This window comes from Nocardia sp. FDAARGOS_372 (assembly GCF_002554515.1).
GTDB classification, from domain to species: Bacteria; Actinomycetota; Actinomycetes; order Mycobacteriales; family Mycobacteriaceae; genus Nocardia; species Nocardia farcinica.
In genome coordinates, this window is record NZ_PDDW01000001.1 from 5,038,277 (window position 1) to 5,150,099 (window position 111,823).

Consider the following 111,823-nt stretch of genomic DNA (forward strand, 5'->3'; position numbering starts at 1 on the left):
CTCGGCGGCCCGCAGCGCGATCGCGGCCGCGGTGGTCGTCTTGCCGACGCCGCCGGAGCCACAGCACACCACGACCCGGGCGGTGGGATCGGCGATGATCCCCGAGACATCCAGCGTGTTCATCGCACTCCCTGTGCGCTCAGGTGTTCGGCCAGCTCGTACAGCGCGCCGAGATCGATGCCGTCGGTCAGGGCGGGCAGGTACAGCTGGGACACACCGACCTCGTTCAGTTCCGTCGCGCTGGTGTCCTGCGCCTGCAACCGGGTCGAGTGCTCGACGGCCTCGGTGATCAGCCCCTCGACATCGGCCTCGTCGAGACGAATGCCCGCGCGCTCGAGTCCGGCGCGGATCGCCGCGCGATCGAGGTCACCGGCCGCGGCCCGGTCGCGCACGTCGGCGGGCAGGTAACCCTCGCCCGCGCGGTTGACGATGACGGTGCCGATCCGCAGGTCGTTGGCGGTGAGCTCGGCGACCGCGTCGGCGGTCTCCTGCACCGGCAGCGCCTCCAGCAGCGTGACCAGGTGGATCATCGTCTGGTCGGAGTGCAGCAGCCGCGACACGCCCTCGGCCTGCGAGGCGATGGGCCCGCCCTTGGCGATCTCGGCCATCGCCTTGGTGACGTCGAGGAAGCTGGCGATCCGGCCGGTCGGCGGTGCGTCGACCACGACCTCGTCGTAGACCGGCTTGCCCGCCTGATCGACGCGGACCACGCACTCCTTGATCTTGCCGGTCAGGATCACGTCGCGCAGGCCGGGGGCGATGGTGGTGACGAACTCGATGGCGCCCATCCGCCGCATCGCTCGCCCCGCGAAGCCCAGGTTGTAGAACATGTCGAGGTATTCGAGGAAGGCGTGCTCGATGTCGAGCGCCAGCGCCACCACCTCGCCGCCGCCGTCGGCGGTCGCGATCCTGGTCTCGGTGGGTGGCAGCGGCGGAAGATCGAACAGCTGGGCGATGGACTGCCTGCTCTCCACCTCCACCAGCAGCACCCGCCGCCCGCCCGCGGCCAGGGCCAGCGCCAGCGCGGCGGCCACCGTGGACTTACCGGTGCCGCCCTTGCCGGAGACGTAGTGCAGGCGCGCCTGCTCCGCACGCTTCGGCCACCCCTTGTCCAGCCCCGACTCCGCCGAAACGGGCACTGCAGTTGGTACTCCCACGCTCGCGAGCCTATAACTCGCCGGGAATTCCCGCCGTAACCACAGGTGTGGTGGCGGGAATTGTGCCCGAACGCGATGCCCATACACTCACTCCATGACCACATGGGAATACGCGACCGTGCCGTTGCTCACGCACGCGACCAAGCAGATCCTCGACCAGTGGGGCGCCGACGGCTGGGAATTGGTGACGGTGCTGCCCGGCCCGACCGGCGAGCAGCACGTCGCGTACCTCAAGCGCCCGAAGCAGTAGGCGGCGGCGGTGGAATCGGCGACGCGGTGGCGGGAGAACCTGGACCGGCTCGGCGTGACGCTGCCCGCGGTGGCGGCGCCGGTGGCGGCCTACATCCCGGCCATCAGGACGGGTTCGCTGGTGTACACGTCCGGACAGCTCCCCTTCGTCGACGGTGAGTTGTCCGCGGTCGGCAAGGTCGGCGCCGAGGTGTCGCTCGAGACGGCCAAGGAGGCCGCCCGGCTCTGCGCACTCAACGCCTTGGCCGCCGTGCACGATCTCATCTCGCTCGACGAGGTGACGCGGATCGTCAAGGTGGTCGGATTCGTCGCCTCCGCACCGGGATTCACCGACCAGCCGATCGTGGTGAACGGCGCCTCGGAACTGCTGGGCGAGGTGTTCGGAGAAGCGGGCGTGCACGCGCGCTCGGCGGTGGGGGTGGCCGAACTGCCCAAGAACGCGCCCGTCGAGGTCGAACTCGTCGTCGAGGTGCGCGGCTGAGTTTTCCGTCCGGAGAAACCCGCTGGACGGCAAGGAAACCGAGGTGAGAGCGATGACGCTGACCCATCCCGCATACGGCCGGGTACGTCAGGTGACGCCGACTGCGGCGGTGCTGCTGGCGGACAACCCGGGCCAGATGACGCTGGACGGCACCAACACCTGGCTGTTGCGGGCGCCCGGCGCCACCGAATACGTGGTGGTCGACCCGGGGCCCAAGGACAAGAAGCACACCGAGGCGATTCTCGCCGCGACCGACGGCCGCATCGCGCTCACGCTCATCACCCACCATCACCACGACCACACCGGCGGCATCGACCGGCTGGTGAAGCTCACCGGCGCGCCGGTGACCGCGGCCGACCCCGGCTACCTGCACGGCTGGGACACCCCGCTGGCCGACGACGCCGTGCTGGAGGCGGCCGGTCTGCGCATCCGGACGCTGGCCACGCCCGGCCACACCTCGGACTCGGTGAGTTTCGTGCTCGACGACGCGGTGATCACCGGCGACACGATCCTCGGCAGCGGCACCACCGTGCTGGAATCGCGCAGCGGTGCGCTGGCCGACTACCTCGATTCGCTGGATCGGCTGCTGGCCGAGGGGTCGGGCAAGGCACTGCTGCCCGCGCACGGACCCGACCACGCCGACCTCGCGCCGGTCGCCCAGTACTACGTGAAGCACCGGCACGAACGTCTGGATCAGGTGCGTGCCGCTCTGCGGGAGCTGGGCGCGGACGCGGGTGCGATGGCGGTGGTCCGCAAGGTGTACGCCGATGTGGACAAGCGGCTGTGGCCGGCGGCGCGCAGTTCGGTGCAGGCTCAGCTGGACTATCTGCGCAGCCGGGGCTGACACGCACGACGGCCCGGCGGATCCGAGTGGAGCGCGCGGATCCGCCGGGCCGTACGGTGCTCGATGCTCAGCGAGCGCGGCGGGCGAGCCGCTCGGAGTCCGAGATCAGCACGCTCTTGCCTTCCAGGCGCAGCCAGCCGCGGTGCGCGAAGTCGGCGAGCGCCTTGTTGACGGTCTCGCGGGACGCGCCGACCAGCTGCGCGATCTCCTCCTGGGTCAGGTCGTGGGTGACCCGCAGGGCACCCGCTTCCTGGGTGCCGAAGCGCTGCGCGAGCTGCAGCAGTGCCTTGGCCACGCGGCCGGGCACGTCGGTGAAGATCAGGTCGGCGAGGTTGTTGTTGGTGCGGCGCAGGCGGCGCGCGAGGACCCGCAGCAACTGTTCGGCGATCTCGGGCCGCTGGTCGATCCAGGACTTGAGGGCGTCGCGGTCCATGGTGACGGCGCGGACCTCGGTGACCGTGGTGGCGGTCGAGGTACGCGGCCCGGGGTCGAAGATCGACAGCTCGCCGAACATGTCCGACGGGCCCATGATGGTCAGCAGGTTCTCCCGGCCGTCCGGGGAACGACGGCCGATCTTCACCTTGCCCGAGGTGATGATGTACAGCCGGTCGCCGGGCTCACCCTCGTTGAAGATGACATGGCCGCGTGGGAAGTCCACCGGCTGCAGTTGTTTGGCGAGCGCCGCCACCGCGGTGGGCTCTACGCCTTGGAAGATGCCTGCTCTGGCGAGGGCCTCGTCCACGAATGTGCTCCTTATGGGAAATGGCTCTGTCCTGGACCGAAGCGAATCGGCCAAAAGCGCAGTCTACGCGGCACTGCGCCGGGGTAGTGACAGACACCACGTTACAAGTGGAATCCGTGTCGAGGGGGACGAGGGGCGGGACCGGGCGTGGGCGCGGCCCCGCGGCGGGGTCAGCTGGCGCGGGCGACGTCGAGTTCGCCGCCGCGCGCGCGGCGCTTGCGCATCTTGGCCGCGGCCGCCGGTAGGCCGAGTTCGGTGAGCTCGTTCACCTCGGCGTTGCTGGCCTTGTCGAGGTAGTGCTGAACCTCGGGGTCCGGTTCGAGAAGTTTGCGGAGCCGATTCTCGAGCCGCTCCATACCCAGGGCGAAGATCATCAACACCACTGGGAAGAGCACCACAGCGAGTCCTTGCATATCGAGGAGTAAACACGGTGAAGGTCTCGGATGGAACACGCGGTCCGGCTGGCCGGGCGAGCTGTCACCCCGATTCCGTATGGTGAACGGGTGCGTGTGTCCCCGTCGTCCGCCGTCGAGAGCGGGTCGTCCAGTGCCGGTGCGGGGTCGGCCGCACCGTCGGCCGGCGCTGCCGAATCCGCGGAGCCGAAGCGGAAAACCCGGTCCCGACAAGCGGAAACGAAGCTCGGGCTGGTGCGCAGGGCCCGTCGGATGAATCGCACGCTGGCCCGCGCGTTCCCGGATGCGCACTGTGAGCTGGACTTCACCACGCCGCTCGAATTGGCGGTGGCCACAATCCTTTCCGCGCAATGCACCGACGAGCGCGTGAACATGACCACACCGGCGCTGTTCGCCCGATATCCCGACGCGCGTGCCTACGCCGAGGCGAATCGAACCGAACTCGAGGAATACATCAGGCCGACCGGTTTCTATCGAAACAAGACGAGCTCGCTCATCGGGCTCGGCCAGGCACTGGTGGAGAAGTACGACGGTGAAGTACCTCACACCCTCGAAGAATTGGTGCAATTGCCGGGAATCGGGCGCAAAACCGCCAACGTGATCCTCGGCAATGCCTTCGACGTGCCCGGCATCACCGTCGACACCCATTTCGGCCGCCTGGTGCGCCGCTGGGGTTGGACCACCGAGGAGGACCCGGTCAAGGTCGAGCACGCCGTCGGTGAGCTCATCGAGCGCAAGGACTGGACGATGCTCTCGCACCGGGTGATCTTCCACGGTCGCCGGGTCTGCCACTCCCGCAAACCCGCGTGCGGTGCGTGCGTGCTGGCCAAGGACTGCCCCTCGTTCGGGCTCGGCCCGGTCGAGCCGGAGGCGGCCGCGAAGCTGGTCAAGGGGCCCGAGCGCGAGCACCTGCTGGGGATGGTCGGCCTGTGAGTCGGGTGCCGGTCTGGGTTCGGCTGGCGTTGGCCGGGCTGATCACCGTGGTCGCGCTCGCGGTCGCGCTGTGGCCGCGCGACGCCGGCGAGCCCGCGACGGGCAGCGGCGCACCGACCGGCGGTGCCGTCTCCGCGCAGCTGCGTGCCGATGCCGCGCTCGCGCCGTGTCCCGGCCCCGCGCCGGGCGCGGTGGGTGCGGGGCCGCTGGCGGGGCTGACACCGACCTGCCTGGCCGATGGCGCGCCGGTCGACCTGGCGGCCGCGCTCGCGGGCAAACCCGGCCTGCTCAACCTCTGGGCCTACTGGTGCGGTCCGTGCGCGGAGGAACTGCCGCATCTGCGCGAGTACGCGAGCCGGGTGGGCGACCGGGTCACCGTGCTCACCGTGCACAGCGATCCCGAGGAGGCCAAGGCGTTGTCCCGGCTGACCGGCCTGGACGTGCACCTGCCGGGCGTGCTCGACCCCGACGCCCGCGTCCGCGCCGCGGTCGGTGCGCCCGCGGTGCTGCCGATCTCGGTGCTGGTGCGGCCGGACGGCTCCGTCGCCGAGGTCGTGGTGCGCACGTTCACCGGCGTCGACGACATCGCCGCGACCGTGCAGCGGGCGCTCGGGGTGCCGATGTGAACGCGGCGGAGACCGGTTCGTGAGAAGGTCGAGACGACAAGACATCTCGCAGCGTCTGTTGCGGGCGGACAGAACGGTTGTGGAGGTGATGGTGCGCGCGTTCAGCGGGGCCGACGATCCGGCGGCGAGACGACACCGCGGCGGTGGCGTCGCACCCGTGCGTTTGCGCAGGCCGGGAGCGGTGGCATGACCCTGGAGATCCCGGCCGACACGCCCGCGTGGCTGCGCCGTGCCGTCGAGCCCGGTGCCCTCGACCCCGTCGACTCGCTGTCCAAGGCCCGTGCGGTACGCAGGCTGATGACGCTCACCGCCGAACCGCGCCAGGCCGCCGTGCTCGTGCTGTTCGGCGGCTCACCCGAGCCCGACCCGGGCGCGCCGGGCGGTTTGCCCGCCGACGCCGACGTGCTGCTCACCCAGCGCGCGGCCACCATGCGCCAGCACCGCGGGCAGGTCGCCTTCCCCGGTGGCGCGACCGATCCCGGGGACCGCGATCCCGTCGACACGGCGCTGCGGGAGGCGACCGAGGAAACCGGCCTGCTGCGCGCCGGCGTGCAGCCGGTGGCCACGCTTCCGAAGCTGTTCGTGCCGCCGTCGCGCTTCGACGTCACACCGGTCGTGGCGTACTGGCGCGAGCCCAGCGAGGTGCGGGTGGTCGACCCGGCCGAGACCGAGCGGGTGGTGCGGGTGCCGATGGCCGAGCTGCTCGACCCCGCCAACCGGTTCCTGGTCCGCAGCTCCTTCGGCTACCAGAGCCCGGCCTTCCAGGTCGACGGCATGCTCGTCTGGGGCCTGACCGGCGGCATTCTCGCCGGGCTGATCAGCGGCGCGGGCTGGGAGATCGAGTGGGATCGCACCGACGTGCGTGACCTGGAGGAAGCACTGGCTGCGGTGGGGATGTCGCTATGAGTTCGTCGGTTTGGCTCGACGTCGTCGTGGTGGTGCTGGCGCTGGCCGCCGCCGCCTCCGGCTGGCGGCAGGGTGCGGTCGCCTCGGCGCTGGCCTTCCTCGGCGTGGTGCTCGGCGCCGTCGCGGGCATCCTCATCGCGCCGCACATCCTCGTCCACGTCGACGAGGGACGTACCCGGGTGCTCACCGGGGTGTTGCTGATCGTGGTGCTGGTGATCGTCGGTGAGGTGGCGGGCATGGTGCTGGGGCGCGCGGCCCGCAGCGGCATGCGGCATCCGTTCACCCGCAGCGTCGACAGCATCGTGGGCGCGGCGCTGCAAGCGGTGGCGGTGCTGGTCATCGCCTGGCTGCTGGCGCTGCCGTTGGCCACCTCCTCACAGCCGGCCATCGCCTCGGCGATCAACGGCTCCCGCGTGCTGGCCGACGTCAACGAGGTCGCCCCGAACTGGCTGCGCAAGGTACCCAACGAGTTCTCCCGGCTGCTGAACACCTCCGGGCTGCCGGATGTGATCGGACCGTTCGGCCGGGCGCCGATCGCGGCCGTCGAGCCGCCGGACCCGAGCGTGCTGGCCAGTCCCGTCGCCGCCTCGTTGCAGCAGAGCGTGCTGCGCATCCGCGGTGTGGCGCCCAGCTGCCAGCGCGCGCTGGAGGGCTCCGGCTTCGTCATCGCGCCGGAACGGGTGATGACCAACGCGCACGTGGTGGCGGGCACGACCAGCGTCTCGGTGGACACCGCGCGCGGCCCGCTGGAGGCGAGCGTGGTGCTGTTCGATCCGTCCAAGGACATCGCGGTCCTCGCGGTGCCCGGCCTCACCGCACCGGTGATCCCACAGGCATCCGCGGCGGCGCGTTCGGGCGACAGCGCGATCGTGCTCGGCTACCCCGGCGGCGGCCCGTACACCGCCAGCGCGGCGCGCGTGCGGGAGACGCTGGATCTGACCGGTCCGACGATCTACCGCAACGGCACCGTCGAACGCGAGGTGTACACGGTGCGCGGCCTGGTGCGCGCGGGTAACTCGGGCGGTCCGCTGGTCGACACCCAGGGCCAGGTGCTCGGCGTGGTGTTCGGCGCGGCCGTCACCGACGACGACACCGGCTACGTGCTGACACTGTCGGAGGTGCGCACCGAGCTGGAGGCCGCGCCCGGGGCGACGCTGCCGGTCGACACCGGGGGCTGCGTGCTGAGCTGAGGCTCAGGCCAGGAACTTGGCGAGTTCGGTGGTCACCACGTCCGGGTTCTCCTGGTGGGCGAAATGTCCCGCCTCGGGCACGGTGACCAGCCGCCGGTGTGGCGCCCACCGATGGCCGCGATGGAAGGTGGGCCGCAGCAGGTAGTTGTCGTGTTCGCCGCGCAGCGACAGCACCGGGATGTCGATCGGATCCCGCATCGTCGCCATGAAACGGCGACCGTCGGGCCGCCACTGGCTGCGGAAGGCCCAGCGCTGGTACTCCAGCGCGCAATGTGCCGCGCCGGGGATGCGGATCGCGGTGCGCATGCGGCGGGCGGTGTCGACGAACTCGCTCGTCCCCGCCCACTGCGCGCCGACCCGTCGGCGCAGCATCCGTTCCACCTCGAAGCCGTCGGCGGTGGTGAGCCGGTGCTCGGGTAGCCGCGGCAGCTGGCAGCGCAGGAACGCGGGCAGCCAGGCCCGCCGCTGCCGGGCGTCGGTCAGCACCGCGGCCTTGAGCGCGGCCGGGTGCGGTGAACTCACCAGCGCGATCGCCCGGACCAGCCGGGGATGCAGCACGGCCGTCGCCCAGCACACCAGCCCGCCCTCGGCGTGCCCGACCAGCACCGCCTCGGTGTGGCCGAGCGCCCGGATCAACCCGGCGACGTCCCCGGCCAGCGTCCAGCCGTCGTAGCCGCGTGGCGGCTTGTCGGAATCGCCGTAGCCGCGCAGATCCACCGCGACGGCGCGATAGCCGAGGTCGGCCAGGCCGGTCAACTGGTGCCGCCAGGACCACCAGAAGTCGGCGAACCCGTGCAACAGCACCACCAGCGGCGCGTCCGTGCGCTCCGGCGCCGCTTCGACCACATGGAAGCGGATGCCGTTGGCGTGAACGTCCCGATGCGTCCACGGACCGTCGTAGCGGACGGTGGACGGATCGGGCGGGGTCGGCGACACGCTGCTAGTTCGTGCGCTTTTCCAGCACGAGGTGATCCTCGTGCGCCGCCTGGCCGAAACCGCTCGGCAGCACCGTGCGGGCCTGCTTGAGCGAATCGATGGTCTTCTCCGGGGCGCGCAGCTTCTTCACCCGGCGATAACCGAGGAAGCCGAGCACCGCCGTTGCCGCGATCATGAGCAGGAAGACGATGAGGAAGGCCGCCCAGCGCGCCAGCCACACGTCCAGCAGCTCACCGAGGAAGAAGAAAAAGAAGAACGTGCTGAACAGCAGCACGGTCAGCGCGAGGATGAAGAAGACGCTGCCCTGCAGGCCCTTCTTGATCTCACCGGTGACCTCGGCCTTGGCGAGCTCGACTTCGGCGCGCACCAGGGTCGACATCTGTTCGGCGGCGTCGCGCACCAGCGCGCCGAAGCTGGCGGAGCCGGGCGGATTGGCATCCGTCAACGGAATCGAGCTCACCGTGCTCCCGCTGCGCGCGTCGTTCCCGTTACCGCCCTGGGTGAAACTCACTTGGTCGACCCTTCTCCCTGTCCCGGCACTTTGCTAACGGAGGCTACCGCCTTCCGACGGGTCGCTCGCGTCGCCCTCGTCCGGTTGTAGCTCGAGGGCGTCTTGTCTGGCCTGATGGACACGCCCACGCCGCAACAGTAGCGCCGAACCGGCCAGCGAGGCCGCCAAGGAGGTGATCAGGACTGCGGCCTTGGCCAATTCGACGGTGTCGCCGTCGGGCAAGGCCAGCTCCGCGACGAGCAGGCTGACGGTGAAACCGATGGCGCCGAGCACCGAGAGGGCGAACATGTCACGGTAGCCGAGCCCGGACGGGCGCGTGGCGAGCCCGAATCGGATTGCCACCCAGCTGATCCCGAAGATGCCGATGGTCTTGCCGAGCAGCAGGCCGAGCATCACGGCCAGGGCGAGCCGATCGGTGAACAGTTCCCCGAACACCGTCGCGTTCAGCGGAACACCCGCGGCGAACAGCGCGAACAGCGGCACGCAGATACCTGCCGACACCGGCTGGATCAGGTGCTCGAGTCGGGCCGCGGGCGCCCATTCCTCGTCCGGGTCGGGGCGCACCCGGGTGAGCAGGCCGAGCGCGACACCCGCCAGGGTCGGATGCACGCCCGCCTCGTGCAGCGCGTACCAGGTCACCAGGGCCAGCGGCACGTACACCAGCGGGGTGCGCAGGCGGCGGCGCTGGGCCAGCCACCAGCCGGCCATGCAGGCCGCGGCCGCGAGCAACCACAGCAGCGAGACCCCCACGGTGAACAGCACGGCGATGAGGATGATCGCGAGCAGATCGTCCACCACGGCCAGGCTCAGCAGGAACACCCGGGCGGTGGCGGGGATGCGGGAGCCGGTCAGCGCCAGCACACCGAGCGCGAAGGCGATGTCGGTGGCCACCGGGATCGCCCAGCCCTTGTCCATACCGGGTGCGCCGTGGCCGATCACCGCGGCGATCAGCGCGGGGGTCACGACACCGCCGACGGCGGCGATGATGGGCAACGCGGCACGCTTGGGATCGGCCAGCTCACCGACGACGAGTTCGCGTTTGAGCTCCAGCCCGGCGACGAAGAAGAAGACCGCGAGCAGGCCGTCCTTGGTCCAGTCCGCCAGCGTCAGCTCCAGGTGCAACGGCTCGATCGCCAGCACGGTCTCGGTCATCCGCAGATAGCTGTCGCCCCACGGCGAGTTCACCCACAGCAACGCGATGGCGGCCGCCACCAGGAGGATGGCGCCACCGACGGTCTCGGTGCGCAGGTAGCGGGTGAGTTCGGAGCGAACGCGGGTGATCACGGGTACCTCTCGGCCGGTCGGACAGGAATCCGCGGCCGCCGCCGCACCCCCTGCGGGGACGCAGCCGCCGACCACACGCCGACCAGGCTTCCCGGCACACCGGTAGCAAGTCTAACGAACACGGCCGGCGAACTCGTCGCCGGCCGTGGTTCCCCGAGGGTGCGGTTATGCCTTCTCGGCGCGGATCGCTTCGAAGACGGTGGGGTCGACGAGGGTGCTGGTGTCGCCGAGGGGGCGGCCTTCGGCGATGTCGCGGAGGAGTCGGCGCATGATTTTGCCGCTGCGGGTTTTGGGGAGTTCGGGGACGATGTGGATGTCGCGGGGGCGGGCGATGGGGCTGATTTCTTGGGCGACTTGGGTTTTGAGGTCGGTGATGAGTTGGTCGGGGGTGGTGTGGGGGTTGGTGGTGGTGTTGGTGATGACGAAGGCGACGATGCCTTGGCCGGTGGTGGGGTCGGTGGCGCCGACGACGGCGGCTTCGGCGACGGCGGGGTGGGCGACGAGGGCGGATTCGACTTCGGCGGTGGAGATGCGGTGGCCGGAGACGTTCATGACGTCGTCGACGCGGCCGAGGACCCAGAGGGCGCCGTCGGTGTCGATTTTGGCGCCGTCGCCGGCGAAGTACCAGCCGTGGGTGTGGTAGCGGTTCCAGTAGGTGTCGCGGTAGCGGTCGGGGTCGCCCCAGATGCCGCGGAGCATGGCGGGCCAGGGTTGGTCGAGGACGAGGTAGCCGTTGGCTTCGGTTTCGCCGGGGACCACGGGGTTGGCGTCGTCGTCGACGACTTGGGCGCTGATGCCGGGTAGGGGGGTCATGGCGGCGCCGGGTTTGGTGTGGGTGATGCCGGGGAGGGGGGAGATCATGATGGCGCCGGTTTCGGTTTGCCACCAGGTGTCGACGATGGGGGTGGTGTCGCGGCCGATGACGTGGCGGTACCAGCGCCAGGCTTCGGGGTTGATGGGTTCGCCGACCGAGCCGAGTAGGCGCAGGCTGGTCAGGTTGTGGGCGTCGGGGATGTGGCGGCCCCATTTCATGAAGGTGCGGATGAGGGTGGGGGCGGTGTAGTAGATGGTGACGCCGTATTTTCGATGATGTGGAAGTGGCGGTGTTCGTCGGGGTGTTGGGGGTGCCTTCGTAGAGGATTGGGTGGCGCGGTTGGCCAGGGGCCGTAGACGATGTAGGAGTGGCCGGTGACCCAGCCGATGTCGGCGGTGCACCAGTAGATGTCGTGGCCGGGTTTGTGGTCGAAGACGTAGTGGTGGGTGTAGGCGGCTTGGGTGAGGTAGCCGCCGCTGGTGTGCAGGATGCCTTTGGGTTTTCCGGTGGTGCCGGAGGTGTAGAGGATGAACAGGGGGTGTTCGGCGGGTAGGGGTTGGGCGGTGTGTTGGGTGGGGGCGTGGGCGATGGTGTCGTGCCACCACAGGTCGCGGCCGGGGGTGAGGGGGATGTCGAGGTTGCAGCGGTTGACGATCAGGACGTGTTCGACGGTGTGGCCGGGTTCGGTGAGGGCTTCGTCGACGGCGGTTTTGAGGGGGGTGGGGGTGCCGCGGCGGTATTGGCCGTCGCTGGTGATGATCAGGCGGGCGGCGGCGTCGTCGACGCGTTGGCGCAGGGCGGCGGGGGAGAAGCCGGCGAAGACGACCGAGTGGGGCAGGCCCAGGCGGGCGCAGGCGAGCATGGCGATGATGGCTTCGGGGATCATCGGCAGGTAGATCGCGACGCGGTCGCCGGTGTTCAGGCCCAGTTCGGTGAGGTAGTTGGCGGTTTTGGAGACCTCGGTGAGCAGTTGGGCGTAGGTCAGGGTGCGGGTGTCGCCGGGTTCGCCTTCCCACAGGATGGCCGGTTGGTCGCCGTGGCCGTCGAGGACGTGGCGGTCCAGGCAGTTGTAGGCGACGTTGAGTCGGCCGTCGGCGAACCAGCGCGCCACCGGCGCCTGGGACCAGTCCAGCACCTCGGTGAAGGGGGTGTGCCAGTACAAGCGGCGGGCCTGCTCGGCCCAGAACCCCAACCGATCAGCCTGCGCCCGCTCATACAACGACCCATCAGCATTGGCCCCGGCAACAAACTCCGGCGACGGCGGGTACGACTCTCGATGATCAGCGGTGGTTTCGGTCATCACTACTCTTTCCTCGCGGCAGCACGGGCTCATCCCGAGATTAATCAACTGTGATCCACGCCGCGCCCGTCTCCTCCCACTGATTCGGTCACCTGTCGGCACGTCGGAACGGGCCGCGCCAGTAGCCTCGTACCCCGTGAGCGATCCGTTGCAGCCCCTCGTCGACCTGCCCGGTGTGCGCGACGCCGCCGACCGTGCCCGCGATGCGCTGGCGGCTGTGCACCGGCACCGGGCGAATCTCCGCGGCTGGCCGACGACGGCCGCGGAGGCGGCGGTGCGCGCGGCGCGGTCCTCGGCGGCCATCGAGGGAGGCAGCACCGAGATCCCCGCCGACGGCCGTGTCGCCGACCCGATCCTGGCCGGGTCCCTGCGCGTCGGCCAGGCACTCGACGGCGACGCGCTCCGCAATTTGACCGCCGTGTGGCAGCGCGCGCCGCTGCAGGCGCTGGCCCGGCTGCACCTGCTCGCCGCCGCCGACCTGGTCGAGGACGAGCAGTCGCTGGGCCGCCCGCGCACCGATCCGGGCGTCGCGCAACGCCTCGATCTGCTCGTACAGACCCTGCAGGCCACCCACGCGCCCGCGCCGGTGATCGCCGCCGTGGTGCACGGCGAACTGCTCGCCCTGCGACCGTTCGGCAGCGGTGACGGCATCGTCGCGCGCGCCGCCTCGCGGCTGGCGACGGTGGCCAGCGGCCTGGACCCGCACAGCCTCGGTGTGCCGGAGGTCTTCTGGCTGCGCCGGCGACAGGCCTACCTGGACGCCGCGGCCGCGTTCGCCACGGGGGATCCGAGTGGGGTCGGCGGCTGGGTGATCCTGTGCTGCGGCGCTCTCGAGGACGGCGCGCGGGAGGCCACGTCCATCGCCGACGCCGCGGCGAGCTAGTGGACACATCGAAGCGGGCGGCGCTGCCGTCCTTCGACGACTTCACCGCCCGCTAGCACGGAGTACCCGGTTACCAAGCGTGCTGAGGTGGGTTGTGTTCCATGGCCTCGGCGATCATCCGAACTCCGCCGGTTCATCCCCGCAACCTGTACGAGGCTCTCGCCGTCGGCAGCTCGAACTACGCAGGCCCACAACGCTTCTGCCATCCAAGCGGCGCGCTCCGCGTGGGTACCTGGCCTCCGTGCTGGGAAAGGTGGTCGGGAGACGTGACCTTCTCTTCCGGTTCCGCCTTGGCCTTCCGCCTTTCCGTAGCTACCTTTCTACCACTGTGAGGCAGCTCACTCAAGGGCTTGAAAAGTTCACCGGCGGGGTCTTGTCGCCCCGGCGCGAGCGCGGATTCCGCAGGTCAGAGCCCTGAAACGATCAGCGCCGTTTCCGCAGCAACCGATAGCTGATCGCGCCCGCCAGCACCGCGCTGAGACCGACCGCCGCGGTCGCCGCGACGGTGGTGGAGGAGGGGGACTGGAAGCGCGACCACAGTGAGACCGGGTTGGAGAACGCCAGCACCGGCCAGCCCCGCGCGAGCGCTTCCCGCCGCAGCGCGCGGTCCGGATTGACCGCGGTGGGGTGCCCGACCGCGCCGAGCATCGGCAGGTCGGTGATCGAATCGGAGTAGGCGTAGCACCGCGCGAGGTCGTAACCCTCGCTCGCGGCGAGCTTTTCGATCGCGGTGACCTTGCCCTCGCCGTAGCAGTAGAACTCCACCTCGCCGGTGTACTTGCCGTCCTCGACGACCAGGCGGGTCGCCGCGGTGTGCGCCACACCGAGTGCCGCGGCGATCGGCGCGACGATCTCCTCGCCCGAGGCGGACACGATCACCACGTCGTGGCCGCGGATCTTGTGATCGGCGATCAGATCGGCCGCCTCGGCGTAGATCAGCGGATCGACCAGCTCGTGAAGGGTCTCGGCGACAATCGATTTCACCTGTTCGACGTCCCACCCGGCGACCATCTTGGTCAGGTGTTCCCGCATCCGCTCCATCTGGTCGTGGTCGGCGCCGGAGAGCAGGTACAGGAAGTGCGCGTAGCTGCTTTCCAGGACGGTGCGGCGGTTGAGCAGCCCCTGCGCGTAGAACGGCTTGCTGAACACGTAGGTGCTCGATTTGGCGATCACCGTCTTGTCGAGATCGAAGAACGCGGCGACGCGCGCACCACCGGTCGTGCGATTCGCGGTGTGCGCGCCGGGTGCCCCTCGGCCGCTGTCCGCGGGCTGGTCGTCCTCGGTCGTCACCCGTTCAGGATAGGCACGCCGGGGTCGCGGCGGGCGCGCGGACGGGGGCCGCGCCGTGTTTGCTCGCGAGAAGCCGGAGGGGTCCGGGCGGGGCCGAAGTTCTTCGGCGTCGCACTTGCGTCGGCGGCGGGGAATGGGTGTAGTATTGCTGGCACCTGGACATGTTCCAGGCGTGTTCAGCCCGACCCCCCGGGGCTGAACCCCGACGGCCCCAGCCTCCTCCCCCCCCGGCTGGGGCCGTCCTCTATTTCCGGCCGGTGATATTTCCGGCTCCGCGAGGTTCTCCACAGGCCCTGGGTTATCCACATTCGGCATCTCGGTCCTGTCGGGGTCGCGCCGGTTCCACGACGCTGAGCGGCATGGACATCGACCTCGCCGACCTCCCGCCCGTGCGCCCCGCACTCGCGCTGATCCGTGACGTTCGGCTGCGCGAGGAGGTGCGCCGGGTCGCCGCCGCGGCCGAACGCGAGCTCGTCGAGGCCGAGCCGCCGGTCGGCAGGCACAGCTGGGCCGGTGCGCCCCTGGTGATCCTCGACACAGCCAGTGCGCTGGAGTGCGCGGCGGCCGACCATCAGCGACGGATGGGCGTCGTCCTCGTCACCGAGGGCGAGCCGGGACTGGCCGCGTGGCAGGCCGCCGCGGCGGTCGGCGCCGAGCGGGTCATCGCCCTGCCGGGCGCCGCCGTCGGTCTTATCGAGAAGTTTGCTGAACACGGTGAACCACGCGCGGGCGGCGGTGTCGTCGTCGCGGTGGTCGGTGCGTGCGGTGGCGCGGGTGCGTCGGTGCTGGCCGGCGTCACGGCCTTGCGCGCGGCGGCCGTCGGCTTCCGCCGACACACGCTGCTGGTCGACGGCGCACCCCTCGGCGGTGGTCTGGACCTGCTGCTCGGCCTCGAGTCGGCCCCCGGCCTGCGCTGGTCCGATCTCGTCGTCGAAGACGGCAGGGTCGCCGCGGGCGCGCTGCACGAGGCACTGCCCACCGCGGGTTCGGGGCTGGTGGTGTTGTCCTGCGGGCGCGCAGGTGCCGGTCGATTGCCGGGGCGCATCGGTCCCGCCGCCGCGCACGCGGTCCTCGAAGCAGGCCGTGCCGCAGGCGATCTCGTCATCTGCGACGTCTCCGGTGAGCGCGGTCCCGCGGCCGAGCAGATGCTCGACTCGGCCGATCTGGTGGTGCTCGTCGTCCCGGCGCGACTGCGGGCCGCGGCGGCGGCCGAAGCCGTCAGCGCCTATGTCGGCACCCGTAATCCCAACCAAGGGTTGATCGTTCGCGGACCGGCGCCGGGCGGACTGCACGGGCAGGAGATCGCCGAGATTCTCGATCTACCACTGCTGGCCGCTGTGCGCGCCCAACCCGACCTGCCCGGCCGCCTGGAACGTGGCGGTCTCCGCCTGCCGCGGCGCGGTCCCCTGGTCACGGCCGCCGATGCCGTGCTCGCCGTGCTCGACGCACCGGCGGGGACGGCGCGATGAGTGCGCTGGTCACCGCCGAGCTGCTCGAGCGGGTACGGCAACGGCTCGCCGGACAGTCCGGCGAGCCCGACCCGGCGCAGCTGGCCGCGGCGATCCGGGCCGAGGCGGGCGGCGTCCTCGGCGACACCGACCTGTTGCGGGCGCTGCGGCTGTTGCAGACCGAGCTGACCGGTGCCGGGCTGCTCGAACCGCTGCTGCACGACCCCCGCGTCGCCGACGTGCTGGTCACGGCACCGGATGCGGTGTGGGTCGACCGTGGCCGCGGGCTCGAGAAGACAGCGATCACGTTTCCCGACGAAGCCGCCGTGCGCAGGCTCGCACAGCGGCTGGCGCTCTCGGCGGGCCGGCGGCTCGACGACGCGCAGCCGTGGGTGGACGGCAAGCTCGCCGGTCCCGGGTCGACCCTGGGCGAGTCGTTCGGCGTCCGCCTGCACGCGGTGCTCGCGCCGATCGCGCACGACGGCACCTGCCTGTCGCTGCGGGTACTGCGGCCCGCCACCCAGGGGCTGGACGCGCTGGCCGCCTCCGGCGCCGTTCCGGCATCCGCGAAAGCGCTGCTGGAGAAGATCGTTCGCGCCCGGCTCGCCTTTCTGGTGGTCGGTGGGACCGGGGCGGGCAAGACGACGCTTTAGTTGTGACACACTTAAACGCATGACCACCAAGAAGGACTCCGGCACTCTCCGCATAGCGGTCTACCTGCGGTTTTCGCAGGACCGGACCGGCGAAGGGCTGGGCATGGCGCGGCACGAACCGCGCTGCCGGGAGCTCGCACAGAAGATCGCTGCCCAGAACGGGGCGGCAGCGCAGATCACGGTGTACCGCGACAACGACATCTCGGCCAGCCGGTACAGCCGGAAGAAGCGCAAGGCGTATATCGAGATGTGCGAGCGGATCGAGCGCGGCGACATAGACGTGGTGGTTGCGTATCACCACGACCGGTTGCTCAGGGACAAGGGCCGGGAGATGGAGCCGTTCATCGACCTCATCGAACGGAACGGGGTGGATGTCCAGTTCGTCACGGCGGGGCGGTGGGACCTGTCAACGGCGGCCGGGCGATTCCAGGCCCGGATAGCGGGATCGGTCGCCGCGTATGAGAGCGAACTCAAGTCAGAGAGGATCAAATTGCAGCGCATCCAACAGGCGATGGCGGGCAAGTTCCACGGCGGCATTCGCCCCTACGGGTTCGAGCCCGACGGCGTGACCGTCCGAGCCGATGAGGCGCGCGAGATCGCGCGCATGTACGAACAAGTCGTCGCCGGTGTCACGCTGCGCCAGATCGTGCGCGACCTCAACACGCGGGGTGTGCCGACGGCGACCCAGCGCGGCCCGTGGACCAGCCAGGCGGTGCGCGACATCATCCGGCGGCCCCGCAACGCCGGATGGTCGGTCCACAACGGTGAGGTTGTCGGCAAGGCCGAATGGGCCGCGCTGGTCAGCGAAGACACCTGGCAGGCCGCGGTGGCGGTCGTCTCCGACCCTGCGCGGCGCACCAGCCCCGGCAACACGCCGAAGTGGTTGGGGTCCGGTCTCTACCTGTGCGGGGTGTGCGACCGGCCCGAGCTGCGAGTGTCGGCCGCCAGCAGCAACCGGAACAAGGTCTACCGGTGCCGGTCGCGGGAGCTGACCGGCGTCGCGCACGTCAACAGGGACGCGGCCCGGCTCGACGCGCTGGTCGAAGAGACCATTGTGAGCAGGCTGGAGCAGCCCGATGCGCTCGCGCAGCTCGCCGCGGGGTTCGGGACCACCGGCGTCGATGTCGCGGCGCTGCGGCTGGAGCAGGCCGCGCTACGGCAGCGGCTCGACGCGCTGGCGACGATGTTCGCGGCGGGGGAGATCGACGCCCGCCAGCTCGCGACGGCGAGCACGTCGCTCAAGGCCAAGATCACCGCGATGGACGGCGAGCTGGCGGAGGCCGGTAGGCGCTCGCCCCTGGCCGAGCTGGCGGGGAGCGATATCCGGGCGCGGTGGTTCGGGACGCAGCCCGACCGCAGCGACGGCCTGAGTCTGGGCACGCGCCGCGCGATCGTGGACCTGCTGTTGACGGTGCGGGTGCTGCCCGCGCCGAAGGGGCGGCGGGCCAACGGCGTCTATTTCGATCCGTCGTCCATCGAGATGACGTGGAAGGTGTGACCTGAGAGTTCGCTCCCGCTGGCTACGCTCGACCCCGGCGGCAACTCCGCGGGGTGCTCGGGAGGGCGCGCGCCGCAACGGCCCCCATCGTCTCCGAGCCGAGGACTCGTTCACGGACTCCTTTCGGCACCGCGAGACGGTGGGGGTCGTTGCATGTCCAGGCCGGGTGCGGTGCGCACTCGTAGATTCGGTCTCAGCATCCCGCGCAGCGCTCTAGGAGCCCACCATGACCACACCCGTCAACGTCCTGCCCCCCGTCGAGTTCGAGACGCCCCCGCTCATCGCGGCCGGTTTCGGCCTGCTGACCGTGGCGACGGTCATCGAGCAGTTCGGCCCGGTCCGCGTACTCGGCGGCCTGTCGCTGCGGTCGGTGAACTGCGACGTCGCCGGTGTCGGCCTCTACTCGGCCGAGCTGTGCTCCGAGGACGCGCCGCAGGTCAAGGCCCCCGCCGACCGCCCCGCGCCCACGGTGTTCGATCCGTACGTCCCGTGGGCGGCGGCTGAGTGCCGCCCCGATGAGCCCGAGTCCGACACGCTCGCGCGCGCGATCCGTCACCGCGGGCTGCACGAGCCGTTGCTGATCGAATCGGCGTTCGCGGACCGCCTGCTTGCCGACGCCGGGACGCCGACCGTCGTGCCGGACCTGGTGTCCGCCATCGGAGTGCTCGAAGAGACCCTGGGCGAGTTCGGGTACAACGGCGCGATCCACGCCGCGCGCCGCTGGCTCGCGCCGTTGGTGGCGAGCCACCTGACCACGGCGACCGGCCCGGTGCTGCGCAGCCCGGCAGGCCATCGGATCGCGGTGGGCGGTGGCTACTCCGACCTGGGCAACACCCTGATCGCAACCGGGCCCGTCTTCGTCTGGCGGCACCAGCCGGACTCGACGGTGGTCACCACGGGCAACCACGTCGAGCCCGAGCTGGGCAACACGCGCTACGCCCTGAGCGAGCGCGTCATGCTCGTGGCCTACGAATGCCCGATCGCGGCCGTACAGATCGACGCGACGCCGTAGCCATCGCGGAATCCGTTGTATTCCAGCGGATTCCGTGCATTACCCCGTCACGTGACGGTACGGGCCTACCTGCTGCGACCGTCCCGGACCCTCACGTCCACGTCGATCTCCATGTCCTCGGACAACAGCGTCAACGCCTCGACGCCGAGCTGTTCGGCGAGCCGTTCCACAGCCCGCAGGCTCAGGTTGCGCTGTCCGCGTTCGAGTGAACCCTGGTAGGTCCGGTGGTGGCCCAGGACATCGGCGAACGCCTCTTGGCTGTACCCGCGCGCGATCCGAATCGCGCGCACGTTGCGCCCGAGCGTCCGTTGCAAGTGGCCCTCCATGATGCCGCTCAGGGTGCCCAGACGAGACCGAAAGGTCTACAGCCTCGCCGGTCTCCAGACCGATAAGTAACAGAATCCGTGCAATATCGTGTCCTTGGACGCAGACTGATAGGTGAACAATCCGCAGGTCACCGGCGGATGCGCACCATGAGGGGACGACATGCACGCAATCGCGATCGGATGGATAGACCCGTGTTCGCCGACATCGGAATGGGACACCGCGCAGGTGCGGCGGCTCGCGCGGCGGTTGGGGTACACGCTGCGCTGGGCCGATCCGGGCTCGGTGCTGGGCCTGGCCGAGCAGGTGGAGTCGTCGGGGGTCGACGCGGTGCTGCTGCCGTCGTCGGCCCACGTCGACGCGGTGACCTTGGATCGGCTCATGGCCGTGGCCGACGTCGAGTGCGCCGCGCCGCGCGCGTCGTTCGCGCGCTGGTCACAGCTCGGGGGATTGCACCGGTGAGCGGCGCGCAGCCGGTACGCCACCGCGGTGTCGAACCGGATCAAACGGACGACCCTCAAGTACAGGTCTAGCCGCCGATAACCGACCCTTATCGGCGGTCAGCGCCGGGCAAGTCGGGCGGTCAGAACTCGAACATGTCGGGGTACATCTTCGCGACCCGTTCCGCGTTCTGCGCCGCCCCGTGATCGGCCTGCTCGCGGCCCTCCAGAACAAGGCTCTTGTCGATCATCACACCGAAGACGACAGCCCACCCCTTCGCCTCCGCCGCGTCCGAAGCGGCCTTGACCTTGGACAGCGCTTCCTCGGCGGTCGCCAGTGCTTCGGCGGCCATCTTCGCCCGGCGCAGCCTCGCGCCACCGATGGCCGTTTCGGTCAGCTCCCGCGTGGAGGCGGCATCGAACCGGATGCCGTGCTCTTTGGCGAGCCGCGACAGATCGCCCTTGTCACGCCCGAGCCGCGCAGCGATAGCGGTCAGGCTCAGCCCTTCCTCGGTGCGCAGCCTCCGTACCTGCTCGACCAGCCCGGCATCGGTTTTCGCCGGAACAACGTTGGTCACTTGATCAACTCCTCGACTTCGGGCGGCAGGGCGGGCAATCCCCGGCGTCGGGCGTACTCACGCGCGGCGTCGATATCCAGCCGCAGCGCGTGCCGACGTATCCGCTTCATGAGCGCGATCGCCTTCCGGTCCCCGGACGCGAAGGCGGGGGCGAGCCCCCGCACCATGAGGCCGATGTCCTGTAGTTGGCGAAGGATTACGACCTCGGGTTCGACCGCGATCACACCGCGCGCAGCCTCGTGTTCGACGGATTCCCACACGCTCATGCCGCGCCCCCTTCCGGGGTGCGGACGGTACGCGGGTCGATGCGCTGCCGGTACGCCCATCGCACCGTGCCGATGTCCACGCCGGACCGAACGCCCAGGGCGCGCTCGATGTCGGCGGGCGTCGCCTTGCCGTACTTGTACAACCACGTAGCCAGGCGGCGAATCGCGGGCATGGCGAACCGGACATCGGGCTCGATATGTCGCGGCATGCGCCCGCGCATGAGCGTCCGGTCCTCCGGGGACGCCTCCGCGAACGCCGCCCGAATGGCGTCCTCCGGCGGGCAATCTCCGTGGGTGTGCATCAGCTCGGCGAACGGCCCGGCCCACGCGATATCAGCGTGGTGCTGCCGATCAACGGTGAATTTCACGCGGCCGTCTTCGGCGGTCGCCCAGCACTCCACGATCTTCGCGCCGCGCAGCGCGGCAATGACCGCGTGTCCGGCCTCGTGGACGCACAACTGGAACCGGGCCATCGCGTCGTCGTCGGACGGGCGCGACCGGCGGCCCGTCGCGGGTGTCGTGGTCGTCGTGCTCATCGGGTCACCTCCACGTTCTTGATCTTCCGCGCGGCAGCGAACGCGGCCGCCTCGGCGGCGTGCCGGGCTCGCAGTGCCTTTCGCTCGGCGGCGTGCCGTGCGCGCAGCGCCTCCACGGCGCGCCGCTCGGCGTCCGGGCGCGGCACCGCGTCGGTCACCGCCGCGCGATCCGCCGCCGCGGCGAGCCGACGCACCACGCCGTCCAGCTCGCGCAGCCGGGCGACGAGCCAATCGCTGAGCGGTTGGTCGCCGACGGTGCGGTGAGGCCATGCCAGCTCCGCGGCCAGCGGCGCGTCCAACCGGCGCACGGCCGCTGCAACGGACTCCACCCACGACCGTTGCCGCAGCGCGGCGGCGTCGATCTCCGGCAGCTCGGGGGCGTCCGCGCGCACGACACGCGCAATCGCGGCCAGTACGTCGGTCAAGGCGGTCGGCCGGTCGGCGTACGGGGTCTCGTCGGGCGCACGCCGCAGCGCGTAGCGCAGCCGGGGTGCCCACCGGTCCGGGTCGGCCGCCAGGCGCTCGGCCAGCGGCGCGAGCACGGCGGCGACTTCCGCCGACAACACGAACTCCGGGCCGTACTCGACGGTCAAGTGCGAGCGCCGCCGCGCGCGCTTGGTCTCCTGCGAGTCGGCGGAGTGGTCGCGTACGTGCTGCGCGTACTGGCGCGGGATGCGGTAGCCCTTTTCGCCCGAGATCGGGCGCGGGGGCTCGGCGGTGCGGTTCTCGTTCACCGCCTTGATGTGACGCTCGGGGGTGAGGCCGATGTTGCGGCGGGCTCGGCGAAACATGCTGGTACTCCTCAGATTTGCAAAGTGGTTGTCGGAATGTGATCTATTCGATGGCCTATTCGGTGAGCAGGAACCGCGCGGGCCAGGTGTCGGTCCACCGGTGTCCGCAGTCAGGGCAGGCGTATTCACAGCGCACGGGCTCGGTTCCGCCGGGCCAGCTCAGCGCCTGCTCGCAGACCACCGCCATATGCCGGGGGCGGCCGTCGCGCACGCACCTGCGGCAGTGGGACGGCGCGAACACGATGCCCAGGTCGGCGGTCGGCTCGGTCAGGAGGTGCGGCATGATGGGTCTCCCTATCTCGGTTGGGTTTCCGGCCCCGGACGGGTTGCACGGCCGTCCGGGGCCGTTTCTGTGTGCGGGTAGGGGTCAGGGTCGGTCGTGCGCCATGCGCTCCGCAGCGGCGTGCTGGGCGTGCCGTTCGACCGCGGTGGGGCCGGTCTCAGCCGTCCACCTCCAGGTGGACCAGTAGGAGCCGGCCCCGCGCAGCCGGGCCACAGCCTCCGCGACGTCGGCGTCCTCGGGCACCATCGGAATCCGCACGCGGCGTTGGCCGGGCGGCAGCGGGCGGGCGCTCATCGCGCGCTCACGGATGCGTTCGGGTGCGGTCACTGCGCAGCCTCGTGTCGGGTCGGTTTGATGGGTCTGGTTGAGCGAATCGGGTTCGGGGGGACCGGGGGGACCGGGGGGACCGGGGGGACCGCAATCCCCTGTCGGGGGACCGATTTCCGCCCTATGCACGGAACTCGTGCGAAGTACGAAATTGCCTCTACCAGGAGAGATAGAGATATAGATGGGATCGCGGTATAGGCGAGAGCCCAAGAGTCGGGGGGACCGGTCCCCCCGGTCCCCCCACCGGTCGGGGGGACCAAATCGACGGTCGATAAGAGCTGTGGACCGTGCTTCATGCTCGCGCCACCTTGTCCCCGTCGAAAGTGACTGCGCCGGACTCGACCATGCGTTCCAGCGCAGCGTCCGCCAGCGGTCGGTCCGCGCCCTTGAACTTGGTCTTGCGCAACCCCGTCCGGCCCGTCCACAACACGGGCTCACCGGGCTGGAGCATGTCGAGGATGCGCCTGCCCAACCGATCCAGTGCGGTGTCCTTGCTGTCCACCGCTGCGGCCGTGGCGACCGCGAAGGCCCTTGCCGTCTTCGCCCGTTGCTCGGCCTGCTCGGCCTCCGTCTCCCGTGCCCAGTCCTCGGCGTCGCGTTGCACGGCCAGCGACACCGTGAACAGCATTTCCGCCAGTTCCCAGTCCTCGGCCTCCACCGTGGATCGGCCGCCGTCCAGAATCGCCAGCAGGGCAGCGGTACGGGCGAGCATCGCGGGCCGCTGGGATTCGAGCTGCGGAACGTCGACCGCGCCGCGCCGCCGGGCCAGCGAGTCCAGCCGAACGCGGCGGGCCAGATCGGCGCTCAGGCGCACCGATTCCACGGCGGTGAGGTCGACGACCAGCGGCCCCGGATCGTCCGGCACAGCGTCGATGTCGGGCGCGTAGGGGTCGGCCACCGGACCGAACAGGAAGCGCTGCGGGGTGCCGTTCTCCAGCTCGGCCGTGGTCAGCAGACGCGCCAGGACTTCACGCTGGAACCCGACGATCAGGCCCAACGAGAACTCCGTGATCTCGCGCCGGGATTCCGCGGTGGCGTTGGCATGTCCGCGAAGGTGCCCCGACCACGCCGACCGCAGCACAGCCGCGAGCGTCGATTGCCGCTGTTCCATCATCGCGAGCATTTCGCCCGCCTCGTCGGCGTGCAGCACGACCTTGTGCCGCACCTGCTTGCGCACCGAGACCCGTTTACCGGTCGCCGCGTCCAGCTCACGGACGCTGCCCATGTACGCCTCCGCGATGCCTTGCCCGGTGCCGAGCCCGAGCGCGCGCGGCACCTCCGTCGCCGCCACGAAACCCGCGACCTCCGGCGACGGCAGCTGCACCGACAGCAGCCGTTCAGCCGCACTCACCGCGGACGACTTGCCCACGCCAGAGGTGGAGACGAGACCGGCGTAGAAGGTCAGCGGCAGCGGCGACTTGATGCCGGTGTCCACGCGCACGGCCGGGTCCACGTGCGCGCCGAGCAGCGCCAGCACGGCCAGCAGCACGCCGTGAGGGGACTCGTCGCGCGACCATGCGGCATCGCGGATATGCCGCAGGAACCCGCGACGCTCCCAGAACTCCAGCGGCAGGCTCAGGGCGTCGGTGGTCGGCGTCGGGTCACCGAACGCCAATCCCCCCGTTCCCGCGAACCCCAGTGAGCCGCTGCGGTCGGCCTCGATGCCGAGTGCCCGCGTAGCGGCCCCCACGTCCGCGCCGTGCTCGAGCACGGCGACGAACTGGAGCTTGCTCACGGTGCGCACGTCCGTGCGCGCGGTCCACGCCTCCAACTCGGGACCGGGGTTGTCGGTCCAGATGTGCAGCGGCCGGTTATGCGGGTCGGAATCGGATTCCCAGTGCGAGCAGTCGGCGTCGTGCGCGGTCGCGGACTTGGAGCTGGCATGGTCGCCGGGGGCCGTCCACGTGGCGCAGCCGCACGAATCGGCGCGCCCGGCGTTGCGCCAGCCGTGCCGGGTCAGAAGTGCCGCCCAGGGCACGCGAGCGGCCCACTGGTCGATCGACAGGGCCAGCGGCGCGTCCGGCGATTCCGCGCGCCCAGGGCGCGGCTCAGGCCCGGCCGCGGCGACAGCGGCGCGCAGTGGCTCGGCGTAGCGGCGCACCGCACCGGCGGCGGAATAGGCACCCTCCGCACGCACGGAGGGCGGAATGAGCACGTAGCCCCTGGCGCCCTTGAGGTCACCCACCCGGCCGAGCGCCCGCGACGGAGGAACATCATCGTCGTCGCCGTCCACGGTGAACCAGAAGTGCCCGCCGTCGCGGTGCACCCACTGACCGGACTCATCGCGTTGGCCGGGGGTGCTCACCGTGGGCGCAGCGTCCTCGGCCAGACCCAGCAGTTGCCGCAGCGATCGAACCTGTCCGGCGGTGTCGCAGTCGACCACGACGAGCCGCGACGGCTCCAGCGCGACAGCGACGTTGACTGCGGTTCCCGCGCCGTACCGCTCGCGGTAGCGGGTGAGGAATTCGGCGAGGCGGTCCGGGTCGGCCGTCGCCAGGTACACCCCGCCCTTGGACTTCGCCCGGTCCCAGTTCGCCCGACCCTGCGCGCGGGCGGCATCCTTGGCCGCGCCGTCGGCCTCGCGCCGCTCGGAAGGGCTGCGCATGTCGACCGGTGCCTTGCCGCCGGGCTCGACCAGCAGCATGTGAAGCCCGAGCGCGCAGCCGGCGCGCAGCCAGGCATCGAGGACGGCCGCGGCCGAATCGGCGGCCGGAGCTGCGGCCAGCCAACCGGCGAGGGCATCCGCGCGGCCGTGATCGGCGGCGGTAGGATCGATCTCGTTCCTCACGAGGTGTTTCCTCTCTGCCCCGGCGGGCTCCGCACCCGCCGGGGCGTTTTCATGTCGGGCTGAATGCCGTTGCAGTGCGACGGTTTCCGTGCGTTGTCCGCACCGCGGCCGGATCAGCGGGAACGGGCCATCTCTCGCGACGGCGCAGCGGCGGCGGCGAGTAGGGCGGTGAGGCGGTCGACCTGCTCGGGGGTCAACGGCGGGGCCTGAGCCACTACGCGCGCGATGTATTCCGCGTAATCGGTGCGGGCGGAGGCATGTGCCGGGGGCTCCGGCGCGGGCTTGCGCCAGTTATCCAGGTCGTCGGGCTTGCGCCAGTTATCCAGGTCGTCGGGGTTGACGTAGTAGGACCTGCCGATGCGCTGCGCGGGCAGCTCGCCGCACGCGGCCCACCGGCGGGCGGTGTTGACGTGCACTCCGTACTTGGCCGCGACTTCGCGCAGGGTGAGGGTCCGGGTGGACATGAGATGAACGCTCCCGTGGTTCGAAACCGGTCCCCAATGGCGTTGCGAGGCGGGGCGTTGCGGCGGCGCGCGGAGAGCGCGGGAGGCCAGGGGCGGCGCGGAGCGTTGCGTGTCGGCCGGGGAATCTTGGAGCCGATGCGCACACATTAGCAACAATGCACACGCATTCGCAACATTGAAACATGCTGCACAACAGTGCAATTAGGTTGTCACGCTATCGAATGGCTACCACCAGTTACCTGACAGCTAAGTGTGTCTTATCCGCGGAACCGTGAAGACGACGCTGTTGTCCGGCCTGCTGGCCACCGTCGATCCTGCCGAGCGCATCGTCTGCGTGGAGGATGCGGCGGAGTTGGCCCCGCCGCATCCCCATGTCGTGCGGCTGGTCGCCCGCACCGCCAATGTCGAAGGCGTCGGCGAGGTGACGGTGCGCGACCTCGTGCGCCAGGCGCTGCGGATGCGCCCGGACCGCATCGTCGTCGGGGAGGTGCGCGGCGCCGAGGTCGTCGATCTACTGACCGCCCTGAACACCGGGCACGACGGGGGTGCGGGCACCGTCCACGCGAACTCGCCCCGGGAGGTGCCCGCACGGTTGGAAGCGTTGGCGGCACTGGGTGGCATGACACGGGCTGCCCTGCACAGTCAGCTCGCCGCGGCCGTGCAAGTGGTGCTGCACGTGCAGCGCGGTGCCGACGGCTCCCGCGGCTTGCGGGAGATCGGTCTGCTCGAGCCCGCGCACGACGGGCGTGTGCACATCGTCGCCGCGTGGCGGGCGGACGGCGGTCCCGCGCCCGCGGCGCCCCGGCTGGCCGAACTCTTCGCCGAACGGTCGATTCGATGAGCGGTGCCCTGGTGAGTCTCGCGGTGGCGCTGCTCGTGGCGCCCGGTCCGGCGGCAAGGCGTCGATTCGCCGGAATGTTCGGGAGCCCCCGCCCCGTGCCGTGGCAACGGGCGGTCCGGCCGGTCGGTGTCGGTGCCGCAGCGGGCGCGGTGCTGTGGACCGGTGTCGGGCCGCTGATCGCCGCGGCCGTGCTGTTCGGCACGTTCACCGTGCGGCACCGGCGGTCGCGGCGCGACCGGGAGCAATCCGCCGAGTGCGGCAGGCTGCTGGACGCGTTGGAAGCCGTGATCGGCGAACTACGTGTCGGTGCCCATCCGAGCGCGGCCGCCGAGGTGGCGGCACGCGAATCCGCGGGCGCCGCCGCGCGGGCCTTCGCGGTGTCCGCGGCACGCGGCAGGCTCGGCGGATCCGGTGCCGACGGGCTGCGCGACGAGCAGTCGGTGATCGGCGCCGAACTCGCGCGCATCGCGGACGCCTGGCAGGTCGCCGAGCGGCACGGCCTCGCGTTGGCCGAATTGCTCACCGCCGCGCGGGTCGATCTCGCCGGGCGTATCCGGTTCCGCGCCCGCAGCGCCGCGGCGATGGCGGGGGCGCGGGCGACGGCGTCCGTGCTCTCCGGACTGCCGCTGCTCGGCTTGGGGCTCGGCCAACTCATGGGCGCCGACCCGCTCCGCATCCTGTTCACCACGTCGGCGGGCGACATTCTGCTGCCGTTGGGAACCGCGCTGGCCTGTGCCGGACTGCTGTGGACGGACGCGATCACCCGAAAGGCCCTGGTGTGACCTATGTTCCAGCCCTCAGCCTCCGTCTGGGTCCTCCTCGCCGGCGCGCTGCTCTGCTGGCCCGTCCGCGCCGGGTTGGACACGCGCCTGGCCGCCCTCTACGCACCGGCCCCGCCGCCACCCATCCGGACCGTCGGGCCCGCGGACCCGCTGGTCGTGGCCTCGGTGTTCGACCTGCTCGCCGCCTGCCTGCGCGCCGGTCTGCCGATGGCCTCGGCCGCCAGAGCCGCGGCACCGGGCTCGCCGGGCGAGCTGGGGGCCGCCCTCCTGCGCGCGGCCGATCTGTTGGCGCTCGGCGCCGACGCCACCGACGCCTGGGAACGTGCCGCCCGCGAGGCCGCGGGCAGGCCGGGCGGCGCGGAGATCGAGTCGCTGGCGCGGATGGCGCGCCGGTCCGCTCGCTCGGGCTCGTCCCTCGCGGCGGCCGTCGCAGAACTCGCCGAACAGCATCGAGACACCGTGGAGGACGCCGCCGCGGCACGCGCCGAACGGGCGGGCGTGCTAATCAGCGGTCCGCTGGGCTTGTGCTTCCTCCCCGCCTTCCTGTGTCTCGGCATCGTCCCGGTGGTCGTCGGACTGGCCGGGCGCGTACTGGACGGGGGCCTGCTGTGACGGGCGGACCATCCTCGGCCACCGGATGCGGTGGCCCATCGAACGTCCCCGCGCGGACCAACCGCCGGGGTGAACAGAAAGGAATGTCGGTGCAGATCACCAATCCGACCGGACGTGTCCCACGACGGCTGGGCAGCCTGCTCATGGTGCGGCGCAGCCACGCGTCGCCGGTTCCGCCGACTGCCGCCGACGGCGAGGCGAACCCGCCGGCTCCCACCGCCTCAGCGGTGTGCTCTCCGCCGGCGGCGGCCGGAGTTCGGTCGTCCTCCGCGTCCGAGGAGTCGGGGTCAGCCGAATCGGTGGGGCGGAGCGGCGTGCAGGCGCAGCCGGTGGCCGTGGGGACATCGCCTGCCTCAACAGATCACGGCTCCCGCGGCGAGTTTTCGACCACCGCGGACCTTCGGCGTGCGGTCAGCTCCGAGCGGGTCGGCGTCGAGGGCGGCTGTCGTGTCGGGCGGGTACGTGCCGAGGGTGGTTGTGTTGACGTGCTCGGCGAGGCCCGTCCGTCGGCGGAACGACACGCGCTGCTGCGGCCGGCCCCTCCGGCCGAGAACGGAACGAGGCGGAGCCGAAGCGGGCGAGGTATTGCCCTGCCGCGCAGTGTGATTCGAGGTGGACAGGCGCAGGTTCACTCGGTAGTGAAAGGTCTCGTCCACTGGTGGGGAGCACGGGCGGAATCGAGCGCGCGGGTGCCCACCCAGCTCCACGCGGTGCCGCAGATCTCACTGCCCGCGCCCCTTCGTGCGACCCATCGGTCCGGGAGCGACACCACAACCGTCTGGGCCCTCAGGCGTCTCCGCACCGCCGTTCCCGCCCCCGGCGCGTCGTCTCGGCTCCCGCACACAGCGCGACGAATGAAGTCCACGTGGGGATTCCAGCGCGTGCGCGTCCGGCCATCGACGCCGCCCCCGAACCCCGCTGCCCCGGGTCGTCAGGTACCACCGAACCCATCCGTGCCGCCCGCGCGGTGGGCGTCGCAGGCCCGCCCGCGCGGACTCCGCCTCGCCGGCCTGCTCCGCCTCCTGCGAGCCCGCGCCCTGTCGCCGTCGGTCACTCGATCCTCGACTCCCGGTCGGCTGATACGACCGCCACATCGACCGGTGGAGGTACCGGCGCAGGTGCCCGAACCCACACCTGCATCACCAACGGATTCGACTGCGGCCCAGCTGGTTCCATCGTCCATGCCGATGCCGATGCCGATGCCGATGCCGATGCCGATGCCGATGCCGATACCGATGCCTGAGCGAAACCCCGAGACGGCCTCGGACGTGCCTTCGGTACCTCCTTCGGCACCATCCGCTGTCGGTGAGCCGGCCATGAGCCCACACGGTACGCACCCGCATTCCCCCTGCCGTGCGGCATCGACGCGTCCGACCGAAACGGGGGCGCTGCTCCCGGCCCCGCCCGCCCCGTCTGCGGGCCCGTCCGTCCCGGAGGCGGGGACCACGCCTTGCCGAACGGCCCTCGGCCCATCGTTCACGCGAGCGCTCCACCACGCCGCATCGGCAGCGCGCCGCACCCGGTTGGCAGCTCCCGCCCCGGCGGTGGCACCGGGAGCAGCACCGGCAGCGGTGAGCGGTGGTCTGCCTTCCGTCTCGGCACCGGCCACAACACCGGAGGTCGCGGCACCGGCCACAACGCCGGGGGTCTCGGCACCGCCGACAACGCCGGGGGTCTCGGCACCGCCGACAACGCCGGGGGTCTCGGCGCCGGCCACAACGCCGGGGGTCTTGGCGCCGGCCACGACACCGGAGGTCGCGCTCGACGGGGTGATGACGGCGAGGCCATCGATCGGCGTGCAGACCGATCCCTCGCTGGCGGCTCCGGATCCGGTACCGCTGGCGATGGCCCTCGATGCCGATCGCGCCGAGGCAGATACCCGGACATCGCTGGGCGACCAGCCGACGATTGTCGCTCCGCCCCACAGCGCGACCACCGCCGCGCCAGTCGCGACGACACCCGCTGCGTCGGCCGAGGCAGTCGCCCGCGGACCGGAACCCGAATCGGACCAGGGCGACGAGATCTCATCCGCCGATTCACGTTCCTCGCTGCGCTCGGTCGTCGACCGCACCGAGAACGGTGTCTGGCGGCTGCGAACCCGCCTCCTCCATGCGGCAGTAGCCGATGACGGCATGAGCACCGCCGAATACGCGATCGGCACGATCGCGGCGGCCGCCTTCGGCGCCGTGCTCTACGGAGTGGTCACCGGTGACTCCATCGTCGATGCACTGACCAAGATCATCGACAAGGCGCTCAACACCAGCGTGTGAGGTCGGGACGTGGGTGTTCCGGGCGGCGGCCGGATAACCTACGCCGCGTCCGCTCGAGTGCCGGGCTGCCTGTCGGGACGATGTTCGTGCTGCTCCGCCGGTCCAACGGCTTCGGGGCTCACCGTCCCGTGGGCCGGCGGCAGGTTACTCAGCGGCGCGGCCCCCAGTGCTCGGCGGCTCGTCGCATGGGCTCCGGTCGCGTGGCGGTTCGGTGGCTGTCCGCGCGGCGGTAGCACCTGGTGACGGGCTCGGATGGTCCAACGGCCCAACGGCCAACGGCGCAGTGGCCCAGCGACCCAACGGCCCGGTGGCCCCAGCGGCCGGGTGGTCCAGCGGCCCGGTGGCCTCAGCGGCCGGGTGGCCTCAGCGGCCGGGTGGTCCAGCGGCCGGGTGGTCCAGCGGCCCGGTGGCCTCAGCGGCCGGGTGGCCTCAGCGGCCGGGTGGCCCCTCAGCGGCCGGGTGGTCCAGTGGCCCGGTAGGCCATAGCGGCTCAGTGGCCATAGCGGCCCAGCGGCCCAGCGGCCCAGCCGCCCAGCGGCCTGGTGGCACGTGGACCGTGGCTCGAGACCTCCGGTTGCCGGGCGGGTCAGTGGCTCGCCGCTCGGTGGGTTGTGGCAGGGACGGTGGAGCGGGCCGTCGGGGGTGGGATGGGTTTGTCGGGAAAGGGGGTGGGTTATGTGCGTGGACGACGACCACGCGGTGCGCTCGGTCGCTGATCGTGGGTCGGGGCCGCTTGCCGACGACGCGGTGGGGCCGGTCGGTGGTCGAGAGGCGCGGCCATGCGGTCGCCGCGTGGTCGGGGACGAGTGTGGGGCCGTCACGGTGGAGGCCGCGATCGCGTTGGCGGCGATCATGGTGGTGATCGTCGTGTGTGTCGGGGCCTTGCTCGCGGCCTCGACGCAGGTGCGCTGCGTGGACGCCGCGCGAGAGGCGGCGCGGCTGGAGGCGCGGGGTGACCCGGTCGATGCCAGGGCTGCCGCCGAGCGCGTCGCGCCGCCGGGCGCCGATATCGCGATCCGGCGGGACGGCGACTTCGTCGTCGCGGTCGTGTCGGCTCGCGCGCCGCTGTTGCCACTGCGGTTACGCGGGGAAGCCGTCGCCGCCCGGGAACCGGGGCAGTAGACCGTGTCCGGGCGGGGTGGTGAGGAGGGTGGCGCCACGGTGTTCGCGTGTCTGGCGATCGTCGGGCTGATCGCGGTGACGCTGCTGATCGCGCAGGTCGGCACGGTGGTCGTCGCGCGTCACCGTGTTCAGGCCGCCGCCGATCTCGGTGCGTTGGCCGGGGCGGGCGCACTGCAGGCAGGGGCGGACGAGGCCTGCGCCGCGGCCGAAGCGGTGGTGCGTCGGATGGGGGCGCTGGTGAGCGAGTGCGAGGTGATGCGGTGGGACGTCACGGTGTCGGTGGAGCGGATTGTCCGAATGGGCGCGGCGGGTGCGCGGACTGTCCGAGCGAGTGCCCGGGCAGGTCCGGCGGAACAGGAAGACTGACCGGTATGTAAACGTTCCACAGTGGGTGTTCGACGCCGACGAATTCGGGAATACCGATGAGTTGATAATTACGATGAGGTATCTATTCCCGAAGATTCTCGGTAATTCAATTCACGTGCGCGGTGTTCGCGGTATCGGCCCGCCGCAATGCCGTAGTTAACATGAAACGAATCCTCTTTATTCGGACACGCACGAGCGTCGGCGGCAGCGTGCCGGCTACGCAGCTGCCGTCCGGTCATCGGCTCGGAAGTGGCGGCGTGGTCACGTCGCGGGGACGGGCAGGTCACGGCGTGAGATCTGCGCCTTGACCTGCGCCGACCGCCGCCGCCGACGTGCGGTCGAGTGCGCCGAGGACGGCCCGCAGCAGCCGGGCGGCGCCGTCCTTGTCCAGCGGGTTGTTGCCGTTGCCGCACTTGGGGGACTGCACGCACGACGGGCACCCGGTGGCGCAGCGGCAGGACCCGATGGCGGCGAGGGTCGCCGCCAGCCAGCGGCGCAGCTGGGCGAAGCCGCGCTCGGCGAAACCGGCGCCGCCGGGCTGGCCGTCATAGACGAAGACGGTGGGCAGGCCGGTGTCCGGGTGTTCGGCCGTGGAGACGCCACCGATGTCCCAGCGGTCGCAGGTGGCGACCAGCGGCAACAGGCCGATCGCGGCGTGCTCGGCGGCGTGCAGCGCCCCTGGGATGCGCCGTGCGTCGATGCCCGCTTCGGCCAGCAGATCGGGGGTGACCGTGTAGAAGACGGCTTTGGTGGGCAGGGTCTGGGCGGGCAGATCGAGTTCGACCAGGTCCATGACCTCGCCGGTGGGCAGCGTCCGTAGATAGCCGATCACCTGGCTGGTGACGCACACCTGAGCGAAGGCGCTGGTCACGCCGCCGTGGTGGCGCTCGGCCAGTACCGACTCGACGGTGAGTGAGGTGAGCTTGCGTGCGCTGGTGGTCCAGCCGGGGTCGCCCGCGTGGACGAAGGCCACGCCGTCGGTGAGGTCGAGTTCGTCCACCACGAAGGTCTCACCCTGGTGCAGGTGGACGGCGCCGGGGTGCAGGGTGGCCGGGGCCCGACCGGCATCCGCGGTGCCGAGCAGGCGGCCGGTCTCGCCGTCCACGATGGCCACGGGGGCGCCGATGCCGCCGCGCACGTCCACGTCGTCGTGCGGATGGGTGTGCGCGGTGATGTGCCAGCGGCCTGCGCCGGTCCGCGGCGCGACCCGGCGCCTGATCCGGCCCTGCGCGGCCAGGTCGGCGAGGACTCGGGTGGCGCCGAGCTCCTCGGCTTCGGCATCGGTCAGCGGGAGTTCGGCGGCCGCGCACAGCAGCTGGGGGCCCAGCACGTAGGGGTTGGTGGGGTCGGTGATGGTGGCCTCGACGGGCTTGTCCAGCAGCGCGTCGGGGTGATGGACGAGGTACGTGTCGAGGGGGTCGTCGGTGGCCACGAGCAGCACCAACGACCCTTGGCTACGCCGGCCCGCGCGGCCCGCCTGCTGCCAGAACGAGGCCACGGTGCCGGGGAAACCCGAGATGACAACGGCGTCCAGGCCCGCGATGTCGACGCCCAGTTCCAGCGCGTTGGTCGTCGCCGCGCCGAGCAGCCTGCCGTCGGACAACGCCGCCTCGAGTTCGCGCCGGTCCTCGGCCAGGTAGCCGGCTCGGTAGGCGGCCACGCGCTCGGTCAGCCGTGGATCGACCTCGCCCAGTAGTCCGCGGGCCTCCCGCGCGGCCAGTTCGGCGCCGCGGCGCGACCGCACGAACGTCAGCGTCCGCGCGCCCTCGACCACCAGGTCGGCCATGATGCGCGCCGCCTCGATCGTCGCGGAGCGTCGAACGGGTGCACCGTTTTCGCCGGTCGCGGCGGTGAGCGGCGGTTCCCAGAGCGCTACGGTGCGCGCGCCGCGCGGCGATCCGTCCTCGGTCACCGCCACGCACGGCGCGCCGATCAGCCGCGACGCGGCCGCCGCCGGATCGGCCGTGGTGGCCGAGCAGAGCACGAACACCGGATCGGCGCCGTAGTGCGCGGCGACGCGGCGCAGCCTGCGCAGCACCAGTGCCACGTGTGAACCGAAGACGCCCCGGTAGGCATGGCATTCGTCGACCACGACGTAGCGGAGTCTGCGAAACACCCGCGCCCACCGCTGATGCGACCGCAGCATGCCGACGTGCAGCATGTCCGGGTTGGTGAATATCCAGCGAGCGTTGTCGCGCACCCATTGCCGGATCTCGGCCGGGGTGTCGCCGTCGTAGGTGGCCGGGTGGACCTCGCGCAACGGGCCCTCGTGGGTGAGTTCGCCGAGGGCGCGCAGCTGGTCGGCACCCAGCGCCTTGGTCGGCGCGAGGTACAGGGCGGTCGCCCGCGGGTCCTCCCGCAGCGCCGTGAGCACCGGTAGCTGGTATCCCAGCGATTTCCCGGACGCGGTGCCGGTACTGACCACGACGTGCTGCCCGCCCGCGGCCAGCTCCGCGGTGCGGGTCTGGTGTGTCCACGGTGCGCCGATGCCGTACGTGTCCAGGGCCGCGATGACGTCGGGGTGGACCCACGCGGGCCACTCGGTGGTCTCGGCAGGCCGCGCGGGCAGGTCGACGGCGTGGGTGAGCCTGCGATCAGGACCGCCCCGTTGGACACGATTCAGCAACGATCGCCCGTAGCCGAGGGCCGGATCGGCGCCTGCGGCGTCCCCCATGTCCGCTCCTGTCACCACGACGCGGCCGCGAGAGGCTCGCGAAGTGTGAAACGTGCGTAGTTCGGACGCGTGACCAGTGTTTTCGATACCAAATAGCGACCTGGGTCACACCATGTTTGCCGAACTACTACCCGGTTATCCGATGGCAAACCGACCCGAAGTCTGGATTCGAGCATTCTCTCCCTCACCTGCGCATTCGCAAGATCAAGTTTTTTGCAAATTGTCGGTAACTCGACTGTTGAATTGCTCGAAGACATGGTTCACTGGTTCCTGGTCGCAAGCTTCTGTGTTCGAGGGACGGATCGAAAGTCCAAACCGTCAGCAGGATCGATGTTGCGAACGGTGTGCTTGGTGCTTTCCTTGCAGGGGGAACCAAGAGTACAGCGGTCGGAACGGACCCGGTGGACGAACCCAGTTGTCCGCCGTTCCGGTAAGAAAAGAGAAGGAACATAATGGCACAGGGAACTGTGAAGTGGTTCAACGCGGAGAAGGGGTTCGGCTTCATCGCGCCCGAGGACGGCTCGGCTGACGTCTTCGTCCACTACTCCGAGATCCAGGGGTCGGGCTTCCGCACCCTCGAGGAGAACCAGAAGGTCGAGTTCGAGGTCGGCCAGGGCACCAAGGGCCCGCAGGCCACCGGAGTGCGCGCGCTCAGCTGAGCACGCCCGATTCCAGCTTCGTCCCTCATCACCGGCATCGGGATGAGGGACGAGCTGTATCCGGGGTAGGGACGTGACACCGGGCGCCCGCCCGCGCCGCAGCGCCGATCGGCCCCCGCCGAACCGCTGCCGACAACGCGCGGTCCGCCGAGCGCGCCCGGGACGGCGCCGCGGGCGGTGACATGCCGCCCGACGGGCGGGTCCGAACTACCATCTGCCATCACGTACGCTCGGTGGTTCGGGTCGCAAGCGCTCGACCGCTGCCGTCCTCAAGGTATAAACGTCTCTGGTAGCGATGTTCCTCGTCGCCGCTTGCCCCAGCCGCGCACCACACGCGAACAGCGCGTCGCGCGGGTCGAGAAGGAAAGGTGTATTCGCCGGTGGCAACACGAGACCGCGGTGCAGCCGACCAGGGCCGTCCCCTGCGTCGTCTCGTGATCGTCGAGTCCCCGACCAAGGCCCGCAAGATTGCGCCCTACCTGGGCCGCAACTACACGGTGGAGGCCTCGGTCGGTCATATCCGCGACCTGCCGCGCGGCGCCGCCGATGTGCCGGCCAAATACAAAGGACAGCCCTGGGCTCGCCTCGGCGTCGACGTCGACAACGACTTCGAGCCCATCTACGTGGTGAGCCCGGACAAGAAGGCCAAGGTCACCGAGCTCAAGAGCCTGCTCGCCGACGCCGACGAGCTCTACCTCGCCACCGACCCCGACCGCGAGGGCGAGGCCATCGCCTGGCACCTGCTCGAGACCCTCAAGCCCAAGGTGCCGGTGCGCCGGATGGTCTTCCACGAGATCACCGAGCCCGCCATCCGCGCGGCCGCGGCCGACACCAGGGAACTCGACCCGGACCTGGTCGACGCGCAGGAGACCCGCCGCATCCTCGACCGCCTCTACGGCTACGAGGTCAGCCCGGTGCTGTGGAAGAAGGTCATGCCGAAGCTCTCGGCGGGCCGGGTGCAGTCGGTGGCGACCCGGGTGATCGTGCAGCGCGAGCGCGAGCGCATGGCGTTCCGCTCCGCGGAGTACTGGGACATCGCCGCCAAGCTGGACGCGGGAACCGACGAGCAGAGCGATGCGGCGAACCCGCGCACGTTCGGCGCGCGACTGGTGAACGTCGACGGCGCCCGGGTGGCCAGCGGCCGCGATTTCGGTCCCGACGGACAACTGAAGTCGGCCTCCGGTGTGGTGGTGCTGGACGAGGCCCGCGCCCGCCGGCTCGCCGAGGCGCTCGACGGCGTCGACCTCGCGGTCACCTCGGCCGAGTCCAAGCCGTACTCGCGCAAGCCGTACCCGCCGTTCATGACCTCGACCCTGCAGCAGGAGGCGGGCCGCAAGCTGCGCTTCACCTCCGAGCGCACCATGCGCGTCGCGCAGCGGTTGTACGAGAACGGCTACATCACCTATATGCGCACCGACTCCACCACACTGTCGGAGTCGGCGATCGCGGCGGCCCGCTCGCAGGCCACCCAGCTCTACGGCGCCGAGTACGTGCATCCGTCGCCGCGCCAGTACAACCGCAAGGTCAAGAACGCGCAGGAGGCACACGAGGCGATCCGTCCGGCGGGCGACACCTTCGCCACCCCGGGCCAGCTGCACTCGCGCCTGGACAACGACGAATTCCGGCTCTACGAACTGATCTGGCAGCGCACCGTCGCCTCCCAGATGGCCGACGCGCGCGGCACCACGCTGACCCTGCGCATCACCGGTGTCGCGGGTACCGGTGAGGAGTGCGTGTTCTCCGCGTCCGGTCGCACCATCACCTTCCCCGGCTTCCTCAAGGCCTACGTCGAGAGCGTGGACGAGGAGGCGGGCGGGCAGTCCGACGACGCCGAATCCCGGCTGCCCGCGCTGGAAGAGGGCCAGAACGTCACCGCGATCGAGCTGAACCCCGACGGGCACAGCACGAATCCGCCCGCCCGCTACACCGAGGCCTCGCTCATCAAGGCGCTCGAGGAACTGGGCATCGGCCGCCCCTCGACGTATTCGTCCATCATCAAGACCATCCTGGACCGCGGTTACGTCTACAAGCGCGGCAGCGCGCTGGTGCCCTCGTGGGTGGCGTTCGCGGTCGTCGGTCTGCTCGAGGCGTACTTCGGCAGGCTCGTCGACTTCGACTTCACCGCCGCGATGGAAGACGATCTCGATGCCATCGCCTCCGGCCGGGAACGGCGCGGAAACTGGTTGTCCAGCTTCTACTTCGGAGGCGACAGCGGTGTGGAGGGGTCGGTCGCGCGCTCGGGCGGGCTGAAGAAGATGGTCGGCGAACAGCTCGACGACATCGACGCCCGCGAGGTGAACTCGATCAAGCTGTTCACCGACGGCGAGGGTCGCGACGTGGTGGTCCGGGTCGGCCGCTACGGCCCGTATCTGGAGCGCCTGGTCACCGATCCCGATGACCCGGACGGTGATCCGATCTCGCAGCGGGCGAACCTGCCCGACGATCTGCCGCCGGACGAGCTGACCCCGGAGGTCGCCGAGAAGCTGTTCGCCACCCCGCAGGAGGGGCGCAGCCTCGGCGTAGATCCGGCCACCGGGCACGAAATCGTCGCCAAGGAAGGGCGTTTCGGTCCGTACGTCACCGAGATCCTGCCGGAGCCCGCCACCGAGGAGGGTGCCAAGAAGACGGCGGCGAAGAAGACCGCGCCGAAACCGCGCACGGGCTCGCTGTTCAAGTCGATGGATCTCGCCTCGATCACCCTCGACGACGCGCTGAAGCTGCTGTCGTTGCCCCGGGTGGTCGGCACCGATCCGGCCACCGGCGAGGAGATCACCGCGCAGAACGGCCGGTACGGGCCGTACCTGAAGAAGGGCACCGATTCCCGTTCGCTGGCGTCGGAGGACCAGATCTTCACCATCACCCTCGACGAGGCGCTCAAGATCTATGCCGAGCCCAAGCGCCGTGGCGGCCAATCGGCCAGCGCCGCGCCGCTGCGGGAACTCGGCACCGATCCGGTGTCCGGCAAGCCGATGGTGATCAAGGACGGCCGCTTCGGCCCGTACGTCACCGACGGCGAGACCAACGCCAGCCTGCGCAAGGGCGACGAGGTCGAGTCGATCACCGACGAGCGGGCGGCCGAACTGCTCGCCGACCGCCGCGCGCGGGGACCGGTCAAGAAGACGGCCAAGAAGGCGGCGAAGAAGACCGCCGCCAAGAAGACCACCGCGACCAAGGCGGCCGCGACCAAGACGGCGGCGACCAAGACCACGGCGAAGAAGACCACCGCGAAGAAGACGACGGCCGCGAAGAAAACCGCGGCCAAGAAGGCGCCGGCCAAGTCGACGGCCGAGAACTCCTGAGTCGGCTCGGCGCCGGTGTCCGAGCCTGCGGTTAGGGTGTCAGACGTGGCGGGTGTCTTCGATCGGTTGGTCGGCCAGGACGCGGTCGAGTCCGAGTTGACGGCCGCGGCGGTCGCGGCGCGCGCGGGTTCCGTCGAGGGGGCGATGACGCACTCCTGGCTGTTCACCGGCCCGCCCGGTTCCGGGCGTTCCGTCGCCGCGCTGTGCTTCGCCGCGGCCCTGCAGTGCACCGACCCGGGCACGCCCGGTTGCGGCCGCTGTCACGCGTGCACCACCACGATGGCGGGCACCCACGGCGACGTGCGACGGGTGGTGCCCGAGGGACTGAGCATCAGCACCAAGGAGATGCGCGAGATCGTGCAGATCGCCTCGCGCAGGCCCAGCACCGGACGGTGGCAGGTGGTCGTCATCGAGGACGCCGACCGGCTCACCGAGGCGGCGGGCAACGTGCTGTTGAAGGTGGTGGAGGAGCCGCCGGAACGCACGGTGTTCCTGCTGTGCGCGCCGTCGGTCGATCCCGAGGACATCTCCGTCACGTTGCGCTCGCGTTGTCGGCACGTGCACCTGGTGACGCCCTCGGTCGCCGCGATCGCCACCGTCCTGCGGGAACGCGACGGCCTGGACGCGAAGACCGCCGAGTGGGCGGCGTCGGTCAGCGGGGGGCACGTCGGCCGGGCCCGCCGCCTGGCCACCGACGCCCACGCCCGCGAACGCCGGCAGCGCGCGCTGGCCCTGGCCGCGGCGGCCGCCCGTCCCGGCGCTGCCTACGCCGCCGCCGACGAGCTGGTCAAGGCCGCCGACGACGAAGCCAAGGAGATGAGCGCCGAACGCGACGAACGTGAACGCGAGGAACTCGCCACCGCCCTCGGTGCGGGCGGCACCGGCAAGGGCGCCGCGAGCGCCACCCGCGGCTCGGCAGGCGTGCTCAAGGAGCTCGAACGCAGGCAGAAGTCCCGCGCCACCCGCACCGGCCGCGACGCCCTCGACCGTGCCCTCATCGACGTCGCCGGTCTCTACCGGGACGCCCTCGCCGTCCGCTTCGCCGCCCACGACGCCGACGCGGTCACCCTCACCCACCCCGACATGACCGAGCAGATCCACGACCTCGCCGACCGCGTGCCCCCCGAGGGCCTGCTCCGCTCCATCGACGCCGTGCTGGCCTGCCGCGAAGCCCTCGACCTCAACGTCAAACCCCGCTTCGCCGTCGCCGCCATGGTCGCCACCCTCATCGCCGCCCAATCCGGCTGACCACCCGTTTTCGCGATCCGGCGCCGGAGACGATAGACTCGCGACGCCGGAAGGCACGCCGCCTTAGCTCAGTCGGTAGAGCGCTTCACTCGTAATGAAAAGGTCGGGGGTTCGATTCCCCCAGGCGGCTCCACTCGGAAACTGGCGTTAACCGGCCGATTTCCGACCCCGCTGACGTTTGCGGCGAGATGCCGCAGTGCCCGTCTTGTCACGATTTGTCACAACGGCCTCCAAAGTGCCCGCCGCGGCGGCCAAATGCATCTGCACATAGGTCCGCATCGTGAAGGCGCTGTCAGCGTGCCCCAGCCACTCTGAAATCACCGCGATAGGGACACCTTGCAGATGCATCAATGTCCCGCAGGTGTGACGGGCATCATGCAAGCGAATCCGACGCACTCCCGCCGTCTTGATGATCTACTCCCAGTAGTCCGTCAGGGTGTCCGGATGATACGAGCAGCCTGCCTGATCAACCACCACGTGAGTTCCAGGCCCGTACGCCTCACCGAGTGCCAGCTTCTCTGCTGCTTGCCGCTTCCGCGCCGCCTCAAGAGCGCCCGCGGCGGCGCTGACGCGCCGCCGCGGGCGCGGTGGGTCCTGTTCGGCTCCAAGGGCATCCGCTTTGGCGACTGGGTAGTGTACGGCCACCCATTCCTGTCTGATCGCTTTACGCAACGATCCAGCAGTGCTGGGCACGTCGTCTGCCCTATCGGGCTTACCTCCCGCAGCCGAGCACGAATCGGCCGGCACTGTGCCCGGTCAACCGGCTGTGATCCCGTTCGACAGATTCGGAAGAACGAGGATCGGTGCGTCGACGGGGTGGTGCGTCGGGCCGCGGAGCGAGGGCGCCGTAGCCCCCTGGCGGTCAGTGGCGGTCGGCGGGGTCGCCGGTCTCGGCGCCGGGTGCAGGTCCCGGAGGTAGTGGGCGGGCAGCGGGACCGGTCGGTGGTCACCTCCGGTTCCGAGGTCGGTGGCGGGGGCGGTGCAGCCGCGACGATGGGCGCAGACCGTGCCGGGGGTGATGGCCGAGGTCCTTCCGTGGTCGGCGGTATCAGCCCAGGGGTGTACCAGACCGCACCCACCCCGGCAAAGGCCAAGCGGTGTCGGCCCCCGAGGGGGTACGCGGCGACATTCCCTCAAGACGGCCGCGCGGCGGTTATTTCAAACAGAAGGGCCGCGCACCCCTCGGGTGCCGAGCCTTTGCCGGGGCGGGCGCGGCCTGGTCCAGGCGGAGCCCAGATACCACCAACCAGGGAAGGACCCAACCATGACCATCACCCCCGGCACGATCTGCGTCATCCGCGACTGCACCGCCCCGCCACCGACCTCTACACCTACCAGTGGCAGCTGCGCACCCACCACGAGCCCCGCTGCCGCGCCCACTACCTCCAGGGCCTGCGCAACGACCGCTACCTCACCTACGACCCCGCCGACCGCCACTGACCGCCGGGGGGCCACGGCCCCCTCTTTCCCTTGCCCTCCTATCTGGCAAACGATTCCGCGACCTCCGGCCGCGTGGCCCTGATCGGTGGTGGCCTGCATTGTGATCCCGCGCCCCTCACGCCTCAAGGGCGCCTACGGCGTCAGCTTCGCTGGTGGGCATCCGCCCTCCCTTGGTCCGTGAGCCTCTGCGCGCGAAGGGCAGGCCCTAAGGGGCAGGCGGTGAAGCCAGCCCCCGAGCAACCCACCACCGACCAGGGCCAGACCTTCCGCCCGTGCAACATACGTGCGACATGTCCCGGTATTCGGCGGACAACCACGGTCAAGAACCGACCAATGCCCCCAGGGGGTATAGACGCAAAAATCCCCCTGACCAGGTGTTATGACAGGGGGACTTTGTGGCCAGGGCCGGGATCGAACCGGCGACCTTCCGCTTTCAGTCAGATGCCGCCACAGCAGGATGCCGTTTGAACGTCATTTCTTCTTGTCAACTTGCAGACGCAAAGGAGGCAACGACTTCACGCTCTTACGACTGGTCGACATCGTCGAAACCTTGCCAGAAACGCGGGTAGCGCGAACTGCGGCGCCTTCTGGCCCGCCCCGATAGGTGGTCTGTCGACTAGCTGCGTTGCTGCTGTTACTGGTGTTCATGGCAGGTCTCTCTTCCGGTCCTCGATCGGCGGGCCGTTTCCGATAGTGTGGCACGTCGTCCCCTTCTCGTCACGCAGGGCTTCACCGCATGCCTAGATTGAGGGCGCGATCGAAGAAGTGCTTCCGCTTCACCCAGACGAACCCCTCATGTCGCGTGATCGCCGCGATCTCGATCGGGCCGCCGACAGTAGGGCTACCCGGCGAGAATCGGACAAAACCAATCGTGGTCTGGACTAAGAATTCAGCCAAGTCGATCGCATCCTGGATCGGCATCGGAGGGACGACCAACTGTGTCTGGAGTTGTTGTTGAAGCGCCAGTGTGTAGGGCATCACGTCCTCTTCTGGTACACCAAGGTTCGCCAGCGCTCGGGGCATAGCAGAACTCATGCCGTTGAGGATTCTGGAGATCGCTTCCGGCTGACCCCACGCCGATACTCCGACGTCCTCTGCGAGGACCGGGACGAGTTCCCCGCAGCCGTTCGGGCTCATTTGAAGCTGGTAGATCTCGGGAGTCTCGGCCTTAGCCGAGTATCCAGCGACAAGCAACCCGAGGGCCATCCTGTCGCCCTCCTCCGCGGTCGGTGGCTCCGGTATAGCTGCGACCATCGGCTCAAACTTCGTGTGCCAGAAGAACTCCTTGAACCTGCTTGTTACCTGGTCCATGGAGTAGTCAGGGCCCAAATGCCACTCGTCCAGCGGATCGGCGAACCTAGCTCGCAGGTCCTTTGCCAAGGTGGAAATGGAGGCCTGACCGATGTTCCCTAGGCCCCAAGTCATCGCAGCGAGGGGCAGACCCTTCCTTAGGTTGAAGATCTTGTTGCCATTGTTGTACACGTTCAAGGCAAGAACAGCACCGCCCGCCACGGAGGCTCCGACGGAGGCAGCGCTGTCTGAAGCGAGGACGAACCCATCGTTGACACGGATCACCACTGCTACGGTCACCAGTTCAGTATCACGGCGCTCAGCGGGCGCGTTGGGTGGAACCAAGGAACTGGGACGGGCGTTCAGGAGGAGGCGGCAAGCGCAAGTCGTGGCCTTCCGCGCGCCAGCAGATCTGTCACGACGTGTCACAAGCAGTCCGTACAACCGCGTACGAGACAAGACTCCGACGGAAGCACTTGGCCACTTCGCATAGGGGCACGGACACCAACAGATCCACATCGGGCGCTAGGTATTCGACTCGTAATGAAAAGGTCGGGGGTTCGATTCCCCCAGGCGACTCCATACTTGCTGGTAGATGTAGGTTTTGCCCCGTCGAGGATCGTGGCCACCGCGCCGCGGAAACTGTGCGCGGTCACGTCGTCGGGATGCCGAGGGCGTCACGAACCCGCTGCCATTCGTGCCCGACGTTCTGCGGGTCCCGCAGCGTCCCCGTGTTGGACGGAGACGCCAGATCGAGGGCATCCGTCTTGCTCGGAGGCGCGGCCAGCTGGCGGGCCGCCTGGGCTTTCCGGCGCTGCGTCAGCGCTTGTACGACGAAATCGTGCAAGCGCGATGACGCCCTTGCGGTTCTTCGGGTCGTCGTCGTTGCCGATCCGCACCAGCCCCTTGGCCTTGACCCGCACGACCTTCCCGCTCGTGCGCAGCGTGCCCGCCGCCAAGTCGATGTCCGGCCACACCAGCCCGAGTATCTGGCTGCGGCGCAGCCCGGCGCCGGCGAGGACCGTCACCCAGTCGGCCAGGTCGGCGTTCGCGCAGTACTCGGCGACGGTCGGCGGCGTGTACGACTTCACCGGCTTGCCTCGTGTCCGTTCTGCCCGGGACAGCTTGCGTGGGCAGGGACCTTTTCGAACTGCGCACGGCGGACAGGATCGTGCGCACTCTTCGACGGTGACATCTCGTGGGCCGCCCGTCCGGCCCTTGGCCGCGATGTTCTGCACGAGCTGGTTTCCCGTACCGGATTCACCGTGAGCGCGTCTTCGCGCACCGCGTTGCGGAACATGCCGGAGAGGACGTTTCGGTCTGTGCGCATCGACCCGGGGCCCTTGGCCCGCCCGAGGTCCACGAGGAACGCTTCCACGGACGATGTGCTCACTTCGAGGAGCAGACGGCCACCGAACGCTGTGTTGAAGGTCACTGCATCACGTCATAGCGTTCGATCGTCGAAGGCGCCCGGTTCTGTTCGACGAGGTACCCCTGGTACTCGTCCCACAATTGCCGAACAGTCGTGCTTTCCGACAGCTCGCCGCCCGCGTCCACCCGAGTAGCGGTCGCGGCGGCCAGTGCAGCATCTGTCGCTCGGGAGCCTTGGGCGTCCGGAACCTGTCGCCCGCGTGCGTCGAGCTTCAGCGGCGACGTGCGCGTTACCTGCCGACGTTTACCGGTCTTGTCGCGCACCAGGACCCGCGCCTGCCAGTGCCGGGGCGCAGTTCGGTCAGCATCACCTTGCCCGGAACGTCGATCGGTCGCGCCGGTCTGCCGCGCCGCATCAGTCGATCAGCCCGTCGAATCATTCCCGAATCCTCCTGCGCGTCCAGCGCCGCATCCAATGCGTCGAGGTCGCAACGGAAGTCCTTTCCCACCTTCCGCGGCCGGGGCAGCCACGGATCGCGATGCCGGTTCCATCGGCGTAGCACTTCGGGGTTCACACAGATATGCGCTGCAGCGACTTTCGTGGTGACCCGCCGTCGCGGCCGGTGTGCGCTGGGTTCAGCAGACATCTGCCTGTCCTTCCGGGCCAAGATCCAAATCATTGCTGTCTGTTTGCTCTGTAGTGTGGGCGGCATCCGTGCCGGTATCGGCACTATCCGCCCCTCCGGAGGCAGGACGGTAGCCGCGAGCATCGCCCGGTCGTATTCGGCACGCCAGGCGAGACGCTGAGAGGTCGCGGTCATGAGCAGATGTGCGCGGAGGGGACGCGGGTACCGGAGCCGATGCGCGACCAGGTGTAGCGATGGGGATCGCGGGCAGGTTTGTCGAGGCCGGCAAAGGCCAGAATGCGGCGCACGAACTCCATGCGATCGGCCTTGTGGTCATCGAGGGTCTCTTCGCGCATCCGCGCCAGTTGCGCGGACATCCTGACGACCATTTCCCGCAGCAGCGCCAACGCCGAATTGTCGTAGGCGAACCGGTCGAACCACCCCTGACGGAACCCGAATTCCACCCCGCCCTTGGGGCTCGACCACCTGCCGCTGCCTTACATCCCGAAAGGGACCGCACCGTGTCGGTGGGTACCGAGGAGTTGTCTCCTATGGATCGTCGGATGCGTCGTCCGACACGGCAGAAGGCTGGTGAATTGCCTGATGGGAGGGGGCGGCGGCGTGCTAGGTTCGGTGCCTGTTCCACGTCGTCTACAGGGGAGTCGATGGCAGTCACACGCATGCAGGTCACGCCGGCGCGACCAAAGCTCGGAGGTGCGTTACGCGATGCCGGGCCAGGGGAGGCGTTCGGCGACGAACTGACGGTGGCCGGCGTGAGATACACCGGCGGTGCGGCAGGAGCCGAGGGTGGTGACGTCATCGCGGTCAGTGCCTCGGAGTTCTCCGGCGCCCGGCTTGTCGGGTCGCTGACCCGTACGACTTTCGACAATTGCGTGTTCGACTCATCGGATCTCGCGGGGCTGCGTGCCGACGAGACATCGTTTCTGGAATCGGCCATCGCGCAGTCGCGTCTGACCGGACTGTCGTTGACTGACGGGGTGCTGCGTGATGTGACGGTGGAGGACACCCATGCGGATCTGGCGTCGTTCCGTGGCAGCAAGTTTCAGAAAGTGGTGTTCACCGGCTGCAACCTTGCGGGAGCCGATTTCCAGCGGGTGCGGTTCCGTAGTGTCCGGTTCGAGGGGTGCGACCTGACCGGTGCCCAGTTCTCGCAGGCGAGTATCGAGCACAACACCACGTTCGCCGATTGCCGGATGGTCGATGTGCGCGGGGTGCGCGGGTTGAAGGGTGCGCATGTGCGCGGTGACGACCTGCTCGGGCTGGCGGCGAGCCTGGCCCGAGAGGTCGGCATCGAGGTGGACTGGTGACTCAGGACGCGACAGCGTACCGGGAGAACCGTTCGTCGGAGATCGATTCGGCGACGTAATCCCAGTCGAGAGAGAACGCGAACTCCGCGAGCTGGTGCACGAGCATCTGCCCGTAGGAGGTGAACAGATCTCGCTTGGCGTTGAGGCCCTGGCAGCATTCGCGCAGTGAGCCGGTGAACATGTCGACGAGTTCGGTTTCCCCGCGCTGGTGCTGCATCCACATCAGCGGCACCGCGACCACTGCGGAATGAAACGCGCGATCGAGTGGGCGGAGTTGCCCGAATTTCACCGCGGACAGCACACGGAACTCCTGGGCGTCGAGGTGTTTCACGGGTTTGGTGTAGAGGCCGTGGACCATTTCGCCGACGAACAGGTTCAGGTGTGTGGCCTCGTGCACGAGCGATTCGGCGAAGTCGTACACGGTCCAGTGTGGTCCGGGACTCAATGCGACCAAGCCGGGCAGGTGCGCCGCAGATCCGCCGCCGGTGCTGTCGGACGGCAGCAAGATGACATCGGTGACCAGCAAATCGACCAGGCGCCCGAGGTCGGCATTGAGGTCGCGGACGTACTCGCCGGCCTCAGCGACGCAGCCGGGCCATATGTCACGCTCTTCCGGAGTCGAGGGGCGCAGGCCATTGAAGATTCCGTCGAAGACATCGGATTCGCGCAGGTACTTGCCCCACTGGCTGTCCTCGTAGTGGATTGCCGAACCTTCCGGCGGCGCGTCGATCGGCCGATGTCGGCTGACTGCTTCCCGGTAGGAGACGGGCAGCCTTGCGGGATCGGGGATTTCGCCGAGGACCGCGCGTGTGTACCGGGCGGTGTTCTCGTAGGCGTGGCCGATGTTGAGGAAATGCATGGTGGAAGCTCCTGGTGGATAAGGGGTATGGAACGAAACAGGCGGGCGGCGGAATGTGGTACTCCGCCGCCCGCCCTACGAGTCGGTGAGTTGGCCTATCAGGTCCAGCCGCCCATCATCGCCGCGTTGTCGTCGCTGCGGAACTGGGCGATGCGGTCGCGCACCGCCGCGTTCGTGGCTTCGGAGTCGGACGCCGCCCGCTGTACGGCTTCGTTGGTGATCGTGTCGGTGTTCAGGGTGCTCATGGCATTCCTTCCAATTCGGTTTCTTGATCCCCTGGCCAGGGCCCTATGCGCGGGCGCATCTGCCCGCGGTACCGGTTACGTTCGGGCACGGGAACGGTCACCGTGTTGTGTCCTCCGGGTGCGTCGCCCGGTACTGCGACATCACGCGGTCTATCTCGCCCTGCAACCGAAACGCATCGGCCGGCGCGTCGTCCCCCAGCGGCGACGCGACATGCCTGACAGGAGCCGTCTCGTTGTCGGCGTCGCGCATCATGTCTCCACCTCCGCGACGTACGCGGCTGCTTCCGCGAATCGCGGACACCGGTGTGCCACATGCCGATCCATCACCAGGCATGCATGCGCCTGCGAACGGATCGGCCCACCGGTCCGGCATTGCGCTGGCGGGTAGTGGTCGTCGAGCGCGCGCAAACCGGCCGCGACCCGCTCCAACAGGTGCAGAGACCTACAGCCGAACCGGTACAGATACGTGGGACGCGTTGCCGGAGTTCGCACCGGCAACGACGGCAGTCTCTCGCTCATCGGGGGGGACACCTCGATCGGTTGGGATTGGTTCCGTGGGGCCGCGCCCACCCCCGAGGCATGAGGGGCGTCCCGAGGGCGGGGCGACTGAAACCAGGATTTCGCAGCATCGCCCAACATCGAAGGCACGGAAGTGATACGCCAGGGATACGCTTGGAACCGGACCGGCGTTCTGCGCCCGTGGAGGTGGAATGATCGTTTCCAGATGGACACAATCAGAGGTGCGCGCACTCCGCGTCGCCGCGCTACGGGAAACGCAGGAAGAGTTCGCCGAACGTGCCGGATTCGGGCTGCCGACGATCAAGAAGTGGCATCGTGCCACTCGTGACCGGCCGGTGCGCGGCCGGTCCGCCGAAGCACTGGACACGATGCTCGCCCAGCTCGACGACGATCAACACGCCCGGTTCGCCACAGAACTACGGATCACCAGCGCCGAGCCCGCGCCACCGGAACACCCCGCGCCGCCGAGCACCTCCACCACACACGGTTTCGGCCTCTACGCATGGGAAGTTGACGCAGACGTGAAGCGAAGGGAATTCGGGAAACTCGCAGCGGTTGCGGCGGTCTCCGCCGCCGGACTGTCCTCCGACGCCTGGCAGTTCGGGGAACACATCGGCCGAGCCGACGTCGACCGGCTACTCGCCGGCGTGGACCTCCTCGAGGCCGAGGACCAGCGGGTCGGAGGCGGCAAGCTCGTCGAGTTCGCGGTTCAGCAGTTGGCCGCCGCCAAACACCGCCTCGATATCGGCAGCTACTCACCCGAGGTCGGGGACGCGTTCGCCGCCGCGACAGGACGACTGGCGATGATGGCCGGGTGGCTCGCCGCCGATACCGACCGACAGCCCCTGGCGCGCCGCTGTTACGCCGACGCGTTCGCGCTCGCGACCGAAGCCGATGACGAAACACTCGTCGCGGACGCCTCCCTGTATGCCGCCAACCAGGCCATCGGCCTGGCCCGCCGCGGGCACGGCACCCCATATCACGCGCTGAAATACATCGACCGGGCCCGCACTCTGTCCCGCGGCAAACCGCCTGGCCGCATCCACGCGCTGATCGCCGCGCGGGAAGCCCAGGCTCGAGCGTTGATGGGTGACCGGGCTGCATTCGGCCGCGCCGTCGCCACCGCCTGGCGGGAGCTCGATCACGCCCTGATGTTCGAGGCGCTCGAGGAAGCGCCGCAATGGTTGCGGTTCGTCACCGCCGCCGAGCTTCGCGGGCATGAGGCACGCGGGTACGGCGATCTCGGAGATTGGGCGCGCTCGGTACAGGTATTCGACGAGATCCTGTCCGGAGACGAGCCGGACAGCCCACGGAACGCCACGCACACATCAGCGTGGGCCGCCTCCGCGAAAGCGCGACTCGGCGACGTGTCCGGCGCACTCGACACCGGACACGGCGTTTTGACCGAGTTGGAGTCTGTCGCGTCTGTCCGGACGCTGCGGGTGATGGAACCGGTGCGTGACATCGATCCGGGCGGAGATTTCCGGGATCGGTTCGACCAGCTCGGCGCGGCGATGAGCAGGAAGGCACTCATGCCATGAACACACCGGAGTTCCGGCGGTACAACGCGACCCAGGCCCGCGAGCTGCGGGCCGTTGTCGAGGCCATCTTCCGGCGCTCGTATACCGATGCGATCGAGTCGGGAGACCCGTTCGACACGCCTGAGGAGTTCATGCGCCGCTTCGACTCCTACACCGGCGGAAGCGGATTCGACCTCGTAATCGCCTACATCGATGGGGAGCCTGTCGGCCAGACTTGGGGTTGGCCGCTGGGTCCGCACAACGCCTGGTGGGGTGGGCTGACGCTGGATGACGATGATCCGGCCGAGTTTACCGCCGAGGACGGCACGCGGACTTTCGCGCTGTCGGAGATCATGGTGTGCCAGGAGTGGACGGGTCGAGGTCTCGCCCGTGCCCTGCATGATGAACTGCTGTCCGGCCGGCGTGAGCAGAGGGCAACGCTGCTCGTGGAGCCGGAGAACGAGCGAGCGTATGCGCGCTATCGGAAGTGGGGATGGTCGCGGGTGGGGACGTTGACGCCGGGGTGGCCGGATGCTCCGACCTTCGATGTGCTGATTCGCTCGCTGCCGGTGTGACCGAGCTGTTCGATGGTCGACAGTGGTCGACGATAGGCAGATGCGCAGGAACCGTTCCGGGACGCCGCTGGCGATGGCAATCCGTCCTCGTCCCGGGACGGTACCTCCAGCCCCGCGAAGGTCTTCGTCGGCCTCCCTGCCGATGAGAGCCCCTGACCATCTGCCACGGCCTCCTCTCGCCACGGCCATGCTCGGCTGGTCGCCATCAGCCGACATTCCGCACCGGTAGACCCGGCATGAACTCGGCAGTCCGCGTGAGGAGTACTTCGACATCGACTGACATGGTTCGAAGGTGGGCGCGGTTCGTCCGGCCGAGTGGCCGGCTCACTCGGTGACGTAGCGCAGCAGGACCGCGGTCTTGAAGTGCCGTGTTTCGGCCAGGCGCAGGCGGAGGCGGGTGTCGAGGGCGGGGAAGTACGGGGTGCCGCCGCCGAGAACCACGGGGGAGACGAACATCTGGTACTCGTCGACGAGTCCGTGCGGTATCAGCGAGGCGGCCAGTGTCGCGCCGCCGACCTCGATGACGCCGTCGCCCGCGGCCTTGAGTCTGCCGACCTCCTCGGCGGAGTTCGCGCTGATCAGCGTGCTGTTCCAGTGCACTTCGGGCACTGTCCGGGAGAAGACGACCTTCGGCTTCTCGGTCCAGAGCCTGCCGAACTCGCGCTCGATGGGCGGTGCGTCCGCGGGGACGTGCGGCCAGTACTCGGCCATCAGCTCGTACAGGCGGCGGCCGTGCAGCGAGATCTCGATCTCGCGGAAGCGGTCGTTGTGGAATTGGTGCAGTTCGTCGTCCGGCTCGGTCCAATCGATGGCGCCGGCGCGGTCGTTGATGTAGCCGTCCAAGGACACGCTGAACCCGTAGACCAGTTTCCTCATGTCGGTGTAGACGCGCCGCGCCGGCAGAAATCATCGCCGGGACCCGTCAGGCGCCGTCGAGTAACCGTTTGGGGGCCGCCAGTTTCCAGGAGTCGAGCACGATGGCGCGCAGTTCGTCATGGTCGTCGAGGGCGGCGAGGCGGACCCGGACCCAGGCGTTGTTGGCCTCGTGGGGTGCGATCCAGAACTTGGCCGGCTCGGCGGCGACGAGTTCGTCGCGGTCGATGACGGGGCAGCGGACGGCCATGGAGGTCTCGTCGTCGGGCAGGGTGAGGAACAGCGAGCGCGCGACCCGGAAGAAGGGCATCTGCCAGGCGAATTCCTCGGTGGTTTCCGGGAGGGAGAGGGCGTAGGCGCGTACGTCGTCGCCGGTGGTGCTCATGGGCGTGATCTTGCCAGCGGGCACCGTCACGTGGCCGGGCCGGCGGTCACCGACACCGGCGGCGCCGGGCTGCCGGTGGTCCACCTGAACGGTCAGTTCGCCACACAGGGCTACCTCCAACATCGAGCTCGGCGAGCTGTCCCGCGAGCGGGAGCTGGGTCCGGTGCTCGACGAGATCAGGGTGCCGGTGCGGTACGTGGTCGCCTCGGGCACCTCGTTCGGCAGCCGCGGTGACGAGCAGGAACGCATCCGCAGCGGTCTGGACGCGGCCGCCCTGCCTCGCAGGATCAGCGCCGCCCTCGACGCCGGATGACGGCGGCCGTCGGTAACCGCGCCTGACCGGGCGGAACAGCGTGGCAGCCGACCGCACGTGTCCTGGTCGCGCCCGCCGGAGTTGCGCCGACCCGTGACCTACCTCTATGGTTCATTACATGAGTAATGAACCACTCCACCGAGGAGGGTGAGCTGGTGCTCGAAGACGGGAAGCCGCTCTTTCTGCAGATCGCGGAGATGATCGAGAACTCGATCATCGACGGGTCGCTGGCGGAAGAGGCACAGGCGCCGTCGTCGAACGAGCTCGCCGCCTTTCACCGGATCAACCCGGCGACGGCGGCGAAAGGGCTCAATCAGCTTGTGTCGGAAGGGATTCTGTACAAGAAACGAGGGATCGGCATGTTCGTCACGGCCGGCGCGCGCAACGCCTTGCGGATGCGGCGTAGGGAGCGGTTCGCCCAGCAGTACATCGATCCGCTGATCGCCGAGGCCGACAAGCTCGGCATGGGCATCGACGAACTCAAGGCCATGCTCGACCAGCGGGAGGGATCACGATGAGCGCGACCTACCTCGACCCTGCGGTGCTCGACACCGAGACCGTCGCGTCGGTGCGGGGTGTCGGCATGCGGTTCGGTTCGGTCACGGCGCTCGACGACGTGTCCTTCGAGCTGCGCGCGAACACCATCTACGGCCTGCTCGGCCGTAACGGCGCCGGCAAGACGACGCTGATGCAGGTGCTCACCGGACAGCAGTTCCAGACCGCGGGTGAGGTCAGCGTGTTCGGGGCGACGCCGCACGAGAACGCGGCCGTGCTGCGCGATGTCACCTTCATTCGCGAGAGCCAGCCGTACCCGGCCGATTACAAGGTCAAGCATGTGCTCGACGTGGCGCGGCACCTGCTCCCGCACTGGGACGAGGATTTCGCCCAGCGATTGTTGCGCGATTTCGACCTGCCGCTCGGTCGACGGGTCAAGAAGCTCTCCCGCGGAATGACGTCCGCGCTCGGCGTCATCATCGGCCTGGCGTCCCGGGCGCCGTTGACACTGTTCGACGAGCCGTACCTCGGGCTGGACGCGGTCGCGCGGCAGCTGTTCTACGACCGGCTGCTCGCCGACTACGCCGAGAATCCGCGGACCGTGGTGCTGTCCACGCATCTCATCGACGAGGTGGCGGATCTGCTCGAGCATGTCATCGTCATCGACCGCGGCCGGGTGGTCGCCGACGCCGCCGCCGACCAGCTGCGCGAATCGGCGATCACCGTCGCCGGGCCGGTCGGCGAGGTCGACCGCTTCGTCGCCGGACGGCCGGAACTGCGCCGCGAAGCACTGGGCAACCAGGCGCGCGTGCTGGTGCGCACCACCGACCACGACGCCGACGTCGCCCGGGCGGGCGCACTGGGACTGCGGCTGGAGCCGGTCTCGTTGCAGCAGCTCATCGTCGAAACCGCCACTACCCAGGAGCAGTGATGATCGCCCGAGTCCTGTCCGTCGCCCGCATTCACGTCGTCTCCTGGCCGCTGCTGTTCGCCTGGCCGCTGGGCGTGCTGACGGCCGCGTTCGCCATCCCCTGGGTGATCTTCGCGCTGGTCGACACCGAGGACCGGAACATGACCGGCAGCGTCTACTCGATCCTCGGCATCGCACTGGCCTTCTACCTGGTCGCGATGACGCAGTCGCTGCCGTTCGCGCTGGGGCTCGGGGTGACCAGGCGCGACTACTTCCTCGCCACCCTGTTGGTCGCGCTGACCCAGATCGTGGGCTTCGGGGTGCTGCTGTGGGGACTGTCGGCGGCCGAGCAGGCCACCGACGGGTGGGGGGTGAACATGGTGATGTTCGGGATCCCGGCCGAATTCACCGACAACCGGCTGGTCCAACTGGGGACCTTCCTGGCGGTGCTCGCGCTGATCGCGGCCGCGGGCCTGCTGATGGGCGCCATCCAGCAGCGGTGGCGGGTGACCGGGCTCTACACCCTCGGCGCGGTGGTCCTGGTGCTCGGCGGTCTGGCCGCGATCCTGGTGACCTGGCAGCGCTGGTGGCCGGAGGTGGGCCACTGGTTCACCGACAGCCCGCGCGCGGTCCCGATGGTCCTGTTGCCCGCGGTCCTGGCGGCGGTCTGCCTCGGCGGCGCGTGGATGCTGGTCCGTCGCGCCACGGCATGACCACGAATCCGAACGCGGCGGCGCAGGCCCCGGCTCCTCAGCCGGGGCCGTTTCCTCACACCGCGTCGGCCTGCGGCCGGTAGGCGCTGGCGGCGATCTTCGCCAACTCCGCGTTGAACCGGTCGGCCGCCTCCACGTTGCTCAGGTGCCCGGTCGGCCAGACCTGGTAATCCGCCAGCGAGCCGGACGATTTCAGCGCCTCGACGATGGTGCGGTTCATCCGCTCGGGCAGCAGGTGGTCGTGCAGGCCGGCGATGACGGTGGTCGGCACGGTCAGGTTCTTCGCCGCGTCGCCGAGGTCCATGTCGGCCAGCGCCGCCGCGTGCAGGCCGCGGGTGAGCGGGCGGCAGGAGCGGACGATGCCGAGCGCGAAGGCGGCCTGGTCGGCGGTGGCGTTCCTGGTCATCACGCGGGACTTGAGGACCGCGGTGACGAGTGGGCTCATCGGGCCACCGGGCAGCGGTACCGGTGCGGTGAGCAGGGTTTCGGCGAGCACCATCGGCATCCGCACGCCACGGCCGAACACCGTGAGCGGTCGATTGGCCACGGCCAGCGGCTTGTTCAGCAGCGGCAGCAGATCGGTCTCGAAGCGGATGTCCTTGGAGGCGGTGTTGGCCAGCACGACGGCGGCCGCGCGGTCGGGCACCTGCTCGGGATAGCGGGCGGCCCAGGCCTGCAGGGTGATGCCGCCCATGCTGTGGCCGACCAGCACGGCGCGGCGGCCACGGGGCAGGGTGGCGTCGAGGACGGTGGCCAGATCGTCGGCCAGGGTGTCGGCGCAGGGCGCGACGCGGCCGAGGGTGCTCTCGCCGTGCCCGCGCTGGTCGTAGCAGATCACGCGGTAGCGGTCGGCCAGGGCGTTGATCTGCGGGTGCCAGTACTCGATGCAGCAGCTCCAGCCGTGGATGAGCACGATGACCTCGCCGTCGGCGGGGCCGTAGGCATGCACTCGGAGGCGGGCGCCGTCGACGGTGGTGACCGGCACGATCTCCACGGGCGCGGCGGGCTTGTTCAGCGACGCCGTGGCATAGGTCCGGGATCGCAGGGCGGCACGGTAGGCCGCGGTGAGCGGTTCGGTGCTGCGCACCCCCGCCAGGGTCTTCATCGACGTCACCAGCATCGCACACTCCTTTGTGTCTGTCGTCACCGTACCGTGCAAGCACGACTGCTTGCTAGTGCAAGCGCTCGGTGTCGGAAAACCTGGCTCCGAATGCTTGGATACCCGATATTCGGTCCACTGAACTTTCCGTCCCGACCGAAGATCTTCGGCGCCGGAGCGGCGTCCTGCCAGGTCTATCGATGGGGTACCCAGCGGCGATACCGAGTGCCGCCGACCGTTATCGAGTCGAGAGCAGCGCCGCCGCGTCGGGTGCGCTGGCGCCGGTCGGCGCGGCCCGGCTACCGTGGGTTCTCGTGGACACGCCCGTCGATCACCAGGCACCCAGGCCCGTACAGCGCGGTGGTCTGCGAGCGCTCGGCCTGCCGATGCTGACGGCCGCGGCGGGCGCCGGCGCGCTGGTGCTGTTGCACGTGCGGGATCCGCACGTCGAGGGGTCCTACGGCGAATGCCCGGTGTATGCGCTGTTCGGGGTGTACTGCCCGGGCTGTGGCGGCATGCGCGCGGTGCACAACCTCACCGACGGCCGCGTCCTCGACTCCCTGCACAGCAACCTGCTCGCGCTGCCACTGATCGTGGCGTTCTTCTGGTTCGTCGCCGACTGGTCGGTGCGGGCGTGGCGGGGACAGAAGCCGCGGGTGCCCGCCATCGACACATCGGTCATGTGGGCGTTGTTCGCGCTCTTCGCGGTATACGCGGTGCTGCGCAACACCCCGTGGGGCACCTGGTTGACGCCGGTCTGATCACGGCGCGGGCGGTTTCCCCGGCGCGGACCGGGCACTCTGTCGATATGACGGATTCACTGAAGAAACGGGTGCGGGAGAAGTTGCTGCGCCAGCTCGGCGAGGACGGCCCGCCCGACGCCGAGCACGACGACCCCCGCCAGATCTCGGTCGAGACCGACCTGGACGCCCTCGACAGCGTGACCGAGGACGACCCCCTGGTGGAGGAACTGGCCGAACGCTATCTGGTGTTCTGAGCGCATGTTCTCGACGCGCATGTTCTCGACGCGCATGTCCTCGACGCGGCGCCCGACATCCTCAGCGCGGCACGGTCACGGCCTGTCCGCCGTGCGGCGGCAGCGGCGGCAGCGCCGTCTCGCGTAACCAGCTGTCCCACAGCGGGCGCAGCGGCACCTGGCTGTAATGGCCTGCCAGATCGGTGAATTCCTCGGTGTCCACGCAGGCGTGCCGGTAGCGACCGGTCCACTCCCGCAGCAGATCGAAGAACGCGCGGTCGCCGAGTTCGATGCGCAACGCGTGCAGGGTGAGCGCGCCGCGCTTGTAGACCCGGTCGTCGAACATCAATGCGGGGCCGGGATCTGCCAGCACCAGATCCTGAGGCTCACGGGAGAGGTTGTGCCGGGCGGCGCGGGCCAGCTGGTCGGCGCTCGGGCCGCCGGCGGCCTCCGACCAGATCCACTCCGCGTAGCAGGCGAAACCCTCGTGCAACCAGATGTCGCGCCACCGGCGCAGAGTGAGGCTGTTGCCGAACCACTGGTGGGCGAGTTCGTGCGCGACCAGGCGTTCGGAGCCGCGGCGGCCGTCGCAGTGGTTGGCGCCGAAGATCGAGATGCCCTGTGCTTCGATCGGAATCTCCAGGTCGTCGTCGGTGACGACCACGGTGTACCCGGCGAACGGGTAGGGCCCGAACAGGTCGGTGAAGACCTCCATCATCCGCTGCTGGCGGGCGAAATCGATGTCGAAGGCGGCGCGCAGCCGGGCGGGCAGCACCGCGTACATCGGCACGGGTGACTGCTCGGACCCGATCCGATGCCTGCGGTAGGGGCCGATCTGGATGGTCGCCAGGTAGCTCGACATCGGCTCGGGTTGTTCGTAGACCCAGGTGGTCTGGCTGGCCTTGGTCTGCTTGCGGACCAGGGTGCCGTTGGCGAGCGCGTGGTACGGGCTGTCGGTGGTGATCGAGATGCGGTAGCTGGCCTTGGAACTGGGGTGGTCGTCGCAGGGGAACCAGGAGGCCGCGCCGTTGGGCTGGCTGGCGACCAGCGCGCCCTCGGTGAGTTCTTCCCAGCCCACCTCACCCCACGGCCCGCGCACCGGTTTGGGCGCACCGGCGTACTGGACCACCACCGCGAGCACGCCGCCCGCGGGGATCTTCTGCTGCGGGGTGAGGACGAGCTTGCCGTTGCGGTGGGTGTAGCGGGCGACCTTGGCGCCGTTGACGAACACCTTGGCCACGCTCAGCGACTGCGCCAGGTCGAACGCGAAGCGCGGGCGCACCGCGGTGGTCACCGCCGTGATCTCGGCGCGCCCGCTCAGCCGGTTGCCGGCGACCTTGTAGACCAGGTCCAGTTCGTAGCGGGAGACCCGATAGCCGCGATTGCCGTTCTGCGGCAGGTAGTCGTCGATCGGCTCGTCGTAGAATTTGTCGCCCATCAGCACTTCTCGCCCCTCACCACTTCTCACCCGTCAGCGCTCGCATCCGTCACCGCTCGGCGACGGTCGGCGTGGGATGGGGGCGCGGCCACGGCGCGATCGGGTTGCCCCACCAGCTCGTCGAGGCGGGCACCGCGTCGCCGCGCATGACCAGCGAGGCCGGGCCCACCGTGGCGCCCGCGCCGATGCGGGCCGCGGGCAGGGCCACGCAGTGCGGGCCGAGGGTCGCGCCGGGTTCGAGGACGACGGTGTCCATGGCCATGATGCGGTCGTGGAACAGGTGGGTCTGCACCACGCAGCCTCGTTCCACGGTCGCGCCGTCACCGAGTGTCACCAGGTCCGCCTCCGGAAGCCAATAGGACTCGCACCATACCCCGCGGCCGATGCGCGCGCCGAGCGCCCGCAGCCACAGATTCAGCACCGGGGTGCCGGTGGCGGCGCGCGCGAACCAGGGCGCGGCGACGGTTTCGACGAAGGTGTCCGACACCTCGTTGCGCCAGACGAACGAACTCCACAGCGGATGCTCCTCGGCCCGGATCCGCCCGACCAGCAACCATTTCGCCGCCACCGCACTGCCGCAGGCGACCGCGCCCGCCACCAGCAGCACCACCCCGCTCAGCAGCGCGGCCGCCGGATGGCCGACGGTCTGCGCCAGCCATGCCATCGCGAACAGCACACCGAGTCCGATGCCGAACGTCACCAGCACCGGGAGCAATCGGCAGGTCTCCACGGCCGCGCGGGCGAGCTTCAGGCTCGGCGGCGGATCGAAGGTGCGCCGGGTGTCGCCGGATTCGGCGGCGCGGCGCAACCGCACGGGCGGGCTGCCCACCCACGACGAGCCCGCCTTGGCCTTGGACGGCGCGGCGGACAGCACCGCGACCAGGCCGTTCTTGGGCACCCGCCGTCCGGGCGCGGTCATGCCGGAGTTGCCGAGGAAGGCGCGCTTGCCGACCTTGGCCTCGCCGATGCGCAGCCAGCCGCCGCCGAGTTCGTATCCGGCGATCATGGTGTCGTCGGCCAGGAACGCGCCGTCGGCGACGGTGGTGAACTTCGGCAGCAGCAGCACCGTGGAGGCCTCCACGTGCTTGCCGACCTTCGCGCCGAGCAGCCGCAGCCACAGTGGCGTGAGCAGGCTGGCGTAGAGCGGGAACAGGAAGGTGCGGGCGCCGTCGAGCAGGCGTTCGGTGGACCAGGCCTGCCAGCCGACTCGGCTGCGCACCGGGTGATAGCCCTCGGTCAGGCCGAGCGAGAACAGCCGCACCAGCACGATGGTCGCCGCGGCGTACACCCCGAGGGCGATCAGCACGGCGGGCGGCAGTGCCGCGAACGCGCCGGTCAGGCCCGCGCCGAGCGTCGTCGTGTCACGGACGCACCAGGCCAGCCAGGCCGCGCCCGCGGCGAGCCCGACGATCGGCAGCGCCGCCAGCGCGACCGAGGTGATCGCGAAGACCGCCACCCAGTGCCGGGCCCGGGCGGGGGTGTGATCGGGCCAGCGGTGGCGCGCCTTGCCCACCTTCACCGCGGGGGAGCCCGCCCACTCCTGGTCGGCCTTGACGCGCCCGGACACCGCCGAGCCCGGTGCGATCACCGCGTTCTTGCCGATGCGGCTGCCGGGCAACAGGATCGACCTGGATCCGACGACCGCGCCCGCGCCGACCTCGATCGGTCCGATGTGCACGAGATCGCCGTCGATCCAATAGCCGGACAGGTCCACCTCGGGTTCCACGCTGCATCCGGCACCGAGCTCGAGCATGCCGGTGACCGGCGGCAGGGTGTGCAGGTCGACGCCCTTGCCGATGCGGGCGCCCAGCGCGCGCGCGAACGGCACCATCCACGGTGCGCCGGAGAGGTTCTCCGCGCCGCTGGCCTCCGACAGCCGCACCGCGGCCCACAGCCGCAGGTGCACCGACCCGCCGCGTGGATAGCTGCCGGGCCGCACCCCGCGCAACAGGATGCGCGCACCGGCCACGCACAGCGCCATACGGCCGGGCGGGGTGATGAACAGGACGAAGGCGGGCAGCGCCCACCACCAGGACAGCCGCGGCAGCCACGGCAGCGAGCCGGACCAGGCGGCGATGTTGCCGACGATCGCCAGCCAGGTGAACCACTGCAGGCCGGTGAGGGTGGTCAGCGGCACGGTGGCCAGCACCTGGGTCAGCTGGGCGCGCCGCGGGGTCGGCACGACCGTGCGCGGTTCGACGCGGGCCGCGGGCGCGGACTGTTCCAGGAAGTCGACCAGCGCACCCAGGCGCGGATGGTCGTAGAGGTCGGCGACGGCGATGCCGGGGTGGCGTTCGCGCAGCGCGGTGACGAGCTGGGCCGCGGCCAGCGACCCGCCGCCCAGGTCGAAGAAGTCGGCATCGGGGCCGGTGACCTCGGCGCCGAGGATCGCGTCCCACAGACCCGCCACCCAGCGCCCGGTCTCGGACAGTCCGTCCTCGGCGTCGGCGCGCCCGGTCTCGGGCAGCGGCCAGGGCAGTGCGTCGCGGTCGACCTTGCCCGAGGTGCGGGTGGGCAGCTCGTCGACCAGCGCCAGGCGCGGCACCAGCGGGGCGGGCAGGTGCTCGGCGAGGGATTCGCGCGCGGCCCGCAGGTCGTAGTCGGCACCCGGACCGGTGAGGTAGCCGACGAGGATCTTGTTGCCCGCCTTGGTGGTCCGGATGGCCGCCGCGGCGGCGGTGACGCCGGGCAGGTGCTGGAGCGCGTTGTCGATCTCGCCGAGTTCGATGCGGCGGCCGCCGAGCTTGATCTGGTCGTCGGCGCGCCCGAGGAAGATCAGGCCCGCGCGTTCCTTGCGCACCAGGTCACCGCTGCGGTAGGCGCGCTCCCAGCCCAATGCCGGTGCGGGAGCGTATTTCTCGGCGTCCTTGGCCGGGTCGAGGTAGCGGGCCAGGCCGACGCCGCCGATCACCAGCTCGCCGGACTCGCCTTCGCCGACCGGATTGCCCTGCGCGTCGACGACGGCGAGATCCCAGCCGTCCAGCGGCAGCCCGATCCGGATCGGGCCCTCGCCGGTCAGCGGCGCCGCGCACGCCACCACCGTCGCCTCGGTGGGACCGTAGGTGTTCCACACCTCCCGGCCCGCGTCGTCGCCGCCGGCGACCCGTTCGGCCAGTTCCGGTGGCACGGCCTCACCGCCGAAGATGAGCAGCCGCACCGCCTCCAGAGCCTCCGGCGGCCAGGTAGCGGCCAGCGTCGGGACGGTCGAGACCACGGTGATCTCCCGGCGCACCAACCAGGGGCCGAGATCGGCGCCGGTGCGGACCAGGGCCCGGGGCGCGGGCACGAGGCAGGCGCCGTGCCGCCACGCCAGCCACATCTCCTCGCAGGAGGCGTCGAAGGCCACCGAGAGACCCGCCAGCACCCGGTCGCTCGGGCCGATCGGGTTGTCCCGCAGGAACATCCGGGCCTCGGCGTCGACGAACGCGGCGGCGCTGCGGTGGGTGACGGCCACGCCCTTGGGGGTGCCGGTGGAGCCGGAGGTGAAGATGATCCAGGCGTCGTCGGCGGGGGAGGGGCCGGCTGCCGGGGGGCGGCCGTCCGTCCCGGCCTGCTCGGCTGCCTCGATCCCCGCACCGGTCGCGACGACCCGCACCCGCGCCTCGCCGAAGACAAGGGCCGCCCGTTCGTCGGGATCGTCGGCGTCGACCGGGACGTAGGCGGCTCCGGCGTAGAGGACGGCGAGGATGGTCACGTAGAGGCGGTGATCCCCGGAGGGCATCCGGACACCGACCCGGTCGCCGGGGCGCACGCCCGCGGCCACCAGCTCGGCCGCGCGCTCGGCGATCTCGGCGCGCAGTTCGGCGTAGCTGAGCACGACCTCGCCGTCGTCGAGGGCGGGGGCGTCGGGGTGGGCGGCGACGGTGGCGTCGAGGATGTCGACCAGGGTGCGCGGCTCGGGTGCGGCGACCGACCGGTACAGCGGGTCGGGCGATGCGCCCGGTGCCCGGTTGCCGTCCGCCGCGGCGTCGACCTGCGGCTGCAGCGTCACGTCCTGTCCACCTCTCCGAGAACCTGCTCAGTGTCGGGATGTTTGTTTCACAGCAGGGTTACCAGAGGGCAAACACCCCGGTGACCAGCTGTCCACGGTACCCGGACAGGTCGTGCGCGGCGGGTGCGCGGAGCCGGGACGTGGCCGGTGAGCAGGCCCGGTCAGCAGGCCCGGTCAGGTCAGCAGGCCCGGTCAGGAGGCCGAGGCGACCGTGCCGACGCCGAGCGCGGTGAGAATCGCCGCACTGGCCTGTTCGAGCCGGTCCCGCACCCGCGGGGTGCGCAGCAGCGCGACGGCACGGGCGGCCAGCAGGGCGAGCAGGACCATCTCCACCGCGGCCACCAGGCATTCGATCGCACCGAGGGCGAGCGTGTTGGCGAAGGTGACCTCGGTGAGGAACTGGGGCAGCACCGCCAGGTAGAACAGGCCGACCTTCGGGTTGAACAGACACGAGACCACACCGGCGGTGAACGCCGAGCGAACCGAGGGGGCGTGCCGGTCCGGCGCGGGCGGCTCCGCGGCGGTTCCGCGTTGCTTGCGGTGGTCGAGCAGTGCGCGAATCCCCAAGTACACCAAATAGATTCCGCCGATCACCTTCAGGGCGCGGTAGGCGGTGGCGGACTGTTCGAGCAGGGTCGCCACCCCGGCGGCCACCACCACCGCCCAGGCGATGCCGCCGAGCGCCGAGCCGATCGCCGCGGCGATGCCGGGCCGGGCGTCCACGATCGAGAACCGCAGCACCAGGAACGAGTCCGGGCCGGGCGTCAGCGACAGCAGCACGCACAGGCCGACGAAGCTGAGCAGCAGCGAGGGGGTCACCTGTCGATGGGATCGCACCCCGCGCGCGCCCGCAACCCGGTTTCGGTGTGCCGGGGATCGCGGTTGACAACGCGGCGCCGGGTCTGCCAATCTCGGTCCAGGTCATGAGTGCCAGCGCAAAGCCCCGGCTCGCTGGTCGGCAACCCTCCTCCGCGGTGGGGTGCTCCGGGTGACGACCTGGCCGCCGTCCGACCGGACGCGGCAAGCGCGGACTCGACGAATCCTCTCGATCTCGGGTCCATGAACCGACGGGATGACGTGATGACTGCTGTTGTGGACCAGACCTGCGCCGCCTTCGCCCGGGTGTCCGGCGACGACCTGCGCGTGCCGCTCGTCCAGGGCGGGACCACCACCTACGCCAACTTCGACCTGGCCGCGAGCGCTCCGGCGCTGGCCACGGTGGCCGACCGGATCCAGCACCTGCTGCCCTACTACGCCAGCGTGCACCGGGGCGCCGGGTATGCCTCGCGCATCTCCACCGAGTGCTACGAGGCCGCGCGCGGCTCGGTCGCCCGGTTCCTCGACGCCGGCGACGACCAGGTGGTGGTGTTCACCCGCAACACCACCGACTCGCTGAACCTGCTGGCCGGCTGCGTGCCGGGCGAGACCGTGGTGCTCGACATCGAGCACCACGCCAACTTCCTGCCCTGGACCAGGCACGGGCGGCGGGTGGTGCGCGCGGCCGACACGATCGAGGAGACGCTGCGCAGGCTGGTGGCCGAGCTGTGCGCCCGCCCCGCCGCGCTGCTCGCGGTCACCGGCGCGTCCAACGTGACCGGCGAGGTGCTGCCGCTGCGCAGGCTGGCCGAGATCGCCCACCAGTGCGGTGCGCGGTTGCTGGTCGACGCGGCGCAGCTCGCGCCGCACCGGCGGATCTCCCTGCGCGACACCGGCATCGACTACCTCGCCTGCTCCGGGCACAAGCTGTACGCGCCGTTCGGCGCCGGGGTGCTGGTGGGCAGGCGGGACTGGCTGGACGCGGCCGAGCCGTATCTGGCCGGCGGTGGCGCGGTGCGCGAGGTCGGCGTCTCCGACGTGGCGTGGGCGCCCGCGCCGCAGCGGCACGAGGGCGGATCGCCGAACGTGCTCGGTGCGGCCGCGATCGCCGCGGCCTGCGATGCGCTGGGCGCGGTCGACGCCGAAGCGCTGGTCGCGCACGAGCGGCAGCTCACCGAGCGGCTGCGCGCCGGTCTCGCCGCCGTGCCGGGGTGCCGGGTGCTGCGCGTGTTCGCCGACAGCAGCGACTGCGTCGGCATCGTGGCGTTCACCCTCGACGGGTACGAGCCCGGTCATGTCGCCGCCTACCTGTCCGCCGAGCACGGCATCGGCGTGCGCGACGGGCGGTTCTGCGCGCATCCGCTGCTGGCCCGGCTCGGGGTGGCCGCCGCGCTGCGAGCGAGCGTCGGGGTGTCGACCACCGCAGAGCAGGTCGACCGCCTGGTCGGCGCGGTCGCGCGGCTCGTCGAGCGAGGGACGGCGTGGAATTACGCGTGCACCGGCGGGCTGTGGAGCCCGAGGCCCGAAACCCGGCCGCTCGGCGGTGATTCGGCGGGCGGCGCGGCGCCCTGCCTGCGCTGAGGCCCGCGGTCGGCAGCGGCTGCCGGTGGTGCCATCGTGCGACCGGCCGCCGACCTCGGGATCACCCGTCCAGTGCCGTGGGCCGGTGGTAGCGGCCGTTGTAGTAGAGCAGCGGTGCCGCCGACGGACTCTCGTCGGTGTCGTCGTGGACGCGAGTGACCAGGCCGACGACGAAGGTGTGGTCACCGATCGGGATGAGCTGGTGCACCACGGCGCGCACCCAGATGGGGGTGCCGTGCAGCACCGGCTCACCGGTCTCCAGCGTGGTCCACAGCGAATCGTCGGCGAAGCGCTCGGCCGCGGTGCGGGAGAAGCGCTGCGCGATGTGGCGCTGGTGTTCGCCGAGGAAGTGGATGACGACCGAGTCGGCGGCCAGCATCGCGGTCAGGCTCGACGAGGTGTGCGCGATGTTGAACGAGACCAGCGGCGGCTCCAGCGACAGCGACGCGAACGACGTCGCGGTGAAGCCGACCGGTCCGGCCGGTGAGTCGAGCGTGACCACGGTGACGCCGGCCGGGTAGTGCCGCATCGACGCTCGGTACTGCTCGGCGGTGATGCCGCTGAGGTCGTCGGGGATCCGGATGCCCGTCTCGGGCCGAGGTACTTCGCTCACACCACCACAAGCTACGCCGCATCGGCACCCGCCGAGCGCGGGCGGCAGCCGTGCTGGGCGGCTCGTCACCTCCCGCCCACCGCGGTGACCTGGAACAACGTGCCGAGCACCGGCGGGGTCGAGGATTCGATCCAGGCCGAAGGAAATCCGCACCGGCGGGGTGCGGCGGCGGCCGGGAGGGGCTGGCCGCGGCCTCGGCGCGGCCGATACGGTGGGCGGATGACAGATTGGCAGGCTTTCACGGTCGAGATCAGCGACCATGTCGCCCAGGTGACGTTGACCGGTCCCGGCAAGGGCAACGCGATGGGACCGGATTTCTGGCGGGAGCTCCCGGAGATCTTCGCCGGGCTCGATGCCGACCCGCAGGTGCGCGCGGTCGTGATCACCGGCTCCGGCAAACACTTCTCCTACGGTCTCGACCTGCCTGCCATGTCCGGCACCTTCGGCCCGCTGATGGCCGACCGGGCGCTGGCGGCCCCGCGCACCGACTTCCTCAAGGAGATCCGCAGGCTGCAGGCCTCGATCAACTCCGTCGCCGAGTGCTCCAAGCCGGTGATCGCGGCGGTGTCGGGCTGGTGCATCGGCGGCGGCGTCGACCTCATCGCGGCCGCCGACATCCGGCTCGCCAGCGCCGACGCCCAGTTCAGCGTGCGCGAAGCCAAGGTCGCCATCGTCGCCGACGTGGGCTCGCTGCAGCGCCTGCCCGGCATCATCGGCGAGGGCCACCTGCGCGAGCTGGCCTACACCGGCAAGGACATCGACGCCGCACGCGCGGAGAAGATCGGGCTGGTCAACGACGTGTATCCGGACCAGCAGGCGGTGCTGGCGGCGGCGCACGCGCTGGCCCGCGAGATCGCGGCCAACCCGCCGCTGGTGGTGCAGGGCGTCAAGGACGTGCTCGAGCAGCGGCGGGTCAACGACATCGCCGAGGGCCTGCGCTACGTCTCGGCGTGGAACGCGGCCTTCCTGCCCTCGGAGGACCTGACCGAGGCGATCCAGGCGGTGTTCGAGAAGCGCGCGCCGGAGTTCAAGGGACGCTGAGCCCTGAGCTCCGAGCCCGCCGGTCCCCACGACCGGCGGGCTTCGTCGTTCACGCCGTCCACCCGAGGGTGGGGCGCGGAGGTCCGAAGGTGGCGGTGGTGAACACCGCCAGGGTGCCCGGTATCGCCACCTAGGGGTGGCTGTGCAGGGCTTTTCCGAACCATACCGTTGTTCCTGTCACACCGACCCGCACCTTCCGACAGGAGCACGACATGCGCATCAAGTCCCTCATCGCCGCCGGCCTGCTGGCCACCGCCGCCGTCGCCGGGGTGTCGACGGCGGCCACGGCCTCCGCCGCCGCGCCGATCGAGACCACCTACCAGGCCGCCTACTACGGCGGCACCTACATCGGCACCTACGCCACCCTGGAGGCCTGCCGGGCCGACGGCATCTCCCCGAGCACCGGCGGCTACTACTGGGAGTGCATCGAGAACTGGGACGGCTGGGACCTCTACATCTACTACTGATCTCCGGTTCCGCACACCGCGACGAGAAAGGGACGCCCGGCATCGGCCGGACGTCCCTTTCGCCGTGTGCGGGGCAGGCTCAGTGGCCGCCCTTGTCCTGCAGTCGCTTGAACGACGCCTCGACCTCGGCCTCGGCCTCGGCGCGGCCGACCCACTCCGAGCCCTTCACGTACTTGCCCGGCTCGAGGTCCTTGTAGCGCTCGAAGAAGTGCTTGATCGCGGCCAGCTCGAACTCCGGCACGTCGGCCAGATCCTGGATGTGGTCCCAGCGCGGGTCGCCGGCGGGCACACACAGCACCTTCGCGTCGCCGCCCGCCTCGTCCTCCATCTTGTACATGGCGACCGGACGGGCCTCCACGATCACGCCGGGGAACACCGAATCGGGCAGCAGCACCAGCGCGTCCAGCGGATCGCCGTCCTCGCCCAGGGTGTTCTCGATGAAGCCGTAGTCGGCCGGGTACACCATCGAGGTGTACAGGAAACGGTCGAGGCGGACCCGCCCGGTCTCGTGATCGACTTCGTACTTGTTCCGGGATCCCTTCGGGATCTCGATGGTGACGTCGAACTCCACGCCATCTCCTTCTGTGGTGCTTCTGTGGGGCGCGAGCGGGCGCGCGGCCGACTCGCCGACTGTTCGGGGGAACGGTAGCGGAACGAGGATAGTGTGAGCGGTGCGGATACGGGTGCGCCAGGCGGTGCGCGGTGAGCGGAGTCAGGGAGACGACGGGCACGTGGTTGGTGGGAACGACAGGAAGATCGGTGACTTGGCGGCCCGGCGGCGCAGGCGGTTGTGGATCGGGGCCACGGCCGCCGCGACCGTGCTGCTCCTCGCCGTCGCCGCGGTGCTGCTGGTGGTGCGGCCCTGGACCCCGGAATTCCGGCACGGCGGGCTGACCGTCGCGGCCCCGCCCGCGCCGGTCAAGGCGTTCCCCCGGGTGACCCCGGCGACCGAGGCGCCCGCGCCGAGCCCGTCGGGGGTCTCGACGGCGTTGGCCGCGGCCGTCACGAACCCGGATCTGGGCGCGTTCACCGGCATCGTCACCGATGCCGAGAGCGGGGTGACGCTGTGGAGCGCCGACCCGGGCACGCCGATGATCCCGTCCTCCACGGCCAAGATCCTCACCGCCGCCGCGGCGCTGCTGGCACTGCCCGCGGACCGGCGGGTGGCCACCGAGGTGGTCGTCGGCTCGGCGCCGGGGGAACTGGTGCTCGTCGGCGGCGGTGACCCGACGCTGACCGCCCAGCCGGACGGCAAGGGGTATTACCCGAACGCGGCGCGGCTGTCGGATCTGGTGGACCAGATCAAGGCCTCCGGACGCGCGGTCGACACCATCGTCGTGGACACCTCGGCCTTCAGCGGACCGACCATGGCGCGGGGCTGGGACCCGATCGACGTGCCGGAGGGGTCCATCGCCCCGATCGAGCCGGTGATGATCGACGGCGGCAGGCTGAGCCCGCTGGTCGAATACTCCCCGCGCACCACCGAACCGGCCCTCGACGCCGGGCGCGCCCTGGCCACCGCGCTCGGGCTCGACCCCGCCCGGGTGCGGGCGGGCACCGCGGCACCCGACGCCGCCGAGGTGGCCGCGGTACATTCGGCGCCGCTGCGCGACCGGCTGCGCGACATGATGGTGCACTCCGACAACGTGCTGGCCGAGACGATCGGCCGCGAGATCGCCCTGGCCACCGGCCACGAACCGTCCTTCACCGGCGCCGTGGCCGCGGTGCGCGCCACGCTGGAGAAGGCGGGCTTCGACGTGAGCGGCATGGACATGCACGACACCAGCGGGTTGTCGGTGGACGACCGGCTGCCCGCCCGGCTGCTCGACAAGGTGATCGCCACCGCCGCCCAGCCCACCGGCACGGCCCTGGCCCGCCCGGCCGGAACCAAGGCCGAGCCGGAGAGCGACCGGCTGGCCGCGACGCTGGCGCCGCTGCTCGACCAGCTGCCGGTGGCCGGGGCGACCGGCTCGCTCGCCGAACGGTATGTCACCCGCAATCGCGAGGGCGCGGGCTGGGTACGGGCCAAAACCGGAACTCTCACGGTTGCCAGCGCGTTGGTCGGGTATGTGCTCGACCGAGACGGGCGGGTGCTGACCTTCGCGTTGATGTCGAACGATCGGCCGCCGGAGGTGAGCAGGCCGGCGTTGGATGCCATCGCGGGCACGCTGCGCAACTGTGGATGCTCGTGACGGGTGGTTGACCATGTTCGAAGGCGCTGACGAGACCGACACCGCGGCCGGGACGACCGAGTCACCGCGCCGTTCCGGGCTGTCCGGCGCCGTCGACTGGCGGCTGGCGGCGCGCACCGGCGCCGCGCTGGTGCCCGCGGGACCGCGCACCTCGCGGTACTCGGCCGAGCAGGTGGTCGCCGAGCTCGCCGCGTCCTCCATCCGAGCCGAAGGACCGGTGCGCGAGGTCAGCGGGCTCCTCGACGACCAGCCGGTACCCGAGGCCAGGATCGTCGACCGGCCCGGCTGGATCAGCGCCGCCGCGGACTCGATGTCCACGCTCACCGGCACCGGCGCGCAGGCCGACACCGGCTTCAAGGGCAGGCTCGCCGGCAAACCCGCCGGGGTGCAGGCCGGCGCGATGCTGGCCTTCCTGTCCACCGCGATCCTCGGCCAGTACGACCCGTTCACCGGGCCGGACGGAACGCTGCTGCTGGTGGCGCCCAACATCATGGCGGTCGAACGCGCGCTCGGCGTCTCGCCCACGGACTTCCGTTTCTGGGTGTGCCTGCACGAGGTGACCCACCGGGTGCAGTTCTCCTCGGCGCCCTGGCTGGCCGACTACATGCGCAGCAACGTCGACGTGCTCGGCGAGGTGGGCGAGGAGCCGCTGGCCGAGATGCTGTCGCGGCTGGTGGCGGAGGTGCGCGAGCGCAGGCGCGGCGGCGTGCCCGACGATCCCGCCAATCGCGGGGTCATCGGCCTGCTGCGCGCCACCCAGGCACCACCGCAGCGGGAGGCCCTGGACCGGCTGCTCATGCTCGGCACCCTGCTCGAGGGCCACGCCGACCACGTGATGGACGCGGTCGGGCCCGCGGTGATCCCCACCGTCGCGCAGATCCGCTCCGCCTTCGACAAGCGCAGGCAGCGCCCGGCCAACCCGATCCAGCGGATCCTGCGCGCCCTGCTCGGCGTGGACGCGAAGGTCGCCCAGTACGTGCGGGGCAAGGCGTTCGTGGACCACGTGGTGGGCCGGGTGGGGATGGCCTCGTTCAACACGGTGTGGACCGACGCGGAGACGCTGCCGCGCACCGACGAGATCGAGGACCCGGACCGGTGGATCGCCCGCGTCCTGAACTGAGCGCGGACCCACGCACCCTGCCCGAGACCCCCGCGGCGCTCGTGCTGCGGCACGCCGTGCGCGGGTGGCTCGCCGAACACCTGCCCGGTGCCGCGCCCGCCGTCGCGGTCGCGTTGTCCGGTGGGGCCGACTCCTTGGCGTTGACCGCGGCGGCCGTGGTGGAAGCCGCGGCGGTGGACGCCCTCGTCGTCGATCACGGCTTGCAGGCGGGGTCGGACGCGGTGGCCGCGGCGGCCGCGGCGCAGGCCCGGACACTGGGCTGCCGTTCGGTGCGGGTGCTGCGCGTGCGCGTCGGCAGCGACGGCGGGCTGGAGGCCGCCGCCCGCGAGGCCCGCTACGCCGCGCTGGGCAGTGCGCGCGCGGGTCTTCCGGTGCTGCTCGGGCACACCCTCGACGACCAGGCCGAAACCGTGCTGCTGGGCCTGGCCCGCGGCTCCGGCGCGCGATCCATCCGCGGCATGGCCGCCTACACCCCGCCGTGGGGCAGGCCGCTGCTCGGGGTGCGCCGGGCCGACACCCGGCGACTGTGCGCCGACCTCGGCCTCACCCCGCACGAGGACCCACACAACCGGTCCGCCGAGTTCACCCGGGTGCGGCTGCGCACCGAGGTGCTGCCGCTGCTCGAGGACGTGCTCGGCGGCGGGGTGGCCGAGGCGCTGGCCCGCACCGGGCAACAGTTGCGCGAGGACGGCGCGGTGCTCGACGCACTCGCCGCCGACCTCGCGAGCGCGGCCGCCGATGCCGGTGACCTGCGGATCGAGACGCTGGCCACGGCTCCGGCCGCGCTGCGCCGCCGCGCCATCCGCGCCTGGCTGCTCGACGGCGGCGCGAAGGCACTGACCGACAGGCAATTACGCGCGATCGACGCGCTGGTTACCGCCTGGCGAGGCCAGGGCGGGGTGGCCGTCGGCGGCGGAACACCGGGGATGAGGTTGGTTGCCGCGCGCGAACGTGGCAGGCTGACACTGCGCAGGCAAGCACGATCGCCCGCGCGGTGAACGTGCCGCGAACACAGGGAAGGGACACCACGACACGTGTACGGGGACGACATCGCGTCGGTGCTGATCACCGAGGAACAGATCGCCGCCAAGACCAAGGAACTGGCCGAGCTGATCGCCAAGCGCTATCCGGCAGGCGCCCCCGAAGGTGATCTGCTGTTGGTGGGCGTGCTCAAGGGCGCGATCTTCTTCATGACCGACCTGGCCAAGGCGCTGCCGATTCCGACCCAGATGGAATTCATGGCCGTCTCCTCCTACGGGTCGTCCACCTCATCCTCGGGCGTGGTGCGGATCATGAAGGACCTGGACAAGGACATCGCCGGGCGCAATGTGCTGATCGTCGAGGACATCATCGACTCCGGCCTGACGCTGTCGTGGCTCAAGCGCAACCTGTCCACCCGCAATCCGGCCTCGCTCGAGGTGGTCACCCTGCTGCGCAAGCCCGACGCGCTGCGCACCCAGGTCGAGGTCGCCCACGTCGGCTTCGACATCCCCAACGAGTTCGTCGTCGGCTACGGCCTCGACTACGCCGAGCGCTACCGCGACCTGCCCTACATCGGCACCCTCGACCCCAAGGTCTACGGCGGCGCCTGAGCGGGGCACCCGGAGGCGGTAGCGGAGCGTCACCACGGAGGCGGTAGCGGAGCGTCACCACGGAGAGCGCCGGCTCGTTCACGCCCGGGTGGTGAGGGGCGCGAGTCCGGGCCGCGCCACCCGGGCCAGCGCCGACAGGTCGCGTTCGATCGCCCGGAACAGCAGGTAGCTGGCCACGAACATGACGATGCTGCCCAGGCACAGCACCCGCACCACGACGATGATGCGGGCGACGTCCTCGACCGGTAGCAGCGTCACCCCGGCGACGGCGAGCAGCGGGATGGACGCGGCGATCAGCAGGTAGCCCACGCAGCGGCGTTGCAGCCCACGCAGCAGGGCTCCGTCGTCGGTGCCGACGGCGCTGTGGCCGAGCAGCATCGGGTACAGGCACCGCACCACGTAGAAGTTCACCAGGAAGAACGGATACGCCAGCGCGATCGCCCCGCACACCGCGTGCGAGGCGAGGAAGTGGGCGAACGCGTGCGGTGCGAGCCGGTCACCGGCCGCCGTGACACCGAGCGGGTAGCTGGCCGCGCTGATCATCCAGAAGCCGAAGGCCACCAGCACCGCGCGGTCGCCGAGCAGGATCGCGTCGCGGCGGGCGCGAGCCAGCTCGCCCGGCGGGTAGGTCACCCCGGCGCGCAGTCCGCGCGGCACCGTGATGATCCGGCGGGACCAGTAGGTGAGCAGCGCGGCGGCCATCGCGAAGAACAGCAGGTTGGTGACGACCGTGCTGGTCGCGAACAGCTCCTGGGTGCGCTCGGTGAGCCGCCCGGTGATCAGTTTGCGGCTGTGGTCGATGTTGTAGAGCGAGGCCAGGACGTTCGGGACGGTGATCGCGGCGGCGATCAACGGCACCCGCCACCGCACCAGCCTGCGCCGCGGGCTGCCCGGCGGCGGGTCGACCAGCTCCCTGGCCCGTTCGTCGAGGCACAGGTCGAGCTGCTGGGCGAGCACCGCGCCGTCGGGCCAGCGCCGGGCGGGATCGGGGTCGAGGCAGGTGCGCAGGACGCGGACCAGGGCGGTGGGGCAGCCGGCGGGCAGGGCGGCCGTGGCCGAGTCGGGGAGTCCGCGGCGGCGGTGCGCGAGCATCTGCTCGGGGGGCAGGCCCTCGTCGTCGAACGGGCAGTGGCCGGTCAGCAGCTCCCAGAGCAGCAGTCCGAGGGCGTAGATGTCGGCGCGCGCGCCGACCTCGGGCGCGGCGTGTCCGGGTTCCCCGACCGGGCCTGTGGACGGCTGGGGATCGTTTCGCGGGCCCCGGCCCAGGGCGGCGAGTTCTTCCGGGGCGCGGTAGCGCAGGGCCGCGCCGGTGTCGATGCCGGTGGGGTCGGCGGCGAAGTCGGCGAGCTTCGGCACGCCCTCGGCGGTGAACACCACGTTGGCCGGCTTGACGGCGCGGTGCAGGGTGCCGTGGCGGGCGGCGTAGTCCAGCGCGGTGGCCAGGCCGCGGCCGATCCAGGCGACCGTCTCCGGCCAGCCGAGTCCGGCCAGCCGCGCGCGGATCGGCGAATCCGACGGCGGAATCTCGCCTTTCGCCACCATCGCGGTGTCGACCGCCCGTAGCAGCAGCCCTCCGCCGGTCGGTCCGTGGCTGCGGCGGGCGGCCAGCAGGTGTTCGGCCGTTCCACCCGGCAGGTACTGCATGTAGACCAGACCTTCGGCGCCGCCCGGCAGCCGCTGGTCGTAGACGCGCACGATGTGCGGGTGATCCAGCTCGGCCATCGCGTGCGGCAGCTCGGTGCCGCGCGTCAGGCGCAGGGTGACCAGGCGCTGCATGGAGATCTGCCGGGCCAGGAAGACCCGCCCGGACGCTCCTTCGCCCAGTTCGGCGAGCAGGTCGAAGTCGTCGATCCGGTCGCCGGGCCGGGCGGTGCCGTCCGTGGCGGCCGGTATCGGTGTCCGGCTCGCGGTGTGCGTGCGGCCGGGCCGTGCCGCGCACGCGGTTTCGGTGCCCTCGATGTCGTCGAGGGGAGTGGCCGGCGCCGTGCGGCCGTCGGTCGACGCGGCCGAGGTGTGGTCGGGCCGTGCCGCACCGGTTCTGGTCAGGTCGGCGGCGGACCGCGTGGCCACGGCCAGCAGGTCGATGAGGGCGGAGGTGTCGGACAGTTCCGGGAACTCGGCCCGGTAGTCGTCGATGTCCTTGACCAGGCCGGGGTGTGCGGCACGGGCGCGGATGTCGGCGCGGACCAGTGCCAGCAGCACCGCGCGACGGGCGTGCGCGGCGCGCGGCACGAAATCGGCCGGACGCGGCGGCTCGGCGCCGGTGCGCAGGGATTCGCGCCACCGCGCGGTGAACCGGGCGACGGCGTCGGCGACCGGCTGGGTCACGAGGGCGGCTCCGGGTCGGGACCGCGCGCCGAATCCGGCGACACCACCCGCTCCAGCGCCTGCAGATCCGCCTCCAACGCCCGGAACAGCAGGTAGGAGGCAACGAATGCGACGATGCCGCCCACGCACAGCACCCGCACCGCCACGATCACCTGCGGGATGTCACCCGGGGGCAGGAAGGTCACCCCGGCCACCGCCAGCAGCGGCACCGAGGCGGCGATCGCCAGATAGCCGTTGCAGCGGCGGTCCAGGGCGCGCAGCCGCACCGCGTCGTCGGCGCTGATCTCCCCGTGCCGCAGGAAGATCGGGTAGATGCAGCGCACGATGTAGAAGGTCGCCAGGAAGAACGGATACGACGCCGCGATCGCACCGCACACCACCAGCGAGGCCAGGAAGTGGATCACCGCGCTCGCGGTGATCCCGCCGGTGGACAACTGCAGGGCCAGCGGGAAGGTGAGTCCGGCCAGCACCCACAGCGAGAACGGGATCGCCACCGCCCGCTCCCCGAGCAGCAGCGCGTCGCACCGGGCTCTTCGCAGCGTCTCCGGGTCGTACCGGCGCCCGCGGCGCAGCCCTCTCGGCACCGAGAGCACATACCGCGACATGTAGGCGACGACGACGAATCCGAGCGGGAAGAACACGCTGTTCACCACGCCGGTGATGATGAGGAAGGTGCGTTGGGCGTCCTCGGTCATCCGCGCGACGATCAGCGTCTGGTTGTGCTGGATGTTGTAGAGCGAGGCGAGCAGATTCGGCAGCCCGATGGCCACCAGCAGCACCGGCACGATCCACGGTCGCAGCCGCAGCCGCCAGCTGCCCGGCTTCGGGTCGACCAGTTCGCGTGCCCGCTGATCCAGGCACAGGTCCAGTTGCTTGGCCAGCACGTCACCGCCGGCCCAGCGGCGTTCCCGGTCGGGTTCCAGGCAGGTCAGCAGGACGCGGCGCAGGGCGGCGGGGCAGTCCGGCGGCACCCGGTCGAGCGCGGCGGGGTCGACGCCGAGGCTGCGGCGCTCCAGCATCGCCTCCAGCGTGGTGTCGTCACCGCGCCTGCCCGCGCCCGCGGTCGAGTCGTCGAACGGTTTCGCGCCGGTGAGCAACTCCCAGAGCACCACGCCCAGCGAGAAGATGTCGGCACGGGTGTCCAGATCGGCGGCGGAACGCTCCCAGCCGGGGTGGCAGGCTTCCAGCTGTTCGGGGGACATGTAGGCCAGCGAGCCGCCGAAATAGGCCACCGGACTGGTGCCCTCCACGTTGCGGCTGAAGCTGATGTTGAAATCGGCCAGCTTCGGCACGGCCTCGGCGGTGAGCAGCACATTGGCCGGTTTCACGTCTCGGTGCAGCACGCCGTGCGAGGAGGCGTAGGCCAGTGCCTCGGCGAGCCTGCGGCCCAGCCACGCCACCGTCTCCGGCCAGCTCAGCCCCGCGATCTCGGCGCGGACGCTGGAATCGGTGGGGCGGATCTCGCCCTTCTCCTCCATCGCCGCGTCGACCGCGTCCAGCAGCAGTTTGCCGCTGCGCTCGGCGGGCGGGGTGGCGCGCACCCAGCGCAGCACACCCAGCAGGGTGCCGCCGGGCAGGAACTGCATGTACAGCAGGCGCAGCCGCCGCGCCGATTCCCCGGTACCGCGCTGGGAATCCATCAGCCGCTGATCGAAGACGCGCACGATGTAGTCGTGGTCCAGCTGCGCCAGCGTCTGCGCCTCGGTGCCGTGGTCGGCGGAGATCTTCACCGCGACCAGCCGCTGCATGGACCGCTGCCGGGCCAGGAACACCCGCGCGAACGCACCGCTGCCCAGCCCGGTGAGCAGATCGAAATCGTCCACCCGCTGACCGACGCGGATGCGATCGAGCGGGTCGAGCCGATCGTCTCCGTCGAAGCCGATCGCCGTCGCCGTTCCGGTCGCCTCCGTTCCGGTCGCGTCCGGCGCGGCGCGGGTGGCGGCTGCGGTGGCGTCCATGTCGGAGGTACGAGCCGGGGCGGTGGCGGGGTTCACCGCGTGCTCGGCGGCGGGGGTGTCCGCCGCGCCGCCGGTGTGCGGCAGCAGCGTGATGTCGTCGGTCGGTCCCGGCTGGTCGGCGCCGGACGCGACCCGCGTCGTCGCGGTGCGCGGATCGGGCGCGGCGACCGTGGTGTCGGGCGGCGACTGCGGCGTGCGGCGCGGGTCCGGTCCGGGGCCGCGCCGCGTGGTGTCGTCGACGGGGGGTGTGGCCGGCTGTCCAGGGGCCAGGACGGTGATGTCGTCGTCCCACCCGGAATCCGGTGCCGCAGCGCGGTCGGGTGCGGTATCCGCGGCGGGGGTGGCGGGTGCCGTCGCGGAGAGCGTGGTGTCGGGGGCCGATGCCTCGCCCAGTTCGTCGGGGCGGGCGCGGCGGGTGCTCTGGTCGAGGTCGTCGGCGTTGAGAAGTTCGCGCAGGGCCGGGGCCTGGACCGGGTATTCGCGCAGGCAGTCGCGCGGATCGAGGCGCTCGCCGCTGTGCCTGCGGACGACGAACTCCTCGTAGATCAGCCCGGCGGGCAACTCGTCACGATCGAGTTCGGGGAACTCGGCGCAGTAGTCGTCGAGCCGCTTGCGGCGGTCGGGGAGGGACCCGGCGGGCCGCAGCCAGCGGTGCCGCAGGTCGACCCGGATCAGCTCGACGAGCGCTTCGACGCGCAGCGTGCGCGCATCGGGCAGATAATCGGCGATGCGCGGCGCCCGCGCGGCCCGGTCCGTGGTGGGGAGATCGTCCAGCGCGGCCCACGCGGCGGTGAAGGCGCGTACCGCGCCGGGCTCGGCCCCGAGCAGGCGGCCACCTGCCCGGCGGTCGGGGATTCGACCCGGCGGAAGACTTCTCTCGGACTCGGCACTCATTCTCGGACCTGGTGGCTGAGCGGATGATCGCGGTCATCCGCACTGGTCGGCAGTAGCGTGCCGGATTGGGTTCCGCCACACCCGACGTCATCGTCCCCGCGCGGTACCGGGAATGATACTTGCCACCCTCGCCGCCGATCATGCGATTTCGGCAACCGGGCACGGGCCGCGACCGTGCCCGGCGGCTCAGCTCGCGACCGGCTGGTGCTGCTGTTGCAGCGTGGCGAAGCCGCCTTCCATCGCCCGGCCCGCGAATTCCAGGATCGTCGGCCGGGTGTCGTCGGCTCGCCAGGCGACCGCCAGCTCGCAGGGCGCGAGCCCGCCCACCGGCCGGGCGGTGAGCCCGGGCCACCGGTACATCGGCACGTTGTTCTCCGCGAGCAGGCAGACCCCGAGACCGAGGCTGACGGCCTCGAGCTTGTCCTCCGGCGTGGCCGCCTCGGCGCCGATCTTGGGGGCGCGTCCGCCGCGGCCGTCGTTGCCGAGCCAGAAATCGCGCATGGCGCCCGCCTCGGCGGGCAGCGCGATGAACGGCTCGTCCATCAGGTCGGCGAAGTCGATCACGTCCTGGCCGGCCAGCGGGTGGTTCTCCGGTAGCAGCACCCAGCGCGGCTCGGTGCGCAGCACCTGCCAGCGGTAGCGGTTGGAGTCGGGGAGCGGCAACCACACCAGCGCGAGATCGGCCTGGCGGCCGGCGAGCCCGCTGGAGGGGTCGTTCCAGGACGCGGCGTGCAGCGCCAGCCGGTAGCCGCTGGCGCTCTCCAGGTCGTTGAGCAACCCGCGGCCGAGCGCGGACTGGATGCCGACGCGCAGCACTTCGCCCGCCTCCTGCAGCGAGACGTTGGTGACCTCCCAGAGCTCCAGGATCTTGCGGGCACCCTCGAGCAGTTCCTTGCCCGCGACGGTCAGCGCGACGCTGCGCTGGTTGCGGTCGAACAACACGACGTCGAGCTGGCGCTCCAGCTGACGGATCTGACGCGACAGGGTGGGTTGAGCGATGTGCAGCCGCTGAGCGGCGTTGGTGAAATGCAATTCCTCAGCGACGGCCACGAAATACCGCAGGTCGCGCAAGTGCGGGTCCATAGCCCTTTGCTATCAGAATCGGTCTTGAATTTCCAGCCTTATCAGGCCCCGAAGTTCGGATAGCGCGCCGGAAACAGTCGGCAGGTTTGTTACTCGACAGCATAGAGGGTCGTGTGGTGATGCGCATCATCCGTACGGGCGAATTGTGAGCAGCCGTATCCGCCGCTGTCGATGCTGCCGCATTCGGACGCTTGACCAGTAGTAATGGGTGTCGTGAGGAGAAGTCGTCGCGGCGATCGATGGTGTTACGGCGGGTCCGGGTAATCGCGCAGAGAATGACACCGAACGGAAATGTCCGCCGCGTGGCGCATAGCGGTGATCTTCATCACATTACAACCGGCAGGTTTCCCGCGGCCGTGTCCGAACACAACGAAAGGCGCTGTGGTTCACGACATGTCATGAACCACAGCGCCCCGGATCCCGCCGGTCCGTCCGGCGTGTCCGCTACTCGCTGTTGCGCTTCAGACTCAGCAGCGCGGGGATGTTGATCCGGCGCAGGCCGCGCGCACCGGCCAGCCGCATGGTGCCCACCGCGGCCAGCAGGTTGGGCAGCTTGTACGGGTACCAGAACAGCTCGCGCTCCTGGGTCGGCAGGATCGGCTTGGTGATCGCCTTCTGGCGGCAGTACTTGCGCACGCCCGCCGCGCCGCCCCAGCGCGCCCCCACTCCCGACAGGCCCCAGCCGCCCATCGGCAGCGCGAAGCTGAACAGGTTGGCGAACACGTCGTTGATGTTGACCGCGCCCGCGTCGAGCTGACGGGCGATGCGTTCGCCCCGCTCCTTGTCGCCGGTCCACACCGAGGCCGACAGTCCGTAGATCGAGTCGTTGGCGAACCGGATCGCCTCGTCCTCGTCGGCGACCTTCACCACGGGCAGGGTCGGGCCGAAGGTCTCCTCGGTGATGCACGACATGCTCTGGTCCACGTCCACCAGCACCGTCGGCTCGAAGAACGTGCCCTGACCGGTCCGCTTGCCGCCGGTGAGCACCTTCGCCCCGGCCGCGACGGCCTCCTCGACATGGCGCTGCACGATGCGCACCTGGTTCTCGTTCGCGAGCGCGCCCAGGTCGTGCTTGATCGAGCGGTCGTCGAGCCCCTGGCGCAGGGCGCGGACCTTCTCGGTGAGCTTGGCGACGAACTCGTCGTAGACCGGGGCCTCCACGTAGACCCGCTCCACCGAGATGCAGACCTGCCCGGCGTTGAACATGCCGCCGAAGGCGATGCCGTTGGCGGCGCGCTCGAGATCCGCGTCGGCCAGCACGATCGCGGGATCCTTGCCGCCGAGTTCCAGGCTGTAGGGAATCATCCGCTCCACACAGGCCGCGGCGATCTTGCGGCCGGTGGCGGTGGACCCGGTGAACTGCACGTAGTCGGCGTTGTCGATCACCGCGGCGCCCGTCGCGCCCGCGCCGGTGACCACCGCGAACACCGGCGGCGCGCCGATCTCGGCCCAGCCCCTGGCCAGCTCCAGCGCCGAGAGCGGGGTCACCTCCGAGGGCTTGAGCACCACCGACGCGCCCGCGGCCAGCGCCGGGAAGACGTCCATGATCGGCATCGCCAGCGGGAAGTTCCACGGCGTGATCACGCCGACCACCGGATAGGGGCGGTAGGCCACGGTCAGCTTCTTCACCCGGGCCAGCGGGCTGTGCGGGGAGGGATGCTCGTCGGCCAGGAACTTGGCCGCGCGCCGGGCGTAATAGCCGATCAGGTCGGCGCCGAAGGCCGGGTCGATCAGCGCGTCGCCGCGCGCCTTGGCGGTCTCCGACTGCAACACATCGGCCAGCTGCTCGGTGTTGTCGATGATCCAGTCCTGCATCTTCAACAGCCATTCCTTGCGGCCGTCGGGGCCGAGGGCCTCCCAGGCCGCCTGGTGCTCGCGCAACTTCCGCACGGTCGTGGCGACCTCGTCGGCGCCCTGCGCGGGCACCGTGCCGACGAGCTCGCCGGTACCGGGGTTGCGCACCTCGATGACGTCCGGACCGGGCGCGCTCGGTGCGGGCTCGACCGGCGTCGCTGCCTGTGCCTTCCTCGCCTGCTTCGGCGCGGACTCGGTGTTGGTCACTGCTGTTCTCCCACTGACGTCGTGCTGTGGACCGCCGTGCGCCGACCGCTGTGAGTCAGCTCACTGAACTATGATCGTGACACAATGACGGGGGAGTTTCTTGGCCCATTCGGTCAACGAGGACGGGTCGGTTTGTATCGGTGACACAAGCAGGGGAGTCCGGGGCGGTTGAGCCCAACAGCGTGGTCGTGCGCGACTGGCTGGCCGACTACGTCTCGGAGACGATGCGCGCCGAGACGCTCGAGCAGGTCGTGCGCCGGCTCGACACCGCCATCGTCGCGCGCGTGCCGGAACTGTCCGACCGCGACATGAGCCGCGACCTCGCCGCCAGCACCCGCGCCCACGCCAGGACCGTGCTCGCCGGGCTCACCAGCGACACCTTCGAGTTCACCCTGCCCGCCGAGGCGCACGCCTTCGCCCGCACGATCGCCCGTCGCGGCTTCGACCTGCGGGTGCTGCTACGCACCTACCACGCCGGGATGGAGGCGGTGCTGGACTACATGAACGACGCGGTGGGCCAGCGCGAGGTGCCCGCGGAGATCGAACGCGCCGTCATGCGGCGGATGTTCGACCGCACCACGAAGTGGATCAGCCTGTCGGTGGAACTGCTCACCGACACCTATATGGAGGAGCGCGAGCGGGTGCTGCGCGCCGCGCTGAACCGGCGCACCGAGACCGTGCACGCGCTGCTGGCCGGCGAGGAACTCGACGCCGACCAGGCCTCGGTGCGGCTCGGCTACCGGCTCGGCCTGCACCACCTGGCCTTCGTGCTGTGGACCGACCGGATCGAACCCGGCGGCGACGCGGAGGTCACCGGACTGCTCGACCGGGTGGCGGCGCGGGTCGCCGCGGAACTCGGCACCAACCGCCTGCTCACCGTCGCCTCCGGCGCCAGCGGCATGTGGGCGTGGGCCGGTCTCGACGATGCAGCGCACGCCGCCGACCTCGCCGCGCCCGGACGCATCGAACAGGTGCTGGACGGGCAGATCGAGGCGCCGGTCCGGATCGCCTTCGGGGTGCCCGGCGCCCGGGTGGCCGGATTCCGGGACGGACACCGCGAGGCGATGGCGGCCCGGCAGGTGGCCGAACGCGGCGGCGGCAGGCGGGTGGTCGCCTACCGCGACGTGGAGATCGCCTACCTCGCCGGGGTCGATCAGCACGCGATGTGGGGATTGATCCGGCGCGAGCTGGGCGCGCTCGCCGGGACCGATCCCGCGACCGTCCGGCTGCGCGACACCCTGCACGTCTACCTGTCCCGGCAGCGCAGCCCCGAGGCCACCGCCAAGGCGCTCGGCGTCCACAAGAACACCGTGCGCTACCGCCTGCAGCGCATCGAGGAGTTGCTCGGGCATCCCGTCGAACACCGGGCGCTGGCCCTGGAGACGGCCCTGACCTGCCTGGCCGCCTACGGTTCCGGGCAGGCCGTCAGTCCGTGACGACCTCCCTGACGCGGTTGCGCCGCAAGGGCGGTTCCACGCCGTCGGCGGCCGGGTGGTCGGGCAGCTCCGCGAGCAGGGTCGTGGTCGCGGCCGCGATGGTCGCCACGGCCTTGTCCACCGCTGCCTTGGTGGTGGTGGACAGGCCGGACACACCACCGACCTTGCGCACGTACTGCAGTGCGGCAGCATAGATTTCCTGCTCGGTAGCGGCAGGCTCCAGGCCGCGCAGGCGGGTGATGTCACTACACATGCGTGCACATTAGCTCTCCGAAACCGGATGCGGCACCGCATGAATACCCGGAGTGCGAATTTGCGTCCCGCAGCGGGCGAACACGCCCCCGCTGGGCGATAACACCGGCCCCGGAAAGGTCCATGGGGAACAATCGGTGACATGCCTGCCCGCGGTATACCCACATTGACGACCTTCCCGTACGAAGAGCTCGACAAGCGGGAGCCCGACCACTGGTCCGGCGCCGCGATCTCCGACGACGAACTGCGCGCGCTCGCGCTCGGCGGCTTCTACTCCACCCGCTGGGACGCCTTCCACGACGCGCTGCTGCTCGGCCCCGAACGCGAACACCCGCTCGGCGATCGCCGCGAGCTGGCGATCGACACCCTCACCGGGGCGTGGGGGATCACCGACGGCACCGAGGCACAGGCCTCGATGGAACAGCTGCTCGACGGCATGCACGCCCCGCTCTACGCGCTGGTGCACCCGCTGGTGACCGCCTCGATCAACGCCAGCGAGCGCGACCGCTTCGGCGAGCGGGCCGACCGGCACCGCGCGTTCCTGCGCCAGGTCGCCTCGTTCCGCGGCATGGACAACCCGGAGTCGCTGGTACGCGACTACGACATCTGGTCCCAGGCCATCAAGATCGGCTTCACCGAGCACCTGGCCCGCCCGCTGCCCAGCGACATCCACGCCTGGGATCTGGCCCGCGTGGTCGCGGTGGCGCGGATGTCGTTCACCGCAGGCTACATCGAGGCCGACGTGGCCTGGGGCTACCTGATGCGGGCGCTGCCGCTGGCCCAGCGCAAGTACCGCAACTGGCGGCAGTTCGGCGACGCCTACCTCACCGGCTGGACCTACTGGCAAGCCTGCGAGGACCTGGCCGAACTCAAGAACGGCGGCGTCGACCGGCGGATGGAGCTGCTCCGGCTCTGGACCAGGCCGACCAGCCCGTGGCGGCGGATCGAACTCAACGGGCCGAAGAAGGCCGCCGACTGAGTCAGCCCGCGTCCGGCAGCGAGCGCAGGATGCCGCGGCCGTAGCGCTGGAACTGCACGTCGTCGACCATGCCCAGGGAATGCCGCTCGACCAGCAGTTCCCATTCCGCGTACAGCTGCGCGACCCCGGGGTCGGCCGGGCCGGTGGCGCCGTCGACCGCCTCGCGCCGCACCGCGAAGTTCACCGCGAACGCCACCCGCTCCATGTCGGCGCGATCGACGCCGGTGAAGCACAGCGTCCGGTTGCCGTCGTGCACCTCCACGCAGCTGCGGCCGCGGTCGGCGCCGATCTCGCCCGGCGCGGTGGGGGCGGTCTCGCTCCAATGCGCCCACAGCACCGCGGTCACCGGCAGTTCGTAGGCGTAACTCTCGTCCGGGCCGAGCGCGACGAACAGCACCCGGCCGGTGGTGGCGGCCAGCAGGCCGGTGCCGGTCCCCGCGGGCGGGCGGGCGGTGGCGACGGCGGTCTCGAGCACGTACTCGTCGCCCAGCACGTAGTGGTGCAGGGCGGCGACGGCGTCGGCGGCCTCCTCGTGCCTGGTCATCCGCGACACCGCCCGGTCCACGTCGCCGCGGGTCGGGCCGTCGGCGGTCCACACCGGGGCCGGGGGATCGAGGTCGGGCGCGGCGATGTCGACGCGCTGCGCGGTGAGGATCTGGTCGTTGATGCGTTCGACGATGCGGCTGGCCGCGGGCACGTCGTGCTCGGCGATGAGGACCGGCAGCGGCGTGCGGTCGGCGGGCACCCCGGTGAGCACCGGGGTCGGATACCGCAGGTAGATCTCGATGACGACGGCGTCGTCGGCGCGTCTGCTCAGCCGGACCTTGAGCAGGTCACCGATCGGAACATCCAGAACGCGCTCGCCCTCGTCGCCTTCTCCGCCCGGGCGCAGCACGACCAGTCGGCCGCCGCCGTGCCGGACGATCGCGGTGGGTGTCCGTAGCTCGACTATGTCCATACCCCCTGCGCTTCGTCTTGTGTCGTCGCTCACGATAGGCCGTACATGCCATGATTGTGACCACTCGGGGTAAACCGGCGCGCGGAATCGGGAACCACCGCCGTTCCCCGGCCGTTTACCTGTCGAACTGCACCAACTGCCGAACTGCGCGATGTATCGAGTAGACCGTACGCGGTAACGTGGCTTGTCCGCATCCGAATCCCCCGCACGCGGACGGGGCCGGGAGCGGAATGCCCCACGATGTGCCCGACGTTTCGCTAGGCAGAACCCGGAGAAACCGGAAAGGACTGGCCGCCCGGCCTACGCTCTATGAACCGCAAGACAGTGTTTCGCACCCTGGCCATAGTCTCCGGCATCCTGCTGGTGATCTATGCGTTCAGCTACTTCGGAGACGACACGCGCGGCTGGCAGAGCGTCGACACGTCGGTGGCGCTGGCCCAGCTCCAGGACAAGGGCAACATCGAGAACGTCCAGATCGATGATCGCGAGCAGCAGCTGCGGATCGATCTGAAGAACGGCAACGACGCCACCAAGGGCGCGGACCGCATCATCGCCAAGTACCCCGGCGGCAGCGAGACCTCGGCCAAGATCTTCGACGCCGTGCAGAGCTCCGGCGCGCCGTACAACACGGTGGTCAAGCAGGACAGCTGGCTCGCGCAGATCCTGCTGTTCGTGCTGCCGATGGTGATCCTGCTCGGCCTGTTCCTCTTCGTCATGGCCCGGATGCAGGGCGGTGGCCGCGGCGGCATGATGGGCTTCGGCAAGTCCAAGGCCAAGCAGCTGTCCAAGGACATGCCCAAGACCACCTTCGCCGACGTCGCGGGCGCCGACGAGGCGGTCGAGGAGCTCTACGAGATCAAGGACTTCCTGCAGAATCCGGTGCGCTACCAGGCGCTCGGCGCGAAGATCCCCAAGGGCGTGCTGCTCTACGGCCCGCCCGGCACCGGCAAGACCCTGCTGGCGCGCGCGGTCGCGGGCGAGGCGGGTGTGCCGTTCTTCACCATCTCCGGTTCCGACTTCGTCGAGATGTTCGTCGGTGTCGGCGCCTCCCGGGTGCGCGACCTGTTCGAGCAGGCCAAGCAGAACAGCCCCTGCATCATCTTCGTCGACGAGATCGACGCGGTCGGCCGCCAGCGCGGCGCCGGCCTGGGCGGCGGCCACGACGAGCGCGAGCAGACCCTCAACCAGCTGCTCGTCGAGATGGACGGCTTCGGCGACCGCACCGGCATCATCCTGATCGCCGCGACCAACCGTCCCGACATCCTCGACCCGGCGCTGCTGCGCCCCGGTCGCTTCGACCGCCAGATCCCGGTCGGCAATCCCGACCTGGCCGGCCGTCGCGCCATCCTGCGGGTGCACTCGCAGGGCAAGCCGATCTCCCCGGACGCCGATCTGGACGGTTTGGCCAAGCGCACCGTCGGCATGTCGGGTGCGGACCTGGCCAACGTCATCAACGAGGCCGCGCTGCTCACCGCCCGCGAGAACGGCGCGGTCATCACCGGCGAGGCGCTCGAGGAGTCGGTCGATCGCGTGATCGGCGGTCCGCGCCGCAAGAGCCGCATCATCAGCGAGCACGAGAAGAAGATCACCGCCTACCACGAGGGCGGTCACACCCTGGCCGCCTGGGCGATGCCCGACATCGAGCCGGTCTACAAGGTCACCATCCTGGCCCGCGGCCGCACCGGCGGCCACGCCATGACGGTGCCCGAGGACGACAAGGGCCTGATGACCCGCTCGGAGATGATCGCCCGCCTGGTGATGGCGATGGGCGGCCGCGCGGCCGAGGAGCTGGTGTTCCACGAGCCGACCACCGGCGCGTCCTCCGACATCGACCAGGCCACCAAGATCGCCCGCGCGATGGTCACCGAGTACGGCATGAGTGCCCGGCTTGGCGCGGTCCGCTACGGCCAGGAGCAGGGCGACCCGTTCCTTGGCCGGTCGATGGGCATGGCCTCGGACTACTCGCACGAGGTCGCCCGCGAGATCGACGAGGAGGTGCGCAACCTCATCGAGGCCGCGCACACCGAGGCGTGGGCCATCCTCAACGAGTACCGCGACGTGCTCGACGACCTCGCCACCGCGCTGCTCGAGCGCGAGACGCTGCACCGCAAGGATCTCGAGCAGATCCTCGCCTCGGTCACCAAGCGCCCGCGCATCACCGCGTTCAACGATTTCGGTGAGCGCATCCCCTCGGACAAGCCACCGGTGAAGACCCCGGGCGAGCTGGCCGCCGAGCGCGGTGAGCCGTGGCCGCCGGAGCAGCCCGCCGAACCCGCGGTGCCGGTGGCGGCCCAGCAGCAGCGTGAGCCGGTGCCCGCCAACGGGTATCCGCAGCAGGGCTACCAGGCGCAACCGCAGTACGCCTACCCGCATCAGCAGGGCGGCGGTTACCCCTCGCCGCACGCACCGACCCAGGCCTACCCGCGCCAGGGCGGCACGCACGGGTCGCGCCCCGACTACGGCGCCCCCGCGGGCTGGTCGGCGCCCGGCTGGCCGCCGCGCGACGAGGCGCCGCAGCAGCCGGGTGCGCAGCCCGGATACGGCGGCTGGGGCAGGCCCGCCGAACAGCCGCAGCCCGGCGGTTTCCAGCCGTGGGGCGACCCGCAGCACAGCGGCCGGGGCGAGGACCCGGCGCATCCCGGATCGCGCGGCGAGGACGACGACAACCGCGACTGGGACGGACCGAACGGCCGGAACTGATCCGGCGACGATTAGGCTCGACCCTCGCCGGTGCCGAACGATTGCCGGCGCGGATTTGGAGGTGTCCTCGATTGTCGGCCAACCATAATGCGGTGGACCAGGTCCCGAACGGGCTGGACCGGGCCGCCTTCGACGACGACGCGCAGCCCGCGGTCGCCGAGCCGCCGCTGCACGCCCTGGCCACGGGCCGTCCGTTCGACCAGCCGCGCGCCGAGGCGGCGATTCGCGAACTGCTGATCGCCGTCGGCGAGGACCCCGACCGGCCCGGGCTGATCGACACCCCGGCCCGGGTGGCGCGCGCCTATCGCGAGATGTTCGCGGGGCTGTACGTCGAACCGGACCGCGTGCTCGACACCACCTTCGACGAAGGTCATCAGGAGCTGGTGCTGGTCCGCGACATCCCGATGTACTCGACCTGTGAGCACCACCTGGTGTCCTTCCACGGCGTCGCGCACGTGGGCTACATCCCCGGCCCGGCGGGCCGGGTCACCGGGCTGTCCAAGCTGGCCAGGCTGGTCGACCTGTACGCCAAGCGCCCGCAGGTGCAGGAACGGCTGACCAGTCAGATCGCCGACGCGGTGATGCGCAAGCTGGAGCCGCGCGGCGCGATCGTGGTGGTCGAGGCCGAGCACCTGTGCATGGCCATGCGCGGCATCCGCAAGCCCGGCGCCAGCACCACCACCTCCGCCGTGCGCGGCCTGCTGCAGACCAACGCCGCCTCGCGTGCCGAGGCGCTCGATCTGATCCTGCGTAAGTGAGGGAGGCCGCGGTGTCCGCCACGAATGTCACCGCGCGCGGCGGGCGCCGCTGTGTCGTGATGGGCGTGGTGAACGTGACCAGCGACTCCTTCTCCGACGGCGGCCGCTACCTCGACCCGGACCGTGCCATCGCGCACGGCGTCGAGCTGTACGAGGCGGGCGCGGACATCATCGACGTCGGCGGGGAGTCGACCCGGCCCGGCGCGGTTCGGGTCGATCCGGCGACCGAGGCCGCGCGGGTGACCCCGGTGATCCAGGGCCTGGTCGCCGCGGGGGTGCCCACCAGCGTCGACACCATGCGCGCCGCGGTCGCCGAGGCCGCGCTCGCGGCGGGTGTCTCGGTGATCAACGACGTTTCCGGCGGCCGCGCCGACGCCGACATGGTGAAGGTCGTGGCCGAGGCCGACGTGCCGTGGATCCTGATGCACTGGCGGGCCGCCGCCGACTACCGGCACACCGGGCCCGCCGACCACTACGAGGACGTCGTCGCCGAGGTGCGCACCGAACTCGACGCGCAGGTCGAGCTGGCGGTGCGTTCCGGCGTGGATCCGGGCAGGCTGATCCTCGATCCCGGCCTCGGCTTCGCCAAGAACGCCGCGCACAACTGGGCGCTGCTGGCCGCGCTGCCGGAATTCGTCGAGGCGGGGCTGCCGGTCTTGATCGGCGCCTCCCGCAAGCGTTTCCTCGGCGCCCTGCTCGCCGACGCGAACGGACCCCGCCCGCCCGACGGGCGCGAGGTCGCCACCGCCACGGTCTCCGCGCTCGCCGCGCTGTACGGCGCGTGGGGTGTGCGGGTGCACGACGTGCGGTCCTCACTGGATGCGATCGCCGTCGTCGATGCCTGGCAGCGGGCGCAGCCGCCGAAGGTCCGAGGAGCCGTGGGATGACCGAGCAGACCGCACCGGCCGCGCGTTCGGGCGAGCCGGCCGACCACTCGCGCGCGGAACTCGACCGCATCGAACTGCGCGGTCTGCGTGTGTTCGGCAGGCACGGCGTGTTCGAGCACGAGCGCCGCGACGGCCAGGAGTTCGTGGTGGACCTGACCGTGTGGGTGGATTTCACCGTCGCGGCCGCCTCCGACGATCTGGCTGCCACCGTCGACTACGGTGCGCTGGCCGAGCGGGCCGTGCGCATCGTCGCGGGCCCGCCGCGCAACCTGATCGAGACGGTCGTCTCCGAGATCGCCGACGACGTGATGGCCGACCCGCGCATCCAGCGCGCCGAGGTCGTGGTGCACAAGCCCGCCGCCCCGATCCCGCACACCTTCGCCGACGTCCGGGTCGTCACCACCCGCACCAGGGAGCCGCGGTGAGCAGGGCGGTGTTGTCGATCGGTTCGAATCTGGGCGATCGGCTCGGGTACCTGCGCAGCGTGGTGGACGCCGTCGCCGACCGGCTGGTCGCGGTGTCCTCGGTCTACACGACGGCACCGTGGGGTGGTGTCGAGCAGGACGATTTCCTCAACGCGATCCTGGTCGTCGACGATCCGGATCGCGGCTGCCGCGAGTGGCTCGCGCTCGGGCAGCGGCTGGAGCGGGCCGCCCACCGGACGCGGGCGGTGCGGTGGGGTGCGCGCACGCTCGATGTCGACGTGATCTGGTGCGCGGACACCGACGGCCCGGTGGTCAGCGCCGATCCGGAGCTGACGGTGCCGCACCCGCGCGCGCACGAGCGGGCGTTCGTGCTGATCCCGTGGCTGGAGGCCGAGCCGCACGCGCGGCTGGCCGTCGGCGACGTCGAGCGGCCGGTGCGCGACTGGCTGGCCGCGCTCGACCCGGCCGAACGCGACGGCGTGCGGCGCACCGATCTGTCCCTGCGCGCCTCGGCGGTTCCGGGGGAAGGGTTGCCCTCGTGAAACTGAAGCCGACCAAGGCGCTGGACCTGGTGGCCAACGTCCTGATCGCGGCGCTGCTGGCCTGGGCGGCCACCCGCTTCGCCTACGGCAGCCTGCCGCCCATCTCGGTCTTCGCGGGCGCGTCGCTGTATCCGGTGGCCGCCCTCGAGGTGGTGCTCGCCTTCGTGATCCGGGCCAGGGTGCGCAACGAGGAGGTGGGCACCGGGCGCAAGTTGCATCCGATCACCGCCGCCCGCGCGGTCGCCCTGGCGAAGGCGTCGGTGCAGGTCGGCTCGATCGCGGCCGGGATCTGGCTGGGCTTCCTGTGCTGGGTGTTCCCGCAGCGCGGCACGTTGACGGCGGCCGCGGCCGATGCGCCGGGCGCGATCGTCGGTCTCTCCGCGGGGGTCGCCCTGGTCGCCGCGGCGTTGTGGCTCGAGTATTGCTGTCGTGCCCCCGACGACCCCACCGATGAGACGGCAACCACATAGCAAACAATTCCGACGGTAATCACGTCCGCTGACAATGGGCGTGGGTCCCCGGGCAGGCTACCCTGGCGTGCATGGCTTCACCCTCCCGTAGCAGCACTTCCCGTCCGCGACGGGACCACGCGGGAAGATTCTTCATCGGCACGCTGATCCTGCTCGGCCTGGTTGCCAGTGTGTTCCTGATCTTCAGCAACAGCGTGCACATGATCCGGGTCGGCATGGTCGCCGCCCTGTGGGCCGCCGCGATCGGCGCGATGGCCGCCACCAAGTACCGCAAGGACGCGGCGGTGGACAAGGCGAAGGTGCGCGATCTGCAGACGGTCTACGAGTTGCAGCTCGAGCGGGAGATCACCGCGCGCCGCGAGTACGAGCTGGGAGTGGAGGCCAGGGTCCGCGAGGAGGTCGGCGCCGACGCCGCCGAACTGGCCGCGCTACGCGCCGAACTGAGCGTGCTGCGCCAGAGCCTGCAGCGCCTCTTCGACGGCGACTTGCCGATGGATCGCCCCGCGCTGCGCGCCGAGGCCATGCGCGTGCCGGAGCTGCCCGGCACCGCCGCGGCGCCGGCGAACGGTAGCTCGGCGAATGCCGGTACCGGGCCGGCGGCGCGCAATCCGCTGACGCCGGTGTTCGTTCCCGAGCACCCGGCCCCGCCCGCCTTCGCCAGCCCCGACGACGACCCGGTGACGGCCGAGACCTCCGTCGTGCCCGCCGACGACGAACCGGCCCCTCCGGACGCGCCCGCCCGGCTGCGCCCGCCGACCTGGCCCCACCCCTTCGAGACCGTCCGCGACCGCGAAGTCGGCACCTGGGCCGACGCCTACGCGGCGGACGATCCCGCTTCCTCCGACGATGACGCCGCTGCCGGTGCCGCGACACGGCCTGCCGGCGGGTCGCCGGCCTCGTCCGGTCGTTCGTCCGCCGCCGGTTCGGACCCCACCTCGGCGGGTGCGAGCAAGGCCGCCACTGGGGCGAATACTGCCGCCACAGGATCGAATCCCGCCGCCGCCGGGTCGAATCCCGCCGCCGGGTCCAGCACTGCCGCCGCGCGTACGGGCACCTCGGGGAAGACGTCGTCCGCCGCTGGATCAGCCACCGTCTCCGGTGCGAACCCCGCCGCGCCCGGTTCCGGCGCCGCGCCCGCCGGTCCGGGTGTCGCCGTGGGTTCGGGTGCCGCCGGTTCCGGCACGGCCGCTGGTTCCGGCACGGCCGCTGGTTCCGGTGTGGCGACCGGTCCAGGCAGGGCGACTGGTACCGACGTGGCCGCTGATCCCGGTGTGCCCGCCGCTTCCGGCGGGGCCGCCGGTTCCGGCGTGGCCGCTGCTTCGGGCGCTACCGAACCGAGCGCCGCGGTGGGTTCGAGCACCGCCCTCGGTGCGACCGCTGCCGGTGCAGACCCCTCCGCCGCCGGTCCGAGCGCCCCGGTCGCCGGCTCCGACACCGCCGCCGACTCGCCGACCGCCGGCGCGCACCCGTCCACCGCGCCTGCTGCCGCGGGTGCACCCCCCGGATCGCCGGACGCACCTGTCCCCGACGAGCAGCAACCGTCGCGCACCCCGGCGGCCGAAACGCCGTCGCCGCGTCCCACGACGCCCACCATCGGCACCTCGTCGCGCCGTCGGCGTCGCGAGGAGGGTGGGGGCTCCGGGGACGGCCAGCGCCGGCTCTCGGTCGCCGAGATCATGGCGAATCTGGCTTCCGAGCAGCAGCAACGTCCCTGACCGGCGCCGTCGCGGCAGGTGAGCCGCAAATCACGTCCCGGCCCCGTAGCCTCGGCGAACGGCGGGCCGATATCCTCGACCCGTAACGTCCGGTACCCGCAAGGCGGGACTGGAACGACATCGAGAGGACGACGTTGACCTCGGCACGCCCGACTTCCGACAGCGCGGCTTCGGGATTCGACCCTGCGCCCGCACGCCTGACGGTGGGAATCGTCTCGGCGGGACGCGTCGGTTCGGCCCTGGGCGCCGCGCTGGAACGCGCCGGACACGTGGTGTTCGGCGTCGCCGCCATCTCCGATGCGTCCAAGCATCGCGCCCGTACCCGGCTGCCCGATTCGGAGATCCTTCCGGTCGAGCAGGTCGCGGCCCGCAGCGAACTGCTGCTGCTGGCCGTGCCCGACGCCGAACTGCCCGGCCTGGTGCGCGGGCTGGCCACCGCGACGGTGGTGCGTCCCGGCACGATCGTCGCCCATACGTCCGGCGCCAACGGCGTCGGCGTGCTCGCTCCGCTGGCCGAGCGCGGCGCGCTGCCGCTGGCCATCCATCCGGCCATGACGTTCACCGGTCACGACGAGGACCTCAGCAGGCTCGGCAATGCCTGCTTCGGCATCACCGCCGCCGACGACGTCGGCTATGCCATCGCGCAGTCGCTGGTGATCGAGATGGGCGGCGAGCCGGTGCGGGTCGCCGAGGAGAACCGCACGCTCTATCACGCGGCGCTGGCGCACGGCAGCAACCATCTGGTCACCCTGGTGCTGGACGCGGTGCAGGCGCTGCGCGAGGCGCTGGCCGGTCCCGGCCTGCTCGGTCAGCAGACCGTGGACGATCAGCCGGGCGGCCTGGCCGAACGCCTGCTCGCCCCGCTCGCCTCGGCCGCGCTCGACAACGCTTTGCGCCGCGGCCAGTCCGCCCTGACCGGCCCGGTGGCCAGGGGCGACGCCGACGCCGTCGCCGCGCACCTGGCCGCGTTGGCCGCCGCCGACCCGCGGGTGGCCGAGGGCTACCGCGCGCTGTCGCTGCGCACCGCCCAGCGCGCCGACACCAACCCCGCCCTGATCGACCTGCTGGAGGGACGCCGATGATCGACCCCACGCTGCGCGGCGCCTACCGGCCGGGCCAGCTCACCGTGCACCACGACCCGGCCGTGCTCGGGTCGGTGGCCAAGGCACTGCGCGGTGTCGGCCGCACCGTCGCGCTGGTGCCCACCATGGGCGCATTGCACCAGGGCCACCTGGAGATCGTGCGGCAGGCCAAGCGGACCAACCAGGTCGTGATCGTCTCGATCTTCGTCAACCCGCTGCAGTTCGGCGCGGGCGAGGACCTGGACAAATACCCGCGCACGCTGGACGCCGACGTGGAGCTGTTGCGGGCCGAGGGCGTGGAGCTGGTGTTCGCCCCGAACGCCGAGCAGATGTACCCGGACGGCCCACGCACCACCGTGCACCCCGGCCCGCTCGGCGCCGAGCTCGAGGGCGCGAGCAGGCCGACGCACTTCGCGGGCATGCTCACCGTGGTCGCCAAGCTGTTGCAGATCGCCCGCCCGCACCAGGCGTTCTTCGGCGAGAAGGACTACCAGCAGCTCACCCTCATCCGCCAGATGGTGCGCGACCTGAACTTCGACGTCCGCATCGTGGCCGTGCCGACCGTGCGCGAATCCGACGGTCTCGCGCTCAGCTCGCGCAACCGGTATCTCGATGCGGCACAACGAGAAACGGCACTGGCCCTGTCCGCGGCGCTGTCCGCGGGCGCGCACGCGGGCGGACTCGGCGCCGAGGGCGTTCTCGCCGCGGCCCGGGCCGTTCTCGACGCGACCCCCGGGCTCGACCTCGACTACCTGGAGCTGCGCTCCTCGACGCTGGGCCCGGCGCCCGCCTCGGGCAACGCCCGGCTGCTGGTGGCCGCCAAGGTCGGCACCACCCGGTTGATCGACAACATCGCCGTCACCCTCGGCGCCCCCATCGACGGACACCCGAACCTCGACTCCCAGCCGGAACCCGCGGGCACCGACCCCGCCCTCCTTCCTCCCGCGCGCTAGAAAGGCGACGACGACGATGTTGCGCACCATGATGAAGTCCAAGATCCATCGGGCCACCGTGACCCACGCCGATCTGCACTACGTCGGCTCGGTCACCGTGGACCAGGATCTGCTCGACGCCGCCGATCTGCTCGAGGGCGAGCAGGTCTGCATCGTCGACATCGACAACGGCGCCCGGCTGGAGACCTACGTGATCGCCGGTGAGCGCGGCTCGGGCGTGATCGGTATCAACGGCGCCGCCGCCCACCTGGTGCACCCCGGCGACCTGGTGATCCTGATCGCCTACGGGATGATGAACGAGCAGGAGATCGCCGAGTACGACCCGAAGGTCGTCTTCGTCGACGAGCGCAACCGCCCGGTCGAACTCGGCTCCGACCCGGCGCATGCGCCGGAGGGTTCGGGGCTGACCTCGCCGCGTTCGCTCACCTTCGCCTGATGGCGCGCCCGGGTCGAGCGGGACAGCGATGCTGCTGACCATCGACGTCCGCAACACCAGCATCGAGCTGGGCCTGTTCGCGGGCAGCGGAACCCACGCGCGTCTCGAGCGGCACTGGCGGATCCACACCAATCCGCTGCTCACGGCCGACGAGCTGGCCATGCAGTTGCGCGGCCTGATCGGCGGGCCGCTCGAGCAGGTGATCGGGGTCGCGGCGCTGTCGACGGTGCCGCCGGTGCTGCGTGAGCTGCGCACCATGCTGGAGCGGTACTGGTCGCACGTGCCGCACGTGGTGGTGGAACCCGGTGTGCGGACGGGCATTCCGTTGCTGGTCGACAATCCCAAGGAGATCGGCGCCGACCGCATCGTCAACGCGCTTGCGGCGCATCAGCGGTTCGGCGGTCCGGCGATCGTGGTCGACTTCGGCACCGCCACCACCGTCGACCTGGTCTCGGCGAAGGGCGAGTTCCTCGGCGGTGTGATCGCCCCCGGCGTGGCGATCTCCGGTGAGGCGCTGATCGAGAAGGCGGGCCTGCGCCGGGTGGAGTTGGCCCGCCCGCGTTCGGTGGTGGGCAAGAACACCGTCGAGGCGATCCAGTCCGGTGCGGTGTTCGGCTTCGCGGGCCTGGTGGACGGGCTGATCGATCGCATCCGCGACGAATTCGACGCCTTCGCGGGCGACGACGTCACCGTGGTGGCCACCGGCATCAGCGCACCGCTGATCGTGCCCGAATCCGAGACGATCGACCAGCACGAACCGCATCTCACGCTGACCGGCCTGCTGCGCGTCTACGAACGCAACCAGCAGCGCCGCCGCACCTGACCGGTGGTGGTGGGATGCGCGTCACCACGCCGGGCGCTGTCGTCCCACCGCCGGGCACTGCTACACTCGCTGCCGTGTCTTCCCGCGTGCGCACCCAGGAGTGTTGTCGAGGCTGATCCGGCCTCGACCGTTCGAGGCTGACTTCGAGTCCCTCGACCGTTCACAACTCCTGGAGTTTCGCTCATGCGTTCCTCTGTTCTCTCCCTTGCCGGCATTCCGGCGACCACCACCGCTCCGCGTGCCGCTCGCCGCAGGCCGGTGCTCACCCCCGACGACGCGCGCCTCGATCGTGCGGTCGCGCCCGCGTTGCCGACCCGGTTGCGCCCGGCCGACCTGCTGCGCCTGACCGACGAGGGCGCCGAGGACGTACTCGACGGCCGCTACGACCATCTGCTGCCCGCGGGCGGCGCGTGGCCGACCGAAGAGCGGTGGGCCACCCGGTTGCGTGCCGACGACGAGGTCGACGTCTGGCTGATCAGCTGGACCCCGGCCAAGACCACCGAACTGCACGACCACGCCGGATCGCTCGGCGCGCTGACCGTGCTCAGCGGCGCCCTCTCCGAATTACGGTGGACCGGAACGGAATTGCGCGCCCGCACGCTGTCGGCGGGCGATCAGGCCGCGTTCCCGATCGGTTGGGTGCACGAGGTGATGCGCGCCCCCGCCGCGATCGAGCCGGTCACCGCCGAACCCACCCTCAGCGTGCACGCCTATTCACCCCCGTTGACCGCCATGTCGTACTACGAGATCACCGGTCAGGGCACGCTGCGCCGCACCCGCACCGTTCTCACCGACGAGCCCGAAGGTGACATCTGATGAGCCATCTGACCATCGACCGGATGCTCGAGCTGGCCCGTGCCGGCCTGCGCCGGATCTACGCCTGGGAACTGCCCGAGGCCCTCGCCCGCGGCGCCCTGCTGGTCGACATCCGTCCGCAGGCCCAGCGCGACCGGGAGGGCACGTTGCCCGGCGCCCTGGTGATCGAGCGCAATGTGCTCGAATGGCGGCTCGATCCGAGCAGTTCCGCGCGCCTGGCACTGGCCACCGATCACGGTGTGGAGTGGATCGTGGTCTGCTCGGAGGGCTACACCTCCAGCCTGGCCGCGGCCTCGCTGCAGCAGCTCGGCTTGCACCGGGCCACCGATCTGGTCGGGGGTTACCAGGCGCTGAAGGCCGCCGGGCTGCTCACCGTCGCCAGCCGTACCCCGCACTTCGCCCGGGAAGTGGCCTCGCTCGCCGCCCTGTAATTCCTCCTCGCTAGGGTTACCGGATGTGAGCACCCCGAACACGCCTTCGTCCGGTCGCTCCGCGGGTTCGGCTCCTGCGGGGCAATCCAGCCGACCAGCCCAGGATGTCGACGACGTCCCGGAGCAGATGCGGATTCGCCGGGAGAAGCGCGAGCGGTTGCTCGAGGCGGGGACCGAGGCCTACCCGGTGGTCGTGCCGCGCACGCACAGCCTGGCCGAGATCCGCGCCGCCCACCCGGACCTGGCGCCGGACACGCAGACCGGTCAGCAGGTCGGCGTCGCGGGCCGCGTCATCTTCCTGCGCAACACCGGCAAACTGTGCTTTGCCACCCTCCAGGAGGGTGACGGCACCAAGCTGCAGGCGATGATCAGCCTCAACGGGGTCGGCGCGGACGCGCTGGCCGCCTGGAAAGCCGATGTCGACCTGGGCGACTTCGTGTTCGTGCACGGCGAGGTGATCGCTTCGCGCACCGGCGAATTGAGCGTCATGGCCGATTCCTGGTCGATGGCGGCGAAATCGCTGCGGCCGCTGCCGGTGGCGCACAAGGAGATGAACGAGGAGTCCCGGGTCCGTCAGCGCTACGTGGACCTCATCGTGCGCCCGGAGGCCAGGCAGATGGCCAGGACCCGGGTGGCCGTCGTGCGTGCCCTGCGCAACGCGCTGGAGCGCCGCGGATTCCTCGAGGTCGAGACGCCGATGCTGCAGACGCTGCACGGTGGTGCGGCCGCGCGCCCGTTCGTCACCCATTCCAACGCCCTCGACATGGACCTCTACCTGCGCATCGCGCCGGAGTTGTTCCTGAAGCGCTGTGTGGTGGGCGGACTGGAGAAGGTCTTCGAGATCAACCGGAACTTCCGCAACGAGGGTGCCGACTCCACCCATTCGCCGGAGTTCGCGATGCTGGAAACCTATGAGGCGTACGGCACCTACGACGACTCCGCCACGATGATCCGGGAATTGATCCAGGAGGTGGCACAGGAGGCTTTGGGCACCCAGGTGGTGACCCTGGCCGACGGCACCGAATACGATCTTCGCGGCGAGTGGGCGACCGTGGAGATGTATCCGTCGCTGTCGGACGCCCTCGGGGAGCCGGTGACTCCGGAAACCACGGTCGAGGAATTGCGTGCCATCGCAGCGCGTGTCGGGCTGGAAATTCCGGAGGAGAAGGGGTACGGCCACGGCAAACTGGTCGAAGAACTCTGGGAACACCAGTACGGCGACAAGCTGTATGCCCCGACTTTCGTTCGCGACTTCCCGGTGGAGACCTCTCCGCTCACCCGGCAACATCGCAGCAAGCCCGGCGTGACCGAGAAGTGGGATCTGTATGTGCGCGGCTTCGAGCTGGCCACCGGTTATTCCGAACTGGTCGACCCGGTGATCCAGCGCGAGCGGTTCGTCGATCAGGCCAGACTCGCGGCCCAGGGTGACGACGAGGCAATGGTCCTGGACGAGGACTTCCTCGCCGCGATGGAGCACGGCATGCCGCCGACCACCGGAACCGGTATGGGAATCGATCGCTTGTTGATGGCGCTCACCGGTTTGGGAATCCGGGAAACGATACTGTTCCCAATTGTGCGTCCGGTCGCTCGCTGACCGGCCGCGGGCTGTTCCGGTCTCGTCTTGGAATTTTTCGACTTCACGGTATTCTTACCTCGGGTAATCGGCCTAGTCGCGGGTCGCACGATTTCGAGAGGACGTTCATCTCATGGCAAAGAAGGTCACCGTTAGCCTGATCGACGATGTCGACGGTGAGTCCATCGCGGACGAGACCATCGAGTTTGCGATCGACGGTGTGTCGTACGAGATCGACCTGTCGGCGGCGAATGCAGCGAAGCTGCGTGACGGGCTGGAGCAGTGGGTTTCCAATGCTCGCCGGGTGAGTGGACGTCGTCGCGCGAAGGCCGCCACCACCGGCGCCTCCGCCACCCCGAAGAGCCGGGTTTCGATCGATCGCGAACAAAGCGCCGCAATTCGCGAGTGGGCTCGCCGTAATGGCCACAAGGTCTCCGCCCGGGGCCGCATCTCCGCCGACATCACCGAGGCGTACAACAAGGCCGCGAAGGGCTAGTTCCGATTTTCGACTGCCGCCCGGGCGAATCGTGCGACGCCCGGGCGGCAGCATCTTTGTGATAGGACTTCGGTATATATCGCCGATGATCGGACGCTCCCGGCGTCCGGCCGGGGTGGGCGACACGGCCGGATCTGTGCGATGGTCGTCACCGGCGGTATTGGAGAGATGAGGTATCGGCGCGGTGACTGGATTCGTCGGATCATTGTTGCGGTACACCGATGACGCGGGTCGTCAGCAGGAGTTCGAGCTGACACCGGAGCGCCAGCGCATCACCATCGGCCGCTCCCCGCAGGCCGACCTCTCCCTGAGCTGGGACGCCGAGGTCTCGCGCCTGCACGCCGCGGTCGAGTACCTGGGCGCGCACTGGACCATCGTCGACGACGGGCTGTCCCGCAACGGCACCTTCGTCAACGGCGAACGGCTCGTCGGCAGGCACCGGCTGCAACCGGGCGACCGGATCCGGGTAGGCAGCTCGCTGGTCTCCTTCCACGAGTTCGGCACGCCCGCCGAGGACATCACCCGGGTGGCGACCGGCTCGATCCCGACCCTGCGTTCGCTCACCGAGACCCAGCGCGCGGTCCTCGTCGCGCTGTGCAGGCCGTACAAGAACGGGGCGGGTTTCGCGACGCCCGCCTCCAACCAGCAGATCGCCGACGAATTGTTCCTCAGCGTCGACGCCATCAAGACACATCTGCGCGCCCTGTTCGCCAAGTTCGGGGTGGAGAACCTGCCGCAGAACCAGAAGCGGGTGCGGCTGGCCGCGCTGGCGATGCAGAGCGGCATCATCTCCGACCGCGACCTGTGAGCGCTGCCGATCATGCCGTAGCGGGGCGCCCTTCGTGGTGACGCTGCGCTGCCGCCTCCGGGCGCTGACCCGCTCCGGCCGGCTGGACGATCGCGTAGGCACGCGAGCGTCTCGGCGATGTCGGCCCGCCGCCGCTCCCGGTTGACTCGAGGCATCCCCGGACGCCGAGGTTCCGGGATCGTCGAGGCAGGAGAAACGGCATGGTCGCGCTGAGAATCGCCGCGCTGGTGGCGGCGGTGCTGACGACAGGTCTGATCGCGGGCGTCTTCTACGCCTACGCGATCTCGGTGATGCCCGCGCTGGCGGGCACCGACGATCGCACGATCGTCGAGGTGATGCAGAAGGTCAACGTCGCGATCCTCAATCCGTGGTTCCTGGCCCCCTTCGTCGGCACGGTCGCGTGCACCGTGCTGGCGGCGGCGCTGCACCTGGGCGGCGCGCAGCGCACGACCCTGGTGTGGATCCTGGTCGCGCTGGTGCTCGACATCGCCGCGTTCGCGGTGACCGCCGGGTTGAACGTCCCGCTCAACGAGCGGCTGGCCGCCGCGGGCGACCCGGCGGCGATCGTCGATCCGGCGGCGGTGCGGGCGGGCTTCGAGGCCGCCTGGGTGCGCTACAACATCGGGCGCGCGGTCCTGCACACGCTGGCCTTCCTGGTGCTGTGCGGTGCGCTGGTCAGCGCCGGTGCCGCGCGCGCCGAGGCGGCGCCGGTGACCCACCCGGCCGGCGCGGTGTCCGCGGGGGTGTGAGCCCGCTCGTTTCGCGCCGGGATCACCCGGGTACGACTGGCACGACCCCGGCCGGCGGGAACAAACCCCCGCCGGCCGGGGTTGTAGGCGGGCAGGTACCCGTCGCCGGCGCCCGAGTCACGGGCGCGACGGGCGGTCGCGGGCTCGGCCGGGTGGCTGTTCGCTCTAGGCAAAACGAGAGCGGAAACGAATCCCGGAACGGCCACGTTATGAGTGAATGACCGTGTTGTCGCCGGTCCCCAATAGGGTGGACCGCAGGCGGCCGGAACCCCCGCCAACTAGAGTGGATGGCGGGGACCACAACCCCCGGGCTTCATGGCAGGCTGACGACCGACAGGTTGGCGACAGCACTGAAGCGTCGGATGCCACTGAAGGTCTGAGCAGGAGAGTGAGGGAGCGATGTTCGAGAGGTTCACCGACCGCGCGAGGCGCGTCGTTGTCCTGGCCCAAGAAGAGGCCCGGATGCTCAACCACAACTACATCGGCACCGAGCACATCCTGCTTGGCCTGATCCATGAGGGTGAAGGTGTCGCGGCCAAGTCGCTGGAGTCCCTCGGCATTTCGCTCGAGGGTGTGCGCAGCCAGGTCGAGGAGATCATCGGTCAGGGCCAGCAGGCCCCGTCCGGGCACATCCCCTTCACCCCGCGCGCCAAGAAGGTGCTGGAGCTGAGCCTGCGCGAGGCGCTGCAGCTCGGCCACAACTACATCGGCACCGAGCACATCCTGCTCGGCCTCATCCGCGAGGGCGAGGGCGTGGCGGCCCAGGTGCTGGTCAAGCTCGGCGCCGACCTGAACCGGGTCCGTCAGCAGGTCATCCAGCTGCTGTCGGGCTACCAGGGCAAGGAGCCGGTGGAGTCGGGCGCGCGCGGCGAGACGGGCACCCCGTCCACCTCGCTGGTGCTCGACCAGTTCGGCCGCAACCTCACCCAGGCCGCGCTCGAGGGCAAGCTCGACCCGGTGATCGGCCGCTCGAAGGAGATCGAGCGGGTCATGCAGGTGCTCAGCCGCCGCACCAAGAACAACCCGGTGCTGATCGGCGAGCCCGGCGTCGGCAAGACCGCCGTCGTCGAGGGCCTGGCGCAGGCCATCGTCAACGGCGAGGTGCCCGAGACCCTCAAGGACAAGCAGCTCTACACCCTCGACCTCGGTTCGCTGGTCGCGGGCAGCCGCTACCGCGGTGATTTCGAAGAGCGCCTGAAGAAGGTGCTCAAGGAGATCAACACCCGCGGCGACATCATCCTGTTCATCGACGAGCTGCACACGCTGGTCGGTGCCGGTGCCGCCGAGGGCGCGATCGACGCCGCCTCCATCCTCAAGCCGAAGCTGGCCCGCGGCGAGCTGCAGACCATCGGCGCCACCACCCTCGACGAGTACCGCAAGTACATCGAGAAGGACGCCGCCCTGGAGCGCCGCTTCCAGCCGGTGCAGGTGGGCGAGCCGACCGTCGAGCACACCATCAACATCCTCAAGGGCCTGCGCGACCGCTACGAGGCGCACCACCGGGTGTCCATCACCGACGGCGCGCTGGTCGCCGCCGCCACCCTGGCCGACCGGTACATCAACGACCGGTTCCTGCCGGACAAGGCGATCGACCTGATCGACGAGGCGGGCGCGCGCATGCGCATCCGCCGGATGACCGCGCCGCCGGACCTGCGCGAGTTCGACGACAAGATCGCCGACGCGCGCCGGGAGAAGGAGTCCGCGATCGACGCGCAGGACTTCGAGAAGGCCGCGCGCCTGCGCGACAAGGAGAAGCAGCTCGTCGCCAAGCGCGCCGAGCGGGAGAAGCAGTGGCGCTCCGGTGACCTGGACGTCGTGGCCGAGGTCGACGACGAGCAGATCGCCGAGGTGCTGGCCAACTGGACCGGTATCCCGGTGTTCAAGCTCACCGAGGAGGAGACCACCCGTCTGCTCCGCATGGAGGACGAGCTGCACAAGCGGATCATCGGCCAGGAGGATGCGGTCAAGGCCGTCTCCAAGGCCATCCGCCGCACCCGCGCCGGCCTGAAGGATCCGAAGCGTCCGTCCGGCTCGTTCATCTTCGCCGGCCCGTCCGGTGTCGGTAAGACCGAGCTGTCCAAGGCGCTGGCGAACTTCCTGTTCGGCGACGACGACGCGCTCATCCAGATCGACATGGGCGAGTTCCACGACCGCTTCACCGCCTCGCGGCTGTTCGGTGCCCCTCCGGGCTACGTCGGCTACGAGGAGGGCGGCCAGCTCACCGAGAAGGTGCGCCGCAAGCCGTTCTCGGTCGTGCTGTTCGACGAGATCGAGAAGGCCCACCAGGAGATCTACAACACCCTGTTGCAGGTCCTCGAGGACGGCCGCCTCACCGACGGCCAGGGCCGCACGGTCGACTTCAAGAACACGGTGCTGATCTTCACCTCGAACCTCGGCACGCAGGACATCTCGAAGGCGGTCGGCCTCGGCTTCTCGCAGTCGAACAACGAGGGCTCGAACTACGAGCGGATGAAGCTCAAGGTCAACGACGAGCTGAAGAAGCACTTCCGGCCCGAGTTCCTCAACCGCATCGACGACGTGATCGTCTTCCACCAGCTCACCAACGAGCAGATCGTCGAGATGGTGGACCTGATGATCGGCCGCGTCGCCACGCAGCTGAAGAACAAGGACATGGCGATCGAGCTCACCCCGACCGCCAAGAACCTGCTCGCCAAGCGTGGCTTCGACCCCGTGCTCGGTGCCCGGCCGCTGCGCCGCACCATCCAGCGCGAGATCGAGGACCAGCTGTCGGAGAAGATCCTCTTCGGCGAGATCGGCCCCGGCCAGACCATCCTGGTCGATGTCGAGGGCTGGGACGGCGAAGGCTCCGGCGAGGACGCCAAGTTCACCTTCACCGGCAAGGCGAAGCTGACCAAGGCCCCCACCGAGGAGAAGCCCGAGGTCGTCCTCACCGGCGCCGCCGAAGGCCCCTCCGAAGCCGCCGCCGGCGAGTAATCGCCCCGAACCCCGAGGCCCGCTCCCCCTGGGAGCGGGCCTCGGCCGTTCGTGGCCGTTCGCGGAGGGTCAGGCGGGAGCGTCGACGGTGCGGGTATCGACGATCCGCACCTCGACCGTCAGCCCGACCTTGGCCGCCAGGTTGACGAGCGTGTCCACCGAGAAGCGGCTCATCTTCCCGTTCTTCAGGTCGGAGATACGCGGCTGCGTCACTCCGAGGTTCGTCGCGGCCACCCGCTGTGACCAGCCGAATTCATCGATTCGATCACGGATCGCCCGCATCAGCTGCGACCGCACCTTGAGGTTCTCCGACTCCGCCGGCGTATCGGCGAGGGCATCGAAGACCGAGGCGAATTCCTGCTGTTCCTGGTGTTCCTTCATCGCTGTACCCTCTGCTGCGACTCCGCGACGGCCAGCCGGTACCGATTGATGCCGGTCTCGACAGCTCGTCTCGGAGTCTGGTTCGACTTCTTCTGGAAACCATGCAGGATGTACACGACGTCACCGAGGTCGGCGACGTAGAAGACCCTGAACCAGCCGTCGTCTTCGGCGATACGAATCTCACGAACACCCTTGCCGACCGAAGGCATCGGCTTCGATCCTCGCGGGGTCTCCCCGCACTGGACGAGATCGATCTGATGCCCAGCGTCCTGCCGCGCCGCTGATGGAAAGTCGCGGATCTCGTCGAGTGCGCGGCCGATGAAGACAACTGGTTTCCTGACAGCTGGTTTTCTTGTCGGTTCCCCCCTCACACAGTGATTATACACAATTTTATATGAGTGTGCGCACGCAACTTCGGGCTGCGTCGCCAACGTGCTAACTCCAGCCCGGGCGGACGAGGCCGGATTCGTAGGCGAGGACGACGAGTTGGGTGCGGTCGCGGGCGCCGAGTTTGGTGAGGATGCGGCTGACGTGGGTGCGGGCGGTGGCCGGGCTCAGGTAGAGGCGGGCGCCGATCTCGGCGTTGGTGAGGCCCTCGGCGACCAGCGCCATCACCTCGCGTTCGCGGTCGGTGAGTTCGGCGAGGGCGGCGGGCGGGGGTTGTTTGGCGTGGGCGGCGAACTCGGTGATGAGGCGGCGCGTGACGCCGGGGGAGAGCAGCGCGTCACCGGCGGCCACCACCCGGACCGCGCGCACCAGATCGGCCGGTTCGGTGTGTTTGACCAGGAAGCCCGTGGCACCGGCGCGCATCGCCTCGAAGACGTACTCGTCGAGTTCGAAGGTGGTGAGGACGACGACGCGCACGTCGGTGAGCGCGGGGTCGGCGGCGATGGTCCTGGTGGCGGCGAGCCCGTCGAGCACCGGCATGCGGATGTCCATCAGCACCACGTCCGGGCGCAACTCGCGGGTCAGCCGAACGGCCTGCTCGCCGTCGTCGGCCTCGCCCACCACCTCGATGCCCTGCTGCGCCGCGAGCAGCGCGACGAAGCCGCCGCGCACCAGGGCCTGATCGTCGGCGACCAGTACTCGGATGCTCATCGTCCCTCCCGTTCCGGGTGCGCGGATTCGCCGGTGGCAGCGGCTGTCTCGCGGGGCGCGACGGGTAGCAGGGCCGCGACGCGGAAGCCGCCGTCGGGCCGCGGGCCCGCCGTCACCGTCCCACCGAGCGCATGCGCCCGCTCCCGCATTCCCGCGATGCCACTGCCGCCACCGGACCGGGCCGCCGTCCGCAGCGGCCGGGTGTTGTCGACGGTGATCTCCACCGACGCCGGGCCGTAGCGGACGCACACCTGCGCCGCGGCGCCCGGCGCGTGCCGGACCACGTTGGTGAGCGCCTCGCGCACGATCCGCGCCGCCGCCACATCGATGACGCTGGGCAACGGCCGCGGCTCGCCCCGCACCGTGACCCGCACGGCGAGCCCGGCGTCGCGGGCGGGCCGCACCAGCGCGTCGGGATCGCCGATGCCCGGCGCGGGTTCGGGCGGGCCGAGCGGTGCACCCGCGCGGATGGTCTCGAGCAGGGTGTGCACCTCGGCGAGGGAGTCCTTGCTGGCGGTCTTGATCGCCGCCAGCGCGGAGCGGGCCTGCTCGGGCTCGGCGTCGAACAGCGCCAACGCCACCGAGGACTGCACATTGATGAGCGACAGGCTGTGCGCGAGCACATCGTGCAGTTCGCGGGCGATGCTCAGCCGCTCCTCGCTGGCCCGCCGCCTGCGCTGCGCTTCGGCGTCCCGGCGGGCGGCTTCGGCGCGTTGCGCCCGCGCCTCGACGGCGGCGCGCCGCTGCCGTACTCCCTCGGCGATGCTGCCGAGCACCGCCAGCCACGCCCCGATCCCCACCAGCTGCCAGCCGTTCACCGCCTCGCCGAGCAGGAAGGGCAGCGGCCACACGAACGCGAGATAGCCGATCGGCAGCAGTGGATAGGTCCACCAGCGGGAGCCGCGGGTCGCGGCGGTCAGGAAGGCGACCACCAGCGCGAGGAACACCGGCCCGTAGCCGTAGCCGCCGAGCAGGTAGCCGGCGCAGGCGGCCAGCGTCACCGCGAGCACCGGCAACGGCGCGCGTCGCCGGAACACCAGCGCGATCGGACCGGCCACGAGCAGCAGGTAGCCGAGCAGGTCGAGAGCGCGCACGCCGGTCTGGTTCAGGTTCGCCGGGCGGCTCAGGCCGACCTGGGCGACGGCGACGACCAGCGCGAGCCCCCAGTCCCTGCCGTTGCGTGTGATCGCCGCCGTGCTCATCCTTCGCAGCCTAGGCGCGCGCCGGGCCCGTCGGCGTCCGTCGCGGCGCGTAGTTCGAGGGTCGCCGGTGGACGGATGTGCCGTGACCGCGCGCGGCCGAGGCTGAACAGCATGACGAATTCCATCGTGGTCACCTCGGGGCTGACCAAACGCTACGGCGAACACACCGCCGTCGACGACGTGGGCATGCGCGTGGCCGCCGGGGAGGTCTACGGATTCCTCGGCCCGAACGGGGCGGGCAAGACCACCACGTTGCGCATGCTGGCCGGGTTGATCCGGCCGAGCGCGGGTACCGCGACCGTGCTCGGCGGGGTGCCCGGCGATCCGGCAGTGCTGCGCCGGATCGGCGTGCTCATCGAAGGTCCGGGTTTCTATCCCTACCTGTCCGGCCGGGAGAACCTGCGGGTGCTCGCGCGCTATCGCGGCCTGGGCCGGGCCGAGGTCGACGAGGCGCTGGACCGCGTCGGCCTCACCGCCCGCGGAGGCGATCGCTTCCGCACCTATTCGCTCGGGATGAAGCAGCGGCTCGGCGTCGGTGCAGCCCTGCTCGGTCGCCCGGACCTGCTGATCCTGGACGAGCCGACCAACGGGCTCGACCCGGCCGGGATGGCCGAGATGCGCGCGCTGATCGCCGGGCTCGCCGGCGAGGGGCACACCGTGCTGCTGTCGAGCCATCTGCTCAGCGAGGTCCAGGAGATCTGCGACCGGGTCGGCGTCATCGCGAACGGGCGCCTGGTCACCGAGTCGACGGTGGCCGAACTGCGCGGCGGCGCAGCACTGTTCGTGCGTGCCGAGCCGTGGGAGACGGCACTGTCGGCGGTGCGCGGGATCGCCGGGACGGTGCGGCGGGCGGGCGAGGGCATCCGCATCGACGCACCGGCCGACGCGGCGCCCGACGTGGCGCGTGCCGTGGTCGCGGCGGGGGCGGATCTGCTGGAGCTGCGTGTCGACGAGAAGTCGTTGGAGGAAGTGTTCTTCGAGATCACCGGAACGGAAGGGGCGCTGCGATGAACGAGCTGACGACCGCGGTACGGGCGGAGTTGGCCAGGCTGGGCCGCTGGCCGGTGTTCTGGATCGTGCTCGGCACCTGGGTGGTGCTGAATCTGGTGTTCGCCTACCTGTTCAACTATCTGGCCTACCGGTCCGGCGAACAGAGCGCGATGGCCGACGCGCAGCCGAAAGAGGTGCTGCTCCAACAGATGTTGCCCGCCGCGGTGCCCGAGGTCTTCACCCAGGGCATGGCGATGTTCGGCGGTGCGCTGATGCTCATCCTCGGCGCGCTGGCGGTGGGCAGCGGCTACGGCTGGGGCACCTGGAAAACCGTGTTCACCCAGGGGCCCTCGCGCGTGACGGTGGCTGGTTCGGCGCTGGTCGCGCTCGCACTGGTGACGGTGGCGCTGGTCGTGGCGGTGTTCGTGATCGACACCGGCACCGCGGCCCTGATCGCCGCGACGGAATCCCAGTCGCTCGCGCTACCCGACGCCGGCCGCATCCTCTCCGGAATCGCCTACGGCACCGCCATTCTGGGCATGTGGACGCTGGCGGGCGCCTTTCTGGGCGCGGTCGCGCGTGGCCCGGCACTGGCCACCGGCCTCGGCCTGGTGTGGGTGCTGGTGGTGGAGAACCTGCTGCGCGGCACCGCGGGCATTCTCGGTCCGCTGCGGGCGCTCACCGACCGGTTGCCCGGCACCGCCGCCGGTTCGCTGGCGGGCACCCTGCGCACCGTCGACGGGCCCGCCACGCCCGGCGTGCTCGACATCCTCTCCCGCGGCGAATCCCTTGTGTTGCTGGCGGTCTACGCGCTGTTGTTCGCGGGCGCGACGGTGTGGCTGATGCGCAGGCGGGACCTGGCCTGACCCGGGCCGTGCTCGTCCGGTGGCGGCCGGGCGAGCACCCGGCGATCGGGTGCGAATGTCGATCGGGTGCGAATGTCGTTGCCGGGTCAGGACTCCGGTGCGCGCGCCTCGGCGGGGAGCGGCGAGTTGTCCGTCTCCAACGGGTGCCCGTTCCCGCCGGGCGCCTCGGGCTCCGGCGACGATGCGACGCGCTCGACCGGCCGGTCCGCGCCGGAGGGGTCGGGTGCGCCGCCGCCGTTCCCGGCGGCGGTCGGCGGCGTCGGCGCGACCCGCACCGGCAGCCTGGCGGCGACCCGGTAGCCGCCGCTCGGCCGCGGACCCGCCGTCAGCGCGCCACCGAGTGCGTGCGCCCGTTCCCGCATGCCGATGATGCCGTTCCCCGCTCCCGGTGACCGGGTCTGCGGTCCGGCGGGCCTGCCGTTGTCGACGGTGATGTCGACCGATTCGGCGGTGTAGCGGACGGTCACGGTGGCGGTGGCGCCGACGGCGTGCCGGATGACGTTGGTCAGCGATTCCTGCACGATCCCCGCGGCGGCGGTATCGATGGCCTCGGGCAGCTCGACCGGATCCCCGACGACCTTGATCTGCACCGTGAGCCCGGTCGCGCGGGCGCGCTGGACGAGCGCGTCCAGGTCGGCGAGACCGGGCTCGGGGGCGCGTGGGCCGGGCGCCGGTTCGGCGGGGGTCCGGCGCGGGTCGCGGCGGGGCTCGCGGTCGTGCCGGGTGCGGTCCACCGGCAGGCCGAGTCTGCCGCTCACGCCGCCGCGCTTGCCCGGCCGCCGCGGCCGATCCGGATCGGCGGTCTTGTCGTCGGCGAGTGGCCCGGCGAACGGGCCGCGCCGGATGGTCGGCAACAGCGCGTGCACCTCGTCGAGCGAATCCTTGCTGGCCTTCTTGATCGCCGCCAGCGCGGAGCGGGCCTGCATCGGCTTGCGTTCGAACAGCTCCAGCGCCACCGAGGACTGCACGTTGATGAGCGAAAGGCTGTGTGCCAGCACGTCGTGCAGTTCACGGGCGGCGGTGAGCCGCTCCTCGCAGGCGAACCGCTCGCGCTGCGCGGCCTCGGCCCGCCGGGCCGCGTCGAAGCGCTCCTCCCGCAACCGCGCCATCGCCCGCCGCACCCGCACCGCCTCGGCCGCGGCCACCAGCACCACCAGCCACCCCGCCGCGGCGCACACCACCGCCACGCCGGGCCCGCGCCCGAGCAGGGCGGGCACCGGCCAGACGAATATCACGAAGCTCGCGGGCACGAAAGGATAAGTCCACCAGCGTGATCCGCTCACCGCGGCGGTGAGGAAGGCGACCGCGGGCGCGAGGAACACCGGACCGTAGCCGTAGTCCAGGGCCAGGTAGATCCCGCACGCGGCCAGCGCCAGCACCAACACCGGCAGCGGTTCCACCTGCCGGAAAACCAGGGCGATCGGGCCGGCCAGCAGCAACACGCAGCCGAGCACATCCAGCGAACGGACCCCGGTCTGCCCCACATTCGCCGCACGCCCACCCGCGACCTGGATCATCGCGACGATCAAGGCGATGGCGCAGTCGCGCACGATCGAGTCCCGATTCGCTATGCCTGGCGGTGTCACCCCTGCAGCCTATTCGGCCGTGCCGCTGCGGCTCCGGTCATGCGACGATTTTCCCGGGTAAGGTCCGGGCATGGTCGACCAGTCCACTCGCCTTCCCGATCTGTCCGCACGCCCGCACGAGCTGTCCGTGGAGCGGGTGATGACGGCACCCGCGTCGCTGCTCTACGCGGCGCTCACCCGCGGCTTCGACATCTGGCTCGCGGCGCCGGACTCGGTGCGGATGCGGCCAGAGGTCGGCGAGCCGTTCTATTTCGAGACCGAGTTCGAGGGCAAGCGCAACCCGCACTACGGCCGGTTCCTGCGGCTGACCCCCGACCGCGAGGTGGAGTTCACCTGGGTCACCGCCGCCACCGAGGGCGCCGAGACGGTGGTGCGGGTGGAGCTGGTGAAGCAGCCGCGCGGCATCCGGTTGCGGCTCGCGCACGCAGGCTTCGCCAGTGCGGCCGTGCGCGACCTGCACCAGCAGGTGTGGCCGCGGATGCTCGAGCAGCTCGACGAGCGGATCTCCGGCGAACCGAATCGCGCCTGACGGGACCGGGGAACGGGCGCGCGGAACGCGGCGCGCGGGTAGGTTCGATCGTGCAGGAGTAGTACGGCTCACATCGTGAAAGGACAATGATGCCAACACGTACCGCGCGCACCGCATGGACAGGTGGTCTGCAGGACGGTTCCGGTCAGGTGGAGCTGGCCAGCTCCGGCGTCGGCAAGTACGACGTGTCGTTCCCGAAGCGTTCCGCCGACTCCGCCGACGGCACCACCAGCCCGGAGGAGCTGATCGCCGCCGCGCACTCCTCCTGCTACGCGATGGCGTTGTCGGCGCAGATCGCCAATGCGGGCGGCACCCCGGAGAGCCTGGACGTGACCGCCGACGTCACGCTCGGCCCCGACCCGGCGGGCGGCTTTCGCATCACCGGCATCCAGCTGACCGTGCGTGGCCGCGTGCAGGGTCTGGACGCCGACGGGTTCCAGGCGGCGGCCGAGGCCGCCAAGGCGGGCTGCCCGGTGTCGAAGGCGCTGGCCGGTGTCGACTCCATCAGCCTGGACGCCGCCCTCGCCTGAGCTCCGGCCGCGCCGAGAAAGCGCCCTGCCGACGAGAAGAACGGTGCCGACGAGAAAGGGCGGTGCGGTCCCGGGACCGCACCGCCCTTTCCCGTGTCGTGCGCTCAGGCGGCGACGAGTTCCCGCGACCGGGCCGCGCGTTCGGTGAGCGCGGCGAAGCCGAGTCCGAGCGCGGTCCACAGCGTGGCCGACACCGCCAGCGAGGAGACCCGGAACTGCCAGAGCAGGCTGGGCGGGAATCCCGCGGGCACCTCGTCCACGCCGGGCAACGCCACATACCCGACCGCGGTGACCGCGACGAACGCGAGCACGCCCGCGATCAGCCGAAGCGTCGCCGGGTGTCCGGCGAGCAGCCGGTGAACGAACCCGCCCGCACCCACCGCGGCGATGCCGAGCAGCACCACCGCGAACCACAACAGAGTGCGGTGATCGATGGTGTCCGGATCGCCCACCGCGGGCGGATTGGCCGGGTACTTGAAGAACGGCACCGCCACCACGGCCGCCCAGCCGCCCGCCGCCAGCACCAGTGCGAGCGCGGGCCCGGACAGTGCGGTCCAGCGGCGGGCGTGATGAGCCGCCGCGGCGAACATCGCGCCCAACGCCAGCCCGGTGAGCCCGAGCGCGAGGAACTGGCCGAATTTCTGCCCGGTACGGCTGACCAACGCCTCGTCGTCAGCGTGCGAATGGGCGGACGCGCCCTCGTGCGAGTGCGCCGCCTCCGCCGGGGCCTCTTCCGGCGTCGCGGCCAGGGCCTCTTCCAAGGCGATGGCCGCCTCGACCTTCGGCTCGCCCACGAAATGTCCCACGGTGGCCGCCAGCAGACCGGCGATCAGACCGGCCAGCAGGCCACGCAACAGCAGGGTCTTCAGCGATCCGGTCAGTGGCACGGCACACCCAGCAGGTGACGTCCGTCGTGCATCAGCTCGTGCAGGAACATCCCGCCGCGCGAGACGGCGCCCTGATCGAAGCCGACCAGGTAGAGCGTGAGCAGTGCGAGCAGAACGACACCGACCGTGACGAGCACGGTGGCGACCGAATCGGTCGACCTGGTGGCGGGGGAATGCGCGATGGCCATGGGTGTCCTCCTCGGGATTCAGCGTCCCGTCGGCGGTGGTGCGAGGGTGCCGGTGTCTGGCTCTACAGTGGCGCGACCGCTCCGGAATTCCACCGGGATTACCGCGTCACCCTCGCTCGGTCACCTCGCACAATGGCACCGCGACGCATGCGGCGTCAATACGGTGCGGCCGAGGTGATCAGCTCATTCCCCGGCGCCGGCCTTGGCGGGCACGTCGAGCACGACCTCGAACTCGAGCAGCGAGGCGCCGGTGGCGACCGGCTTCTGCTCGCCGCTGCCGGCGTGCGCGGCCCGCGCCGGGCCGTCGCGCCAGGCCGCGAACGACTCCTCGGAGTCCCACTGGGTCACCACGAAGTAGCGGTTGTCACCCGCGACCGGCCGCAGCAACTGGAAGCCGAGGAAGCCGGGGGAGTTCTCCACGGCGTGCGCGCGGTGGGCGAACCGCTTCTCCAGCTCCGGTCCGGCGCCCTCGGGGACCTCGATCGCGTTGATCTTCACAACTGCCATGTCCCGACAATACGTCGGTCGCCGGTGCACAATCGAGGCGATGTTGTACGACGAAGGCGGCGCAGGCGCCCCGATCCTGTTGCTGCACGGACTGATGGGCAGCGCGCGCACCTGGGCCGGACACCTGGACTGGTTGCGCGGCCACGGCCACGTCTACACCTTCGACGCCGCAGGCCACGGCCGCCCCGCGCCACCGGAACTCACCACCGAGGCGTTCGTCGCCGACCTGGCCGAGGCCACCGCCGGGATCGGCGAGCCCATGGCGGTGATCGGGCATTCGATGGGCGGGCTGCACGGCTGGGTGTTCGCCGCGCACCACCCCGAGCGGGTGCGGGCGCTGGTGGTCGAGGACATCGCCCCGGATTTCACCGGCCGCACCGCCGCCGACTGGGCCGCGATGATCGAGTCCTGGCCGCAGCCGTTCCCCGATGCCGACGCGGTGCTGTCGTACTTCGGCCCGGTGGCCGGGCGCTACTTCCTCAACTCCTTCGAACACGGCCCGCAGGGGTACCGGCTGCACGGCTCGGTGGCCACCTTCCGCGACATCTCCGAGGAGTGGGGCGGGCGCTCGTTCTGGGCCGAGTGGCGGGCCGTGCGGGTGCCCGCGCTGCTCATCGAGGGCGAGCACACCATCACCCCGCCCGGTCAGATGCGCGAGATGGCGGCGGTCAATCCGCACGCGGAGTACGTGCGGGTCGCCGGCGCCGGGCATCTGGTGCACGACGAACAGCCGCGGCGGTACCGCGCGGAGGTGGCGAGGTTCCTCGACCGGGTGCTCGGCGCGCCCTAGCTCCGGTTCAACGTTCGCCTTCGCCCGCCAGGGCGAACAGGCCGTCGGCGGTCTGCTCGATCAGGCCGTCCACCAGCAGCGAGTCCAGCGCACGGTCGCGCTGGCCGGGGTCGCGGGTCCAGGCCAGGTCCAGGCGCACCCGCTCCACCGGGCCGCTGGCCGCGCGCAACACGTCCAGCAGCCGGCCGCGCGCCTGCCGATCGGTGCCCTCGTACTTCTGCGTGCGCCGCACCACCTCCGAGGCGGGGCGCCCCGCGCTCACCCATGCGCAGCGCGGTAGCGGGCAGCGGCCGCAATCCGGATTGCGGGCGGTGCACACGGTGGCGCCGAGCTCCATCAGCGCCGCCGAGAAGCGGGCGGCCGGTTCGACCTGCGCGGGCAGCAGCGCCTCGGTCTCGGCGAGATCCCGCGCGGACGGATTGCCCGCCTCGGCGCGGCCGTGCACCGCACGGGCCACCACCCGCCGGACGTTGGTGTCCACCACCGGCACCCGCATGCCGTAGGCGAAGCAGGCCACCGCGCGGGCGGTGTAGGCGCCGATGCCGGGCAGTCCGAGCAGGACGTCCACGTCGGCGGGCACCTCGTCGCCGTGCTCGGCGGCGAGCACCCCGGCGCATTCGTGCAGCCGCAGCGCCCGGCGCGGATAGCCCAGCTTGCCCCAGGCGCGCAACACCTCGGCCTGGGAGGAGGCCGCCATCGCCGAGGGCACCGGCCAGCGCCGCACCCACTCCAGCCAGATCGGCTGCACCCGGGCGACCGGCGTCTGCTGGAGCATGATCTCGCTCATCAGGATCTGCCACGCGGTCACGCCGGGGCGCCGCCACGGCAGGTCGCGGGCCGCTGCGGCGTACCAGTCCAGCAGCGCGTCGTGGTCGATTCCGCCGCCGTCGGCCACCTGCGCGCCCACCTGTCGATCCGCCCCGCTCCGCACTGTCCTCACCGTCTCCGCCGCCACCACGCCAGGTCCTCTTCGCCCGCCCGTAACGGGACCGACTCGCTGGTAATGATGCTCGTGTGCACAATGGTTGATATGCCTCGCTCCAACCCGATCAGCGCCTGGAAGTCCCTCCGCGAGGGAAATGAGCGATTCGTCAGTGGCAACCTGCTGCATCCTAGCCAGGGCGCCGCGGACCGAGCCAAGCTCGTCGCCGGGCAACATCCTTCCGCGATCCTGTTCGGCTGCGGTGACTCCCGCGTGGCCGCCGAACTGATCTTCGACCAGGGCCTCGGCGACATGTTCGTGGTCCGCACCGCGGGCCACGTCATCGACAGCTCGGTCCTCGGCTCCATCGAGTACGGCGTGGCGGTGCTCGACGTGCCGTTGATCGTGGTGCTCGGCCACGACAGCTGCGGCGCCGTCAAGGCCACCATCGACGCCCTCGATGGCGGCGAGGTGCCCGGCGGGTTCATCCGCAGCGTCGTCGAGCGGGTCGCCCCGTCCATCCTGGTCGGCCGCCGCGAAGGGCTGTCCAG

The 111,823-nt window shown here is 70.6% G+C and carries 113 protein-coding genes, 1 tRNA gene, 3 pseudogenes and 1 riboswitch (2 of these 118 cut by a window edge); of the genes and pseudogenes, 66 read left to right on the forward strand and 51 right to left on the reverse strand.

From position 1 onward, the window contains the following. Both CRM89_RS23620 and CRM89_RS23625 read right to left on the reverse strand, forming a co-directional pair. Nucleotides 1–123, reverse strand: the 5' end (the start) of a protein-coding gene (locus CRM89_RS23620) for an ArsA family ATPase (RefSeq protein WP_060593775.1). The gene continues 990 nt to the left of window position 1, outside the view; 123 of the gene's 1,113 nt are visible here — the first part of the coding sequence; it begins with the start codon at nt 121–123; its stop codon lies off the left edge, out of view. Beyond that, nucleotides 120–1,139 (reverse strand): ArsA-related P-loop ATPase, encoded by a 1,020-nt coding sequence (locus tag CRM89_RS23625; RefSeq protein ID WP_098086280.1) that lies wholly within the window; start codon nt 1,137–1,139, stop codon nt 120–122. Before CRM89_RS23625 ends, CRM89_RS23620 begins: the two co-directional genes overlap by 4 nt. A 112-nt stretch (nt 1,140–1,251) precedes the next feature. On the opposite strand from CRM89_RS23625, the gene CRM89_RS23630 reads away from it, so the two are divergent. The 3 genes from CRM89_RS23630 to CRM89_RS23640 are packed head-to-tail and all read left to right on the forward strand — an operon-like array spanning nt 1,252 to nt 2,731. Next, nucleotides 1,252–1,407 carry a DUF4177 domain-containing protein gene (locus tag CRM89_RS23630; protein WP_011206872.1) on the forward strand — a complete coding sequence of 52 codons (156 nt, stop codon included), beginning with the start codon at nt 1,252–1,254 and terminating at the stop codon, nt 1,405–1,407. A 9-nt stretch (nt 1,408–1,416) separates the two neighbouring features. Then, nucleotides 1,417–1,887 (forward strand): RidA family protein, encoded by a 471-nt coding sequence (locus CRM89_RS23635; RefSeq protein WP_011206873.1) that lies wholly within the window; start codon nt 1,417–1,419, stop codon nt 1,885–1,887. Between the two features lie 52 nt (nt 1,888–1,939). Continuing rightward, nucleotides 1,940–2,731 carry an MBL fold metallo-hydrolase gene (locus CRM89_RS23640; protein WP_041559770.1) on the forward strand — a complete coding sequence of 264 codons (792 nt, stop codon included), beginning with the start codon at nt 1,940–1,942 and terminating at the stop codon, nt 2,729–2,731. Nucleotides 2,732–2,798: 67 nt separating this feature from the next. On the opposite strand, the gene CRM89_RS23645 is transcribed toward CRM89_RS23640, so the two are convergent. Both CRM89_RS23645 and CRM89_RS23650 read right to left on the reverse strand, forming a co-directional pair. Continuing rightward, nucleotides 2,799–3,473: a Crp/Fnr family transcriptional regulator gene (locus CRM89_RS23645; RefSeq protein WP_011206875.1), complete on the reverse strand. Its 675-nt coding sequence runs from the start codon at nt 3,471–3,473 to the stop codon at nt 2,799–2,801. 170 nt (nt 3,474–3,643) lie between these two features. After that, nucleotides 3,644–3,871 (reverse strand): hypothetical protein, encoded by a 228-nt coding sequence (locus tag CRM89_RS23650; protein WP_098086283.1) that lies wholly within the window; start codon nt 3,869–3,871, stop codon nt 3,644–3,646. A 105-nt stretch (nt 3,872–3,976) separates the two neighbouring features. On the opposite strand from CRM89_RS23650, the gene nth reads away from it, so the two are divergent. The 4 genes from nth to CRM89_RS23670 all read left to right on the forward strand — a co-directional run bounded on the left by nth (nt 3,977) and on the right by CRM89_RS23670 (nt 7,541). Then, complete coding sequence (gene nth / locus CRM89_RS23655) at nt 3,977–4,819, forward strand: endonuclease III (protein WP_170916140.1); 843 nt, start codon at nt 3,977–3,979, stop codon at nt 4,817–4,819. Next, on the forward strand, nt 4,816–5,445 hold the full coding sequence (locus CRM89_RS23660) for a TlpA disulfide reductase family protein (protein WP_098086285.1): 630 nt from the start codon (nt 4,816–4,818) through the stop codon (nt 5,443–5,445). The genes nth and CRM89_RS23660 overlap by 4 nt, the downstream gene beginning before the upstream one ends. Before the next feature lie 186 nt (nt 5,446–5,631). Continuing rightward, nucleotides 5,632–6,351: a CoA pyrophosphatase gene (locus tag CRM89_RS23665; RefSeq protein ID WP_011206879.1), complete on the forward strand. Its 720-nt coding sequence runs from the start codon at nt 5,632–5,634 to the stop codon at nt 6,349–6,351. Further along, nucleotides 6,348–7,541 carry a MarP family serine protease gene (locus CRM89_RS23670; RefSeq protein ID WP_011206880.1) on the forward strand — a complete coding sequence of 398 codons (1,194 nt, stop codon included), beginning with the start codon at nt 6,348–6,350 and terminating at the stop codon, nt 7,539–7,541. Before CRM89_RS23665 ends, CRM89_RS23670 begins: the two co-directional genes overlap by 4 nt. 3 nt (nt 7,542–7,544) lie before the next feature. Here the strand turns inward: CRM89_RS23670 and CRM89_RS23675 are convergent, their stop codons facing one another. The 4 genes and pseudogenes from CRM89_RS23675 to acs all read right to left on the reverse strand — a co-directional run bounded on the left by CRM89_RS23675 (nt 7,545) and on the right by acs (nt 12,386). Beyond that, entirely contained in the window at nt 7,545–8,477 is a 933-nt protein-coding gene (locus CRM89_RS23675) for an alpha/beta fold hydrolase (RefSeq protein WP_011206881.1), read from the reverse strand. A gap of 4 nt (nt 8,478–8,481) precedes the next feature. Then, nucleotides 8,482–8,988 carry a phage holin family protein gene (locus CRM89_RS23680; protein ID WP_011206882.1) on the reverse strand — a complete coding sequence of 169 codons (507 nt, stop codon included), beginning with the start codon at nt 8,986–8,988 and terminating at the stop codon, nt 8,482–8,484. 33 nt (nt 8,989–9,021) lie between these two features. Beyond that, complete coding sequence (gene nhaA, locus CRM89_RS23685; protein ID WP_011206883.1) at nt 9,022–10,272, reverse strand: Na+/H+ antiporter NhaA; 1,251 nt, start codon at nt 10,270–10,272, stop codon at nt 9,022–9,024. Nucleotides 10,273–10,437: 165 nt separating this feature from the next. Further along, nucleotides 10,438–12,386, reverse strand: a pseudogene (gene acs / locus CRM89_RS23690) (acetate--CoA ligase). Between the two features lie 136 nt (nt 12,387–12,522). Here acs and CRM89_RS23695 point away from each other — a divergent pair. After that, nucleotides 12,523–13,269 (forward strand): hypothetical protein, encoded by a 747-nt coding sequence (locus tag CRM89_RS23695; protein WP_060593771.1) that lies wholly within the window; start codon nt 12,523–12,525, stop codon nt 13,267–13,269. 423 nt (nt 13,270–13,692) lie between these two features. Here CRM89_RS23695 and CRM89_RS23700 read toward each other — a convergent pair whose 3' ends face one another. Further along, nucleotides 13,693–14,559, reverse strand: a complete 867-nt coding sequence (locus CRM89_RS23700; RefSeq protein ID WP_011206886.1) for an HAD family phosphatase — start codon at nt 14,557–14,559, stop codon at nt 13,693–13,695. A gap of 359 nt (nt 14,560–14,918) precedes the next feature. Between CRM89_RS23700 and ssd the strand changes: the two genes are divergently transcribed. From ssd to CRM89_RS23720, 4 genes and pseudogenes are all read left to right on the forward strand, one after another. Further along, nucleotides 14,919–16,028, forward strand: a complete 1,110-nt coding sequence (gene ssd, locus CRM89_RS23705; protein ID WP_098086288.1) for a septum site-determining protein Ssd — start codon at nt 14,919–14,921, stop codon at nt 16,026–16,028. After that, nucleotides 16,025–16,657: pseudogene (locus CRM89_RS23710) on the forward strand (ATPase, T2SS/T4P/T4SS family); the annotation flags it as partial. The gene ssd and the pseudogene CRM89_RS23710, both read left to right, overlap by 4 nt. 22 nt (nt 16,658–16,679) lie before the next feature. Then, nucleotides 16,680–18,158 (forward strand): recombinase family protein, encoded by a 1,479-nt coding sequence (locus CRM89_RS23715; protein ID WP_098086294.1) that lies wholly within the window; start codon nt 16,680–16,682, stop codon nt 18,156–18,158. 226 nt (nt 18,159–18,384) lie between these two features. Further along, a complete protein-coding gene (locus CRM89_RS23720; protein WP_098086297.1) occupies nt 18,385–19,170 on the forward strand; it encodes a hypothetical protein in 786 nt (261 codons plus the stop codon). A 65-nt stretch (nt 19,171–19,235) separates the two neighbouring features. Here CRM89_RS23720 and CRM89_RS23725 read toward each other — a convergent pair whose 3' ends face one another. Next, the gene (locus CRM89_RS23725) at nt 19,236–19,484 is read right to left on the reverse strand and encodes a helix-turn-helix domain-containing protein (RefSeq protein WP_371392016.1); all 249 of its coding nucleotides are present in this window, start codon (nt 19,482–19,484) and stop codon (nt 19,236–19,238) included. A gap of 172 nt (nt 19,485–19,656) precedes the next feature. On the opposite strand from CRM89_RS23725, the gene CRM89_RS23730 reads away from it, so the two are divergent. Then, the gene (locus tag CRM89_RS23730) at nt 19,657–19,956 is read left to right on the forward strand and encodes a hypothetical protein (protein ID WP_098086303.1); all 300 of its coding nucleotides are present in this window, start codon (nt 19,657–19,659) and stop codon (nt 19,954–19,956) included. Nucleotides 19,957–20,077: 121 nt separating this feature from the next. On the opposite strand, the gene CRM89_RS23735 is transcribed toward CRM89_RS23730, so the two are convergent. The 8 genes from CRM89_RS23735 to CRM89_RS23770 all read right to left on the reverse strand — a co-directional run bounded on the left by CRM89_RS23735 (nt 20,078) and on the right by CRM89_RS23770 (nt 25,967). Further along, nucleotides 20,078–20,512 (reverse strand): hypothetical protein, encoded by a 435-nt coding sequence (locus CRM89_RS23735; protein WP_098086306.1) that lies wholly within the window; start codon nt 20,510–20,512, stop codon nt 20,078–20,080. Further along, nucleotides 20,509–20,778, reverse strand: coding sequence for a hypothetical protein (locus CRM89_RS23740; protein WP_127516289.1), 270 nt, complete (start codon nt 20,776–20,778; stop codon nt 20,509–20,511). Before CRM89_RS23740 ends, CRM89_RS23735 begins: the two co-directional genes overlap by 4 nt. Further along, on the reverse strand, nt 20,775–21,314 hold the full coding sequence (locus CRM89_RS23745) for a hypothetical protein (protein ID WP_098086311.1): 540 nt from the start codon (nt 21,312–21,314) through the stop codon (nt 20,775–20,777). The genes CRM89_RS23740 and CRM89_RS23745 overlap by 4 nt, the downstream gene beginning before the upstream one ends. Further along, a complete protein-coding gene (locus CRM89_RS23750; RefSeq protein ID WP_098086313.1) occupies nt 21,311–22,105 on the reverse strand; it encodes a hypothetical protein in 795 nt (264 codons plus the stop codon). Before CRM89_RS23750 ends, CRM89_RS23745 begins: the two co-directional genes overlap by 4 nt. 55 nt (nt 22,106–22,160) lie before the next feature. Next, nucleotides 22,161–22,388: a hypothetical protein gene (locus CRM89_RS23755; RefSeq protein WP_098086316.1), complete on the reverse strand. Its 228-nt coding sequence runs from the start codon at nt 22,386–22,388 to the stop codon at nt 22,161–22,163. Between the two features lie 84 nt (nt 22,389–22,472). After that, nucleotides 22,473–22,715 carry a hypothetical protein gene (locus CRM89_RS23760; protein ID WP_098086318.1) on the reverse strand — a complete coding sequence of 81 codons (243 nt, stop codon included), beginning with the start codon at nt 22,713–22,715 and terminating at the stop codon, nt 22,473–22,475. Nucleotides 22,716–23,007: 292 nt separating this feature from the next. Then, a complete protein-coding gene (locus tag CRM89_RS23765; protein WP_098086321.1) occupies nt 23,008–25,503 on the reverse strand; it encodes a bifunctional DNA primase/polymerase in 2,496 nt (831 codons plus the stop codon). Between the two features lie 113 nt (nt 25,504–25,616). Continuing rightward, nucleotides 25,617–25,967, reverse strand: coding sequence for a helix-turn-helix domain-containing protein (locus CRM89_RS23770; protein ID WP_172964565.1), 351 nt, complete (start codon nt 25,965–25,967; stop codon nt 25,617–25,619). A 265-nt stretch (nt 25,968–26,232) separates the two neighbouring features. Here CRM89_RS23770 and CRM89_RS23775 point away from each other — a divergent pair. The 6 genes and pseudogenes from CRM89_RS23775 to CRM89_RS23800 all read left to right on the forward strand — a co-directional run. Beyond that, a pseudogene (locus tag CRM89_RS23775) lies at nt 26,233–26,808 on the forward strand (CpaF family protein); the annotation flags it as partial. Further along, nucleotides 26,805–27,590, forward strand: a complete 786-nt coding sequence (locus CRM89_RS23780) for a hypothetical protein (protein WP_098086329.1) — start codon at nt 26,805–26,807, stop codon at nt 27,588–27,590. The pseudogene CRM89_RS23775 and the gene CRM89_RS23780, both read left to right, overlap by 4 nt. Nucleotides 27,591–27,593: 3 nt before the next feature. Beyond that, a complete protein-coding gene (locus CRM89_RS23785; RefSeq protein ID WP_098086331.1) occupies nt 27,594–28,202 on the forward strand; it encodes a type II secretion system F family protein in 609 nt (202 codons plus the stop codon). Between the two features lie 2,090 nt (nt 28,203–30,292). Continuing rightward, complete coding sequence (locus CRM89_RS23790) at nt 30,293–30,472, forward strand: DUF4244 domain-containing protein (protein WP_086850442.1); 180 nt, start codon at nt 30,293–30,295, stop codon at nt 30,470–30,472. A gap of 792 nt (nt 30,473–31,264) precedes the next feature. Further along, on the forward strand, nt 31,265–31,594 hold the full coding sequence (locus CRM89_RS23795; RefSeq protein WP_098086334.1) for a TadE family type IV pilus minor pilin: 330 nt from the start codon (nt 31,265–31,267) through the stop codon (nt 31,592–31,594). Between the two features lie 3 nt (nt 31,595–31,597). Further along, on the forward strand, nt 31,598–31,960 hold the full coding sequence (locus CRM89_RS23800; RefSeq protein WP_098086337.1) for an Rv3654c family TadE-like protein: 363 nt from the start codon (nt 31,598–31,600) through the stop codon (nt 31,958–31,960). 283 nt (nt 31,961–32,243) lie between these two features. Here the strand turns inward: CRM89_RS23800 and CRM89_RS23805 are convergent, their stop codons facing one another. Next, nucleotides 32,244–34,634, reverse strand: coding sequence for a DEAD/DEAH box helicase (locus CRM89_RS23805; protein WP_098086340.1), 2,391 nt, complete (start codon nt 34,632–34,634; stop codon nt 32,244–32,246). 452 nt (nt 34,635–35,086) lie between these two features. On the opposite strand from CRM89_RS23805, the gene CRM89_RS23810 reads away from it, so the two are divergent. The 4 genes from CRM89_RS23810 to CRM89_RS23825 all read left to right on the forward strand — a co-directional run bounded on the left by CRM89_RS23810 (nt 35,087) and on the right by CRM89_RS23825 (nt 39,973). Next, nucleotides 35,087–35,293 carry a cold-shock protein gene (locus CRM89_RS23810; RefSeq protein WP_011206895.1) on the forward strand — a complete coding sequence of 69 codons (207 nt, stop codon included), beginning with the start codon at nt 35,087–35,089 and terminating at the stop codon, nt 35,291–35,293. 380 nt (nt 35,294–35,673) lie between these two features. Next, nucleotides 35,674–38,592, forward strand: coding sequence for a type I DNA topoisomerase (gene topA / locus CRM89_RS23815; protein WP_098087101.1), 2,919 nt, complete (start codon nt 35,674–35,676; stop codon nt 38,590–38,592). A gap of 45 nt (nt 38,593–38,637) precedes the next feature. Next, nucleotides 38,638–39,840 (forward strand): DNA polymerase III subunit delta', encoded by a 1,203-nt coding sequence (locus tag CRM89_RS23820; protein WP_041559773.1) that lies wholly within the window; start codon nt 38,638–38,640, stop codon nt 39,838–39,840. A gap of 57 nt (nt 39,841–39,897) precedes the next feature. Beyond that, a tRNA-Thr gene (locus CRM89_RS23825) sits at nt 39,898–39,973 on the forward strand. A 14-nt stretch (nt 39,974–39,987) separates the two neighbouring features. On the opposite strand, the gene CRM89_RS32315 is transcribed toward CRM89_RS23825, so the two are convergent. Further along, nucleotides 39,988–40,236: a tyrosine-type recombinase/integrase gene (locus CRM89_RS32315; protein WP_324188827.1), complete on the reverse strand. Its 249-nt coding sequence runs from the start codon at nt 40,234–40,236 to the stop codon at nt 39,988–39,990. Between the two features lie 801 nt (nt 40,237–41,037). Here CRM89_RS32315 and CRM89_RS30525 point away from each other — a divergent pair. Further along, a complete protein-coding gene (locus tag CRM89_RS30525) occupies nt 41,038–41,280 on the forward strand; it encodes a hypothetical protein (protein ID WP_127516291.1) in 243 nt (80 codons plus the stop codon). Nucleotides 41,281–42,009: 729 nt separating this feature from the next. Here the strand turns inward: CRM89_RS30525 and CRM89_RS23835 are convergent. The 4 genes from CRM89_RS23835 to CRM89_RS31110 form a co-directional block, all read right to left on the reverse strand. Next, complete coding sequence (locus tag CRM89_RS23835; protein ID WP_127516293.1) at nt 42,010–42,870, reverse strand: hypothetical protein; 861 nt, start codon at nt 42,868–42,870, stop codon at nt 42,010–42,012. A 377-nt stretch (nt 42,871–43,247) separates the two neighbouring features. Then, nucleotides 43,248–43,661, reverse strand: coding sequence for a hypothetical protein (locus CRM89_RS30530; RefSeq protein ID WP_127516295.1), 414 nt, complete (start codon nt 43,659–43,661; stop codon nt 43,248–43,250). A gap of 340 nt (nt 43,662–44,001) precedes the next feature. Continuing rightward, nucleotides 44,002–44,265, reverse strand: coding sequence for a hypothetical protein (locus CRM89_RS30535; protein ID WP_127516297.1), 264 nt, complete (start codon nt 44,263–44,265; stop codon nt 44,002–44,004). Between the two features lie 493 nt (nt 44,266–44,758). Further along, nucleotides 44,759–45,031 (reverse strand): hypothetical protein, encoded by a 273-nt coding sequence (locus CRM89_RS31110; RefSeq protein WP_172964566.1) that lies wholly within the window; start codon nt 45,029–45,031, stop codon nt 44,759–44,761. 201 nt (nt 45,032–45,232) lie between these two features. Here CRM89_RS31110 and CRM89_RS31115 point away from each other — a divergent pair, with 201 nt between their 5' ends. Continuing rightward, nucleotides 45,233–45,895 carry a pentapeptide repeat-containing protein gene (locus CRM89_RS31115; protein WP_172964567.1) on the forward strand — a complete coding sequence of 221 codons (663 nt, stop codon included), beginning with the start codon at nt 45,233–45,235 and terminating at the stop codon, nt 45,893–45,895. Nucleotide 45,896: 1 nt separating this feature from the next. Here the strand turns inward: CRM89_RS31115 and CRM89_RS23855 are convergent, their stop codons facing one another. The 4 genes from CRM89_RS23855 to CRM89_RS31130 form a co-directional block, all read right to left on the reverse strand. Further along, nucleotides 45,897–46,754 (reverse strand): HEXXH motif-containing putative peptide modification protein, encoded by an 858-nt coding sequence (locus tag CRM89_RS23855; RefSeq protein WP_060593761.1) that lies wholly within the window; start codon nt 46,752–46,754, stop codon nt 45,897–45,899. Nucleotides 46,755–46,852: 98 nt separating this feature from the next. Next, a complete protein-coding gene (locus CRM89_RS31120; protein WP_159005437.1) occupies nt 46,853–46,999 on the reverse strand; it encodes a hypothetical protein in 147 nt (48 codons plus the stop codon). Between the two features lie 97 nt (nt 47,000–47,096). Continuing rightward, nucleotides 47,097–47,252 (reverse strand): hypothetical protein, encoded by a 156-nt coding sequence (locus CRM89_RS31125; protein WP_159005435.1) that lies wholly within the window; start codon nt 47,250–47,252, stop codon nt 47,097–47,099. Nucleotides 47,253–47,763: 511 nt separating this feature from the next. Continuing rightward, complete coding sequence (locus tag CRM89_RS31130; RefSeq protein ID WP_172456890.1) at nt 47,764–47,916, reverse strand: hypothetical protein; 153 nt, start codon at nt 47,914–47,916, stop codon at nt 47,764–47,766. A gap of 249 nt (nt 47,917–48,165) precedes the next feature. Here CRM89_RS31130 and CRM89_RS23860 point away from each other — a divergent pair, with 249 nt between their 5' ends. Beyond that, the gene (locus CRM89_RS23860; RefSeq protein ID WP_127516299.1) at nt 48,166–49,059 is read left to right on the forward strand and encodes a hypothetical protein; all 894 of its coding nucleotides are present in this window, start codon (nt 48,166–48,168) and stop codon (nt 49,057–49,059) included. Further along, on the forward strand, nt 49,056–49,613 hold the full coding sequence (locus CRM89_RS23865; protein WP_060593759.1) for a GNAT family N-acetyltransferase: 558 nt from the start codon (nt 49,056–49,058) through the stop codon (nt 49,611–49,613). Before CRM89_RS23860 ends, CRM89_RS23865 begins: the two co-directional genes overlap by 4 nt. A gap of 324 nt (nt 49,614–49,937) precedes the next feature. Here the strand turns inward: CRM89_RS23865 and CRM89_RS23870 are convergent, their stop codons facing one another. Together CRM89_RS23870 and CRM89_RS23875 are read right to left on the reverse strand one after the other, a co-directional pair. Continuing rightward, on the reverse strand, nt 49,938–50,489 hold the full coding sequence (locus CRM89_RS23870) for a dihydrofolate reductase family protein (RefSeq protein WP_060593758.1): 552 nt from the start codon (nt 50,487–50,489) through the stop codon (nt 49,938–49,940). 46 nt (nt 50,490–50,535) lie between these two features. Then, nucleotides 50,536–50,871 (reverse strand): MmcQ/YjbR family DNA-binding protein, encoded by a 336-nt coding sequence (locus CRM89_RS23875; protein ID WP_098087102.1) that lies wholly within the window; start codon nt 50,869–50,871, stop codon nt 50,536–50,538. Nucleotides 50,872–51,034: 163 nt separating this feature from the next. Here CRM89_RS23875 and CRM89_RS31870 point away from each other — a divergent pair, with 163 nt between their 5' ends. From CRM89_RS31870 to CRM89_RS23895, 4 genes are all read left to right on the forward strand, one after another. After that, entirely contained in the window at nt 51,035–51,184 is a 150-nt protein-coding gene (locus tag CRM89_RS31870; RefSeq protein ID WP_228799976.1) for a hypothetical protein, read from the forward strand. 125 nt (nt 51,185–51,309) lie between these two features. Next, nucleotides 51,310–51,702 carry a GntR family transcriptional regulator gene (locus tag CRM89_RS23885; RefSeq protein WP_011206901.1) on the forward strand — a complete coding sequence of 131 codons (393 nt, stop codon included), beginning with the start codon at nt 51,310–51,312 and terminating at the stop codon, nt 51,700–51,702. Beyond that, complete coding sequence (locus CRM89_RS23890; RefSeq protein WP_011206902.1) at nt 51,699–52,610, forward strand: ABC transporter ATP-binding protein; 912 nt, start codon at nt 51,699–51,701, stop codon at nt 52,608–52,610. Before CRM89_RS23885 ends, CRM89_RS23890 begins: the two co-directional genes overlap by 4 nt. Beyond that, nucleotides 52,610–53,302: an ABC transporter permease gene (locus CRM89_RS23895; RefSeq protein ID WP_098086352.1), complete on the forward strand. Its 693-nt coding sequence runs from the start codon at nt 52,610–52,612 to the stop codon at nt 53,300–53,302. Before CRM89_RS23890 ends, CRM89_RS23895 begins: the two co-directional genes overlap by 1 nt. Before the next feature lie 55 nt (nt 53,303–53,357). Here CRM89_RS23895 and CRM89_RS23900 read toward each other — a convergent pair whose 3' ends face one another. Then, nucleotides 53,358–54,422: an alpha/beta fold hydrolase gene (locus CRM89_RS23900; RefSeq protein ID WP_041559775.1), complete on the reverse strand. Its 1,065-nt coding sequence runs from the start codon at nt 54,420–54,422 to the stop codon at nt 53,358–53,360. 179 nt (nt 54,423–54,601) lie between these two features. Between CRM89_RS23900 and CRM89_RS23905 the strand changes: the two genes are divergently transcribed. Both CRM89_RS23905 and CRM89_RS23910 read left to right on the forward strand, forming a co-directional pair. Continuing rightward, nucleotides 54,602–55,162, forward strand: a complete 561-nt coding sequence (locus CRM89_RS23905) for a DUF2752 domain-containing protein (protein ID WP_098086354.1) — start codon at nt 54,602–54,604, stop codon at nt 55,160–55,162. Between the two features lie 47 nt (nt 55,163–55,209). After that, on the forward strand, nt 55,210–55,398 hold the full coding sequence (locus tag CRM89_RS23910; protein WP_011206906.1) for a hypothetical protein: 189 nt from the start codon (nt 55,210–55,212) through the stop codon (nt 55,396–55,398). Between the two features lie 61 nt (nt 55,399–55,459). Here the strand turns inward: CRM89_RS23910 and CRM89_RS23915 are convergent, their stop codons facing one another. The 3 genes from CRM89_RS23915 to CRM89_RS23925 form a co-directional block, all read right to left on the reverse strand. Continuing rightward, nucleotides 55,460–56,815: a M1 family metallopeptidase gene (locus tag CRM89_RS23915; RefSeq protein WP_098087104.1), complete on the reverse strand. Its 1,356-nt coding sequence runs from the start codon at nt 56,813–56,815 to the stop codon at nt 55,460–55,462. 49 nt (nt 56,816–56,864) lie between these two features. Beyond that, nucleotides 56,865–60,806 (reverse strand): Pls/PosA family non-ribosomal peptide synthetase, encoded by a 3,942-nt coding sequence (locus CRM89_RS23920; RefSeq protein ID WP_371392017.1) that lies wholly within the window; start codon nt 60,804–60,806, stop codon nt 56,865–56,867. A 192-nt stretch (nt 60,807–60,998) separates the two neighbouring features. Further along, nucleotides 60,999–61,625, reverse strand: a complete 627-nt coding sequence (locus tag CRM89_RS23925; RefSeq protein ID WP_060593752.1) for a LysE family translocator — start codon at nt 61,623–61,625, stop codon at nt 60,999–61,001. Nucleotides 61,626–61,725: 100 nt separating this feature from the next. Next, nucleotides 61,726–61,839, forward strand: a riboswitch (SAM riboswitch). Nucleotides 61,840–61,886: 47 nt separating this feature from the next. Here CRM89_RS23925 and CRM89_RS23930 point away from each other — a divergent pair. Next, complete coding sequence (locus CRM89_RS23930; RefSeq protein WP_098086357.1) at nt 61,887–63,203, forward strand: aminotransferase class V-fold PLP-dependent enzyme; 1,317 nt, start codon at nt 61,887–61,889, stop codon at nt 63,201–63,203. A 61-nt stretch (nt 63,204–63,264) separates the two neighbouring features. Here the strand turns inward: CRM89_RS23930 and CRM89_RS23935 are convergent, their stop codons facing one another. Beyond that, entirely contained in the window at nt 63,265–63,732 is a 468-nt protein-coding gene (locus CRM89_RS23935; RefSeq protein WP_228821916.1) for a flavin reductase family protein, read from the reverse strand. A gap of 303 nt (nt 63,733–64,035) precedes the next feature. Here CRM89_RS23935 and CRM89_RS23940 point away from each other — a divergent pair, with 303 nt between their 5' ends. After that, a complete protein-coding gene (locus CRM89_RS23940) occupies nt 64,036–64,857 on the forward strand; it encodes a crotonase/enoyl-CoA hydratase family protein (RefSeq protein ID WP_011206912.1) in 822 nt (273 codons plus the stop codon). A 212-nt stretch (nt 64,858–65,069) separates the two neighbouring features. Further along, nucleotides 65,070–65,324, forward strand: coding sequence for a hypothetical protein (locus CRM89_RS23945; protein WP_011206913.1), 255 nt, complete (start codon nt 65,070–65,072; stop codon nt 65,322–65,324). 79 nt (nt 65,325–65,403) lie between these two features. Here the strand turns inward: CRM89_RS23945 and CRM89_RS23950 are convergent, their stop codons facing one another. Beyond that, entirely contained in the window at nt 65,404–65,895 is a 492-nt protein-coding gene (locus tag CRM89_RS23950; RefSeq protein WP_011206914.1) for an inorganic diphosphatase, read from the reverse strand. A gap of 184 nt (nt 65,896–66,079) precedes the next feature. Between CRM89_RS23950 and CRM89_RS23955 the strand changes: the two genes are divergently transcribed. The 4 genes from CRM89_RS23955 to hpt are packed head-to-tail and all read left to right on the forward strand — an operon-like array spanning nt 66,080 to nt 70,228. Continuing rightward, nucleotides 66,080–67,516, forward strand: a complete 1,437-nt coding sequence (locus CRM89_RS23955; RefSeq protein ID WP_098087106.1) for a D-alanyl-D-alanine carboxypeptidase/D-alanyl-D-alanine-endopeptidase — start codon at nt 66,080–66,082, stop codon at nt 67,514–67,516. A 13-nt stretch (nt 67,517–67,529) separates the two neighbouring features. After that, nucleotides 67,530–68,636 (forward strand): zinc-dependent metalloprotease, encoded by a 1,107-nt coding sequence (locus CRM89_RS23960; RefSeq protein WP_098086363.1) that lies wholly within the window; start codon nt 67,530–67,532, stop codon nt 68,634–68,636. Further along, nucleotides 68,612–69,634, forward strand: coding sequence for a tRNA lysidine(34) synthetase TilS (gene tilS / locus CRM89_RS23965; protein WP_098086365.1), 1,023 nt, complete (start codon nt 68,612–68,614; stop codon nt 69,632–69,634). The genes CRM89_RS23960 and tilS overlap by 25 nt, the downstream gene beginning before the upstream one ends. 36 nt (nt 69,635–69,670) lie before the next feature. After that, nucleotides 69,671–70,228, forward strand: coding sequence for a hypoxanthine phosphoribosyltransferase (gene hpt, locus CRM89_RS23970; protein ID WP_011206918.1), 558 nt, complete (start codon nt 69,671–69,673; stop codon nt 70,226–70,228). 78 nt (nt 70,229–70,306) lie between these two features. Here hpt and CRM89_RS23975 read toward each other — a convergent pair whose 3' ends face one another. From CRM89_RS23975 to CRM89_RS23990, 4 genes are all read right to left on the reverse strand, one after another. Next, a complete protein-coding gene (locus CRM89_RS23975; RefSeq protein ID WP_172964568.1) occupies nt 70,307–72,556 on the reverse strand; it encodes a protein kinase in 2,250 nt (749 codons plus the stop codon). Further along, entirely contained in the window at nt 72,553–74,514 is a 1,962-nt protein-coding gene (locus CRM89_RS23980; protein ID WP_280486431.1) for a serine/threonine-protein kinase, read from the reverse strand. The genes CRM89_RS23975 and CRM89_RS23980 overlap by 4 nt, the downstream gene beginning before the upstream one ends. Before the next feature lie 1,080 nt (nt 74,515–75,594). Further along, nucleotides 75,595–76,491, reverse strand: coding sequence for a LysR substrate-binding domain-containing protein (locus CRM89_RS23985; RefSeq protein WP_011206921.1), 897 nt, complete (start codon nt 76,489–76,491; stop codon nt 75,595–75,597). Nucleotides 76,492–76,935: 444 nt separating this feature from the next. Next, the gene (locus CRM89_RS23990) at nt 76,936–78,552 is read right to left on the reverse strand and encodes an aldehyde dehydrogenase family protein (protein ID WP_098086373.1); all 1,617 of its coding nucleotides are present in this window, start codon (nt 78,550–78,552) and stop codon (nt 76,936–76,938) included. A 140-nt stretch (nt 78,553–78,692) separates the two neighbouring features. Here CRM89_RS23990 and CRM89_RS23995 point away from each other — a divergent pair, with 140 nt between their 5' ends. Further along, entirely contained in the window at nt 78,693–79,988 is a 1,296-nt protein-coding gene (locus CRM89_RS23995; RefSeq protein WP_098086375.1) for a CdaR family transcriptional regulator, read from the forward strand. On the opposite strand, the gene CRM89_RS24000 is transcribed toward CRM89_RS23995, so the two are convergent. Continuing rightward, nucleotides 79,978–80,241 carry a DUF2277 domain-containing protein gene (locus CRM89_RS24000; protein WP_011206924.1) on the reverse strand — a complete coding sequence of 88 codons (264 nt, stop codon included), beginning with the start codon at nt 80,239–80,241 and terminating at the stop codon, nt 79,978–79,980. The genes CRM89_RS23995 and CRM89_RS24000 overlap by 11 nt on opposite strands. 141 nt (nt 80,242–80,382) lie before the next feature. Here CRM89_RS24000 and CRM89_RS24005 point away from each other — a divergent pair, with 141 nt between their 5' ends. Next, the gene (locus CRM89_RS24005) at nt 80,383–81,219 is read left to right on the forward strand and encodes a DUF1266 domain-containing protein (protein WP_060593745.1); all 837 of its coding nucleotides are present in this window, start codon (nt 80,383–80,385) and stop codon (nt 81,217–81,219) included. Between the two features lies 1 nt (nt 81,220). Here CRM89_RS24005 and CRM89_RS24010 read toward each other — a convergent pair whose 3' ends face one another. Continuing rightward, nucleotides 81,221–82,177 (reverse strand): hypothetical protein, encoded by a 957-nt coding sequence (locus tag CRM89_RS24010; RefSeq protein WP_050767933.1) that lies wholly within the window; start codon nt 82,175–82,177, stop codon nt 81,221–81,223. 309 nt (nt 82,178–82,486) lie between these two features. Here CRM89_RS24010 and ftsH point away from each other — a divergent pair, with 309 nt between their 5' ends. The 18 genes from ftsH (at nt 82,487) to CRM89_RS24100 (ending at nt 100,796) form a co-directional block, all read left to right on the forward strand. After that, entirely contained in the window at nt 82,487–84,877 is a 2,391-nt protein-coding gene (gene ftsH, locus CRM89_RS24015; protein WP_011206927.1) for an ATP-dependent zinc metalloprotease FtsH, read from the forward strand. Nucleotides 84,878–84,990: 113 nt separating this feature from the next. Beyond that, on the forward strand, nt 84,991–85,635 hold the full coding sequence (gene folE / locus CRM89_RS24020; RefSeq protein ID WP_041560594.1) for a GTP cyclohydrolase I FolE: 645 nt from the start codon (nt 84,991–84,993) through the stop codon (nt 85,633–85,635). Between the two features lie 59 nt (nt 85,636–85,694). Further along, on the forward strand, nt 85,695–86,522 hold the full coding sequence (gene folP, locus CRM89_RS24025) for a dihydropteroate synthase (protein WP_050768204.1): 828 nt from the start codon (nt 85,695–85,697) through the stop codon (nt 86,520–86,522). Further along, the gene (gene folB, locus CRM89_RS24030) at nt 86,519–86,947 is read left to right on the forward strand and encodes a dihydroneopterin aldolase (protein WP_011206930.1); all 429 of its coding nucleotides are present in this window, start codon (nt 86,519–86,521) and stop codon (nt 86,945–86,947) included. The genes folP and folB overlap by 4 nt, the downstream gene beginning before the upstream one ends. Next, nucleotides 86,944–87,489, forward strand: coding sequence for a 2-amino-4-hydroxy-6-hydroxymethyldihydropteridine diphosphokinase (folK, locus tag CRM89_RS24035; protein ID WP_086839302.1), 546 nt, complete (start codon nt 86,944–86,946; stop codon nt 87,487–87,489). The genes folB and folK overlap by 4 nt, the downstream gene beginning before the upstream one ends. 2 nt (nt 87,490–87,491) lie before the next feature. After that, entirely contained in the window at nt 87,492–87,959 is a 468-nt protein-coding gene (locus CRM89_RS24040) for a DUF3180 domain-containing protein (protein ID WP_041560597.1), read from the forward strand. Between the two features lie 71 nt (nt 87,960–88,030). Then, nucleotides 88,031–89,674 carry a DUF6779 domain-containing protein gene (locus tag CRM89_RS24045; protein WP_127516301.1) on the forward strand — a complete coding sequence of 548 codons (1,644 nt, stop codon included), beginning with the start codon at nt 88,031–88,033 and terminating at the stop codon, nt 89,672–89,674. 134 nt (nt 89,675–89,808) lie between these two features. Continuing rightward, entirely contained in the window at nt 89,809–90,756 is a 948-nt protein-coding gene (locus CRM89_RS24050; protein WP_050767935.1) for a Rossmann-like and DUF2520 domain-containing protein, read from the forward strand. Continuing rightward, on the forward strand, nt 90,753–91,709 hold the full coding sequence (gene panC, locus CRM89_RS24055) for a pantoate--beta-alanine ligase (protein ID WP_086839300.1): 957 nt from the start codon (nt 90,753–90,755) through the stop codon (nt 91,707–91,709). Before CRM89_RS24050 ends, panC begins: the two co-directional genes overlap by 4 nt. Nucleotides 91,710–91,725: 16 nt before the next feature. Then, nucleotides 91,726–92,145: an aspartate 1-decarboxylase gene (gene panD, locus CRM89_RS24060; RefSeq protein ID WP_011206936.1), complete on the forward strand. Its 420-nt coding sequence runs from the start codon at nt 91,726–91,728 to the stop codon at nt 92,143–92,145. Nucleotides 92,146–92,173: 28 nt separating this feature from the next. Then, on the forward strand, nt 92,174–92,968 hold the full coding sequence (locus CRM89_RS24065) for a type III pantothenate kinase (protein WP_060593741.1): 795 nt from the start codon (nt 92,174–92,176) through the stop codon (nt 92,966–92,968). A gap of 183 nt (nt 92,969–93,151) precedes the next feature. After that, nucleotides 93,152–93,784 carry a cysteine dioxygenase family protein gene (locus CRM89_RS24070; protein ID WP_098086381.1) on the forward strand — a complete coding sequence of 211 codons (633 nt, stop codon included), beginning with the start codon at nt 93,152–93,154 and terminating at the stop codon, nt 93,782–93,784. Between the two features lie 8 nt (nt 93,785–93,792). After that, nucleotides 93,793–94,215, forward strand: coding sequence for a rhodanese-like domain-containing protein (locus CRM89_RS24075; RefSeq protein ID WP_098087108.1), 423 nt, complete (start codon nt 93,793–93,795; stop codon nt 94,213–94,215). Nucleotides 94,216–94,342: 127 nt separating this feature from the next. Further along, the gene (lysS, locus tag CRM89_RS24080; RefSeq protein WP_060593740.1) at nt 94,343–95,809 is read left to right on the forward strand and encodes a lysine--tRNA ligase; all 1,467 of its coding nucleotides are present in this window, start codon (nt 94,343–94,345) and stop codon (nt 95,807–95,809) included. A gap of 112 nt (nt 95,810–95,921) precedes the next feature. After that, nucleotides 95,922–96,284: an Lsr2 family protein gene (locus tag CRM89_RS24085; protein ID WP_011206941.1), complete on the forward strand. Its 363-nt coding sequence runs from the start codon at nt 95,922–95,924 to the stop codon at nt 96,282–96,284. A gap of 208 nt (nt 96,285–96,492) precedes the next feature. Then, complete coding sequence (locus CRM89_RS24090) at nt 96,493–97,092, forward strand: FHA domain-containing protein (RefSeq protein WP_220275695.1); 600 nt, start codon at nt 96,493–96,495, stop codon at nt 97,090–97,092. A gap of 200 nt (nt 97,093–97,292) precedes the next feature. Continuing rightward, nucleotides 97,293–97,841, forward strand: coding sequence for a DUF1772 domain-containing protein (locus tag CRM89_RS24095; protein ID WP_086839295.1), 549 nt, complete (start codon nt 97,293–97,295; stop codon nt 97,839–97,841). Between the two features lie 399 nt (nt 97,842–98,240). Then, nucleotides 98,241–100,796 (forward strand): ATP-dependent Clp protease ATP-binding subunit, encoded by a 2,556-nt coding sequence (locus CRM89_RS24100; RefSeq protein ID WP_011206944.1) that lies wholly within the window; start codon nt 98,241–98,243, stop codon nt 100,794–100,796. Nucleotides 100,797–100,865: 69 nt separating this feature from the next. Here CRM89_RS24100 and CRM89_RS24105 read toward each other — a convergent pair whose 3' ends face one another. From CRM89_RS24105 to CRM89_RS24120, 4 genes are all read right to left on the reverse strand, one after another. Continuing rightward, nucleotides 100,866–101,177: a helix-turn-helix domain-containing protein gene (locus CRM89_RS24105; RefSeq protein ID WP_011206945.1), complete on the reverse strand. Its 312-nt coding sequence runs from the start codon at nt 101,175–101,177 to the stop codon at nt 100,866–100,868. After that, nucleotides 101,174–101,548 carry a type II toxin-antitoxin system RelE/ParE family toxin gene (locus tag CRM89_RS24110; protein WP_076573953.1) on the reverse strand — a complete coding sequence of 125 codons (375 nt, stop codon included), beginning with the start codon at nt 101,546–101,548 and terminating at the stop codon, nt 101,174–101,176. The genes CRM89_RS24105 and CRM89_RS24110 overlap by 4 nt, the downstream gene beginning before the upstream one ends. Nucleotides 101,549–101,612: 64 nt before the next feature. After that, complete coding sequence (locus CRM89_RS24115; protein ID WP_098086383.1) at nt 101,613–102,275, reverse strand: response regulator transcription factor; 663 nt, start codon at nt 102,273–102,275, stop codon at nt 101,613–101,615. Continuing rightward, nucleotides 102,272–103,477 carry a sensor histidine kinase gene (locus CRM89_RS24120; protein ID WP_098086385.1) on the reverse strand — a complete coding sequence of 402 codons (1,206 nt, stop codon included), beginning with the start codon at nt 103,475–103,477 and terminating at the stop codon, nt 102,272–102,274. The genes CRM89_RS24115 and CRM89_RS24120 overlap by 4 nt, the downstream gene beginning before the upstream one ends. Before the next feature lie 111 nt (nt 103,478–103,588). On the opposite strand from CRM89_RS24120, the gene CRM89_RS24125 reads away from it, so the two are divergent. Then, nucleotides 103,589–104,488, forward strand: coding sequence for an ABC transporter ATP-binding protein (locus tag CRM89_RS24125; protein ID WP_060595038.1), 900 nt, complete (start codon nt 103,589–103,591; stop codon nt 104,486–104,488). Beyond that, the gene (locus CRM89_RS24130) at nt 104,485–105,333 is read left to right on the forward strand and encodes an ABC transporter permease subunit (RefSeq protein WP_098086388.1); all 849 of its coding nucleotides are present in this window, start codon (nt 104,485–104,487) and stop codon (nt 105,331–105,333) included. Before CRM89_RS24125 ends, CRM89_RS24130 begins: the two co-directional genes overlap by 4 nt. 86 nt (nt 105,334–105,419) lie before the next feature. On the opposite strand, the gene CRM89_RS24135 is transcribed toward CRM89_RS24130, so the two are convergent. After that, nucleotides 105,420–106,919 carry a sensor histidine kinase gene (locus CRM89_RS24135; RefSeq protein ID WP_011206951.1) on the reverse strand — a complete coding sequence of 500 codons (1,500 nt, stop codon included), beginning with the start codon at nt 106,917–106,919 and terminating at the stop codon, nt 105,420–105,422. Between the two features lie 70 nt (nt 106,920–106,989). Here CRM89_RS24135 and CRM89_RS24140 point away from each other — a divergent pair, with 70 nt between their 5' ends. Continuing rightward, nucleotides 106,990–107,448, forward strand: coding sequence for an SRPBCC domain-containing protein (locus CRM89_RS24140; protein ID WP_011206952.1), 459 nt, complete (start codon nt 106,990–106,992; stop codon nt 107,446–107,448). 89 nt (nt 107,449–107,537) lie between these two features. Next, nucleotides 107,538–107,978 (forward strand): OsmC family peroxiredoxin, encoded by a 441-nt coding sequence (locus CRM89_RS24145; RefSeq protein WP_011206953.1) that lies wholly within the window; start codon nt 107,538–107,540, stop codon nt 107,976–107,978. 104 nt (nt 107,979–108,082) lie between these two features. Here the strand turns inward: CRM89_RS24145 and CRM89_RS24150 are convergent, their stop codons facing one another. From CRM89_RS24150 to mhuD, 3 genes are all read right to left on the reverse strand, one after another. Beyond that, complete coding sequence (locus tag CRM89_RS24150) at nt 108,083–108,865, reverse strand: CbtA family protein (RefSeq protein ID WP_098086390.1); 783 nt, start codon at nt 108,863–108,865, stop codon at nt 108,083–108,085. Beyond that, nucleotides 108,856–109,053, reverse strand: coding sequence for a CbtB-domain containing protein (locus CRM89_RS24155; protein WP_060593732.1), 198 nt, complete (start codon nt 109,051–109,053; stop codon nt 108,856–108,858). Before CRM89_RS24155 ends, CRM89_RS24150 begins: the two co-directional genes overlap by 10 nt. Before the next feature lie 183 nt (nt 109,054–109,236). Beyond that, nucleotides 109,237–109,560: a mycobilin-forming heme oxygenase MhuD gene (gene mhuD / locus CRM89_RS24160; protein ID WP_011206956.1), complete on the reverse strand. Its 324-nt coding sequence runs from the start codon at nt 109,558–109,560 to the stop codon at nt 109,237–109,239. Nucleotides 109,561–109,600: 40 nt separating this feature from the next. Here mhuD and CRM89_RS24165 point away from each other — a divergent pair, with 40 nt between their 5' ends. After that, entirely contained in the window at nt 109,601–110,350 is a 750-nt protein-coding gene (locus CRM89_RS24165) for an alpha/beta fold hydrolase (protein WP_011206957.1), read from the forward strand. A 7-nt stretch (nt 110,351–110,357) separates the two neighbouring features. Here CRM89_RS24165 and CRM89_RS24170 read toward each other — a convergent pair whose 3' ends face one another. Further along, nucleotides 110,358–111,257, reverse strand: coding sequence for an A/G-specific adenine glycosylase (locus CRM89_RS24170; protein ID WP_280180479.1), 900 nt, complete (start codon nt 111,255–111,257; stop codon nt 110,358–110,360). A gap of 123 nt (nt 111,258–111,380) precedes the next feature. On the opposite strand from CRM89_RS24170, the gene CRM89_RS24175 reads away from it, so the two are divergent. Continuing rightward, nucleotides 111,381–111,823, forward strand: the 5' portion of a protein-coding gene (locus tag CRM89_RS24175) for a carbonic anhydrase (RefSeq protein ID WP_011206959.1). It continues 181 nt past the right edge of the window; only the first 443 of its 624 coding nucleotides appear in the window; its start codon is at nt 111,381–111,383; its stop codon lies off the right edge, out of view.

Bases quoted from the DNA above. Each gene is read 5' to 3' on its own strand.
- CRM89_RS24065 (WP_060593741.1), top strand. From the start codon at position 92,174: ATGCTGCTGACCATCGACGTCCGCAACACCAGCATCGAGCTGGGCCTG.
- CRM89_RS23670 (WP_011206880.1), top strand. From the start codon at position 6,348: ATGAGTTCGTCGGTTTGGCTCGACGTCGTCGTGGTGGTGCTGGCGCTG.
- CRM89_RS24120 (WP_098086385.1), bottom strand. From the start codon at position 103,477: ATGAGCACGGCGGCGATCACACGCAACGGCAGGGACTGGGGGCTCGCG.
- CRM89_RS23865 (WP_060593759.1), top strand. From the start codon at position 49,056: ATGAACACACCGGAGTTCCGGCGGTACAACGCGACCCAGGCCCGCGAG.
- CRM89_RS24115 (WP_098086383.1), bottom strand. From the start codon at position 102,275: ATGAGCATCCGAGTACTGGTCGCCGACGATCAGGCCCTGGTGCGCGGC.
- CRM89_RS24000 (WP_011206924.1), bottom strand. From the start codon at position 80,241: ATGTGTAGTGACATCACCCGCCTGCGCGGCCTGGAGCCTGCCGCTACC.
- CRM89_RS23910 (WP_011206906.1), top strand. From the start codon at position 55,210: ATGACGGATTCACTGAAGAAACGGGTGCGGGAGAAGTTGCTGCGCCAG.
- CRM89_RS24010 (WP_050767933.1), bottom strand. From the start codon at position 82,177: ATGGACATAGTCGAGCTACGGACACCCACCGCGATCGTCCGGCACGGC.
- CRM89_RS23895 (WP_098086352.1), top strand. From the start codon at position 52,610: ATGATCGCCCGAGTCCTGTCCGTCGCCCGCATTCACGTCGTCTCCTGG.
- CRM89_RS23755 (WP_098086316.1), bottom strand. From the start codon at position 22,388: ATGCCGCACCTCCTGACCGAGCCGACCGCCGACCTGGGCATCGTGTTC.
- CRM89_RS24105 (WP_011206945.1), bottom strand. From the start codon at position 101,177: ATGAAGGAACACCAGGAACAGCAGGAATTCGCCTCGGTCTTCGATGCC.
- CRM89_RS31125 (WP_159005435.1), bottom strand. From the start codon at position 47,252: ATGATGCGCGACGCCGACAACGAGACGGCTCCTGTCAGGCATGTCGCG.
- CRM89_RS23715 (WP_098086294.1), top strand. From the start codon at position 16,680: ATGACCACCAAGAAGGACTCCGGCACTCTCCGCATAGCGGTCTACCTG.
- CRM89_RS23985 (WP_011206921.1), bottom strand. From the start codon at position 76,491: ATGGACCCGCACTTGCGCGACCTGCGGTATTTCGTGGCCGTCGCTGAG.
- CRM89_RS23785 (WP_098086331.1), top strand. From the start codon at position 27,594: ATGTTCCAGCCCTCAGCCTCCGTCTGGGTCCTCCTCGCCGGCGCGCTG.
- CRM89_RS24130 (WP_098086388.1), top strand. From the start codon at position 104,485: ATGAACGAGCTGACGACCGCGGTACGGGCGGAGTTGGCCAGGCTGGGC.
- CRM89_RS23960 (WP_098086363.1), top strand. From the start codon at position 67,530: ATGTTCGAAGGCGCTGACGAGACCGACACCGCGGCCGGGACGACCGAG.
- CRM89_RS23855 (WP_060593761.1), bottom strand. From the start codon at position 46,754: ATGCATTTCCTCAACATCGGCCACGCCTACGAGAACACCGCCCGGTAC.
- CRM89_RS23720 (WP_098086297.1), top strand. From the start codon at position 18,385: ATGACCACACCCGTCAACGTCCTGCCCCCCGTCGAGTTCGAGACGCCC.
- mhuD (WP_011206956.1), bottom strand. From the start codon at position 109,560: ATGGCAGTTGTGAAGATCAACGCGATCGAGGTCCCCGAGGGCGCCGGA.
- CRM89_RS24005 (WP_060593745.1), top strand. From the start codon at position 80,383: ATGCCTGCCCGCGGTATACCCACATTGACGACCTTCCCGTACGAAGAG.
- lysS (WP_060593740.1), top strand. From the start codon at position 94,343: ATGCGGATTCGCCGGGAGAAGCGCGAGCGGTTGCTCGAGGCGGGGACC.
- panC (WP_086839300.1), top strand. From the start codon at position 90,753: ATGATCGACCCCACGCTGCGCGGCGCCTACCGGCCGGGCCAGCTCACC.
- CRM89_RS23875 (WP_098087102.1), bottom strand. From the start codon at position 50,871: ATGAGCACCACCGGCGACGACGTACGCGCCTACGCCCTCTCCCTCCCG.
- panD (WP_011206936.1), top strand. From the start codon at position 91,726: ATGTTGCGCACCATGATGAAGTCCAAGATCCATCGGGCCACCGTGACC.
- CRM89_RS23805 (WP_098086340.1), bottom strand. From the start codon at position 34,634: ATGGGGGACGCCGCAGGCGCCGATCCGGCCCTCGGCTACGGGCGATCG.
- CRM89_RS23915 (WP_098087104.1), bottom strand. From the start codon at position 56,815: ATGGGCGACAAATTCTACGACGAGCCGATCGACGACTACCTGCCGCAG.
- CRM89_RS31120 (WP_159005437.1), bottom strand. From the start codon at position 46,999: ATGAGCACCCTGAACACCGACACGATCACCAACGAAGCCGTACAGCGG.
- CRM89_RS24095 (WP_086839295.1), top strand. From the start codon at position 97,293: ATGGTCGCGCTGAGAATCGCCGCGCTGGTGGCGGCGGTGCTGACGACA.
- CRM89_RS23770 (WP_172964565.1), bottom strand. From the start codon at position 25,967: ATGTCCACCCGGACCCTCACCCTGCGCGAAGTCGCGGCCAAGTACGGA.
- CRM89_RS23940 (WP_011206912.1), top strand. From the start codon at position 64,036: ATGACAGATTGGCAGGCTTTCACGGTCGAGATCAGCGACCATGTCGCC.
- CRM89_RS23935 (WP_228821916.1), bottom strand. From the start codon at position 63,732: ATGCGGCACTACCCGGCCGGCGTCACCGTGGTCACGCTCGACTCACCG.
- CRM89_RS23945 (WP_011206913.1), top strand. From the start codon at position 65,070: ATGCGCATCAAGTCCCTCATCGCCGCCGGCCTGCTGGCCACCGCCGCC.
- CRM89_RS24045 (WP_127516301.1), top strand. From the start codon at position 88,031: ATGGCTTCACCCTCCCGTAGCAGCACTTCCCGTCCGCGACGGGACCAC.
- folB (WP_011206930.1), top strand. From the start codon at position 86,519: ATGACCGAGCAGACCGCACCGGCCGCGCGTTCGGGCGAGCCGGCCGAC.
- CRM89_RS23900 (WP_041559775.1), bottom strand. From the start codon at position 54,422: ATGCTGGTGACGTCGATGAAGACCCTGGCGGGGGTGCGCAGCACCGAA.
- CRM89_RS23665 (WP_011206879.1), top strand. From the start codon at position 5,632: ATGACCCTGGAGATCCCGGCCGACACGCCCGCGTGGCTGCGCCGTGCC.
- CRM89_RS24070 (WP_098086381.1), top strand. From the start codon at position 93,152: ATGCGTTCCTCTGTTCTCTCCCTTGCCGGCATTCCGGCGACCACCACC.
- folP (WP_050768204.1), top strand. From the start codon at position 85,695: ATGGGCGTGGTGAACGTGACCAGCGACTCCTTCTCCGACGGCGGCCGC.
- CRM89_RS23780 (WP_098086329.1), top strand. From the start codon at position 26,805: ATGAGCGGTGCCCTGGTGAGTCTCGCGGTGGCGCTGCTCGTGGCGCCC.
- CRM89_RS24155 (WP_060593732.1), bottom strand. From the start codon at position 109,053: ATGGCCATCGCGCATTCCCCCGCCACCAGGTCGACCGATTCGGTCGCC.
- ftsH (WP_011206927.1), top strand. From the start codon at position 82,487: ATGAACCGCAAGACAGTGTTTCGCACCCTGGCCATAGTCTCCGGCATC.
- CRM89_RS23890 (WP_011206902.1), top strand. From the start codon at position 51,699: ATGAGCGCGACCTACCTCGACCCTGCGGTGCTCGACACCGAGACCGTC.
- CRM89_RS24085 (WP_011206941.1), top strand. From the start codon at position 95,922: ATGGCAAAGAAGGTCACCGTTAGCCTGATCGACGATGTCGACGGTGAG.
- CRM89_RS23750 (WP_098086313.1), bottom strand. From the start codon at position 22,105: ATGTTTCGCCGAGCCCGCCGCAACATCGGCCTCACCCCCGAGCGTCAC.
- CRM89_RS31115 (WP_172964567.1), top strand. From the start codon at position 45,233: ATGGCAGTCACACGCATGCAGGTCACGCCGGCGCGACCAAAGCTCGGA.
- CRM89_RS23905 (WP_098086354.1), top strand. From the start codon at position 54,602: ATGGGGTACCCAGCGGCGATACCGAGTGCCGCCGACCGTTATCGAGTC.
- CRM89_RS24145 (WP_011206953.1), top strand. From the start codon at position 107,538: ATGCCAACACGTACCGCGCGCACCGCATGGACAGGTGGTCTGCAGGAC.
- CRM89_RS23630 (WP_011206872.1), top strand. From the start codon at position 1,252: ATGACCACATGGGAATACGCGACCGTGCCGTTGCTCACGCACGCGACC.
- CRM89_RS23740 (WP_127516289.1), bottom strand. From the start codon at position 20,778: ATGAGCGTGTGGGAATCCGTCGAACACGAGGCTGCGCGCGGTGTGATC.
- ssd (WP_098086288.1), top strand. From the start codon at position 14,919: ATGGACATCGACCTCGCCGACCTCCCGCCCGTGCGCCCCGCACTCGCG.
- CRM89_RS23810 (WP_011206895.1), top strand. From the start codon at position 35,087: ATGGCACAGGGAACTGTGAAGTGGTTCAACGCGGAGAAGGGGTTCGGC.
- CRM89_RS23870 (WP_060593758.1), bottom strand. From the start codon at position 50,489: ATGAGGAAACTGGTCTACGGGTTCAGCGTGTCCTTGGACGGCTACATC.
- CRM89_RS23930 (WP_098086357.1), top strand. From the start codon at position 61,887: ATGACTGCTGTTGTGGACCAGACCTGCGCCGCCTTCGCCCGGGTGTCC.
- CRM89_RS23730 (WP_098086303.1), top strand. From the start codon at position 19,657: ATGCACGCAATCGCGATCGGATGGATAGACCCGTGTTCGCCGACATCG.
- CRM89_RS24165 (WP_011206957.1), top strand. From the start codon at position 109,601: ATGTTGTACGACGAAGGCGGCGCAGGCGCCCCGATCCTGTTGCTGCAC.
- CRM89_RS24100 (WP_011206944.1), top strand. From the start codon at position 98,241: ATGTTCGAGAGGTTCACCGACCGCGCGAGGCGCGTCGTTGTCCTGGCC.
- CRM89_RS23745 (WP_098086311.1), bottom strand. From the start codon at position 21,314: ATGAGCACGACGACCACGACACCCGCGACGGGCCGCCGGTCGCGCCCG.
- CRM89_RS23980 (WP_280486431.1), bottom strand. From the start codon at position 74,514: ATGGACGCCACCGCAGCCGCCACCCGCGCCGCGCCGGACGCGACCGGA.
- CRM89_RS23640 (WP_041559770.1), top strand. From the start codon at position 1,940: ATGACGCTGACCCATCCCGCATACGGCCGGGTACGTCAGGTGACGCCG.
- CRM89_RS23885 (WP_011206901.1), top strand. From the start codon at position 51,310: ATGAACCACTCCACCGAGGAGGGTGAGCTGGTGCTCGAAGACGGGAAG.
- CRM89_RS24125 (WP_060595038.1), top strand. From the start codon at position 103,589: ATGACGAATTCCATCGTGGTCACCTCGGGGCTGACCAAACGCTACGGC.
- CRM89_RS24140 (WP_011206952.1), top strand. From the start codon at position 106,990: ATGGTCGACCAGTCCACTCGCCTTCCCGATCTGTCCGCACGCCCGCAC.